Origin of the sequence: Nocardia sp. NPDC019323 (genome assembly GCF_044389845.1) — a bacterium.
GTDB classification, from domain to species: Bacteria; Actinomycetota; Actinomycetes; order Mycobacteriales; family Mycobacteriaceae; genus Nocardia; species Nocardia implantans.
The window spans coordinates 1-110945 of record NZ_JBIRYN010000003.1 but is presented as its reverse complement, the minus strand read 5'-3'; the positions used below and the strand labels follow the sequence as shown (position 1 = coordinate 110945).

General features: G+C 69.8%; 115 protein-coding genes and 2 pseudogenes (1 of these 117 running past the window's edge). 52 read left to right on the top strand and 65 right to left on the bottom strand.

Translation table 11 applies throughout. From position 1 onward, the window contains the following. Both ACH49X_RS13540 and ACH49X_RS13535 read right to left on the bottom strand, forming a co-directional pair. A protein-coding gene (locus tag ACH49X_RS13540; protein ID WP_357204913.1) for a hypothetical protein crosses the window boundary here: on the bottom strand, positions 1 to 54 show its start. It extends 621 nt beyond the left edge of the window; the window shows 54 of its 675 coding nt (coding positions 1-54); it begins with the start codon at positions 52 to 54; the stop codon falls past the left edge of the window. Positions 55 to 213: 159 nt separating this feature from the next. After that, entirely contained in the window at positions 214 to 1023 is an 810-nt protein-coding gene (locus ACH49X_RS13535; protein ID WP_357104289.1) for an APH(3'') family aminoglycoside O-phosphotransferase, read from the bottom strand. A 134-nt stretch (positions 1024 to 1157) separates the two neighbouring features. Between ACH49X_RS13535 and ACH49X_RS13530 the strand changes: the two genes are divergently transcribed. Beyond that, positions 1158 to 1655: a MarR family winged helix-turn-helix transcriptional regulator gene (locus tag ACH49X_RS13530; protein ID WP_067802854.1), complete on the top strand. Its 498-nt coding sequence runs from the start codon at positions 1158 to 1160 to the stop codon at positions 1653 to 1655. A gap of 9 nt (positions 1656 to 1664) precedes the next feature. Then, on the top strand, positions 1665 to 4232 hold the full coding sequence (locus ACH49X_RS13525) for a DHA2 family efflux MFS transporter permease subunit (protein WP_195077407.1): 2568 nt from the start codon (positions 1665 to 1667) through the stop codon (positions 4230 to 4232). Positions 4233 to 4331: 99 nt separating this feature from the next. On the opposite strand, the gene ACH49X_RS13520 is transcribed toward ACH49X_RS13525, so the two are convergent. After that, on the bottom strand, positions 4332 to 5351 hold the full coding sequence (locus ACH49X_RS13520) for a crotonase/enoyl-CoA hydratase family protein (RefSeq protein WP_357204910.1): 1020 nt from the start codon (positions 5349 to 5351) through the stop codon (positions 4332 to 4334). 106 nt (positions 5352 to 5457) lie between these two features. Here ACH49X_RS13520 and ACH49X_RS13515 point away from each other — a divergent pair, with 106 nt between their 5' ends. Then, positions 5458 to 6057 (top strand): helix-turn-helix domain-containing protein, encoded by a 600-nt coding sequence (locus ACH49X_RS13515; RefSeq protein WP_357204907.1) that lies wholly within the window; start codon positions 5458 to 5460, stop codon positions 6055 to 6057. Between the two features lie 222 nt (positions 6058 to 6279). Continuing rightward, positions 6280 to 7188 (top strand): cutinase family protein, encoded by a 909-nt coding sequence (locus tag ACH49X_RS13510; protein WP_195077404.1) that lies wholly within the window; start codon positions 6280 to 6282, stop codon positions 7186 to 7188. 1 nt (position 7189) lies between these two features. On the opposite strand, the gene ACH49X_RS13505 is transcribed toward ACH49X_RS13510, so the two are convergent. Next, a complete protein-coding gene (locus ACH49X_RS13505; protein WP_357204904.1) occupies positions 7190 to 7678 on the bottom strand; it encodes a MarR family transcriptional regulator in 489 nt (162 codons plus the stop codon). A 22-nt stretch (positions 7679 to 7700) separates the two neighbouring features. Here ACH49X_RS13505 and ACH49X_RS13500 point away from each other — a divergent pair, with 22 nt between their 5' ends. Next, positions 7701 to 8297 carry a class III extradiol ring-cleavage dioxygenase gene (locus ACH49X_RS13500; protein ID WP_357204901.1) on the top strand — a complete coding sequence of 199 codons (597 nt, stop codon included), beginning with the start codon at positions 7701 to 7703 and terminating at the stop codon, positions 8295 to 8297. Between the two features lie 78 nt (positions 8298 to 8375). Here the strand turns inward: ACH49X_RS13500 and ACH49X_RS13495 are convergent, their stop codons facing one another. Beyond that, on the bottom strand, positions 8376 to 8909 hold the full coding sequence (locus tag ACH49X_RS13495) for an Rv3235 family protein (protein ID WP_357104274.1): 534 nt from the start codon (positions 8907 to 8909) through the stop codon (positions 8376 to 8378). A 184-nt stretch (positions 8910 to 9093) separates the two neighbouring features. On the opposite strand from ACH49X_RS13495, the gene ACH49X_RS13490 reads away from it, so the two are divergent. From ACH49X_RS13490 to ACH49X_RS13475, 4 genes are all read left to right on the top strand, one after another. Further along, entirely contained in the window at positions 9094 to 10341 is a 1248-nt protein-coding gene (locus ACH49X_RS13490) for an alpha/beta hydrolase (protein ID WP_357296686.1), read from the top strand. Between the two features lie 103 nt (positions 10342 to 10444). Continuing rightward, positions 10445 to 11539 carry an LLM class flavin-dependent oxidoreductase gene (locus ACH49X_RS13485; RefSeq protein ID WP_195077401.1) on the top strand — a complete coding sequence of 365 codons (1095 nt, stop codon included), beginning with the start codon at positions 10445 to 10447 and terminating at the stop codon, positions 11537 to 11539. Continuing rightward, positions 11536 to 12141, top strand: coding sequence for an FMN reductase (locus ACH49X_RS13480; protein WP_195077400.1), 606 nt, complete (start codon positions 11536 to 11538; stop codon positions 12139 to 12141). The genes ACH49X_RS13485 and ACH49X_RS13480 overlap by 4 nt, the downstream gene beginning before the upstream one ends. A 68-nt stretch (positions 12142 to 12209) precedes the next feature. Beyond that, positions 12210 to 12758, top strand: a complete 549-nt coding sequence (locus ACH49X_RS13475; protein ID WP_195077399.1) for a YceI family protein — start codon at positions 12210 to 12212, stop codon at positions 12756 to 12758. Positions 12759 to 12806: 48 nt separating this feature from the next. Here the strand turns inward: ACH49X_RS13475 and ACH49X_RS13470 are convergent, their stop codons facing one another. Genes ACH49X_RS13470 through ACH49X_RS13460 form a run of 3 tightly spaced genes read right to left on the bottom strand, consistent with a single transcriptional unit; the run spans position 12807 to position 16028 of the window. Further along, on the bottom strand, positions 12807 to 13646 hold the full coding sequence (locus ACH49X_RS13470) for a DUF72 domain-containing protein (protein ID WP_357204895.1): 840 nt from the start codon (positions 13644 to 13646) through the stop codon (positions 12807 to 12809). A 48-nt stretch (positions 13647 to 13694) separates the two neighbouring features. Continuing rightward, positions 13695 to 15215: a glycerol kinase GlpK gene (glpK, locus tag ACH49X_RS13465; protein ID WP_195077398.1), complete on the bottom strand. Its 1521-nt coding sequence runs from the start codon at positions 15213 to 15215 to the stop codon at positions 13695 to 13697. 48 nt (positions 15216 to 15263) lie between these two features. Then, entirely contained in the window at positions 15264 to 16028 is a 765-nt protein-coding gene (locus ACH49X_RS13460; RefSeq protein WP_195077397.1) for an IclR family transcriptional regulator, read from the bottom strand. Positions 16029 to 16284: 256 nt separating this feature from the next. Between ACH49X_RS13460 and ACH49X_RS13455 the strand changes: the two genes are divergently transcribed. Genes ACH49X_RS13455 through glpD form a run of 3 tightly spaced genes read left to right on the top strand, consistent with a single transcriptional unit; the run spans position 16285 to position 20384 of the window. Further along, positions 16285 to 17094, top strand: coding sequence for an MIP/aquaporin family protein (locus tag ACH49X_RS13455; RefSeq protein WP_195077396.1), 810 nt, complete (start codon positions 16285 to 16287; stop codon positions 17092 to 17094). 38 nt (positions 17095 to 17132) lie between these two features. Further along, positions 17133 to 18653: a glycerol kinase GlpK gene (gene glpK, locus ACH49X_RS13450; protein WP_195077395.1), complete on the top strand. Its 1521-nt coding sequence runs from the start codon at positions 17133 to 17135 to the stop codon at positions 18651 to 18653. Between the two features lie 51 nt (positions 18654 to 18704). After that, positions 18705 to 20384, top strand: coding sequence for a glycerol-3-phosphate dehydrogenase (glpD, locus tag ACH49X_RS13445; RefSeq protein WP_195077394.1), 1680 nt, complete (start codon positions 18705 to 18707; stop codon positions 20382 to 20384). A 42-nt stretch (positions 20385 to 20426) separates the two neighbouring features. Here the strand turns inward: glpD and ACH49X_RS13440 are convergent, their stop codons facing one another. After that, positions 20427 to 20591 carry a hypothetical protein gene (locus tag ACH49X_RS13440; RefSeq protein WP_169810691.1) on the bottom strand — a complete coding sequence of 55 codons (165 nt, stop codon included), beginning with the start codon at positions 20589 to 20591 and terminating at the stop codon, positions 20427 to 20429. A 102-nt stretch (positions 20592 to 20693) separates the two neighbouring features. Here ACH49X_RS13440 and ACH49X_RS13435 point away from each other — a divergent pair, with 102 nt between their 5' ends. Continuing rightward, positions 20694 to 21368 (top strand): class I SAM-dependent methyltransferase, encoded by a 675-nt coding sequence (locus ACH49X_RS13435; RefSeq protein ID WP_323123943.1) that lies wholly within the window; start codon positions 20694 to 20696, stop codon positions 21366 to 21368. 10 nt (positions 21369 to 21378) lie between these two features. Here the strand turns inward: ACH49X_RS13435 and ACH49X_RS13430 are convergent, their stop codons facing one another. From ACH49X_RS13430 to ACH49X_RS13420, 3 genes are read right to left on the bottom strand one after another with little or no spacing between them, the layout of a single operon-like run. Continuing rightward, a complete protein-coding gene (locus ACH49X_RS13430; protein ID WP_195077392.1) occupies positions 21379 to 22641 on the bottom strand; it encodes an acyl-CoA dehydrogenase family protein in 1263 nt (420 codons plus the stop codon). Between the two features lie 6 nt (positions 22642 to 22647). Beyond that, complete coding sequence (locus ACH49X_RS13425; protein WP_195077391.1) at positions 22648 to 23643, bottom strand: phosphotransferase family protein; 996 nt, start codon at positions 23641 to 23643, stop codon at positions 22648 to 22650. Further along, positions 23640 to 23936, bottom strand: a complete 297-nt coding sequence (locus ACH49X_RS13420; protein WP_195077390.1) for a DUF6285 domain-containing protein — start codon at positions 23934 to 23936, stop codon at positions 23640 to 23642. Before ACH49X_RS13420 ends, ACH49X_RS13425 begins: the two co-directional genes overlap by 4 nt. 336 nt (positions 23937 to 24272) lie before the next feature. On the opposite strand from ACH49X_RS13420, the gene ACH49X_RS13415 reads away from it, so the two are divergent. Beyond that, entirely contained in the window at positions 24273 to 25496 is a 1224-nt protein-coding gene (locus ACH49X_RS13415; RefSeq protein WP_195077389.1) for an Ig-like domain-containing protein, read from the top strand. Between the two features lie 324 nt (positions 25497 to 25820). Here ACH49X_RS13415 and ACH49X_RS13410 read toward each other — a convergent pair whose 3' ends face one another. Then, positions 25821 to 26291 (bottom strand): helix-turn-helix domain-containing protein, encoded by a 471-nt coding sequence (locus ACH49X_RS13410; RefSeq protein ID WP_195077388.1) that lies wholly within the window; start codon positions 26289 to 26291, stop codon positions 25821 to 25823. A gap of 106 nt (positions 26292 to 26397) precedes the next feature. Here ACH49X_RS13410 and ACH49X_RS13405 point away from each other — a divergent pair, with 106 nt between their 5' ends. After that, positions 26398 to 27651, top strand: a complete 1254-nt coding sequence (locus ACH49X_RS13405; protein ID WP_357104250.1) for a cytochrome P450 — start codon at positions 26398 to 26400, stop codon at positions 27649 to 27651. A 1-nt stretch (position 27652) separates the two neighbouring features. Here the strand turns inward: ACH49X_RS13405 and ACH49X_RS13400 are convergent, their stop codons facing one another. The 3 genes and pseudogenes from ACH49X_RS13400 to ACH49X_RS13390 form a co-directional block, all read right to left on the bottom strand. After that, the gene (locus ACH49X_RS13400) at positions 27653 to 28300 is read right to left on the bottom strand and encodes an SDR family oxidoreductase (protein WP_357204890.1); all 648 of its coding nucleotides are present in this window, start codon (positions 28298 to 28300) and stop codon (positions 27653 to 27655) included. A gap of 151 nt (positions 28301 to 28451) precedes the next feature. Next, entirely contained in the window at positions 28452 to 28904 is a 453-nt protein-coding gene (locus ACH49X_RS13395; RefSeq protein WP_084486269.1) for an SRPBCC family protein, read from the bottom strand. A gap of 399 nt (positions 28905 to 29303) precedes the next feature. Further along, a pseudogene (locus ACH49X_RS13390) lies at positions 29304 to 29699 on the bottom strand (FUSC family protein); the annotation flags it as partial. Between the two features lie 943 nt (positions 29700 to 30642). Here ACH49X_RS13390 and ACH49X_RS13385 point away from each other — a divergent pair. Both ACH49X_RS13385 and ACH49X_RS13380 read left to right on the top strand, forming a co-directional pair. Beyond that, a complete protein-coding gene (locus ACH49X_RS13385; RefSeq protein WP_357204888.1) occupies positions 30643 to 31305 on the top strand; it encodes an amidase family protein in 663 nt (220 codons plus the stop codon). After that, a complete protein-coding gene (locus tag ACH49X_RS13380; RefSeq protein WP_357204885.1) occupies positions 31259 to 32062 on the top strand; it encodes an amidase family protein in 804 nt (267 codons plus the stop codon). The genes ACH49X_RS13385 and ACH49X_RS13380 overlap by 47 nt, the downstream gene beginning before the upstream one ends. A gap of 246 nt (positions 32063 to 32308) precedes the next feature. Here ACH49X_RS13380 and ACH49X_RS13375 read toward each other — a convergent pair whose 3' ends face one another. The 7 genes from ACH49X_RS13375 to ACH49X_RS13345 all read right to left on the bottom strand — a co-directional run bounded on the left by ACH49X_RS13375 (position 32309) and on the right by ACH49X_RS13345 (position 37640). Then, positions 32309 to 33316, bottom strand: coding sequence for a cation diffusion facilitator family transporter (locus tag ACH49X_RS13375; protein ID WP_323123944.1), 1008 nt, complete (start codon positions 33314 to 33316; stop codon positions 32309 to 32311). A gap of 131 nt (positions 33317 to 33447) precedes the next feature. Continuing rightward, on the bottom strand, positions 33448 to 33816 hold the full coding sequence (crcB, locus tag ACH49X_RS13370) for a fluoride efflux transporter CrcB (protein WP_195077383.1): 369 nt from the start codon (positions 33814 to 33816) through the stop codon (positions 33448 to 33450). Beyond that, positions 33813 to 34307: a CrcB family protein gene (locus ACH49X_RS13365; RefSeq protein WP_323123945.1), complete on the bottom strand. Its 495-nt coding sequence runs from the start codon at positions 34305 to 34307 to the stop codon at positions 33813 to 33815. Before ACH49X_RS13365 ends, crcB begins: the two co-directional genes overlap by 4 nt. 59 nt (positions 34308 to 34366) lie before the next feature. Then, positions 34367 to 34816, bottom strand: a complete 450-nt coding sequence (locus ACH49X_RS13360; RefSeq protein ID WP_357104238.1) for a universal stress protein — start codon at positions 34814 to 34816, stop codon at positions 34367 to 34369. A 58-nt stretch (positions 34817 to 34874) separates the two neighbouring features. Beyond that, positions 34875 to 36227, bottom strand: a complete 1353-nt coding sequence (locus tag ACH49X_RS13355) for an FAD-dependent oxidoreductase (protein ID WP_357204881.1) — start codon at positions 36225 to 36227, stop codon at positions 34875 to 34877. Between the two features lie 137 nt (positions 36228 to 36364). Beyond that, positions 36365 to 36946 (bottom strand): TetR/AcrR family transcriptional regulator, encoded by a 582-nt coding sequence (locus tag ACH49X_RS13350; protein ID WP_195077380.1) that lies wholly within the window; start codon positions 36944 to 36946, stop codon positions 36365 to 36367. Between the two features lie 7 nt (positions 36947 to 36953). Then, on the bottom strand, positions 36954 to 37640 hold the full coding sequence (locus ACH49X_RS13345) for a crotonase/enoyl-CoA hydratase family protein (RefSeq protein ID WP_357204878.1): 687 nt from the start codon (positions 37638 to 37640) through the stop codon (positions 36954 to 36956). Between the two features lie 225 nt (positions 37641 to 37865). On the opposite strand from ACH49X_RS13345, the gene ACH49X_RS13340 reads away from it, so the two are divergent. Next, on the top strand, positions 37866 to 39113 hold the full coding sequence (locus ACH49X_RS13340) for an acyltransferase (protein ID WP_195077378.1): 1248 nt from the start codon (positions 37866 to 37868) through the stop codon (positions 39111 to 39113). A 15-nt stretch (positions 39114 to 39128) separates the two neighbouring features. On the opposite strand, the gene ACH49X_RS13335 is transcribed toward ACH49X_RS13340, so the two are convergent. The 4 genes from ACH49X_RS13335 to ACH49X_RS13320 form a co-directional block, all read right to left on the bottom strand. Further along, positions 39129 to 40337: an ROK family protein gene (locus tag ACH49X_RS13335; RefSeq protein ID WP_195077377.1), complete on the bottom strand. Its 1209-nt coding sequence runs from the start codon at positions 40335 to 40337 to the stop codon at positions 39129 to 39131. Between the two features lie 30 nt (positions 40338 to 40367). Continuing rightward, positions 40368 to 41603, bottom strand: a complete 1236-nt coding sequence (locus tag ACH49X_RS13330; RefSeq protein WP_195077376.1) for a sugar ABC transporter permease — start codon at positions 41601 to 41603, stop codon at positions 40368 to 40370. Continuing rightward, a complete protein-coding gene (locus ACH49X_RS13325) occupies positions 41600 to 42373 on the bottom strand; it encodes an ATP-binding cassette domain-containing protein (protein ID WP_357104226.1) in 774 nt (257 codons plus the stop codon). Before ACH49X_RS13325 ends, ACH49X_RS13330 begins: the two co-directional genes overlap by 4 nt. A gap of 72 nt (positions 42374 to 42445) precedes the next feature. Next, positions 42446 to 43522: a sugar ABC transporter substrate-binding protein gene (locus ACH49X_RS13320; protein ID WP_195077374.1), complete on the bottom strand. Its 1077-nt coding sequence runs from the start codon at positions 43520 to 43522 to the stop codon at positions 42446 to 42448. Positions 43523 to 43928: 406 nt separating this feature from the next. On the opposite strand from ACH49X_RS13320, the gene ACH49X_RS13315 reads away from it, so the two are divergent. From ACH49X_RS13315 to ACH49X_RS13300, 4 genes are all read left to right on the top strand, one after another. Then, complete coding sequence (locus tag ACH49X_RS13315) at positions 43929 to 44252, top strand: hypothetical protein (RefSeq protein ID WP_195043187.1); 324 nt, start codon at positions 43929 to 43931, stop codon at positions 44250 to 44252. Further along, entirely contained in the window at positions 44249 to 45550 is a 1302-nt protein-coding gene (locus tag ACH49X_RS13310) for a hypothetical protein (RefSeq protein ID WP_357204875.1), read from the top strand. The genes ACH49X_RS13315 and ACH49X_RS13310 overlap by 4 nt, the downstream gene beginning before the upstream one ends. Continuing rightward, positions 45537 to 46529 carry a hypothetical protein gene (locus ACH49X_RS13305; protein WP_357204872.1) on the top strand — a complete coding sequence of 331 codons (993 nt, stop codon included), beginning with the start codon at positions 45537 to 45539 and terminating at the stop codon, positions 46527 to 46529. The genes ACH49X_RS13310 and ACH49X_RS13305 overlap by 14 nt, the downstream gene beginning before the upstream one ends. Positions 46530 to 46672: 143 nt before the next feature. Then, positions 46673 to 47605 carry an alpha/beta hydrolase-fold protein gene (locus ACH49X_RS13300; protein ID WP_323123946.1) on the top strand — a complete coding sequence of 311 codons (933 nt, stop codon included), beginning with the start codon at positions 46673 to 46675 and terminating at the stop codon, positions 47603 to 47605. Positions 47606 to 47633: 28 nt separating this feature from the next. Here ACH49X_RS13300 and ACH49X_RS13295 read toward each other — a convergent pair whose 3' ends face one another. Next, positions 47634 to 48044, bottom strand: coding sequence for a nitroreductase family deazaflavin-dependent oxidoreductase (locus tag ACH49X_RS13295; RefSeq protein WP_195077371.1), 411 nt, complete (start codon positions 48042 to 48044; stop codon positions 47634 to 47636). 113 nt (positions 48045 to 48157) lie between these two features. Here ACH49X_RS13295 and ACH49X_RS13290 point away from each other — a divergent pair, with 113 nt between their 5' ends. Further along, on the top strand, positions 48158 to 48814 hold the full coding sequence (locus tag ACH49X_RS13290; protein WP_357204870.1) for a response regulator transcription factor: 657 nt from the start codon (positions 48158 to 48160) through the stop codon (positions 48812 to 48814). Beyond that, positions 48811 to 49974 carry a HAMP domain-containing sensor histidine kinase gene (locus ACH49X_RS13285; RefSeq protein WP_357204867.1) on the top strand — a complete coding sequence of 388 codons (1164 nt, stop codon included), beginning with the start codon at positions 48811 to 48813 and terminating at the stop codon, positions 49972 to 49974. Before ACH49X_RS13290 ends, ACH49X_RS13285 begins: the two co-directional genes overlap by 4 nt. Positions 49975 to 50013: 39 nt before the next feature. On the opposite strand, the gene ACH49X_RS13280 is transcribed toward ACH49X_RS13285, so the two are convergent. Continuing rightward, complete coding sequence (locus ACH49X_RS13280) at positions 50014 to 50391, bottom strand: hemophore-related protein (RefSeq protein ID WP_195077369.1); 378 nt, start codon at positions 50389 to 50391, stop codon at positions 50014 to 50016. Between the two features lie 155 nt (positions 50392 to 50546). Here ACH49X_RS13280 and ACH49X_RS13275 point away from each other — a divergent pair, with 155 nt between their 5' ends. Continuing rightward, entirely contained in the window at positions 50547 to 51359 is an 813-nt protein-coding gene (locus tag ACH49X_RS13275) for a DUF1460 domain-containing protein (protein WP_195077368.1), read from the top strand. Between the two features lie 12 nt (positions 51360 to 51371). Here ACH49X_RS13275 and ACH49X_RS13270 read toward each other — a convergent pair whose 3' ends face one another. Next, positions 51372 to 52877, bottom strand: coding sequence for an NAD(P)/FAD-dependent oxidoreductase (locus tag ACH49X_RS13270; RefSeq protein WP_195077367.1), 1506 nt, complete (start codon positions 52875 to 52877; stop codon positions 51372 to 51374). Positions 52878 to 52911: 34 nt separating this feature from the next. Here ACH49X_RS13270 and ACH49X_RS13265 point away from each other — a divergent pair, with 34 nt between their 5' ends. From ACH49X_RS13265 to ACH49X_RS13255, 3 genes are all read left to right on the top strand, one after another. After that, a complete protein-coding gene (locus tag ACH49X_RS13265; protein WP_323123947.1) occupies positions 52912 to 53985 on the top strand; it encodes an AraC family transcriptional regulator in 1074 nt (357 codons plus the stop codon). A 117-nt stretch (positions 53986 to 54102) separates the two neighbouring features. Further along, the gene (locus ACH49X_RS13260) at positions 54103 to 54477 is read left to right on the top strand and encodes a hypothetical protein (protein ID WP_357104204.1); all 375 of its coding nucleotides are present in this window, start codon (positions 54103 to 54105) and stop codon (positions 54475 to 54477) included. Between the two features lie 50 nt (positions 54478 to 54527). Beyond that, a complete protein-coding gene (locus tag ACH49X_RS13255; protein ID WP_195077365.1) occupies positions 54528 to 55247 on the top strand; it encodes a VIT family protein in 720 nt (239 codons plus the stop codon). Between the two features lie 76 nt (positions 55248 to 55323). Here ACH49X_RS13255 and ACH49X_RS13250 read toward each other — a convergent pair. The 3 genes and pseudogenes from ACH49X_RS13250 to ACH49X_RS13240 all read right to left on the bottom strand — a co-directional run. After that, positions 55324 to 55473: pseudogene (locus tag ACH49X_RS13250) on the bottom strand (CsbD family protein); the annotation flags it as partial. Between the two features lie 33 nt (positions 55474 to 55506). Beyond that, positions 55507 to 55662, bottom strand: a complete 156-nt coding sequence (locus ACH49X_RS13245; protein ID WP_086006372.1) for a DUF6131 family protein — start codon at positions 55660 to 55662, stop codon at positions 55507 to 55509. 23 nt (positions 55663 to 55685) lie between these two features. Next, the gene (locus ACH49X_RS13240) at positions 55686 to 56123 is read right to left on the bottom strand and encodes a hypothetical protein (RefSeq protein WP_195077363.1); all 438 of its coding nucleotides are present in this window, start codon (positions 56121 to 56123) and stop codon (positions 55686 to 55688) included. Positions 56124 to 56236: 113 nt separating this feature from the next. Between ACH49X_RS13240 and ACH49X_RS13235 the strand changes: the two genes are divergently transcribed. The 5 genes from ACH49X_RS13235 (at position 56237) to ACH49X_RS13215 (ending at position 60056) form a co-directional block, all read left to right on the top strand. Beyond that, entirely contained in the window at positions 56237 to 56431 is a 195-nt protein-coding gene (locus ACH49X_RS13235; protein WP_067802986.1) for a heavy-metal-associated domain-containing protein, read from the top strand. A gap of 84 nt (positions 56432 to 56515) precedes the next feature. Next, positions 56516 to 57682, top strand: a complete 1167-nt coding sequence (locus ACH49X_RS13230) for a cytochrome P450 (protein ID WP_357204862.1) — start codon at positions 56516 to 56518, stop codon at positions 57680 to 57682. 218 nt (positions 57683 to 57900) lie between these two features. Then, on the top strand, positions 57901 to 58290 hold the full coding sequence (locus tag ACH49X_RS13225) for a hypothetical protein (RefSeq protein ID WP_195077361.1): 390 nt from the start codon (positions 57901 to 57903) through the stop codon (positions 58288 to 58290). A 3-nt stretch (positions 58291 to 58293) separates the two neighbouring features. After that, positions 58294 to 58851, top strand: a complete 558-nt coding sequence (locus tag ACH49X_RS13220) for an ImmA/IrrE family metallo-endopeptidase (protein ID WP_195077360.1) — start codon at positions 58294 to 58296, stop codon at positions 58849 to 58851. 2 nt (positions 58852 to 58853) lie between these two features. Further along, positions 58854 to 60056, top strand: coding sequence for an MAB_1171c family putative transporter (locus tag ACH49X_RS13215; RefSeq protein WP_357204859.1), 1203 nt, complete (start codon positions 58854 to 58856; stop codon positions 60054 to 60056). Position 60057: 1 nt separating this feature from the next. On the opposite strand, the gene ACH49X_RS13210 is transcribed toward ACH49X_RS13215, so the two are convergent. Beyond that, entirely contained in the window at positions 60058 to 61059 is a 1002-nt protein-coding gene (locus ACH49X_RS13210) for a DUF418 domain-containing protein (protein WP_357204856.1), read from the bottom strand. 118 nt (positions 61060 to 61177) lie between these two features. Between ACH49X_RS13210 and ACH49X_RS13205 the strand changes: the two genes are divergently transcribed. Together ACH49X_RS13205 and ACH49X_RS13200 are read left to right on the top strand one after the other, a co-directional pair. Then, positions 61178 to 61669 (top strand): MarR family winged helix-turn-helix transcriptional regulator, encoded by a 492-nt coding sequence (locus ACH49X_RS13205; RefSeq protein ID WP_195077357.1) that lies wholly within the window; start codon positions 61178 to 61180, stop codon positions 61667 to 61669. Then, a complete protein-coding gene (locus ACH49X_RS13200) occupies positions 61666 to 62046 on the top strand; it encodes a DUF5313 family protein (protein ID WP_195077356.1) in 381 nt (126 codons plus the stop codon). Before ACH49X_RS13205 ends, ACH49X_RS13200 begins: the two co-directional genes overlap by 4 nt. A 42-nt stretch (positions 62047 to 62088) precedes the next feature. Here ACH49X_RS13200 and ACH49X_RS13195 read toward each other — a convergent pair whose 3' ends face one another. After that, complete coding sequence (locus ACH49X_RS13195; protein WP_397069789.1) at positions 62089 to 63180, bottom strand: calcium:proton antiporter; 1092 nt, start codon at positions 63178 to 63180, stop codon at positions 62089 to 62091. A gap of 378 nt (positions 63181 to 63558) precedes the next feature. Further along, positions 63559 to 63954, bottom strand: coding sequence for a nitroreductase/quinone reductase family protein (locus ACH49X_RS13190; RefSeq protein ID WP_357204853.1), 396 nt, complete (start codon positions 63952 to 63954; stop codon positions 63559 to 63561). Between the two features lie 607 nt (positions 63955 to 64561). Between ACH49X_RS13190 and ACH49X_RS13185 the strand changes: the two genes are divergently transcribed. Beyond that, positions 64562 to 65221 carry a PhoU domain-containing protein gene (locus ACH49X_RS13185; RefSeq protein WP_323123948.1) on the top strand — a complete coding sequence of 220 codons (660 nt, stop codon included), beginning with the start codon at positions 64562 to 64564 and terminating at the stop codon, positions 65219 to 65221. Positions 65222 to 65270: 49 nt separating this feature from the next. Then, positions 65271 to 66158 (top strand): homocysteine S-methyltransferase, encoded by an 888-nt coding sequence (gene mmuM, locus ACH49X_RS13180; protein ID WP_195077889.1) that lies wholly within the window; start codon positions 65271 to 65273, stop codon positions 66156 to 66158. Positions 66159 to 66163: 5 nt separating this feature from the next. Here mmuM and ACH49X_RS13175 read toward each other — a convergent pair whose 3' ends face one another. Together ACH49X_RS13175 and ACH49X_RS13170 are read right to left on the bottom strand one after the other, a co-directional pair. After that, complete coding sequence (locus tag ACH49X_RS13175) at positions 66164 to 67024, bottom strand: RNA polymerase sigma factor (protein ID WP_195077353.1); 861 nt, start codon at positions 67022 to 67024, stop codon at positions 66164 to 66166. A gap of 65 nt (positions 67025 to 67089) precedes the next feature. Next, a complete protein-coding gene (locus ACH49X_RS13170; RefSeq protein ID WP_195077352.1) occupies positions 67090 to 68049 on the bottom strand; it encodes a haloalkane dehalogenase in 960 nt (319 codons plus the stop codon). A 583-nt stretch (positions 68050 to 68632) separates the two neighbouring features. Here ACH49X_RS13170 and ACH49X_RS13165 point away from each other — a divergent pair. Continuing rightward, positions 68633 to 69355, top strand: coding sequence for an HNH endonuclease family protein (locus ACH49X_RS13165; protein WP_195077351.1), 723 nt, complete (start codon positions 68633 to 68635; stop codon positions 69353 to 69355). On the opposite strand, the gene ACH49X_RS13160 is transcribed toward ACH49X_RS13165, so the two are convergent. Further along, complete coding sequence (locus tag ACH49X_RS13160) at positions 69352 to 70368, bottom strand: NAD(P)-dependent alcohol dehydrogenase (RefSeq protein ID WP_323123950.1); 1017 nt, start codon at positions 70366 to 70368, stop codon at positions 69352 to 69354. The genes ACH49X_RS13165 and ACH49X_RS13160 overlap by 4 nt on opposite strands. After that, a complete protein-coding gene (locus ACH49X_RS13155) occupies positions 70368 to 70811 on the bottom strand; it encodes a hypothetical protein (RefSeq protein WP_357104178.1) in 444 nt (147 codons plus the stop codon). The genes ACH49X_RS13160 and ACH49X_RS13155 overlap by 1 nt, the downstream gene beginning before the upstream one ends. A gap of 86 nt (positions 70812 to 70897) precedes the next feature. Between ACH49X_RS13155 and ACH49X_RS13150 the strand changes: the two genes are divergently transcribed. After that, positions 70898 to 71689 carry a helix-turn-helix transcriptional regulator gene (locus tag ACH49X_RS13150; protein ID WP_357204849.1) on the top strand — a complete coding sequence of 264 codons (792 nt, stop codon included), beginning with the start codon at positions 70898 to 70900 and terminating at the stop codon, positions 71687 to 71689. A 251-nt stretch (positions 71690 to 71940) separates the two neighbouring features. On the opposite strand, the gene ACH49X_RS13145 is transcribed toward ACH49X_RS13150, so the two are convergent. The 4 genes from ACH49X_RS13145 to ACH49X_RS13130 all read right to left on the bottom strand — a co-directional run bounded on the left by ACH49X_RS13145 (position 71941) and on the right by ACH49X_RS13130 (position 76778). Continuing rightward, entirely contained in the window at positions 71941 to 73143 is a 1203-nt protein-coding gene (locus tag ACH49X_RS13145; protein ID WP_357204846.1) for an FAD-dependent monooxygenase, read from the bottom strand. Between the two features lie 181 nt (positions 73144 to 73324). Continuing rightward, complete coding sequence (locus ACH49X_RS13140) at positions 73325 to 73969, bottom strand: PadR family transcriptional regulator (protein WP_195077347.1); 645 nt, start codon at positions 73967 to 73969, stop codon at positions 73325 to 73327. A gap of 60 nt (positions 73970 to 74029) precedes the next feature. After that, positions 74030 to 76063 carry an MFS transporter gene (locus tag ACH49X_RS13135; protein ID WP_357204843.1) on the bottom strand — a complete coding sequence of 678 codons (2034 nt, stop codon included), beginning with the start codon at positions 76061 to 76063 and terminating at the stop codon, positions 74030 to 74032. A gap of 55 nt (positions 76064 to 76118) precedes the next feature. Continuing rightward, on the bottom strand, positions 76119 to 76778 hold the full coding sequence (locus ACH49X_RS13130) for a TetR/AcrR family transcriptional regulator (RefSeq protein WP_357204840.1): 660 nt from the start codon (positions 76776 to 76778) through the stop codon (positions 76119 to 76121). Positions 76779 to 76940: 162 nt separating this feature from the next. Between ACH49X_RS13130 and ACH49X_RS13125 the strand changes: the two genes are divergently transcribed. The 4 genes from ACH49X_RS13125 to ACH49X_RS13110 all read left to right on the top strand — a co-directional run bounded on the left by ACH49X_RS13125 (position 76941) and on the right by ACH49X_RS13110 (position 80457). After that, positions 76941 to 78350 carry a lipase family protein gene (locus ACH49X_RS13125; protein WP_397069781.1) on the top strand — a complete coding sequence of 470 codons (1410 nt, stop codon included), beginning with the start codon at positions 76941 to 76943 and terminating at the stop codon, positions 78348 to 78350. A gap of 113 nt (positions 78351 to 78463) precedes the next feature. Continuing rightward, positions 78464 to 79339: an oxidoreductase gene (locus ACH49X_RS13120; protein WP_195077344.1), complete on the top strand. Its 876-nt coding sequence runs from the start codon at positions 78464 to 78466 to the stop codon at positions 79337 to 79339. 288 nt (positions 79340 to 79627) lie between these two features. Beyond that, on the top strand, positions 79628 to 80098 hold the full coding sequence (locus ACH49X_RS13115) for a transcriptional regulator (protein WP_195077343.1): 471 nt from the start codon (positions 79628 to 79630) through the stop codon (positions 80096 to 80098). Further along, complete coding sequence (locus tag ACH49X_RS13110; protein WP_067803046.1) at positions 80095 to 80457, top strand: DUF3817 domain-containing protein; 363 nt, start codon at positions 80095 to 80097, stop codon at positions 80455 to 80457. The genes ACH49X_RS13115 and ACH49X_RS13110 overlap by 4 nt, the downstream gene beginning before the upstream one ends. A gap of 7 nt (positions 80458 to 80464) precedes the next feature. Here ACH49X_RS13110 and rdgB read toward each other — a convergent pair whose 3' ends face one another. The 10 genes from rdgB to clpS all read right to left on the bottom strand — a co-directional run bounded on the left by rdgB (position 80465) and on the right by clpS (position 88096). After that, positions 80465 to 81076, bottom strand: coding sequence for an RdgB/HAM1 family non-canonical purine NTP pyrophosphatase (gene rdgB, locus ACH49X_RS13105; protein WP_195077342.1), 612 nt, complete (start codon positions 81074 to 81076; stop codon positions 80465 to 80467). Beyond that, a complete protein-coding gene (gene rph, locus ACH49X_RS13100) occupies positions 81076 to 81846 on the bottom strand; it encodes a ribonuclease PH (RefSeq protein ID WP_195077341.1) in 771 nt (256 codons plus the stop codon). Before rph ends, rdgB begins: the two co-directional genes overlap by 1 nt. A 689-nt stretch (positions 81847 to 82535) precedes the next feature. Further along, the gene (locus ACH49X_RS13095; protein WP_195077340.1) at positions 82536 to 83300 is read right to left on the bottom strand and encodes a cyclic nucleotide-degrading phosphodiesterase; all 765 of its coding nucleotides are present in this window, start codon (positions 83298 to 83300) and stop codon (positions 82536 to 82538) included. A 68-nt stretch (positions 83301 to 83368) separates the two neighbouring features. Continuing rightward, a complete protein-coding gene (locus ACH49X_RS13090) occupies positions 83369 to 84085 on the bottom strand; it encodes a rhomboid family intramembrane serine protease (RefSeq protein ID WP_195077339.1) in 717 nt (238 codons plus the stop codon). 68 nt (positions 84086 to 84153) lie between these two features. After that, positions 84154 to 85116, bottom strand: a complete 963-nt coding sequence (locus ACH49X_RS13085) for a cysteine synthase (protein ID WP_357104162.1) — start codon at positions 85114 to 85116, stop codon at positions 84154 to 84156. An 8-nt stretch (positions 85117 to 85124) separates the two neighbouring features. Beyond that, the gene (locus ACH49X_RS13080; protein WP_195077337.1) at positions 85125 to 85397 is read right to left on the bottom strand and encodes a MoaD/ThiS family protein; all 273 of its coding nucleotides are present in this window, start codon (positions 85395 to 85397) and stop codon (positions 85125 to 85127) included. 33 nt (positions 85398 to 85430) lie between these two features. After that, positions 85431 to 85850, bottom strand: coding sequence for a M67 family metallopeptidase (locus ACH49X_RS13075; protein WP_357204838.1), 420 nt, complete (start codon positions 85848 to 85850; stop codon positions 85431 to 85433). 188 nt (positions 85851 to 86038) lie between these two features. Continuing rightward, positions 86039 to 87100 carry a P1 family peptidase gene (locus ACH49X_RS13070; protein ID WP_195077336.1) on the bottom strand — a complete coding sequence of 354 codons (1062 nt, stop codon included), beginning with the start codon at positions 87098 to 87100 and terminating at the stop codon, positions 86039 to 86041. Positions 87101 to 87153: 53 nt separating this feature from the next. Then, positions 87154 to 87723, bottom strand: a complete 570-nt coding sequence (locus tag ACH49X_RS13065; RefSeq protein ID WP_195077335.1) for a DUF2017 domain-containing protein — start codon at positions 87721 to 87723, stop codon at positions 87154 to 87156. A 22-nt stretch (positions 87724 to 87745) separates the two neighbouring features. Beyond that, a complete protein-coding gene (clpS, locus tag ACH49X_RS13060; protein WP_039796380.1) occupies positions 87746 to 88096 on the bottom strand; it encodes an ATP-dependent Clp protease adapter ClpS in 351 nt (116 codons plus the stop codon). A gap of 123 nt (positions 88097 to 88219) precedes the next feature. Here clpS and ACH49X_RS13055 point away from each other — a divergent pair, with 123 nt between their 5' ends. Then, positions 88220 to 89530, top strand: coding sequence for a nicotinate phosphoribosyltransferase (locus ACH49X_RS13055; RefSeq protein WP_195077334.1), 1311 nt, complete (start codon positions 88220 to 88222; stop codon positions 89528 to 89530). A 2-nt stretch (positions 89531 to 89532) separates the two neighbouring features. Here the strand turns inward: ACH49X_RS13055 and ACH49X_RS13050 are convergent, their stop codons facing one another. Beyond that, entirely contained in the window at positions 89533 to 89724 is a 192-nt protein-coding gene (locus ACH49X_RS13050; RefSeq protein ID WP_357204835.1) for a hypothetical protein, read from the bottom strand. Between the two features lie 182 nt (positions 89725 to 89906). On the opposite strand from ACH49X_RS13050, the gene ACH49X_RS13045 reads away from it, so the two are divergent. Together ACH49X_RS13045 and ACH49X_RS13040 are read left to right on the top strand one after the other, a co-directional pair. Further along, the gene (locus ACH49X_RS13045) at positions 89907 to 90473 is read left to right on the top strand and encodes an isochorismatase family protein (RefSeq protein WP_357204832.1); all 567 of its coding nucleotides are present in this window, start codon (positions 89907 to 89909) and stop codon (positions 90471 to 90473) included. 57 nt (positions 90474 to 90530) lie between these two features. After that, positions 90531 to 92579 carry an ATP-dependent DNA helicase gene (locus ACH49X_RS13040; RefSeq protein ID WP_357204829.1) on the top strand — a complete coding sequence of 683 codons (2049 nt, stop codon included), beginning with the start codon at positions 90531 to 90533 and terminating at the stop codon, positions 92577 to 92579. 160 nt (positions 92580 to 92739) lie between these two features. Here ACH49X_RS13040 and ACH49X_RS13035 read toward each other — a convergent pair whose 3' ends face one another. The 4 genes from ACH49X_RS13035 to glgP form a co-directional block, all read right to left on the bottom strand. Beyond that, positions 92740 to 93135 (bottom strand): RidA family protein, encoded by a 396-nt coding sequence (locus ACH49X_RS13035; protein WP_357204826.1) that lies wholly within the window; start codon positions 93133 to 93135, stop codon positions 92740 to 92742. 135 nt (positions 93136 to 93270) lie between these two features. Then, a complete protein-coding gene (locus tag ACH49X_RS13030) occupies positions 93271 to 93804 on the bottom strand; it encodes a DoxX family membrane protein (protein ID WP_357204823.1) in 534 nt (177 codons plus the stop codon). A gap of 156 nt (positions 93805 to 93960) precedes the next feature. Next, positions 93961 to 95322 (bottom strand): NCS2 family permease, encoded by a 1362-nt coding sequence (locus ACH49X_RS13025; RefSeq protein ID WP_323123952.1) that lies wholly within the window; start codon positions 95320 to 95322, stop codon positions 93961 to 93963. Positions 95323 to 95430: 108 nt separating this feature from the next. Beyond that, a complete protein-coding gene (glgP, locus tag ACH49X_RS13020; RefSeq protein WP_195077328.1) occupies positions 95431 to 98004 on the bottom strand; it encodes an alpha-glucan family phosphorylase in 2574 nt (857 codons plus the stop codon). A 293-nt stretch (positions 98005 to 98297) separates the two neighbouring features. On the opposite strand from glgP, the gene ACH49X_RS13015 reads away from it, so the two are divergent. The 4 genes from ACH49X_RS13015 to glgB all read left to right on the top strand — a co-directional run bounded on the left by ACH49X_RS13015 (position 98298) and on the right by glgB (position 103780). Further along, the gene (locus tag ACH49X_RS13015; RefSeq protein ID WP_195077327.1) at positions 98298 to 98741 is read left to right on the top strand and encodes a hypothetical protein; all 444 of its coding nucleotides are present in this window, start codon (positions 98298 to 98300) and stop codon (positions 98739 to 98741) included. Positions 98742 to 98885: 144 nt separating this feature from the next. Next, positions 98886 to 99527 carry a LysE family translocator gene (locus tag ACH49X_RS13010; RefSeq protein ID WP_195077326.1) on the top strand — a complete coding sequence of 214 codons (642 nt, stop codon included), beginning with the start codon at positions 98886 to 98888 and terminating at the stop codon, positions 99525 to 99527. Positions 99528 to 99626: 99 nt separating this feature from the next. Further along, the gene (locus tag ACH49X_RS13005) at positions 99627 to 101630 is read left to right on the top strand and encodes an alpha-1,4-glucan--maltose-1-phosphate maltosyltransferase (protein WP_195077325.1); all 2004 of its coding nucleotides are present in this window, start codon (positions 99627 to 99629) and stop codon (positions 101628 to 101630) included. Beyond that, a complete protein-coding gene (glgB, locus tag ACH49X_RS13000; protein WP_357104145.1) occupies positions 101627 to 103780 on the top strand; it encodes a 1,4-alpha-glucan branching protein GlgB in 2154 nt (717 codons plus the stop codon). The genes ACH49X_RS13005 and glgB overlap by 4 nt, the downstream gene beginning before the upstream one ends. Before the next feature lie 17 nt (positions 103781 to 103797). Here the strand turns inward: glgB and ACH49X_RS12995 are convergent, their stop codons facing one another. The 3 genes from ACH49X_RS12995 to ACH49X_RS12985 all read right to left on the bottom strand — a co-directional run bounded on the left by ACH49X_RS12995 (position 103798) and on the right by ACH49X_RS12985 (position 107081). Beyond that, on the bottom strand, positions 103798 to 104646 hold the full coding sequence (locus tag ACH49X_RS12995; RefSeq protein WP_195077885.1) for a tetratricopeptide repeat protein: 849 nt from the start codon (positions 104644 to 104646) through the stop codon (positions 103798 to 103800). Between the two features lie 61 nt (positions 104647 to 104707). Next, complete coding sequence (locus ACH49X_RS12990) at positions 104708 to 105076, bottom strand: DUF3817 domain-containing protein (RefSeq protein ID WP_195077323.1); 369 nt, start codon at positions 105074 to 105076, stop codon at positions 104708 to 104710. An 826-nt stretch (positions 105077 to 105902) separates the two neighbouring features. Then, positions 105903 to 107081 carry an acetyl-CoA C-acetyltransferase gene (locus ACH49X_RS12985; RefSeq protein ID WP_357204820.1) on the bottom strand — a complete coding sequence of 393 codons (1179 nt, stop codon included), beginning with the start codon at positions 107079 to 107081 and terminating at the stop codon, positions 105903 to 105905. A 128-nt stretch (positions 107082 to 107209) separates the two neighbouring features. On the opposite strand from ACH49X_RS12985, the gene mce reads away from it, so the two are divergent. After that, positions 107210 to 107683 carry a methylmalonyl-CoA epimerase gene (gene mce, locus ACH49X_RS12980; protein ID WP_324722338.1) on the top strand — a complete coding sequence of 158 codons (474 nt, stop codon included), beginning with the start codon at positions 107210 to 107212 and terminating at the stop codon, positions 107681 to 107683. Between the two features lie 86 nt (positions 107684 to 107769). Beyond that, positions 107770 to 108771, top strand: coding sequence for a hypothetical protein (locus tag ACH49X_RS12975; RefSeq protein ID WP_195077320.1), 1002 nt, complete (start codon positions 107770 to 107772; stop codon positions 108769 to 108771). A gap of 108 nt (positions 108772 to 108879) precedes the next feature. Here ACH49X_RS12975 and ACH49X_RS12970 read toward each other — a convergent pair whose 3' ends face one another. Genes ACH49X_RS12970 through ACH49X_RS12960 form a run of 3 tightly spaced genes read right to left on the bottom strand, consistent with a single transcriptional unit; the run spans position 108880 to position 110694 of the window. Beyond that, a complete protein-coding gene (locus ACH49X_RS12970; RefSeq protein WP_323123953.1) occupies positions 108880 to 109188 on the bottom strand; it encodes an ATP/GTP-binding protein in 309 nt (102 codons plus the stop codon). Positions 109189 to 109235: 47 nt separating this feature from the next. Further along, complete coding sequence (gene nucS, locus ACH49X_RS12965) at positions 109236 to 109925, bottom strand: endonuclease NucS (protein WP_357204817.1); 690 nt, start codon at positions 109923 to 109925, stop codon at positions 109236 to 109238. A 37-nt stretch (positions 109926 to 109962) separates the two neighbouring features. Next, on the bottom strand, positions 109963 to 110694 hold the full coding sequence (locus ACH49X_RS12960; protein ID WP_195077319.1) for a rhomboid-like protein: 732 nt from the start codon (positions 110692 to 110694) through the stop codon (positions 109963 to 109965). Positions 110695 to 110945: the final 251 nt, after the last annotated feature.

Sequence of the window (110945 nt, the reverse complement as noted above, 5' to 3'; positions counted from 1 at the left end):
GACCTGGCCTCGGCGGGCGCGTCGGCCGCCGGGCTCGGACGTGTTCGACGACATGATCTCGCCGCACCCCCTTTTACCGGCGCCTATTCGGCCGCCGTGGGTTCCCTCTCAATGCCGTTGCGCAATAACAACATTGCATATTTCTCCGGATTCTGTCGGTCGAATGCTCAACAGACAAGGCCGAAATGCCGGAGGGCGGTTCCCCTGATCGAGCTACCCCCAGGTCAGCGGATCCAGATGGAGGAAGAAGCGCTGACGATCGCGGTCGAGATCGATGCCGTAGCGTTCGGCGAAGATTCGGTCGGCGTGCGCGGCGCGCTGCTCGTCCTGCCACGACTCCCTGGAGTTGGCCAGCAGCAGGGCGATATCGGCGTACGGGTCGGCGATGCCGAGCCGCCCGAGGTCGACGAAACCGGCGACGGTGTGCGTTTCGGGATCGAGGATGATGTTGGGCAGGCACAGATCGCCGTGGCACACAACGGCTTCGGCGAACTCCGTGGTCATCCTCGGCTCCAGCTCACCGGCCAGCCTGGTGAGCAGGACGGTGGGCGGAATGTCCTGCTGTTCCTCCGGGAGGAATTCGGTGTGCACCGCGCCCCGCACCACCACGTCCTGGGCCATGGCGAACATGCGTGCCAGGCCACGATCGAACGGGCACTCCTCGGTGGGCACATCGTGCAGGCGTCGCACCGCGTCCGCGATGGATTCCCAGGCGCGGGTGAGCGTCTGCGCGCAGACAGTGTCGGCGGGCACGCCGCGGACGGCGCTGGTGACCAGGCAGGCTGCGTTGTCGTCGGCCCGCCAGTCCAGCACCTCGGGGCCGGGGATTTCGTGGCCGTCGAGCCAGGCGACCTTGTCCCGCTCCAGCGCGAGGGCGGCGATCTGTCCGGCGTCGACACACTTGGCGTAGCGGGACGCGTCTTCGGACCGGAACACCTCGGCGCCGGACGCTCCGCCGCCGACCGGCTCCCAGCGGCAATCGGACGGCAAGGCGGCACGGAAGCGAAGAAGCGACTCGGACACGCCATCGACGGTAGCAACGCGAGGGCAGCGTGACCCACCTCGCAGACCTCCGGCAACCGGGAGGTATAGTTGCTTAAAGCAACTAGTTGTAGTTGCTAATCAATTTGCCGGTGGGGAACGTCGAGGTGAGTGTCATGTCCGCAACCGCTCGCGAGCACGAGATCACGGCGGCCGAACTAGCGGCCGCCGACGAACTCGGTCAGCGGCTGGTCCGGTTCATGCGCGCGGTCAACCGGGCGAAATGGCAACCTGTCCGGCCGGGACCGGACGGGCTGGAGCGACTCGCCTACACCGTGCTGTTCTCGCTCGTGCACGACGGACCGCAGCGCGCGGGCAGGCTCGCCGAACTGCTGCACGCCGAGGCGTCCACCATCAGCAGACAGAGCAGACAACTCGTGGCGCACGGCCTGGTCGAGCGCCGGGCCGACCCGGTCGACGGCCGCGCGTGCGTGCTCGCCGCCACCGCGGAGGGCGTTCGTGTCTTCGAGGAGAATCGCGCGCAGCGCAACCGATGGCTGGCCGGCATCCTGGCCGACTGGCCCGCACCGGACCGCGACACCTTGACCGCGCTGCTCGACCGGCTCACCGCAGGAATAGAGACCACCACCCGACACCCAGCCGATCCGAAATAGGGCTCATTCATGACGACTTCCACCACCCGGGCTCCGCGGAACCCGGACGCAGCCGCGGACACGTCACTGTCGCACCGGCAGATCCTGACCATCCTGTCCGGGCTGCTGCTCGGCATGTTCCTGGCCGCGCTCGACCAGAACATCGTCAGCGTCGCGATCGTCAAGATCGCCAACAGCCTGCACGGCTTCGACGAACAGGCATGGGCGACCACCGCTTACCTGATCACCGCGACGATCACCACGCCGCTGTACGGCAAACTGGCCGACATCTACGGCCGCAAGCCCTTCTATCTCACGGCGATCGGGCTGTTCGTCATCGGCTCGGTGGCCTGCACCTTCGCCACCTCGATGTACCAGCTCGCGGCATTCCGCGCGTTCCAGGGCTTGGGCGCGGGCGGGCTGATGTCGCTGGCGTTCACCATCATCGGCGACATCGTCCCGGTCCGCGAACGGGTGCGCTACCAGGGCTATTTCATGATGGTGTTCGGCACGGCGACGGTGCTCGGCCCGGTGCTCGGCGGTTTCTTCTCCGACTACGAGGAACTCGGCGGCATCGAAGGCTGGCGGTGGGTGTTCCTGGTGAACGTCCCGGTCGGCCTGCTCGCGCTGCTCGTGGTGGCCAAGGTGCTCAACGTGCCGCACCAGCGCCAGCGCCACCGGATCGACTGGTTCGGCGCGCTGACGCTGACGATCTGCGTCGTTCCGTTGCTGATCGTCGCCGAGCAAGGACGGCACTGGGGCTGGTCGTCGCACCGGTCGCTGCTCTGCTACGGCATCGGGGCGGCGGGCCTGCTGCTGTTCGTCTCGGTCGAGTTCCTGATGAAGGACTCGGCGCTGATTCCGCTGCGGCTGTTCAAGAACTCCACCTTCAGCGTCACCATCGCGGGCGGGTTCATCGTCGGCGTCGCGATGTTCGGCGCGATCACCATGGTGCCGCAGTACTTCCAGGTGGTGCGGGGCTATTCACCCACGAAGGCGGGCCTGCTGATGTTGCCGCTGGTGCTGGGCATCACGATCGGTTCCCAGGCGGCCGGGCGGATCACCAAGCGCACGGGCCGCTACAAGATCCTGCCGGTGACGGGCACGTTCATCGTCGCGGTCGGCGCGGTCCTGTACGCGCAAGTGCAGTACGACAGCCCGCTGTGGCAGCCGCTGGCGATCGGCGGACTGATCGGGCTCGGGCTCGGCTGCTGTATGCAGACGCTGATCATCGCCGCGCAGAACGCCGGGCCGCGCTCGGACATGGGAGTTTCCACCGCGTCGGCCACGTTCTTCCGGCAGATGGGCGGCACGCTCGGCGTCGCGGTGTTCCTGACCATCCTGTTCAACCTGCTGCCGCACCGGATCACCGACGCGTTCGGCGGCGCGCTGCCGCCCGGGTTCGGCGCCGATCAGCTCAGCGGCATGCAGTCCAACACCAGCGGCATCGCGGCGCTGCCCGACGCGCTGAAGGTGCCGATCCTCACCGGCTTCACCGACTCCATGCACGGCGTGTTCTACGCGGCGGGCGGGGTCGCGCTGCTGGCCTGCGTGGTGCTGATGTTCATGAAGGAGATTCCGCTCCAGGACGCTCCGGCGCCGGTCGCGCAGACGCCGGTCGAGAAGACCGGCGCCGCCGAGTCGCACTGGGACGCGGATCAGGTGTGGGAGGGCGCCGCGCAGGCGCTCTCGGAGCCGGAACCGGTGCTCGCCGCAGCCGCGGGCGGCTACGGCTCGAGTGATGCCGCGGGCAACGGCGCATACCTGCGCGAGCCGCGAGCGAGTTTCGACGGCGCCGAGTACGAAGGCCGTTCGCTCAGCGGCTATGTCCATCGCGAGGACGGCAGGCCGGTGCAGGCTGCCGCGTTGACGCTGATCGACCATCAGGGGCGGCAGGCCGCGCGCACGAGCGGCGGCGCGGACGGCAGTTACCTCGTCGGCGCGCCCGATGCGGGCAGTTACGTGCTGATCGTGTCGGCCGCCGGGCATCAGCCCGCCGCGGTGAACGTGACCGTCGCAGACCGGCCGCAGCAATGCGACATCACCTTGCTGGGCTCCGGCGAGGTCTCCGGCGTGGTCCGGTCGAGCACTCTCGGCGAGCCGCTGCCCGGCGCGACCATCACGCTGACCGACCTGGACGGCGAGGTCGTCGGATCCGCGACCGCGGCCGCCGACGGCGGCTACGTGTGCCACGGCGTGGTGCCGGGCACCTACACCGTCGTCGCGGTCGCCGAGCACATGCGTCCGAGCGCGTCCGCGCTGACCGTGCCGGACAGCGGGTTGCTGCACCACGACATCGATCTCACGCCGATGGCGGTGCTGGCCGGGTCGGCGTGGTCGGACGGCGGCCGTGCGGCCGCGGACGTGCAGATCAGCGTGCTCGACGCGGCGGGCGTCCTGACCGCGACGACGCGCACCGACGAGAACGGCCGCTATGTCGTCACGGATCTCGCCGAAGGCGACTACACCGTCGTCGCACGCGGCTACCCCGCGGTCACCAGCCGGATCACGGTGAGCGGCGGCGAGGTGGCCCACGATGTGCGGCTGAGCTACGACATCGAGGACGAGGCGACCGGGAAGGTCCCGCCCGTCCGCTGACGGATTCTGCCGAGTACGCGCGAGGGGCGGTGGTCACCCGACCACCGCCCCTCGCCGTTCGCGCCCGTTGATCCGAAGTTCGGACGTCTCAGCAGGGTGTCATCCCTCGGACCGGTCGCGTTTGTGGTCGCCGAACGGTTCGTCGCGTTCCCGGACCGCCGCGCGGAAACCGGCGGTGGCGGCGCGGGTCTGGAAGGCGTAACCCTCGGTGGTATGCCGGGCGATGCCGTCGAAGACCGTGCTGATCATGCCGGAGTTCGCCACGCCCTGGGCGTACAGTGCCGAGTTGAGCGCCAATTTGGCCATCATCAGCTGGTTGACCGGCATCCGCGCGATCCGCGCGACGAATTCCTCGGTGCGCGCGTCGAGTTCGTCGGCGGGCCAGGATTCGATCGCCAGGCCCCATTCCACCGCTTGCCTGCCGGTGAGGCAGTCGCCGGTGAACAGCAGGCGCTTGGCGCGCTGGTCGCCGAGGCGGTGCGCCCACATGCCCGCGGCGGGGACGCCCCAGACCCTGGTGGGCGGATAGCCGATCTTGGCGTCGTCGGCGCAGATGATCTGATCGGCGAACAGAGCGATGTCGCTGCCGCCCGCCACGGCGAAGCCGTGCACTTTGGCCACGGTCGGCTTGTTCGCCTGCATCAGGCTGGCGAAACCGCGATTGAACCGGCTCATCATCGCGTAGTCGATCATCGGGTCCCAGGTGCGCGCCGGGTCGTGATTGCGGCCCTGCACCACCGGATCGACGACCGTCCCCGCCGCGTCGCCGGGGCCGCCCGCCACCGCGAAACTCTGCTCGGCGAACAGGCTCAGGTCGTATCCGCCGCAGAATCCCTTGCCGCGCCCGGACAACAGGATCACGTGCACCCGCGGGTCCAGATCCGCGCGTTCCACCGCGTGCGCGAGTTCGTTCGGCGTGTCGGGTGTGATCGCGTTGCCCTTCTCCGGCCGGTCGAAGGTGATGCGGGCGATGCGGCCGTCCCGCTCGTAGGTCAGCGTCCGGTACTCGCGTGCGTCGTCCGGGTCGGGGCGTCCGGCCCACGGCGAGTCCGGCTGCTCGGTCCACCCGCGATACCACGCGCCCGCGCCGCCATCGGCCTGGATGTCACTGTCGGTCATCGCTTTCCCTTCGACGCTGCGGAACCCGTCCCCGCAGTCTGGCGCAACCGTGGTTTCACAGTCAATATTGACTGTGAAATGCCGCGCCGACGAAGGGAGCCGGGGAATGGCCGGACTACGCGAGGAGCAGAAGCGGGCGACCCGCGCCCGCATCCTCGACGCCGCCGCCGACCTGCTGGCCGAACAGGGCTACCGGGCGCTGTCCACCCTGTCCGTGCAGCGCGCCGCGCGAGTCAGCCGCGGAGCGCTGCTGCACCACTTCCCGACGTTCGGCGCGCTGATCACCGCATTGGTCGGCCATTTGGTCGCGCGCAACGAAGCGGCGGTGCGCGAGGTCGCGGCCGGACTCGGCGACGGGGCCGATCCGGTGCTGCGGGCCTTGACCGCCCTGTACGAGTCGATGGCGCGGCCGGCCGCGCAAGCCGAGTTCGAACTCTGGACGGCCGCGCGGACCGATCCGGCGCTTGCCGAGGCGTTGCGCGCGGCCGAACGCGCGGCCGGGCGCGACTTACGGCGCGTGGTGGACGGGCTGTTCGGGCCGGAGCTCATCGCCCATCCGGGTTATCCGGCCGTCCGCGATCTCACCATCGCGATACTGCGCGGCACCGCCATGTCCCGCCCGCTGCGCACCTCCGAGCGCGCCGCGAGGGCAACCATCGACCGATGGGCGCAGGCCATGGCGGGCCTACTCGCCCAGGATACTTAGCAATCCGGGAGCGTCGGCACAGTCGGACCGAGTGTGATGTGCATCACTTACAGTCTGGATTGTGCTGTCTCACACAGTCTCGCTATCCTGGCTGCACTTTGAGACCATCGAGTCTCAATGCAGCCTTCGACGGGGCCGGGTTCGACCACCGCACGGCGCCCGGCGGAGGCCGATTCCTGCCGGGGAGCGCCTGCGGCGCCTGTACTACCAGGAGCAAACGCCATGCGATCGAAGTTGATCTCGGCGGCCATCGGTTTCACGGTGATGGCGCTGTCGTGCGTCGGAACGGGCAGCGGGCCCGCCGTCGCCGAGCCCGAGTGCCCGAGCATGTACGTGGTGGCCATCCCTGGCACCTGGGAGACCACCGATCGGCCGGACGGCGAGCGCCCCGGCCCTGGCATGCTGGCCGGAGTCACCAACGGACTGCCGCCCTCGGTGCGGGTGGACTACGTCAGCTACGCCGCGACCGCTTTCCCCTGGGAGAGCGAGGTTTACGGCGCTTCCAAACGCGAGGCCGTCGACAACGCGCGCGGCATGATCGGGGCGATGGCCAGGGCGTGCGGCGCGACCAAGATCGCATTGCTCGGCTACAGCCAGGGCGCCGACGCCGCGGGCGATCTCGCCGCCGAGATCGGCACCGGGCTCGGCGTCGTGCCGCCGCAGCGCATCGCGGCGGTCGGGCTCATCTCCGACCCGCGCCGCTCCCCCACCGACGCGCTGGTGGGTCCGCCGGTGGGCGGCGCGGGGGCGGGCGGTCCCCGCATCGGCGGCTTCGGCTGGGTCACCCCGCAGACCCGCACCATCTGCGCGGTCGGCGACCTGTACTGCGCCACGGCCTCGGACGATTTCGTGACCCGCTTCGCCGGTTTCCTGGCCCAGACGTCCCATCCCGATCCCGCCGATCTCTGGCGCTACCAGCTGGAAATGGGCGCCATCGTCGGCGATCTGATGTCCAACGGCGGAATCCCCTTGCTGCAGAGCCAATTGTCCGAGTCGGCGAACCAGGAACGCGCCCGGCTGCTCGACGAGTTCTACCGCTCCGAGGCGCACACCGCCTACGGCAGCTACCGCGTCGACGGCAGGGCGACCGCGCTGACGTGGATGCACGACTGGCTCGCGTCGCTGGCCTGAGTCAGGGGGCGAGCCGGCGCGCGACCTCGCCGAGCCCTTCCGCGACGGCGGTCTGCTGCGCGGCACTGAGCACGTCGACGAGGACCCGGCGAACGGTCGCGACATGCTCCGGCGATCTGCCCAGCCGTTCCCGGCCCGCGGCGGTGAGCACGGCGATGACGCCGCGCACGTCGGTAGGGCAGGTCTCGCGCATCAGCAATCCGACCTTCTCCAGCTGGGTCACCTGGTAGGTTGGCCCGCTTTTCGAGGTGTAGAGCGCGTCGGCCAGTTCGGTCATCCGCAGGCGGCCCTCCGGCGCGTCGGCGAGCCGCACCAGCACCTCGTATTGCGTGTGCGACAGCCCTTCCCGCTCGAGCTGCCGTTCCACCTCACGGCCGACCAGCGCGCCCGCCGCGAGGAAGCTGTGCCACACCTGCGTCTCACGCGCGTTCAGCCACCTGGTCTCCACGCCTCCGCCGATCGTCTCCGCGCACGGGGAAGCCGCACCCATCGCGCTCGGCGCCACCGAGACGGTGCCGCTGGTCTACGACTTCTGGGGCTTCCCCGAGCGCTACTACCAGGTGCGCTATCCCGCGCCGGGTGCGCCGGAGCCGGCCGAGAGCGTGCGAGACCTGTTGCGCGGACCCGGCGTCGCCGTGGCCGACGTGCCGGAGCGCGGCCTCGACCACGGCGCCTACGTGCCGCTGAGACAGATGTACCCGGACGCCGACGTGCCGGTGCTGCAACTGTCCATGCCGACGCTGGACCCGAGGGCGCTGCTGGACATCGGCCGGAAACTGGCGCCGCTGCGCGAGCAGGGCGTGCTGATCGTCGGCAGCGGTTTCTTCACCCACAACCTGCGCGCGATGACGTCCGACGACGAGCAGGCGCACTCCTTCACCGCCGAATTCGATGCCTGGGGCGGCGAGGCGCTGGCCGCGGGCGATGGTGGACGCGCTGCTCGATTTCGAGCGCAAGGCGCCCGCCGACCGCCTGACCCACCCGCGTGCCGAGCACTTCGCACCGCTGTTCGTCGCGCTCGGCGCGGGCGAGGAGGACCTCGGAACGCTGCGCACCGTCATCGACGGCTACTGGTTCGACATGGCGCGACGATCGTCCAGCTCGGCTGACCGCCGATCCCCGCCTCCGCGGTATGCAAGTCGTCCCGCTGGTGAGCGCGGCGGTGGTGCGTACCGCCGCGCACGGCGTCACCGGATGCGCAGCGCTGTCAGCCGCCAGCCGGCCGAGCGGCCGCGCACGATGCGCCCGGCAAACGCGAAGCGGCGTCCGCCGCGCGCGTAAGCGGCGAAGATCTCGGCGGTCCTCGCGTCGACGAGCACCACGCTCACCCGGATCGGCACCGCGACGCCGAGGCCGCGACCCGGCACGAGACCGGCGTCGAGCAACGTGCGCACCGCGGCGACGACCGTGGCGTCGGCGACCACGGCCAGTTGCGGCACGGGTCTCCTGCGGTCGAACACCTCGAGGGCGATGCGCACCGCCGACTCGGCGAACCGCCGTGCGGACGATCCGATTTCGTCCCCCGCCCGCGCCGCGGACGCATGACTTCCCCGCACCGCGCGGCGCACCCCGGCACTCGCCGGGCCCGAACCGGCGCGCGGCCGCGCGCGGCACGGTAGCGCCCGGACGGGTTCGGGAGCGCGTGCCTCGGCGCGCCTGCTGCTGTCCAAGGGGGGCTCCGGATTCGGAGCGGGCGCCAACCAATCGTGATAACCAGCCATGCCAATCCCTTCGAAACCCGATGGTCGAGATCCTGTGGCGACCGATTCTGCGGGCGGGCCACCGGAAATCGCGCGTAGTCGGCTACCCGATTCCGTCGGACACAGCGACACCCGGATCCGGCGCGCACGAAGACCGACCTAGGTTGGAGGGGCAGGCAGCCCCGACCGGAAAGCGGAGACCTGGATGACCGACGAGCGAGGAGCGGATGTGACCGTTCCCGGAAAGCCCGCGACCTCGCGTCGCCCGGCCCGCCTCGCGCTGCTGGTTCTCGCCGGAGCGCTCGCGGTGTATCTCGCGCTCGGTCAAGTGCTCGCGATCCTGCCGGTTTCCTGGACGATGCCGCTGCTGGGCAACGCGATCGCGCAGTCGGCGGTGCTCTTGCTCGGCGCGGTCCGTGACGCGCTGGGCTCGTGGAACATGGCGCTCGCCGTGGTCGCGACCGGGCTCGCGCTGGCGGCGCTTCGCTCGGGCGAGCGGGGAAGGCGGCTGGCGGGCACGGTGACCGGCGTGGCCGTCGCCGGGCTGGCGCTGTCGGTCGCGACCAGCGCGACGCTGGTGTTCGCGGCGCACGACGCGGCGGGCGTCTGGGTTCCGTTCGCTCCGGCCGTCCCGTTCCGCGCGGTCGGCGACCCGCCCGACGAGACCGTCACCTACGCGACCCTCGACGGGCAGCCGATCGAAGCGGATCTGTACCTGCCCGCACCGGGATCGGCACCCGCACCGCTGGTGGTGAGCATTCACGGCGGCGCGTTCGTCACCGGCAGCCGCGGCACCGACGCCTACACCTCGTGGCTGGCCGGCAACGGATACGCCGTCATCGACGTCGACTACCGGCTCTCCGGCGCCGCCGACCACCGCTGGGACACCGCGGACGCCGACGTCGGCTGCGCACTGATCTGGGCCGCCGCGAACGCGCAGCGGTACAACTGGGACATGCGGCGGGTCGCCACCTTCGGCGAATCCGCGGGCGGCAATCTGGCCGTCAATGTCGCCGACAAGATCAACGCGGGCGCCTTGCGGCCCAGCTGCGGCAGCGCCGCGGAGCTGCCGCGGGTGCGCGCCGCGATCGCGCTGTATCCGGCGGTCGATCTCGTCGCGTCCGGCACCGAGACCGCCCTCGGCGTCGACGCGGCGCGGCAGTACCTCGGCGGCACGCCCGAGCAGTACCCCGAGCGCTACACCGCGACGAGCTCCGCTCCGCACGTCACCAGGGCCTCCCCGCCCACCCTGTTGATCCAGGGGGCGAGCGATCACTTGGTGCTCGCCGAGCACACCGCGGCCTACGCCGCCGCGCTGGAGACCGCGGGCGTCCCGCAGCGCTACGTCGAGCTGCCCTTCCTGGAACACGCCTTCGGCACCACCGAACTCGACACCGGCGCGCAGGTCACGCGCGAACTCACCAAGACCTGGCTGGCGGAATACCTGCCGTAACCCACGCCACACCGACGGGCGGGGAATACCGGCGCACGCCATCCGGTTCTTTTGGTTGCCATATCCACCAAATTGAGTCAGACTGAAGAACGAAGGAGGCGTCGTGCAGTTCGGAATCTTCACGGTCGGCGATGTGACGACCGACCCCACGACCGGCCGGACGCCGAGTGAGCACGAGCGCATCACCGCCATGGTGACGATCGCGCGCAAGGCCGAGGAGGTCGGGCTGGACGTGTTCGCCACCGGCGAGCACCACAACCGGCCGTTCGTGCCGTCGTCACCGACGACCATGCTCGGCTACATCGCGGCGCGGACCGAGCGGCTCCAGCTCTCCACCGCGACGACCCTGATCACCACGAACGATCCGGTGAAGATCGCCGAGGACTTCGCGATGTTGCAGCACCTGGCCGAGGGGCGCGTCGACCTCATGCTCGGTCGCGGCAACACCGGGCCGGTCTACCCGTGGTTCGGCAAGGACATCCGCGACGGCATCGCCCTGGCGATCGAGAACTACCACCTGTTGCACCGGCTCTGGCGCGAAGACGTGGTCGACTGGGAAGGCAAGTTCCGCACGCCCTTGCAGTCGTTCACCTCGACGCCGCGTCCGCTGGACGACGTCCCGCCGTTCGTCTGGCACGGCTCGATCCGCAGCCCCGAGATCGCCGAGCAGGCGGCCTACTACGGTGACGGCTTCTTCGCCAACAACATCTTCTGGCCGAAGGAGCACTTCCAGCGGCTGATCGGGCTGTACCGGCAGCGCTATGAGCACTACGGCCACGGCTCCGCCGATCAGGCGATCGTCGGCCTGGGCGGACAGGTGTTCATGCGCAAGAACTCTCAGGACGCGGTGCGTGAGTTCCGCCCCTACTTCGACAACGCGCCGGTGTACGGGCACGGCCCGTCGCTGGAAGAGTTCACCGAGCAGACTCCGCTCACCGTGGGCAGCCCGCAGCAGGTCATCGACAAGACGCTCACCTTCCGCGAGACGTTCGGCGACTACCAGCGCCAGCTGTTCCTGATGGATCACGCGGGCCTTCCGCTGAAGACCGTGCTGGAGCAGCTCGACCTGCTCGGCGAGGAAGTGGTGCCGGTGCTGCGCAAGGAATTCGCGGCCCTGCGCCCGGCGCACGTGCCGGACGCTCCGACGCACGCGAGCCTGGTCGCCGCCCGCGACGCCGCCGTGGAGGCGACCCGATGACCCGCATCGCCGTCGTATCCGCCGGCCTGTCGCAGCCCTCGTCGACCCGATTGCTGGCCGATCGGCTCGCCGCGGCGACCGGCGCCGCGCTGTCCGCGTCCGGCGCGGACGTGACCGTCGACGTGGTCGAAGTGCGCGAGCACGCCAGGGATCTGGCCGACAACCTGCTGACCGGATTCGCGCCGACCGGGTTGCGAGCGACGATCGACACCGTGACCGGCGCCGACGGCCTGATCGCCGTCACGCCGATCTTCAACGCCTCCTACAGCGGCCTGTTCAAGACGTTCTTCGACGTGCTCGACCCGGACGCGCTGGCCGGGATGCCGGTGCTGCTCGGCGCGACCGGCGGCTCGGCGCGCCACTCCCTCGCGTTGGAACACGCCCTGCGACCGATGTTCAGCTACCTGCGCGCGGTGGTCACGCCCACCGCCGTCTACGCCGCCTCCGAAGACTGGGCGTCCGCGACAGCGCAGGGATTGAGTTCCCGAATCGAGCGCGCCGCAGCGGAATTCGCCGCTCAGCTGACCAAGCGGCCGCGACCGCGTGCCGCCGATCCGTACGAGGACCCGGTGCCGTTCGCACAGTTGCTCGGCACGCACTGATCTTCTTCCGACCGATCCGCCCCACCCACCCGCAACTAGTTCAATTCTCAACCAACAAGGAGCACGACATGTCGACCGGAACCACCAACGCGCTGACCGCGGGCACCTGGGCCATCGACCCCGCCCACTCCACCCTCGGCTTCTCGGTGCGCCACCTGATGGTCAGCAAGGTGCGCGGGCGCTTCACCGACTTCTCCGGCAAGCTGGTGATCGGCGAGGACGGCAGCGCCTCGGCCGAGGCCGAGATCCGGGTCGACTCGGTCACCACCGACAACGAACAGCGCGACGCCCACCTGCGCACCGCGGATTTCTTCCAGGCCGAGCAGTTCCCGGTGGCGACGTTCAAGTCCACCGGTTTCCGGGTGAACGGCGACGATTTCGTGGTGGACGGCGAATTCACCATTCGCGGCGTCACCAAGCCGGTATCGCTCGACGTGGAGTTCCTCGGCGTCAACCCGGGCATGGGCAACGGGCCGGTCGCGGGCTTCGAGGCCAAGACCGTGATCAACCGCCGCGACTTCGGCATCACCATCGACATGCCGCTGCCCGACGGCGGCGCGGTGATCGGCGACAAGATCACCCTCACCCTGGAGGTCGAGGTCGGCCTGCAGGCCTGATCCCCGGCGCCTCCCGCGCTCGGATGCCGGCGCGGGAGGCGTTTTCGGTCAGAAGAGCGTCATCGGCTCGGCGGCGGCCGGCTGCGGCAGGGGATCCAGCTCGGGCAGCCTGGCTCTGACCTCGTCGTGGAAACGGCGGGCCAGCTCCAGCGAGCCCGCGTTGTCCGGCGTGTGCAGGAACACCGTGGGCGAGCGGCCTTCCCGCAGCCACTCGGCGACCGTGCCGACCCATGGCCGCCAGCCCTCGACGGTGCGCCGGACGTCGTCGCGGCCGTGGTACCGCACGATCGGGTATTCGGTCAGCGCCCGCATCCGGCGGCGCACCCGCGGCTTCTTCGCGGCCGCTTCCTGTTCCGCCGCGCTGGTGGGCGGACCGTCGAAAAGCACTGTGGTGTCGAACGGTACCCATTCGGCGCCGACCCTGGACAGCACGTATTCCAGCCTGCGCGCCGCCTGCTCGTCTTCGAAGAACGCGGGGTGCCGTACCTCGACGGCGGCCCGGTAGGTGCGCGGTAGTTGTCGCAGGAACCCGGCCAGCACACCGAGATCGGTGGGTCCGAACGAACCGGGCAACTGCACCCACAGGGCGTGGATGCGTTCGCCGAGCGGCTCCATCGCGGCGAGGAAGGACCGCAGCTGCTCCTCGACGCCGGTCAGCCTGCGTTCGTGGGTGATCGGCTTGGGCAACTTGAGCACGAATCGGAACGTGGGATCGCTTTGCCCCGCCCAGGATTCGACCGTTCGCCGCGACGGCGTGGCATAGAACGTCGTATTGCCTTCGACCGCGTTGCACCACGTGGCGTACCAGCGCAGCCGCTCCCCTGCGGAGAGCTGCCGTTCCTGCCAGGCCGCGTGCGCCCACATCGCACATCCCACGTGAAGCCGCATGCTTTCGACGCTAACCCACGCCCCCGACACGGCGACCGGTCGCCGAACTCACCGCCGCGCCGCCCGATTCCTCGACCGCACCCAGCCGAACGTCAACTCCACCGCGCGTCTCCAGTTCTCGTACTCGTCCTCGCGCAGCTGCGGGTCCATCCGCGGAACCCATTGGGCGGCAAGGCGCCAGTTGTTGCGCAAGCCTTCCAGGTCGGGCCAATATCCCACGGCAAGCCCCGCGGCGTACGCCGCGCCCAGCGAGACCGTCTCGGCGACGAACGGACGCGACACCGGCACGTCCAAGACGTCGGCCACGATCTGCATGAGCAGGTTGTTCGAGGTCATCCCGCCGTCGACGCGCAGTGCCGCCGCTTGCAGGCCGGAGTCGGCGTTCATCGCCTCCACCACGTCGCGGGTCTGCCAGGCGGTGGCCTCCAGCACGGCGCGTGCGATGTGGCCCTTGGTGATGTAGGAGGTCAGTCCGGCGATGAGGCCCCGCGCGTCGCTGCGCCAATGCGGCGCGTACAGACCGGAGAAGGCGGGCACGACGTAGCAGCCGCCGTTGTCTTCGACCGTGCGCGCGAGGGTCTCGATCTCCGGCGCACTGGTGACCAGCCCGATGTTGTCGCGCACCCACTGCACCAGCGAGCCGGTGACCGCGATCGGACCCTCCAGCGCGTAGACCGGCTCCGGGCCGATCTGGTAGCCGATCGTGGTGAGCAGCCCGTGCTCTGAGCGCACCAGGTCACGCCCGGTGTTCATCATGAGGAAACCGCCGGTGCCGTAGGTGCACTTGGTCTCCCCGCGCGCGAAACAGGTCTGGCCGAACAGCGCGGCGTGCTGGTCGCCGAGCGCGGCGGCGATCGGGATACCGGGCACCACCCGGCGGGTGCTGCCGTAGGACGCGGTCGAAGGCTGGATGCGCGGCAGCATGCGTGCGGGGATGCCGAAGAACTCCAGCAGTTCGTCGTCCCAGGTGAGGGTGCGCAAGTTCAGCAGGAGGGTGCGGCTGGCGTTGGTGACGTCGGTGCGGTGCAGCCCCCCGTCGGGGCCACCGGTGAGGTTCCAGATCAGCCAGGTCTCCATGGTGCCGAACAGCACTTCGCCGCGCTCGGCGCGCTCGCGCAGTCCTGGCACCGAGTCCAGCATCCAGCGCAGCCGTGGGGCGGCGAAGTAGCTGGCCAGCGGTAGGCCGCACAGCTCGCGAATCCTTTCCGAGCCCGGCTTGCGCTCCAGGTCGCGGACCAGTTCCTCGGTGCGCACGTCCTGCCAGACGATCGCGCGCCCGATCGGCGTGCCGGTGCGGCGGTCCCACACCACGGTGGTCTCGCGCTGATTGGCGATGCCGAGCGCGGCGATCCGGTCGGCGGTCACGCCGGAATCCCGCAGGGCCTGCGGCACGATGCGCTCGACGTTGCGCCAGATCTCCAGCGCGTCCTGCTCGGCCCAGCCCGGCCGCGGATAGTGCTGCCGGTGCGGGCGCTGCGCGACGCCGACCAGCCGGGCACGCTGGTCGAACAGAATGCACCGCGTGGAGGTGGTGCCCTGGTCGATGGCCAGCACGTAACGCTGCTTCATGCTCGGCTGCTCCTGCTCGGCATCGGCTGGTCACCGCCGGGACGAAAGTCAGTCCCCGGCAGCGAGATCACGCGACACCGCCCGTGCGGCGTCGAGCACCTGACCGACCAGCGCGGGCCGGTGCCGCAACTGGGCGTCACAGAGCCGGTCCACGGCGCCGGTGATGCCGATGGCGCCGACCACGAGCCCGCCGGGGGCCCGGATCGGCGCCGCGATTCCCGCCTCGCCCGTACGGAATTCCTCGGTGTCGCCCGCCCATCCGGCCTGCCGGACGCCGCCGAGCGCCCTGGCGAGCGCGGCGCGGTCGACCAGGGTGCGGTGCGTGAGCGGGGCCAGCTCGGCGCGGCGCGTCGTGGCGGCCAGGTCGGTGTCGTAGGCGAGCAGGACCTTGCCCAGCGCGGTGGCGTGCGGCGGCAGCAGTTCGCCGAGTTCGAGCGCCTGCTGGGTGTTGTCCGGGCGGAACACGTGATGCACGACGACCACCGCGCCGTCCATCGGCGCACCGATCCGCACCGACTCGCCCGTGCGCGCGGCGAGTGCGTCGGCCCAGTTGATCGCGCGGGAGCGCAACTCGTTCGCGTCGAGGTAGCTGGTGCCCAGGTGCAGCAGCGCCGCGCCCAGTTGGTACTTGCCGGTGGCCGGGTCCTGTTCGACGAAACCGACGCCGTGGAGGGTGCGCAGGATGCCGTGCGCGGTCGGCTTCGGCAGATCGAGCGCGCCCGCGATGTCGCCGACGCCGAGCCGCCCGGAACCACGGGCCAGCAGCCGCAGCACGGCCGCCGCCCGCTCGATCGATTGGATCGCACCCGGCATATCGGACAACCTACCCGCGTCGTGATTCGACAATGTCGAACGATTGGTAATACCTGGGCAACATCATCGAAACCCAGTGTGAGCTGCGCCATACATCCTCCTCGCGGGTCGGACGGTAACGGCGCCGCCTTCCGGCAACCAGTCGAGGCGTTCGACAATGTCGAACGGCAGCGGTATCCGGGTTCCACGTCCCGCCGTAATTTCCGTTTCACGCACGGTCGCGTCCGCGACCTGTGGGGCGAACGGAGGCTCAACGATGAACTTCGGCTCGATCTTCCTCAGCGAAGCACTCGGCACAGGCGTGCTGGTGCTGCTCGGGGTCGGTGTGGTCGCGAACGTATTGCTGGCGAAATCCAAAGGGTTGGACGGCGGCTGGCTGCTGATCAACGTGGGGTGGGGGTTCGCCGTCCTGGCGGGCGTCTACGTCGCCTACAAGACCGGCGGTCACCTGAATCCCGCGGTCACCGTCGGCATCCTGTTCAGCGGCGCCGATGAGTTCGCCCCCGGCATCGCGATCTCCGGATCGACGACGCTCGCCTACCTCGGCGGCCAATTCGCCGGCGCGTTCCTCGGCGCGACCGTCGCCTACGTGGCCTACAAGCGCCACTTCGACGCCGAGACCGACGAGGAGAAGAAGCTCGCGGTGTTCGCCACCGGCCCCGCGATTCGCGCCCTGCGCTGGAACTTCGTCACCGAGGTGATCGGCACGTTCACCCTCGTCCTGGTGATCCTCACCTTCGGTCACACTCCGAGCGGGCTCGGCCCGGCCGCCGCCGCGCTGCTGGTCGTCGGCATCGGCGCCTCGCTGGGCGGACCGACCGGATACGCCATCAACCCCGCCCGCGATCTCGGTCCGCGCATCGCGCACGCGCTGCTGCCGGTGAGCAAACCCGCCCACGCCGAAGCGGTCCTGGTCCCGGTCGGCGCGGGCGCCCCCGCACCGGCCGAATCGGCCGACACCGAATCGCGCGGCAAGGACTCCGACTGGGGTTACGCCTGGGTGCCGGTGTTCGGCCCGCTGTTGGGCGGCGCGCTGGCCGGACTCGCCGCGCAGTTGCTGTTCTGAATCCTTCTCTCGTCCAATAGTTTCCCGAAAGGACCGCGATGAGCCAGTACGTCGGCGCCATCGACCAGGGCACCACGAGCACCCGCTTCATGGTGTTCGACCACGGTGGCAACGAGGTCGCCCGCCACCAGCTCGAGCACGAGCAGATCCTGCCGCGCCCGGGCTGGGTGGAGCACAATCCCACCGAGATCTGGGAGCGCACCCGCGCGGTCATCCAGACCACGCTGACCAAGGCCGATCTCGTCGCGAGCGACCTGGCCGCGGTCGGTGTCACCAACCAGCGCGAGACCACGGTGGTGTGGAACCGCAAGACCGGGCGGCCGTACTGCAACGCGATCGTCTGGCAGGACACCCGCACCGATCGCATCGCCGCCGACCTGGAGCGGGCCGGGCACGGCGACATCATCCGGCGCAAGTCGGGCCTGCCGCCCGCCACCTACTTCTCCGGCGGCAAGCTGCGCTGGATCCTGGAAAACGTTCCCGGGGTGGCCGAGGACGCCGAACGCGGCGACGCGCTGTTCGGCACCACCGACACCTGGCTGCTGTGGCAGCTGACCGGCGGAGTCGACGGCGGCGTGCACGTCACCGACCCGACCAACGCCAGCCGCACCATGCTGATGGACCTGGAGACCCTGGACTGGGACGACGAACTGCTGTCGGTGTTCGGGGTGCCGCGGGCGATGCTGCCCAGGATCGCCCCCTCGGCGAACCCGGACCTGTTCGGCACCACCCGAGCCGACGGACCGTTCGGCGGCGCGGTCCCGCTGGCGGGCGTGCTCGGCGACCAGCAGGCCGCCACCGTGGGGCAGGTCTGCTTCCGTCCCGGCGAGGCGAAGAACACCTACGGCACCGGCAACTTCCTGTTGCTCAACACCGGCACCGAGATCGTCCGCTCGCAGCACGGCCTGCTGACCACGGTGGCCTATCAGTTGGGCGCGCAGAAGCCGGTGTACGCGCTGGAAGGCTCCATCGCGGTGACCGGCTCGGCGGTGCAGTGGCTGCGCGACCAGCTGGGCATCATCTCCGGTGCCGCGCAGAGCGAATCGCTGGCCCGCCAGGCCGAGGACAACGGCGGGGTGTACTTCGTGCCCGCGTTCTCCGGGTTGTTCGCGCCGTATTGGCGCTCGGACGCGCGGGGCGCGATCGTCGGCCTGTCCCGCTACAGCACCAACGCCCACCTCGCGCGGGCGACGCTGGAATCGATCTGCTACCAGACCCGCGACGTGGTCGAGGCGATGCAGGCCGACTCCGGCGTGCGGCTGGACGTGCTGCGGGTGGACGGCGGCGTCACCGCCAACGAGCTGTGCATGCAGTTGCAGGCCGACTTCCTCGGCGTGCCGGTGTCGCGTCCGGTGGTCGCCGAGACCACCGCGCTCGGCGCGGCGTACGCCGCGGGGCTCGCGGTCGGCTTCTGGAACGACACCGACGAGCTGGAACAGAACTGGAACGAAGCCAAGCGCTGGCATCCGACCTGGTCGGCGGAGCAGCGCGAGCGTGGCTACGGGCGCTGGAAGAAGGCCGTCGCCCGCACCCTCGACTGGATCGACGTCGACGAATGAGGGGCGACGCCGTCCTATCCGAATAACACCGAAACAAGGAGAGATACCGCTGTGTCCGCACGATTGGACGCCCAGTACCGCGCCGGCGCGGTGAACGCACTCGGCGACACCGAGATCGACGTACTCGTCATCGGCGGCGGCGTGGTCGGCGCGGGCGCCGCCCTCGACGCCGCCTCCCGCGGCCTGACCGTGACCCTGGTGGAGGCCAGGGACTTCGCGGCGGGCACTTCGAGCCGCTCCAGCAAACTGATCCACGGTGGCCTGCGCTACCTCGAGCAGCTGGACTTCTGGCTGGTGCGGGAGGCGCTGAAAGAACGAAGCCTGCTGCTGCACCGGCTGGCCCCGCACCTGGTGCGGCCCGTGTCGTTCCTGCTGCCCTTGCGGCATCGGGTCTGGGAGCGCGCCTACCTCGGCGCGGGCGTCGCCTTGTACGACACCATCGGCGGCGCCCGCGCGCTGCCGATGCACCGGCACCTGTCGCGCACCCGCGCGCTGGAGCTGGCGCCCGCGCTGCGCGAGGACGCGCTCACCGGAGCGATCCGGTACTTCGACGCGCAGGTCGACGACGCCAGGCACACAATGATGATCGCGCGTACCGCCGCCCAGCACGGCGCGACCGTGCTCACCCGCACCAAGGTGACGGCGCTGCTGCGCGACGGCGAACGCGTCGTCGGCGCGGAGGTCACCGACCTGGAAACCGGCCGGGTGCACACGGTCCGCGCGCGCCGGGTGATCAGCGCCACCGGGGTGTGGACCGACGAGATGAACCGGATGACCGGCGTGGAGTTCCCGTTCCATGTCCGGATGTCCAAGGGCGTGCACATCCTGGTGCCGCGCCATCGCCTGCATCTGGACACCGGCCTGATCATGCGCACCGAGAAGAGCGTGCTGTTCGTCATTCCGTGGCACGGTCACTGGATCATCGGCACCACCGACACGGACTGGTCGCTGAGCAAGGATCACCCGGCCGCCAGCGACGCCGACGTGCAGTATCTGCTCGACCACGTCAACCGGGTGCTGCGTGAGCCGATCACCCGCGACGACATCGTCGGGACCTACGCGGGGCTGCGCCCGCTGCTGTCCGGCGCGTCGGCCGACACCGCGACGCTCTCGCGAGAGCACGCGGTGGCCGAACCGGTCCCCGGGCTGTTCGTGATCGCGGGCGGCAAGTACACCACCTACCGGGTGATGGCCGCCGATGTCGTGGACGCGGCGGTGGCGGGCCTCGGCCGCGCGGTCGCCCCGTCGGTGACCGAACACCTGCCGATCCTCGGCGCGGTGGGCTACCAGGAACTCGCGGCCGACCTCGACAGCCTGGCGCAGCGGGCGGGCCTGCCGCGCGCGACGGTCGAGCGGCTGCTCGGCCGCTACGGCTCGGCGATCACCGACCTGTTCGACCTGATCGCCCGCGAACCCGAACTGGGCCGCCCGCTCACCGGCGCGCCGGAGTACCTGGGCGCGGAGGCGGTGTACGCGGTGACGCACGAGGGCGCGCTGCACCTGGACGACGTGCTCACCCGCCGCACCCGCGTCTCCATCGAAACCGCCGACCGCGGTCTCGCCGCCGCGCCCGAGGTGGCCTGGCTGATCGGCGCGCACCTCGGCTGGGACGCCGCGGCCACCGAGCGGGAGATCAGCCGCTACCGCGAGCGGGTGCGCGCCGAACTCGCCGCCAACCAGGCAGCCGACGACGAGGCCGCCAACGCGGCCAGGATGGTCGCCGTCGCGTGAGCGTGCGTGGCACGGTTTCCGCGCGACCGTGCCACGCCGTGCTCACCGATCCATTCCGCCGTGGCCGCGCGGGGTCGACTCGTCGGTCTCGAGCTGCTCACCGGCGGGGTGCTCGTCGGCGTGCGTCGGTTTGGTGTGCTCGTCGGCGAAATCCGCGTCCTGCTGCATCGACTCCGCCGTCTCCGGATCGATATTCGGTGTGCTCATAACCCGCGCGTACCCGCGCCGACGTGGCCGACACCGCTCGCTGTGCCACGCACGGGAACCGGCCTTGACCTCAACGGCGGTTGAGGATGGAGCATGGATCGCATGACTCGTCCAGTGGAAATGTGGAACACCGTCTACGACAACGACACCGCCCCCTGGGTGATCGGCGAGCCGCAACCGGCCATCGTCGCGCTGGAACGGGAGGGCGGTATCACCGGCCGTGTACTGGACCCGGGCTGCGGCGCGGGTGAGCACACGATCCTGCTGACCCGGCTGGGATACGACGTGCGCGGAATCGATATGTCGCCGAGCGCGGTGGCGTACGCGCGCGCCAACGCGGCCCGCCACGGTGTGCCGTCGGCCGTGTTCGAGGTGGCCGACGCGTTGGCCCTCGGCGACCGGCCGGACTTCGCCGGTGACCCGCCCGGCTCCGCCCCCGCGTTCGACACCGTCGTCGACAGCGCGCTGTTCCACGTCTTCGGAACCGACGACGAGGCGCGCGCCGCGTACGTTCGCAGTCTGCACGCGGTGTGCAAGCCGGGCGGCACGCTCCACGTCCTCGCGCTCTCGGATGTCGAGCCGGGCTTCGGCCCGCGCATCAGCGACACCTTGATCCGGGAGTCGTTCCGCGACGGCTGGACGGTGGAGGACCTGCGGCCGACCCGCTACCGGGGCCGGGTCACCGACGTGGTGGCCGATCAGGTGACGGGCCTGGAGATCTCGGAGTCCGGACAGGTCGACGCCGCCGCGTGGCTGGCTCGCATCCGCCGGGTGTGAGCCGTCCGGCTCACACCCCCTTGGGGGCTCTGCTGCCCATGAAACCGAACAGGTACCCCGCGACCCGCCGCATCTGGATCTCCTCGGCGCCCTCGGTGATCCGGTAGCGCCGGTGGTGCCGGTAGATGTGCTCGAACGGCTTGTGCCGGGAGTAGCCGAGGCCGCCGTGCACCTGCATGGCGCGGTCGGCGGCCTCGCAGCACAACCGGTTGGCCCAGTAGTTGCACATCGAGACCTGCTCGGAGACGGCGAAGGTGCCGTAGGTGTCCATCGACCACGCGGTCTTGTGGATCAGGGCGCGCAGCATCTCGCACTGGGTGTGCAGCTCAACCAAAGGGAACTGGATCGCCTGGTTGGTAGCCAGCGCCTTACCGAAGGGCTTGCGCTCTTTGGCGTAGGCCACCGACTGGTCTATACAGTACTGCGCCGCACCGAGGCTGGACGCGGCCTGGCGGATGCGGTTCTCGTTGAAGAAGTGCTGCACCACCGCCAAGCCGCGTCCCTCGCCGCCGAAGACCGCGGTGTCCGGTACCCGGACGCCGTTCAGCGCGACCCTGGCATGGTCGGTGGGCATGTTGAAGGTCCACAGGTACTCCTCGACCACGAACCCCGGTGCGTCGGTGGGCACCAGGAACGCCGTGATGCCCGCGGCGTCGCCGGGACCGCCCGAGGTGCGCGCGAAGATCAGGTCGGCGTCGGCGATGTGCACGCCGGTGTTCCAGGTCTTGCGCCCGGTGATCACCCAGGCGTCGCCGTCACGGACCGCCGAGGTCTCCATGTGCGTCGCGTCGGAGCCGTGCTCGGGCTCGGTGATGCCGAAGGCGAAGAACTTCGTTCCCGAGGCCAGCCCGTCCACCCACTGCGCCCGCTGCTCGGGTGTGCCGTACTCGAGCATGAGCAGCAGGCCGACATTGTTGGCGACGATGGCGTGCTCGTTCTGCAGATCGCAGTGCAATCCGAGGCCACGGCGGGCCAGGTGCTCGCGGATCACGGCCATGCCGAGGTTGGTGCCGTCCCGCCCGCCGTATTCCGCGGGGAACGCGTACCGCAGGTGCCCTGCGGCGTCGGCGCGCCTGCGGACCTCGGCCAGCAACTCCTCCCACTCGGCGTTCGGCAGGCCGCCGCGCTCCCAGTCGGTGCGGGCGTCCTCGCGCCGGTGGTCGAAGAAGCGGATGTTGTCGTCGGCCTGCTCCAGCGGGGTGATCTCCCGGTCGATGAAGGCGTCGAGTTCGGCCAGGTAATCGACCAGTTCCGCAGGTAGCTCGAAATCCATCGGCAGTCAGCCTTTCGCAGTGGGTCGGATCTGCATCAGCAGATCCCATTCGATTTCCGACACGCGGCGCCCGCTGGCGGCCATCACGATGTCGCGCACGCTGCCGTCCAGGTGGGCCGCGGCCTGCCCGGCCAGTCCGACGCCCCAGCCGAGCGTGCACATCGCCTTCCACCAGCGGAACCGGTCTTCGTCGAAGCTGCCGCCGCCGCGGTGGTATCCGCGCAGGAACGCCTCACGGCCCGCGAGGCCGCCGAACTCCCGGTCGTCCGCGCGGAAGCGCCACATGCGCAGCGCGGGCCAGGCCACGTCGCGCATCGGATCGCCCTGACGCTGCGCGCCCTCCCAGTCGAGCACGGCGCGCAGCCCGTCGGGACCGACGACGATATTGCCGTTGCGCAGGTCGGTGTGCAGCAGCGCGGTGCGGGGCGGCGCGGGCGGGCAGTGGCGTTCCAGCCAGCGCAGCGCCAAGGCGAACACCGGGCGGTCCGGCAGCAGTGCGCGCACCTGCGCAGCGGCCTCGACCAGCTGACGCTCGGGATCGGCCGCCGCTGCGGGCAGCCGCGCGGGCGCGGCGGCCGGATCGATCGCGTGCAGGCGGCCCATGGCCTCGCCCAACTGCTCGGCCACCCGTTCGCCGAGGCCCGAGGCCTCGGCCAGCCGTAACACCTTGCGCGGCACGGTCTCTCCATCGATGCGCTCGGAGACCACGAACGGGCCACCGACATAGCCTGCCTCGGTGCAGATCGCCACCACGGGCGGCACCGGGACGCCGTGGGTGCGCGCCAGTTCCCTGACCGCGGCCTCCACGTCCACCGGGACCAGCTCGATCGCGCCCGGCACGATGGTCGCGACCAGCCGTCGCGTCCCGCCGCCCAGATCGGCCTCGAAGGCGACATTGCGGCGGCGGGCGCCCGCGGACAGATATTCGACGTTCGTCACCGTCACCGACCGGTTCCCGGCCCCGAGGAACTCGGCCAAGCCGCGCGCCAGGTCGGCGCTCACTCGGCCGCCCACTCGTCGTACCCCGGCTTGGCGATCGCCAGATCGGCCCGCACGACGGAGACCAGCGCCGCCCAGAGCTGCTCGTCATCGCCCTCGGCCACGGCGGCGAGCAGCGCACGCTCCCGCTCGGCCGCGGCGGGACCGGATTCGATCTCCCTGCGCACGATCCTGGCGAGGTTGGCCCCCACCCGCGCCTTGTGCTGCAATCCCGCGGGCAGGGCGGGCAGCAGCGTCTCCTCGAGCAGCTCGGCGAGCGAGTCCAGCAACTCCGCTGCCGATGGGCGATTCTGCATTCGTTCCCCTCGGTCGACTCCGGCCCTCAGCATGGCACGCGTCCGCGCGGTCCCGATCGGTACTTTCGGCCGTCACGCGTGGCCGCGCAGTCGTAGAAGCCCGTTTCGCTGCCGGTCAGCGCCAGCGATAGTCGATCTCCATGCGGGGTGAACGTATGGCGGGTTGCGGTCGGGGGCCAGCGGTTCACCCGCCGAAACGTTTCCTTTGCGATGGCTGGGAATACGCCGTGAGTGAACTTCTGCTCGAGGTCGTGCCGGGGTCGGTCGGTAAACTGCGAGGGGGAAAGTGGGCGCGCGTGCGCCATTTGTCGCGCCGGGCGAGCACAGGGAGAATGCATGGCGACCAGTCCCGTCCGATCCGGCATCGTCGCGGGGTTGGCCCTGGTCATGGCGGTGCTCGTCGGGGCGTGCTCGTCCTCGCCGGGGCCGGGCGGCGCACCTGGTGCGGCGGGTTCCGCGCCCGCGCCGATCACCATCACGCCCGCTTCCGGCGCACGCGATGTCGATCCGCTGGCGCCGGTGCAGGTGAGCACCTCCGACGGCCAGCTCACCTCGGTGCGGATGACCAATGAGCAGGGCAAGGCCGTCGAGGGCATCATGACGCCGGACAAGACGGCGTGGAAGCCCACCGAGCCGCTCGGTTACGGCCGCACCTACACCGTGACCGCGGAGGGTTTGAGCATCACCGGCCGTACGGGCCCGACCACATCGACCTTCTCCACGCTGACCCCCAACAATCAGACGAAACTGTCACTGACCACCACGGGCGGCACGCCGCTGTCCGACGGCGGCACCTTCGGCGTCGGCACCGTCGTGGTGGCCCACTTCGACGAGAACATCCCCGACCGCGCCGCCGCCGAGAAACGCCTCTCGGTCACCACCGATCCGCCGGTGGAGGGCGCCTGGTACTGGCTGGACGACCGCAACGCGCATTGGCGTCCGAAGGAGTACTACGCCCCGGGCACCAAGGTCAGCGTGGCGGCGAACATCTACGGCCAGGAGCTGGGCGGCGGCCTCTACGGCCAAGAGGACACCAAGACCACGTTCACCATCGGCGCATCGCACATCTCGATCGCCGATGACAACACCAAACAGATCCAGGTCTTCGAGAACGGCAGGCTGATCCGCACCATGCCTACCTCGATGGGGATGGGCGGCAGCGAGGTCGTCGGGGGCAAGACGATCACGTTCTGGACCCAGCCCGGGATCTACACGGTCATGGACAAGGCCAATCCGGTGATCATGGATTCCTCCACCTACGGCCTGCCGATCAACTCGCGTCTCGGCTACAAGGAGGCCATCGGCTGGGCCACCCGGATCAGCACCGACGGCATCTACCTGCACCAGCTCGATTCCACCATCTGGGCCCAGGGAAACACCGACGTCTCGCACGGCTGTCTCAATCTCAGCGGGGAGAACGCCCAGTGGTTCTTCAATTTCGCCGTCCCGGGTGACGTGGTGGAGGTCCGCAACACCGGCGGCGCCCCGCTGGAGGTCTGGCAGAACGGTGACTGGGGCGTGCCCTGGGACCAGTGGGTGCGGGGCAGCGCGCTCCACTAGAGCCCGCACACCGGCCGGTCTTGCCGATGGCGGGAAGCTGCACTACATTCCTGCACTCGCGAGACCACCCGGTCTCCCCTCCCCGCGCGACGTACCCGCGACGGCACCGCGTGGGACCCGCGTTGACGATCGGAGCCGGCTCGATGGCGATGCTGCTGTACTACCTACTCCTACCGCTCTATCTGGCCGAATCTCTCGTCAACCTGCTGGATTGAGCTGGGGACCGATACAGCGCGATCGCCGCCGGGCCAGAGGCACGCAGACATACACCACTCACAGAGCCAGCTGAGCCGGGGAGCGCGTCGAACGTTCCGGCGGGCGATGTCAACCGGCTTGCTCGCCCCCCGGCGGCTGATGGAAGCCGGGCCCGGCCTTGGGTTCCACGTCGCGCGGGTCGATCGGTTCGCGGCAGTGGTCGCAGACCAGCATGGGTGAGGTCGAGTGGCCGCAGGTGCGATGTTCCAGGACGACCGGCCTGCCCTCCGGCCCGGCCAGGTGGTTGTCACCCCAGACCATCATCGCCGTGACGATCGGATACAGCTCGCGGCCCGCTGCGGTCAGGTGGTAATCGACCCGGCCGCCGCCGTGGTCGGTGCGAGTGAAGATTCCCGCGTCGATCAGCATGCGCAGGCGGCTGGTGAGCAGATTGCGGTTGGTGATGCCGATATTGCGGGCGAAATCGCTGAAACGGTGCACCCCGAAGAACGCCTCGGCGATGAGCAGGATGGTCCACCGGTCGCCGAGCAGTTCGACGACGCGGGTGACCGAATCGTCGACCGGACGCCGCAGTGTCATGGCGCCATCTTCGCATCTCGCTGCGGTATTGCTTTCCTACCGGCAGTATCGGAATAATACCGATCGAGACCGGTGCCCGCTCCGGGCCGGACAGCTGGGAGTGTCGATGACGACCACGAACCACCCGACCGACGACTACGTGCGTCTGCTCGACCCCGCGGTGCGGCCCGACCCGTATCCCGTCTTCGCACGGCTGCGCGAGACCGCCGCGTTCCGGATCGGCACGGCTCCGGTGGTCGTGCTGACCCGCTACGCCGACTGCGCCGCCGTGCTGCGCGATCCGCGCGCGAGCGTCGACCGGTCGCTGGCCCGGTTGCAGCTCGGCTCCATGCCGATCTACGACGGCACCCGGGAAAACGGTGCGGCGCGGGCGAAACCGTCGTTCCTGTTCCTGGATCCGCCCGACCACACTCGCCTGCGCCGCCTGGTGTCCAAGGCGTTCACCCCGCGCGTCGTGCGGAGCCTCGAGCCGAGGATCACCGAGATCGTCGACGACCTGCTCGATCAGCGCGCCGGCGCGGGCAGCCTCGACGCCGTCGATCACTTCGCCTATCCGCTGCCGGTGACCGTCATCTGCGAACTGCTCGGCGTCCCGCTGGCGGACGAAGCGCGGCTCAGCGCCTGGTCCGCGCTGCTGTCGCGCACGCTCGACCCCACTTCGCGCGCGGCCGCCCAGTTCCGCGCCGACCCGGCGGAGATCCAGCGCGCGGGCACCGATTTGTACGCCTATTTCGAAGAACTCATCGACCGCCGCCGCCACACCCCCGGCCCCGATCTGCTGTCCGAACTCATCGCCGCCGAAGACGCCGGAGACGCGCTCACCCATGCGGAACTGATCTCGACCTGCGCATTGCTGCTGGTCGCCGGGCACGAGACGACGGTCAACCTGATCGCCAACGCCACCCTCGCCCTGCTGCGCAGGCCGGACGAACTCGCCGCCCTGCGCGCGGACCCGGACCGGGCGCAGGGCGTCGTCGAGGAGACGCTGCGCTTCGACCCGCCGGTCCAGTTGATCCCGCGCATCGCGGCCGACGACCTGACCGTCGGCGGCACGGACATCCAGCGCGGTGACCTGGTGGTGCTGCTGATCGCCGCCGCGCACCGCGACCCGGCGATGTTCGGCGACCCCGACCGATTCGATCCGGCGCGGGAGAACCGTCACCTGGCCTTCGGCCTCGGGGCCCACTTCTGCCTCGGCGCTCCCCTGGCCCGCCTGGAGGCGCGAGTGGCGTTGACCCGGTTCGCGCAACGCGTCGAATCACCCCGGCCGACGGTCGATCCGCCACCGTATCGGGAGCACGTCAACCTGCGCGGGCCCGCGCACCTGCCCGTCGAATTCGCCGCGATCGCTCCCCGGTAGCTCAGCCGTCGTAGGAGACGTGCGGCGTCCAGCCCTCGGCGGGGCGGATGGCCGCCGCGTACAGCGCCTCCGCTACCCGGTCCCTGGTGAACGCTCCCTCGCCGAGAACGCCGTTGACCTGCACCGCGACCGCTCGGATCCCGTCGGGCGCGAGGGTGGCGTCCAGACTGGCGACCAGGTTGCGCACCGCCGCCTTCTGCACACCGAGCGAGGCGGCTCGGTGCCAGGGCTTGTCCGCGGCCGCGCTGCCGGTGACCAGCACGCGGGCGCCCTCGGACAGAAAAGGACGCGCCGCTTGCACGGCCGGCAGCAGCGCCCCCGCGCCCACGGTGACGTCCTCGATCAGCTCGGCGACCGTCAGTTGCAACGGATCGGCCTCCCGGAAAACGCTGGGGTTGAAGTGCAACACGTCGATGCGGCCGTGCCGCTCGCCCACTCCCGCGACGACGCGGGCCACGTCGGCGGGGTCGCGCAAATCCACGCCGACGCCTTCGGCTTCGAACCCTTCCTCGCGCAACCGCGCCGCCAGCGGTTCGGCCTCTTCGGGTAACCGGCAGGCCAGCACCGTCGTGAAGCCGTCGGCGGCGAACAGGCGGGCGACCGACAGCCCGACGCCTGGACCGGCGCCGAGCGCCAGCAGCACGGTCATCGTTGTCCGCCTCGGGTCCGGGACCCGATACCGGCCTGGCGCGGCGTTCGACCTGGGGCGCGCCGCGGCCGATCACCCACCGGGCCGGTCGCCACCGACGTGTCCGATCGGCCAGCTGGGAACTCGTTCGCGCGCAGGCGGCTCGCACCGATCATTCGACGACGGCCTTGATCCGCTCGAGGGTCTCGCGCATGCCCTCGACGTTGGTCTTGCCGCGCGCCCAACCGGCCAACAGCCAATACAGTCGCAGCACCGGATTGCTGTGCAGCTGGAACGATTCGGTGACCTCGGTGCCGCCGTCCACCGGCCGGAAAACGTAGCGCCAGGTGTTGATCGGCATGCCCCGCGGTCCGAGCACGGTGAACGCGAACTCCCGGCCGGGCTCGCAGGCGTCGATACGGCACACCGTCGCGTACTTCAGTCCCCAGCCGTTGCGGTTGACATGACCGCGGAACTTCACCCCGACCGCGGGGCCGGTCGCGCCGCCGAGCCACTCCGCGGCGAACGTCTCGGGACTGAACCGCCCGGTGTTCTCGATGTCGCTGACCAGTTCCCAGATCTTGTCCGCCGGGGCGGCCATCCGGACCGTGACGCTGTCGTGCATGCGCCGAACGCTAGCAGGCGGTGCGCCCGCCGCTTGCGGCCGCGACCGCACCGCCGCCAAGCGGTACGCCCAGCCGTCCACGTCCGCCAGCCGCTGGTCCGGCCGCAGCACCCAGCAGGCGGCGAGCAGATCATGACCGAAGTGCGCCAGGGCCGCGTGCTGCGGCCAGTGTTCGCGGGTCCACTCCGGGTCGTCGGTCGCCGAGTCGATGCCGCTGCGCACCACGCCGACCAGCTCGAATTGCAGGTGCTGGACCAGCACCCACGCCGCCGCGTCCATCGGCTCACGGCGCAGCCGGTCGAGCAGCGCGCGGGCGGCGGCGCGCACCCGGTGTTCCAACCAATGGAAGGTGCGCCGGTGTCCGTGGGGCGCGACCCCGCGCAGCGCGAGCACGGCGACGGCGACACCGAGCAGCGTCTCCCAGAGCCGATCCCGGATCACGGGTCCGATCGGCCCGCCCGTCGTGGCGACTCCGCCCGCGATCAGGGCGACCGGCGTGATGAAGACGACGGCCAGCGCGTAGTTGCGCGGCACGAACAGCTCGATGCAGAACTGCAGCGCGGCGACCAGCGCGATCAGCGCGTATCCGGTCGGCCCGAGCTGGTAGATCAGCGCGAAGAGTCCGAGACCGGCGATGGTGCCGACGAACCGGTGGATGGCCCGCACCTGCCCGCGCACCCGATCGGGCCCGGTCTGCAACACGATGAGGGCGCTGAGCACCGCCCAGTGCGGCCGATCCAGACCCAGCAGCGCGCTCAGGCAGCCCGCGCCCAGGCAGCCGGCGGCGACACGCATCGCGCTGATCGCCGCGTGCGAGGAGAACGACAGGGAACGCTGGAGCCGGAAGCCGATGCCGGGCCGTGCGAACGAGACCAGGGGGTCGACCAGCAGATCGTCGGTGTCGTCGTCGGGCGCGTGCCCGGCGAGGTCGCGCCGCGCCTGCTGCAAGGTGGCGAGCAACTCGGCTTCCCTCGGGTCCGAAGGCAGGCCCGCGTCGTAGACAGCGGCCCACGCGTCGGCCATCGCGGCGCCCGCCCGGTGGCGCAGATCGATGGCGGGGGTTCCCGCCTCTCGCGCCGCGACATAGGCCTCGACCGCCCGGACCGCCGTGCCGACCGCCACGCGTTCGGGTTTGCGGTGGTCCCGCAGCACCCCGGCCATCGAGACGACGATCGACGCGACGACACCGCAAGCCGTGCAGAACAGCAGTGTCGCCACCGCGGTCCCGGCCTCCGCGGCTTTCATCGCACCCGCGCAGACCAGCGCGAAGAACAACGCCCCGGGCGGGCCGAGCCGCAACGCGTCGATGACGAACACGGCCACGACCGCGATCGCCGACACCATGGCGACCATGAGCAGGGACGAGCCGAAGCCCGCGTCCAGCAGGCCGCCGATCGCCGCACCGGAGCCGACCGCGGCCAGCAGCGCCGCACCCGCGGCGAGGACGACCCTGCCGCGCACTCGGAACGGCCGTCCCTCCCCGTAGAGCACGGCGAAGGCGCCGAACATGACGAACACCGCCACATCCGGATGACCGGCGCCGGTGATGATCGCGGCGGGTACGGCGAACGCCAGCGCGGCGCGCGATGCCACGCTCCACCGCCGGCCCGCGGGCGGCAAGGCGAACAGCAGCGAGCCGACTCGGCCTTTCGGTGGCACCGGATCCGGGTATGTCGCGGCCACCTGCTGTCCTTTCCGTTCTGGACGAACCACCTGAAGCACACACTAGATTCGGGGCATGACCGCCGATGCTCATCTTCCGCTACCCCCGCGCGTCCACGCCTTCGGCGACGACGCGCTCGGTGATCACGACGCCGTCGCCTTGGCCGCGCTGGTGCGCGACGGCGCGGTCTCGCCGCGCGAACTCGCCGCCGCCGCGGTGGCGCGCGCCGAACAGGTGGAACAGCTGGCGGCCGTCGCCTACCGGAGTTACGCGCAACCGCTGCTGCCCGCCGAGCGGAGCGGCGCCTTCTACGGCGTGCCCAGTTTCGTGAAGGACAACACGGACGTGGCCGGCATGCCGACCAATCAGGGCACGGCCGCGTTCCGCGCGCGGCCGGCCCGTGCGCACAGCGGCTACACCCGGCAGTTCCTCAGCACCGGCCTCACCGTGCTCGGCAAGAGCGCCATGCCCGAGTTCGGCTTCAACGCCAGCAGCGAGACCCCGCACCTCGCGCCAACGCGCAATCCCTGGCACACCGGCCATTCGGTGGGCGGCTCGTCGGGTGGGGCGGCGGCGCTGGTGGCAGCGGGTGTCGTCCCGATCGCGCACGGCAACGACGGCGGCGGTTCGATCCGGATCCCGGCGGCGTGCGCGGGTCTGGTCGGTTTGAAGCCGACGCGGGGGGCGGCACGTGGTGTCCGGGCTGGCGCGCACGCTGCCGGTCGACATCGTCAGTGAAGGTGTACTGACCAGGACGGTGCGCGACACGGCGGCGTACGCCGCAGCGGCCGAGAACTATTGGCGCAATCCCGCGCTCCGGCCGATCGGACACGTGGATGGTCCCCCGACCCGACGCATGCGGGTGGCGCTGGTGCTCGACAACCTCGCGGGGCCGCTGGCCGCAGGGCCTACCCGAACGGCTGTCGAAGACGTCGCACGCACACTCGAATCCAGCGGTCATTCGGTGGAGCCCGTGCCGCTGCCGTTCGACGCCACCATCGAGAGCGCCTTTCTGCACTACTGGGGCCTGCTCGCGGCCGCGATCACCACCACGGGCCGGTTCCTCGACCGCCGGTTCGACGCGCGTCGCGTGGACGACCTGACCGTCGGCCTGCGCGCTCTGTTCCTGCGCCGGGCTCTGCACGCGCCGCTGACGCTCTACCGCCTCCGCGCGGCGGCTGCCACCTATGAACAGGCGCTCGGACCCTACGACGCGGTTCTGCTGCCCACGCTCGGGCACACCACACCCGAACTGGGCTATCTCAGCCCGACCGTGCCGTTCGACGAACTCATCGAGCGGTTGCGCGCCTACGTCTGCTTCACCCCGATCAACAACATCACCGGAACACCGGCCATCACGGTTCCCGCGGGCCTCACCGACGCCGGGCTGCCCATCGGCGTGCAGTTCGCCGCCACCCGTGGCAACGAGCGCACCCTGCTGGAGCTGGCCTACCTGATCGAAGCCGAGCGGCCGTTTCCCCGTCTGGATCGCTGAGCCATTCCACCCGCGCGGGACACCCAAGCGCGGGGCCACTTCACCCGAGCGCGGGGCCTTGTTCCTCCGAGCGCGGGGCCCGTTCCTCCGAGCGCGGGGCCCGTTCCCCCGAGCGCCGGGCCCGTTCCCCGAGCGCGGGGCGGGATCGCCCGAGCACGGGCCGGATCGCCCGCCCCTCGAGGGGACTCCGGACTCCCTCAGCTCTTCTGGCGCCCAGAGGCGTCGTGCTCGTGGCGCGCCGGTAGGTCAAGGCGCGACGGCGTTCGCCTCCGACGACGGACGGTCGCGATGCACCGGCCCGTGGGCGTCGTCGCAGTGGTCTTCCAGCACCGGCAGCAGGCGATGCGCGTCCACCTCGGCCGAGGCGGCGACGGCGTGGGAGTGGTCGACCTGCAAGGTGGTGTGGGTGATGCCGTAGTCGTGGTCGAGCAGGTGCTCGATCCGCTGGCGCAGGCCGTGGCAGTCGGCGCCCGGCCGGACGAGCACGTGCGCCGACAGCGCGATGTCACCGGAGGTGATCTGCCAGACGTGCAGATCGTGCACCTCGTCGACGCCATCGATGTCCACCAGGCCGCGCCCGAGCGCGTCGGGATCGACGCCGGCGGGCGCCGCCTCCAGGAAGATCCGGCCGGATTCGCGCACCAGCCCGAGCCCCGCCTTGACCATCAGCGCGACGACGATCAGCGTGGCGATCGCGTCGGCCCTGGCGAAGCCGGTGGTCAGCACGACGAGACCGGCCACCGCGGTGGCGATGAACCCGTACAGGTCGTTGAGCACGTGCTGGAAGGCGCCCTCCACGTTCAGGCTGGAGCGATTGGCCTTGCTGATCGCCCAGGTGGCCGCGATGTTGACCACCACACCGGCCAGCGCGGTCGCCAGCACGAGTCCGCCGGTGACTTCGGGCGGCTCCAGCAGCCTGCGCACGGCCTCATAGGTGAGCCAGCCCGCCAGCACGAGCAGCGTGACGCCGTTGGCCTGTGCCGAGAGGATCTCGGCGCGCTTGTAGCCGTAGGTGTACTTGCCGTTCGCCGGACGCGCCGCCAGCCGGATCGCGATGAGCGCGAGGACAATGGAGGCGGCGTCGGTGAGCATGTGCGCCGCGTCCGACAGCAGGGCCAGCGAGTTGGCCAGCAGGCCGATCACGACCTCGACCGACATGAAGCCGACGATGAGGGCGAGCGCGATGGTCAGCCAACGGCGATCGGCCTGACCGGAGAGCCCGTGCCCGTGCGCGTGACCGTGTTCGTGTCCCATCGACCAACCCTTCCAGCACCTGATATATGCGCATATCTGCATCTGTTGTGGGTAGCTTAACCCACCCCGAGCGGTGCGCGACAGGGCAGCGGAGTGAACTGGATCACGTCGCATACGCCTTCGGCGTGCTATCAGCCGAACAGGGCGTGCACCGCCGCGTAAGCCGCCACGGTGGCGATCAACCCCGCCGACACACCGGCGACCACGTTGGTCACCGCGTAGAAGTACGCGCCCCGCTCGGCCAGCCGCACGGTTTCGTAGCTGAAGGTGCTGTAAGTGGTCAGCGCTCCACAGAAACCGGTGCCGAGCAACGCGAACAGCGGCGAGGACAACGCCGATCCCGCGCCGCTGAGAGCGCCGAGCACGAGACAGCCGATCAGGTTGACCGCGAAGGTTCCCCACGGAAACAGGCTGTCGCGACGATCCTGCACCGCGCGATCGATGAGATACCGCAGCGGTGCGCCGATCGCGCCGCCGACCAAGACCAGCACAACCGTCATCGAGCCGCCTTCCGCGCGCGTCGCAGGCGTTCGTATCCCGCCCTGGTAAGCCCCATGGCGACGAGTGTCGCCGACAGGGCGCAGATCAGCGTGCCCGCGAGATAACCGGCCGCGACGACGAGCGTGTCCGGCCGCAGCAGTGCGCGGATCTCGTTGGCGTAGGTGGAGAAGGTCGTGAACCCGCCCAGGACGCCGACGCCGAGAAAAGGACGCAGCCACCGATGGGCGGCCCAGATCTCGGTCACCGCGACCATGAGCACTCCGATCGCGAAGCAGCCCGCGACATTGGTGACGAAGGTGGCGAGCGGAAAGTGCCCGGGGTGAGCGGGCAAACCCTGAGCGATGCCGTAGCGAGCGAGCGCGCCGAGCGCACCGCCGAACGCGACGACGACCGACACCGGCCCGTGCGCACGCCAGAAGTCCCGCCGCCGGGCGCGGCCACGCGCGCGATCGGCGACGCCGGTCGGTTCCTCGATCAGTTCACCCGCCACGCAGATCTCTTACCCGACTGCCCGCGCCGCCGCCACCGCCGGTCACCCCGCCGCCGCGCTCACCGGCGCTCGGCCTCTCCGTCGCCGTCGTGTGCGACGAGCACCGAGCAGCCGACATGACGTGCGGCCTTCTCCGCGGTGCTGCCGATGAACCGCCCCCAGATGCCCGAGTGCCCGCTGCGCCCGAGCACCAGCAGGTCGGCGCCGTGATCGGCGGCGGCCGTCGCCAGTTCGCGCGCCGCTTGGCCCGCGCGGATCTCGGCCTGCACCGCGATGCCGCGCTGTTGCGCGGTCTCGGCGGCCGCGGCCAGCCAACGGCGGCAGGTCAGCTCGCCGATCGAGCGTTCGTCCTCGATCTCGCCGACCACCGGCCCGTAGTGCGGCAGGTATTCCTCCACCGCGACGACCGTGAGCGCCGCGCGGTGCACCGTCGCCAGCTCGAGCGCCATCGTCAAGGCGGTCCTGGCGCCGGGTGAATCGTCGTAACCCACCACGATCCGCTGGAACACCTCTTCATTGTGAGCCCTCGGCCGAGCCGGAGCCAGCTTTCCGGCAACACCATGGCAATCATGCCGTGGCCGTGACCCGCTCGGCCGCGAGCACTTCGGCGGCCGCACGCTCGCCCGAGCGGATCGCTCCCTCGATGTAGCCCGACCACTCCGTCGCGGTCTCGCTGCCGGCCCAGTGGATCGGACCGACCGGCCTGCGCAGAGCAGAACCCACGGTGGTCAGGACGCCCGGCGGGAAGAAGGCCCCGTAGCCGCCGCGCGTGTACGGATCGTCGGCCCAGACCTTCTCGTGCCACTCGATCGGTTCTCGCGCGGTGTACCCGAAGGCGCGCACGAGCGAACCGATGATCATGGCGCGTCGTTCGGCCGGGGGCAGGTCGGCCAGTCGCTGCGCGGCCCGGCCCGGCACCAGCGCGCCGAGCACGCCTGGACCGCCGGGCCGGGTGGCGTCGAAGGTGACCGGAACCGGATCGTGCAGGTTCAGCGCTTGCCCGGTGAGCAGGTCGTCACGCCAGAACGGCCGCTCGTAGACGGCGAACGCCTTCAGCACCGAGCCCATCGGCATACGCTGGGTCAGCTGGTCGCGCGCGGCGGGCAGCGGCGGGTCGTAGGCGATCCGCCCGGACAGGGTCGGCGGCACCGCCACGATCACGTGCTCGGCGTGCACCTCGCCGGAGTCGAAGCGCACCACCACGCCGTCCGCCTGCCCGCGGATGGCGGTCACCGGCGCGCCGAGACGCACCGCGCCGCCCAGTTCCGCCGCGACCGCGCGCGCCGGCCCGTCGGCGCCGTCGACGAACAGGCGGGTCACCGTCTCGGCGGTGACCCCCGCCTCGACGCCGCCCGCCGAACGGATCGTGGTCAGCAGACCGAGCATCGAGATGCTGCCGACATCGACGCACAGTTCCTCGCCGATCATCACCTCGGCCAGGTTCCGCGCCCGCCGCTCCGGCAGATTCCGGCGCAGCCAGGTCGCCGCGGTCATCGCGTCCAGCCGATCGGCGTCCGGCGCGGCCCACGGACGCGCCGGATCCAGCCGGGCGGCCAGCCGTTCCAGCCGCCACATGGCCTGTGCGAGCACGACAAGGACGAACGTCGGAAGGGGCGGACGCGCGCCGGTGAACGGCCGCCTGACCACACCCTCGACGAGGAGGTCGGCCCCTTCGGGCGGTGCGTAGGTCGCGGCGCCGTACTCCTCGGCCAGCGCGGCGAATCGCGTATGGGCGGCCGAGATCCACTGGCCGCCGAGGTCGACGGCCCATCCGTCACCGGCACGGGCGGTCAGCGTGCGCCCGCCGACGCGCTCGCTCGCCTCCAGGACGACGACTTCCCGGCCCGCCGCTCGCAACGCCCGCGCCGCGCACAGCCCGGCATATCCGGCACCGACGACAACGACGTCCGCACGGTCCATGGTGGCCTCCCGTCGCCGCACCGTAACTCGACAACCACTGTCGATCACCCGTGGCCGATCCGCAACCGGCGTGGCGAGCATCGTCGCGGTCGCGGTCGCGTCGTCCTGCGCCGATGAGCCGCACGGCGCGTCGCCGCTCAGCGGGTCAGCGTGGCCAGGGCGGCGACGGCGGCCTCCTGCAAGGTCGCGGTCAGCGTGCGCGGCGGCGCCGTGACGCGTCCGCGCACCCATTGCCTGCAGTACTCCTGCGCCGGTCCGACGCAGATCGCGTGCGCCACCGGGTAGCCCTCGCCGCCCGCCTCCGCGGCGCCGAGCAGCTCCAGATACCGGCGCTGCAGCGCGCCGAAGAAGACCCGGTTGTGCTGCGCCAGTTCGGGTTCCGCGTAACCCACTACCTCGTCCGGCAACGTGGCGAACAGGAATCGGGCCAGCTCCCTGTGGTCCTGCACCCAACCGAGATGGGCCGCGAGCATCGCGCGGATCGCCTGTTCGGCGCCTGCGTCCGGCGCGTCGAGACGCTCCAGCACCGTCCGCTGGTAATCGAGCATCCCGGAGACGTAGACGGCGGCGGCCAGTTCGGCTTTCGATCCGAACGCGTGGAACATGCTGCCGCTGGACAAGCCGAGCCGGTCCCGCACACCGGCCACCGTGAAGGACGCGTACCCCTTGGCCAGCAGCTGGCGCGTGGCTTCGGCCAGAATGCGCTCACGAGTGCGCACGGCCGGGCTACTCGCCGAACTCGGCGTCGATGCCGGAACGGACCGCGGCGAGCACCTGAGCGCGCACACGCAGTTTCGTCCCCGCGTGCGCCGCGAAGTCGATTCCGGTCAACCGGCGCGCTTCGGCCGTCGCGCGCGTGCGCAGGTCGTCGGCATCGGCCGCGAGCACGTCGAGAAAGCCCAATTCCCTTGCCTCTTCCGGCCCGACCAGCATCCCGGTGTTCGCCGCCCGGTCGAAACCGGGCGCGGTGAGCCGGTGCCGCGCCAGTTCCACACCGTAGTGCGGAATGGTCAGCCCGATCGCGACCTCGTTGAGACCCAGCTTGAAATCGCCTGTCACGCCGAACCGCACGTCCGTGGCCAGCAGCGTGAACGCGCCTTGGGCGATGGCGTGCCCCTGGCATGCCGCCACGACCGGATAGGGGAAGCCGAGCAGCCGGTGGACCAAGTCGCCGCCGGCCCGGAGGGTGCGGCGGATGTCGTCGGCGGAACGGGAGAACGTCGCCAGGTCGTAACCGGCGGAGAACACGCGCGGGCGGCCGGTCAGCAGCACGACGGCTCGGTCCGCCTCGGCCCGGTCCAAGGCGGCGGCGATGGCGCCGAGCATGTGCTCCGACATCACGTTCGCCTTGCCGTCGTCCAGCGTGACCGTGGCGACGCCGTCGTCGAGCCGGTAGGTGACGAGTTCGGTCATGACAGCCTCCTCTAGAGCAGAACTCTAGAGTAGCACTCCAGAGCCTCGCAGCTAATTGCGGGCTGCGGTCGCGGCGGCCCGAGCAGGACCAGGTGCTGCCGCCGCGAAGAGACGAAACAACGGCGCCGGATCGCCCGATACAGCAAGCACACGATGCTGCCGAAAAAGCCTGGCGCGTCCGGGCTTCGGACTAGCCTCGGGACAGGCCCAGGTGAAGGAAGCGACATGACCGCAGCAACCGCCATCCGCCCGCTGGCGCCGAGCGAGGCCATCTTCGCCAACAGCGAAGTCCTCGTCGGCTATTCGATCCGGGTCGCGGGCCGGTTGGATCTCGCCGCGCTGTCGGCGGCGTTCGAGGCCGTGGTTCGCTCCCGTCCGATCCTCGGCGCCCATCTGGAGCCGGACGGGCGCGGCGGCCACCTGCTGCTCGAATCCCCCGGCGCCGCACCCGAGCTGACGGTCGCCGCGGGCGATCCCGAACAACTGCTCACCGGCGCCCGCCTCGACCAGCGCGAGGCGCTCGCCTCGCTGTGCGTGGTCCGGGACGGCGACAGCGCGGGCGTCACGTTGGTGACCCACCACAGCATCGCGGATGCCTGTCATTCGCTGGCCGTGTTCGCCGAGCTGTTGTCCTGCTACACCGACCGCACCCGCGGCCGATCCGCCGAACTGCCGCCGCACGGCTTCCCGCGCTCGGTGGAGGAGCTGCTGCGCGAGCGCGGCGTGCGGAAGATCGGCACACCGGTCGCGCCGCACCGCCCCGCCGGCGTCGCCGGAAGCCACTCGGAGCCGGAAGATTCCGGCTACCTCGTCCCGCGCACCGCACGCTGCAGGCTGACCAGGAAGCAGACCGCCGCGCTGATCGAACTCGGGCACCGGAACAACACCACGATCAACGGCCTCGCCTCCGCCGCGATCCTGCTGACCGAAGCCGAGCTGCGCGGATTGCCGCTGACCGAACTGGCCTACACCTACTCGGTGGACCTGCGCACCCGGGTGACCCCGCCGATCGGGACGACCGAAGGCACCAACGTGCTCGGCTTCGCCAACTTCGCCCCGACGCCGACCACCGGCACGACGTTGGTCGAACTGGCCCGCGCCATCAGCGACACGCTGCGCGCGGGACTGCACACCGGCCTCGTGCAGCAGACCCCGCTGCACATTCCCGAGATCGCCGCCGGTCCCCCACCGCGCGCACCGGGCATCGTGCTGGCGACCAATTGGGGACGCGTGCAAAGGCCCGGAGTGCCGGACGAGCTGCGCATCACCGACTTCCGCTCGATCATGCTCGGCAAGCCGGACAAGACCGGGCACCGGCTGCAGCAGCCGAGCGGCACCATCATCATCAGCACCTTCGACGACCGGCTGAGCATCGAGATCCATCACCCCGAGGAGACCACGGAGGAACAGCGGGTGCGGGTACGACTGCTGACCAGCCACCTGTCGGAGTTCAGCGCCGCGGGAGCGGCGTGAACCCCGCCGCGCCCGTCAGGCGCGCGCGGCCTGCCTGCGCGACAGAGTCTGCAAAGGATCGGTGAGCACATCGGTGAAGGCCAGCTCCGCGGCGCCGAGCAAGGTGGCGTCGCCCGCGAGCGCGCTGGTGCGCAACCTGACTCGTTCACGGAGGGCTTGCAGGCCGTTCACCGCGACGCGGCTGCGCACCTGGGCCGCCGAGGCCAGATAGATCTCCCGCAGCACGCCACCGAACACCACCATCGACGGATTGAAGACGTTCACCAGATTCGCGACGCCGTAGCCGAGCCATTCGCCGACCTGGTGCAGCGCGTCGCGTGCCGCCGCGTCGCCGCGCGCGGCGGACTCGATGATCGCGTCCACCGCCGCCTGACCCGCGGGCTCGGTCCGTCCCGCCGCCGCGATCAACCCGAGCTCACCCGCTTCGACTTCGAGGCAGCCACGGGAACCGCAGGCGCACGGCCGCCCACCAGGATTGACGATCATGTGCCCGACCTCCCCGCCGTAACCGCCTTCGCCGCCGAGCAATTCGCCGTTCACGATGATGCCGCCGCCGATGCCGACGTCACCGTGCAGGTAGATCAGGTTCGCCAAGCCTTCGCCCACACCGCGTTCGCGTTCGGCCAGCGCGCCGAGGTTGGCGTTGTTACCGACCGCGACGCGGAGGCCGAGACCGAGTTCCCGCGTCAGTGCGGCGCCGAACGCGACATCCACCCAGCCGAGATTCGGTCCGTATCGCACGACGCCGTCCTGTTCGCGGACCATGCCGCAGAACGCGACCCCGACCCCGACGCACCGGGCGTCCGGCGCTGCGGCGGCGATCATCTCCCGCGCCATCGCGGCGAGCGCGGCGATCACGTCGTCCGGGTCGAACGCGCCGCCGGGGCGGGCGGCCGCGGTGCGATCGAGCACCGAGCCGCCCAGCCCGACCCGGGCGGCGGCGAGCCGGTCCGCACCGACGTCCAGCGCGACGACGTAGACGCGCTCGGCCTGCGGGCGCACCACCAGCGACGGTCTGCCCGCCCGCCCGGTCTGACCGGGCAATTCCTCGCTGACCAGCCCCGCCGCCGCCAGATCCGTGGTGAGCGCGAGGATCGTGCTGCGGTTCAACCCCATTCGCTCGGCGAGCGCGGCGCGCGACACCGCTCCGTCGCGGTGGACGTGCCGCAGCAACGCGGCGAGGTTGCGCGTGCGGATCTCATCGGGCGAAGGTGCTGCTCGCATTCACCGGGCTTTCGTCACGGGGGCTGGAATTCATCGCCGCGGGAGCGCACGCTTACGGGAGAGTGCGTCCACTCCGGCCGCCAAGAGCAGCACGAATCCTGTCACAACGAATTTCGTGCCCGCGCTGTAGCCCATCAGCCCCATGCCGTTGTTGATCACGGCGACCACCGCGGCGCCGAGCACCGCGTCCAGCATCCGCCCGCGCCCGCCGAACAGGCTGGTGCCGCCGATCACCGCCGCGCCGACCGCGGTGAGCAGCACGTCGCTGCCGCCGGTGTTCGGATCGACGGAGTTCGCCCGCGATGCCGCGATCAGCCCGCCCACCGCCGCCATCGCCGAGCACAGCACGAAAGCGGTGATCTTCACGCGATCCACCGCGATGCCCGCGCGCCGAGCCGCCTCCGCGTTGCCGCCGACCGCGTAGATGTGCCTGCCGAACGCGGTGCGGTCCAGCACGAACGTCCACAGCAGCAACAGCGCGACGATCATCGGCACCACGATGGGCATACCCGCCAGCGAGTGCACGGCCGGATTGCGGCTGCGCTCGCCGTTGAGCACCAGCACCGCCGCGCCCGCCACCAGCGCGAGCAGCGCGACCCGCAGCACGACCACCCGCGCCGCCGTGCCGGTGAGCCCGAGTTTCGCGCGCGCCCGCCACTTCCGGTACTGCACGAGGGCGAAACCCGCGATCAGCGCCGCGTACAGCACCCAGCCCAGTAGTGGCGGCACGTTCTTGTTCGCGATGGCGACGATCGTCTCGTCCCGGATGGAGATGTTGCGGCCGTTGTCCATGATCTTCAGCGCCACGCCCTGCAACGCGAGGAACGCCGCCAGCGTCACCACGAACGACGGGATCCCGATCTTCACCACGACCGTGCCGATCGCCAGTCCGATCGCAACGCCGGTGAGCAGCGAGACCAGCACCGCCGCGTACCACGGCCACCCCTCGTCGGTCAGCAGCACGGCGAGCACCGCGGCGCAGACCCCGCTGGTGAATCCGGCCGAAAGGTCGATCTCGCCCAGCAACAGCACGAAGATCAACCCCATCGCGATCACCGCGATGGCCGCGCCCTGGGTGAACAGATTCGCGAAGTTGGCCTCGGACATGAAGACCGGGCGCGCCGCCCAGAAGACGGCCGACAGCACGACGAGCGCGATCACCGACGGCAACGCCCCCATGTCGCCGCCGCGCATCCGGCCGACGTAGCCGGTCATCAGGTCGGTCACCGGCGCCGCCGGTCGCCGCTCGGTGGTCACCGCGGTCATCGGGTCACTCCGCTCGCCTCGAGGCCGAGCGCGCCGCTGCGGCCTGCCGTGATCAATTCGACGACCTGCGCGTGCGTCACGTCGGAGGTCCGTACCTGGGCGGCCATCCGGCCGAGATAGAGCGCGGCGATCCGGTCGGACACCGCGAAGACGTCGTTCATGTTGTGCGAGATCAGCACCACCGCGAGGCCCTGGTCGGCGAGTTTGCGGACCAGTTCGAGCACCTGCTGGGTCTGCGCGACGCCGAGCGCGGCCGTCGGCTCGTCCAGGATCACCACCTTGCTGTTCCACAGCACGGCTTTCGCGATGGCCACCGTCTGGCGCTGCCCGCCCGACAGGCTCGCGACCTGCTGGCGGACCGACTTGACGGTGCGCACCGACAGGCTCGCCAGCGTCTTCTCGGCGAGTTCCTCCATCGCGTATTCGTCGAGCACCAGACCGCGCCTGCGTTCCCGGCCGAGGAACATGTTCTGCACGATGTCGAGGTTGTCGCAGAGCGCGAGATCCTGGTAGACGATCTCGATGCCGAGCGCCGCCGCGTCGCGCGGGCTGTGCACCTGCACCGGCGCGCCGTCGAACAGGAATTCCCCCGCGTCGATCGGATGGGTTCCGCCGATGCATTTGACCAGCGTGGACTTGCCCGCCCCGTTGTCTCCGACGAGCGCGGTGACCTCGCCGGGATAGGCGCTGAACGCGACCTCGTGCAGCACGTGGACAGGGCCGAAACTCTTCTCTACTCCGCGTAATTCGATGACCGGCGGTTCGGACATGGGTGGCTCCTCGCCAAGGGAAGGAGCCCCTTCCGCGCTCCCCTCATCGAACCGCGGAAGGGGCGTGCGATATCAGATCCCGTTGTCCGCGCAGAGTTTCGCGAACTCGCCGGTGCACAGCTCGGCCTTGGTGACATAGCCGTCGGCCACTACGTCCTTGACGTCGCGCGGGTAGATCGGCTTGGGCTCCAGCAGCACCGACGGCACGTCGGCGTTCGACTCCGGATCGCGCACCGTGCCGTTGGTCGTGCCCTGCTCCCCTTTCACCAGCCCGACCGCGAGTTTCGCGGTCGCGTCGGCCTCCTTCTGGATCGCCTTGTAGACGGTCATGCACTGGTCGCCCGCCAGCACGTTCTGCAGGCCCTGCACCGTGGCGTCCTGCCCGCTGACCGGCACCTGGCCGTTGAGCTTCTGCTTCTTCAGCACCGCGATCGCGGCATTGGCCAATCCGTCGTTGGCCGCGACGACGCCCCCGATGTCAGGCCGTCCGGTGAGCATCTGCTCGAAGATGGTGCCCGCCTTCGTGTTGTCCCACTCCGGGACGGCCTGATCGGGGCCCTTGACGTACTGGCCCGCGTCGAATCGCGGCTTCAGCACACCGTCGTAGCCGGTCTTCAGCAGGGTGGCGTTGTTGTCGGTCGGTCCGCCGTTCAGGTACGCGACCACCGGGCGCACCGCGTTGCGATCGGTCAGGCACTGCGCGACGCCCGCACCGAGCAGACTGCCGACCTTCACATTGTCGAAGGACACGTAGTACTGCGCGCCGCCGCCCAGGGTGAGCCGGTCGTAGTCGATCACGGTGACGCCCTGCGATTTCGCCTTCTGGATCACCGCTTTGCCGGTGCCGCTGTCCAGGTTGGTCATCACCAGCACCGAGACGCCGTTGGTGATCATCTGGTCGGCGATGGTCTGGAAGGCGTTCTTGTCGCCTTGGGCGTTCTGGATATCGGCCTTGACGCCCGCGGCGTCGAACGCCTGTTGCAGGTATTTGCGATCCGCCGTCTCCCAGCGGGCGGAGGTCTTGCTGTCCGGGAGGATCACGCCGATCCGGGTTTCGCCGCCGGAGTCCCCCGAGTCGCCGCACGCGGTGAGTGTGGCGGCCAGCAGCGCGAACGACAGCGCGGCGGCGCTGAAGATGCCCTTACGCATGAGTGGGCCTTTCATCACCGGCCGAGACGATGCCCCGGCCGGTCGGAGTGGAACGAATGTTGTGGACAGCAACATATTCCACTGTGACACAGCGCACAACAGCTAATTTGTTGTTCCGGATAACAATCTCGACACGCAGACGTTCGCCGAGGTCGATGGCACCGCGGCCGGATCGGCAAGGGGCGCGGGATGGCTCGTGAACAGGGATGTCGGCCGATCCCTCCGGCCACGCCCGCGGATGCCGGAGGCATCACCCGCACTCAGGGGCGGGCACCGGACACGCCCAGGAGTCGCCCACGCGCGGAACCGACCACCGAGGAACGGGCGCATGGCGGGCCTCCGGCACAGTACCCTTGGCGGTGAATCATGGCGCGGTAGCGACAGACTGGGATCCGGGAGGGGAACAGTGGATACGCTCAGGCTCGACCCGGCGGCGGTGGCCGCCTACACCGCGATCGCGGACGCGGTGTCGAAACAATTGGCGTCGGCGGCCACGGTCGCCTCCGGCGCGGTGGATCCGGAACGGCTGGCCGCCGATCTCGGGCTCGTCGGTGCGGAATTCGCGGCGCGCTTCTCCGCGGCCGTCTCCGAACACGCCGAAGCGTTGTCGACGGCGGGCCAGCTGGTCGGCGCCTACGGCCAGGTGCTGCGCGGTTACAGCGAGAGCGCGCAGGATGTCGACGCCGCGACGGCGAGCGCGATCACCAGGTCCGGGGAGGCGTCGGCATGAGAAGCCTGATGGGACTGCGCAAACGCGCGCACGTCACCCAGCCCGCCGCCGAGACCACCCGACCGCTGAGCACCGAACCGGGCGTCGATCCGCCGATCGTCGCCGCGCTGGTCGAACCCCTTCTGACGCTGCGCTCCTCGCTCGGCACCGGCGTCGGCGTGCCGAGCGCGGCCGCGACCGGGGCGCTGTCGGCCGCTTCCACGCAGGCGGCCGACACCGAAGGTCCGCACCGGGAAGGCCTGCACGCGCTGGAGTCGACCTGGACCTCGAAGGCCGCCGACAGCGCGGTGCCCGCGATGCGCACCACGCAGACCCAGATCGGCGACATCTCCGATCGCGGTCCGGCCTATCTGTCCGTGCTCGCCGACGCGCACGCCACCTCGGGGCGCGCGGCGCGGCGGGTCGACCAGATCATCGCCGACTTCCGGCGCGACGCGCGCGAGATCCTGGACAACGCCACCTCCGCACCGGAGACCGACGCCGTCATCACCCGCGCCACCCAGGCGCTGCGCGACGCGCTCACCACCGTGACGGCCGCGCGCACCGAAATGGACGACCACACCAGGCGACTCGACGAGATGGGTCCGCTCACGGTCACCACACCGTCCGGCGTCTCCCAAGGGCAAGCCGTCTCTCCCGGCAGCACCGGTCAAGTCGTGCCCGGCACCACGGCACCCGCCACCACCCAGCCGATGGACCCGGCCATGGTCGCGCAATTGCAATTGCAGCAGCAGCTCATCTCCGCGGGAGTGGATCTGGGCACCACGGCCATCAACGCGGGCGTCGACATCGGCACGCACATCATCGACAAGATCGCCGAAGTCGGCATCCACGGCATCGACACCGTCGCGGCGGCCGCGGACAAGGCGATCCCGGAGCTGATCAACCCTGGATCCACCACCAATCCCGGCTCGAACGGCGACGACTCGAAGAACTCCTCGAAGTTGTTCGACTTCGGCGGATCGCCGGAGCACAAGCCGTCCACCAGCGGCCCGGGTTCGGTGATCCCGCCCGGCAACTCCGCCCCCGCCGCCCGCGCGGACGTGCCGAAGCCGGAGAGCAGGCCCGCGCCCGCGGTCATCCCGCCCGCCGATTCCGCACCGCCCGCGCCCGCGAGCAACCCCGACCATCCGGCGCACCCCGGCCCGACCGGCGGCATGGTGGTGCCGCCCGCCGCGCCGCCCGGCGGTGAGGACCACGAACACAAGCCGCGCGACGGCCAGCTCGGCGTGACCATCCCGTCCGCCGTGACGGCGGTCGTGCCGGTGCTGGGCGAATTCGACGATGACGCCCCCTGACCGGGAGCATCCCAGTCAGGGCGCGGGCCAGGCCAACCCGTTCGACACGGGTCTGCCGATGCTGCGCATCCCCGCGAGCAAGCCGTCCAAACGACGTCGTTCGCCCGGGCGCCGCAAGCAGACCCGTCGTCGTGAACCGCAGTACGAGGCGCCGGAACCACCGCGTCAGCCGCAGCGGCAAGAGACCAGGCCGCGCTTCGGCGAATGGGAGCAATGGCTGGAGCCCGCACCCGCCGCGGTGCGGGCTGCGCAACCCGTTGCCCCACAGCAGCGCGGCGCACCGGCCGAGCCGGAGCAGGTCAAGGCCGCGGACAGCCACGTCCCTGCGCCCGCCGTCGTCAATCGATCCGGCATCCATCCCGGCACCCCCGTGCGGCGTCCGCGGCGCACCGATCAGCAGCGCGGCAACCGTTCGCTGACCGTCCTGATCGTCCTCGGCATCGCGATCGCCACCGTCTCGATCGGCATGGCCATGATCTACGGTTCCGAGTCGAATTCCCGCAAGCCGGCGGCGACGTCGCCGCCGCGCGCGGCCGGGCCCGCACCGGTTACGTCCACATCAACCTCGCGGGTCAGGCCGCCGTGGGCCATCGCCACGCCGGGATGCGAGCAGAAACGCACCGGCGACGTCATTTCCGGCACCGATCCGGGCGGCACCGGCAACGGCCCCGACGCCATCTTCGCCTTCGAGTACGCCTACTACGCCGAACGATCCGGATACCGGGCGCGCGCGGTGGTCGCCCCCGACGCCGCCGTATCACCCGCCGATCAGATCCAGCGCGGCATCAATCAGGTGCCCGCGGGCACCCGCTACTGCGTGCAGATCTCCCGGGCCGGGGACGGCCCCGACGGCCAGGCACGGTGGGAAGTGCGTTTGACGCAGCAGTTTCCCGGCGAGGACGCGAACACCTTCACGCAGTTCATCACGACCCGAACCGGAACGGATCAAACGCTGATCACCAGCATCACGGCGGGCTGAGGGCATCCGGCCGAGACCGGCTCGTTCCGCCGCCGGTGCCGGACCACTCTTGCGAACACCAATGTTCGCCGAGCATGATGAGCGGTGAATCGACTTGCGGCAGCGATCGTTCCGACACGATCGCGAAGCGAAAGGTTGGACCGTTGCATCGCCTGATCCGGATAGCCCTCACCATCGTCGTCGCGGGCCTCATCGCGCCTTTTCTATCCGTGGCCTCCGCGCACGCGGCGCCGACGGTGCGCTGGGAGACCAGGGTGAGCGACCGGATTCTCGACATCGGAGTGTCCTCCCCGAACCTCGAGGGCCCGGACTGGTCCGTCAAGGTGGTGCGACTGCTGCTTCCCCCTGGCTGGTCCAAGGACGCCGCCCGCACCTGGCCGACGGTGTGGGTTCTGCACGGCGGCTTCGACGACCACAAATCCTGGACCGACAAAGGCGATCTGGCGGCGCTGACCGCGGGACGGGAAGCGATCTTCGTACTACCCGAGACTAGTTGGTGCAGCGCGTATTCCGACTGGTACAACGACGGCCACGGCGGCCCGCCTGCGTGGGAGAGCTACCTGTTGAACGACGTGCGCACCCTGCTGGAAACCGGCTACCGCGCCAATGCGACCCGCGCCATCGCGGGCAATTCGATGGGCGGCCTCGGGGCGATGAAGTTCGCCGCCGCCCACCAGGGATGGTTCCGCTCGGCCGCTTCCTTCAGCGGCAACGTCGATCCGCTGCACGACTCCGGCGCCCCCGGCGAACCCGACAAGCCCGGCCAGGGCTGCGCCGCCGACTGGAAACGAGTCTGGGGCGATTACACCGTCAACCGCGACATCTGGGTCGCCAACAACCCCTACAGCCGGGCCGCCGATCTCACCGGCATCCCCTTGTTCGTCTCCTACGGCAAGGGCGATCCCGTGGAATCCGCAGCCTACGAACAGAACTACCGTTTCGTGGACCGCCTGCAAGAACTCGGCGCGCAGGTGGACGAGCGCTATGTGCCCGCCCAGGGACACAACTGGGACGCCTGGAAGATCCAGATGCAGAACGCCTTGCCCATGCTGCTGTCCTCGGTGGGGGCGGGATGAGCGCGCTCGCGGCCGCGAACTGCTCCGCTCAGCGCGGCGTCAGCTTGACGACCGGAATCACCCGATCGGTCTTCTCCTGGTATTCCGCGAAGCCGGGCATCACCTCGACCATCGCGGCGTAGAGGCGATCGCGTTCCGGGCCATCGGTGATCGCGGTCGCGGTCGCCTCGAGGGTTTCGGTGCCGATTTCGATCGTGACCTCCGGATGGGCGCGCACGTTGTGGTACCAGTCGGGATTGGTGGGAGCGCCCGCCTTGGAGGCGACCACCACGATGTCCTCGCCGTCGCGAATGAACGCGAGCGGATTGGTGCGCGGGCGACCCGACTTCGCGCCGGTGCTGGTCAGCAACAGCAGCTCGCGGCCTGCGAAGGGGCCGCCGACCTTGCCCTGGTTGGCGCGAAATTCCTCGATGATCTGGGTGTTCCAGTCGCCTGCCATGGCTTGTCTCTCCTAGGGAGTAGGGTGCGCCGGGTCGTGCGCGAGCCTACCCAGATCTGGCTGCCGGAGCCGAACCAACGCCCGCCCAACAGCGGAAGGGGCACGATGGCGGGGTGCGGGTGCTTGTTGTCGAGGACGAGAAATTGCTGGCCGACGCGATCGCCGACGGCCTGCGCAGGCATGCCATGGCGGTCGACGTGGTGTACGACGGCGCCGCGGCGCTGGAGCGTACCGGCGTGCACGACTACGACGTGGTGGTACTCGACCGCGATCTGCCCGGCGTCTCCGGTGACGCGGTGTGCGGCACGCTCGTGGCGTCCGGCGGCGCGGCGCGCATCCTGATGCTGACGGCGGCGAGCGCCGTGGCGGAGCGGGTGGCCGGTCTGGGGCTCGGCGCGGACGACTATCTGACCAAGCCGTTCGCCTTCGCCGAGCTGGTCGCCCGAATCCAGGCGCTCGGGCGGCGGGCGCGCAGCGCCGCTCCCCCGGTGCTGGAGCGCTCCGGCATCCGGCTCGACCAGCACCGGTTCGCCGTCACCAGGAACGGCGAGCCGGTCACCCTGTCGCGCAAGGAGTTCGCGGTGCTGGCCGAACTGCTGCGCGCGGACGGCGGCGTAGTCTCGGCCGAGCAACTGCTGGAGAAGGCGTGGGACGAGCACATCGACCCGTTCACCGGCGTGGTGCGGTACACGATCATGAACGTACGGCGCAAACTGGGCGACCCGCGGCTGATCGAGACCGAGCCCGGCGTGGGCTACCGGATCCGATGAGCGGGCGCACGATCCGGCTGCGGCTGACGCTGCTGTACGCGACGGCGTTCTTCCTGGCGGGCGCGGTGCTGATCGCGTTGACGTACTTCTACCTCAACCAGTCGCTGGAGCGGCGGCCCGGCGGCGGTGCGCAGCAAGTGGTGCGCGAATATCTCATCGAGCGGGCGGAGCGGAACCGGGCCCCGATCTCCACGGAACTCTTCAAGGCGCTCAGCGAGCAGGCCCAACGCAATCGGCGCGACACCCTGCGCGCCATGCTGATGTGGTCGCTGGTATCCCTGGGCGCGGTGGGCATCGCCGCGGGTGGCTTCGGCTGGTTGCTGGCCGGACGCGCCCTGCATCCGTTGCAGCGGATCACCGCGACCGCGCGGCGCGTTGCCGACACCAGCCTGCACGAGCGCATCGCCCTCGACGGTCCGCAGGACGAGATCAAGGACCTGGCCGACACCTTCGACGCGATGCTGGAACGGCTGGACCGCGCCTTCGACGGACAGCGCCGATTCGTGGCGAACGCCTCCCACGAGTTGCGCACACCGCTGACCATCAACCGGACGCTGATCGAGGTGGCGTTGGAAGACCCCGAGGCGCCCGAGTCCACCCGCAGGCTCGGCGCCACGCTCCTCGAGGTCAACCGCAGGCACGAACGACTCATCGACGGCCTCTTGGTACTGGCCACCAGCGAACAGCGGCTGACCGAACACCGCCGCGCCGACCTCGCCGACATCGCCGCCGACGCGGTGGGGACCTGGGCCGAGCGGCCAGGGGCCGAGATCACCGCCGATCTCGAACCGGCTCCCGTGCAGGGAGATCCGCTGTTGCTGGAACGCCTCGTACACAATCTGCTCGACAACGCCGTGCGCTACAACCTGCCCGAGAACGGCTGGGTGACCATCCGGTCGACGACGAGCGGCGACCGCGCCGTGCTCACCGTGGCCAACAGCGGCCCCCGGGTGCCCGCGTTCGAGGTCGACAGTCTCTTCGAGCCGTTCCGCAGACTGTCCACCGCCGAGCGCTTGGCCGCTTCCGAGGCCCGCGGCGCCGGGCTCGGCTTGTCGATCGTGCGCTCGGTGGCCCAGGCCCACGGAGGCACCGTCCACGCGACGGCCCGGCCGGAGGGCGGTCTGGCCGTCACCGTCGACCTCCCTCGCGCGCGGGAGTAGCGCAGGACGGGCGAGTCCGACACCTCGCCCGTACCGTGCTCAGTAGTTGTGGCAGGTGTCGGCGATGACGCGGAACTTCTCGCGGTGCTGCTGCGCCTCCGGCGAGTTCCTGCGCTCCTCGAACCTGCTCTTGGCCTGCGGGTGCTGGTCCAGGAACTCCTTGGCGCGCTGCTTGCGCTGCTCGACCGGGAGGCTCAGGAATTCCTGGAGTTTCGCCTTCCGGTCCGGGTGGGCGTCGAGCCGGGCGGCGGCGTCGGGGAATTGGGCGTGCACGGCGGCGTCGATCTGCGCGAAGCTGCACGTCGTCTCGAGCAGTCCGCCCGGCTGCGGCTGCGCGGAAGCGGTTGCCGGAACCAGCAGCGCACCCGCGGCGAGCAGACCGCCCAGGGCGAGGGTGGCTCGAACGATTCTCGTCATGTCGGATAACCCTTTCGGTGGGGACGTGGGGCCACCTCGTGACCCGGCGTCAGTCCACCAGAAAGGCTGTTTGGACGGCGCTAGGTCGTGCCGCCGGGCTACCGTTGGGGTCGCTGTCGTGTACGGATCTACCGATTCCCGCTGCTGGAGGCGTCTTGCGCACCATCGCTCGTGTACTGCTCGCCCTCGTGGCCTTCGCCTGCGCTGCGGTCTGCGCCCCGGCCGTGGCGCTCGGCACGCCGCAGGCCGTGCACCTCGACGACGTGACCGCGAAGAAGCTCGACGAACTGCTGTCGCTGCGCGCTCAGGCGCCCGCCTCGGCGAGCAAGGCGGAGCTGATCGAACTGCTGTCGCGCCGCTTCCTCGGCACGCCTTACGGCGCGAACATGCTCGTCGGATCGGCCACCCGGCCCGAACAACTGGTCGTCGACCTGCGCCGGGTGGACTGCTTCACCTTCCTGGACTACGTCCAAGCGCTCACCGCGGCCACCGACCGCGACCAGTTCACCACGAACCTGATCCGCACCCGCTACGCCGGTGGCCGCGTGGATTTCCAGCAGCGCAAACACTTCTTCACCGACTGGGCGCACGTTCCCGAGATCGCGGCCACCGACATCACGGCGACGTTGAGCACCGCCGCGGTGACCGTCACCCGGCACCTGAACGCGAAAGCCGACGGCGGCATGTATCTGCCGGGGCTGCCGGTGGTCGATCGCGCGATCACCTACATTCCCAGCGCCGCCGTCGGCCAGGACGTCGTCAGCGGGCTGCGCACCGGCGACTACATCGGCGCCTACGCCGACCAACCGGGACTGGACGTCACCCACGTCGGCATCTTCGTCATGACCGACGCGGGCCCGGTCTTCCGCAACGCGTCCTCGCTCGCCGGCAACGACAAGGTGGTGGATTCACCCTTCGCCGAGTACGTCCGGTCGACCCCTGGCATCGTCGTCCTGCGGGCGCGCTGACCGCGCCGCGGGTCAGGCGACGGGCGCCGGCCGCCGGACGGCCGATTTCGGCGTCCCGGTGAGCGTCTTGCCCAGGTCGGTGCGCAGCGTGGTGGCCGAGTCGAGCAAGTAGTTCTGCCGCACCTTCCACGGATGACGGCCGCCCTGACGGGGGAAGTCGCCGATGGAGCGCTGGATGTAGCCGGAGGCCAGATCCAGCAGCGGGTGCTCCTCGAGCGTGCCACGCGGCTCGGGCACCACAGCCGCGTAGCCCTTGCGATCCATGTGGTTGAGCACCTTGCAGACCAACCGGGAGGTGAGGTCGGCGCGCAACGTCCACGACGCGTTGGTGTAGCCGATGCACACGGCGAAGTTCGGGACGCCGGTGAGCATGGCCCCTTGCCAGACGAATTGCTCGGACAAGTCGACCCGCACACCGTCGACGCTGGGCACGATGCCGCCGAAGGCCAGCAGTTGCAGCCCGGTCGCGGTGATCACGATGTCCGCTTCCAGCACCCGGCCGGACTTCAGCCGGATGCCCTCCGGGACGAAGGTGTCGATGTGATCGGTGACGACCTCGGCCTTGCCCTTCTTCATGGCCTTGAAGAAGTCCGCGTCCGGGACCGCGCACAGACGCTGGTCCCAGGGGTTGTAGCTGGGCGTGAAGTGCTCCGCGACGGCCTTTTCGTCCTTCAGGATGCGGGTGGTGAGGCCGGTGAGCAGCTTGCGCGCCGCTTCCGGACGGCGACGGCAGTACTGGTAGAAGCCGATGCCGAACAGGATGTTCTTGGTGCGGATCAGGCGATGCGCCAGACGCGGCGGCAGCAGTTCGCGGATCCGGTCGGCCACCTTGTCCCGCCCCGGGACAGCGCTGATCCAGGTCGGCGACCGTTGCAGCATGGTCACCAGCTGCGCCTGCTCCGCCATCGCGGGGACCAGGGTGACCGCGGTCGCGCCACTGCCGATCACGACGACCCGCTTGCCGCGATAGTCGAAGTCCTCGGGCCAGAACTGCGGGTGCACCACCTGGCCGGTGAACGACGCGATGCCCGGGAATTCCGGCGCGTACGGCTGGTCGTAGTCGTAGTACCCGGCGCAGGCGTAGAGGAAGCCGCAGGTCAGCGTGTGCGTTTCGGGCGAGCCGGACGCGTCGCGCCGCTCGAGGGTCAAAGTCCAGCGCGCGGCGGCGCTGTCCCAATCGGCCGCGAGCACCTTGGTGCGGAAACGGATGTGCCGGTCGATGCCGTTCTCGGTCGCGGTCTCGGTGATGTAGCGCAGGATCGAGGGACCGTCCGCGATCGACTTGGCGTCCCGCCAGGGCTTGAACGGGTAGCCGAGGGTGAACATGTCGGAGTCCGAGCGGATGCCGGGGTAGCGGAACAGATCCCAGGTGCCGCCCAGCGAGTCGCGGGCTTCCAGGACGGCGTAGGTCTTGCCCCCGCACTCGGTCTGCAACCGGTAGGCAGCGCCGATACCGGATAGTCCCGCGCCGACGATCACGACATCGAGGTGTTCCGGTGCTGCATCGGTCTGCGTCATGTCTCCAGTGTGCGAGCCCGATGGGGTCGCTTTCTTGACTTTGCGCGACAACTATTTGATCCTCGACGACATGTCGGTGATTCGCTCCGCGGGGTTGCGCGGCTTTCGCGCGACCGTGGCCGAACTGGGCGGCGACGCGGAGGCGCTGGCCTCGGCATGCGGCCTGCCGGTGGCCGCCCTGGACGCCGACGACCTGCTGGTACCCGACGAGCGGGTCGCGGCCGTGCTGGAACTGGCCGCGCACCAGCTGCGCTGTCCCGACCTGGGCCTGCGGATCTCCCAGCGGCAGGATCTGGACATGCTCGGCCCGCTGGCGCTGGCCATCCGGAATTCGCCGTCGCTGGCGGATGTGCTGGAGTGCTCGGCGCGCTATCTGTTCCTGCACGCGCGGTCGCTGAGCCTGACGCTGGAACCGGACCCGTACGGGGACCGCGGCGTGATCGCGCTGCGCTACGGCGTGCGCCCGGGACTTCCCACACCCGTCCAGGGCACCGACCTGGGCCTGGCCTTCGTGCATCGCACCATCCAGCGCTTGGTGGACGACAGGTACGGGTTGCGCTCGGTCGAGCTGCCCTATCGCCCCGAGGCGGCGCTCGCCCGGTACGAGGAATTCTTCGGCGCCCCGGTGCGCGCCGGGCGGCCGTTCCCGGCGCTGCGGGTGCCGAGCAGCCTGGCGAGCAGGCCGCTCACCGGCGGTGACGAGAACCTGCACCGGCTGGCGATGGCCTTTCTCGCCGAGCAGTCCGGTGACGCGGCGGCGGCGCTCGCCCCGCAGGTGCGCGCCGCCGTGCAGCAGTTGCTCGGCACGTCCGCGCCCGAGATCGGCGCGGTGGCACGGCTGCTGACGGTGCATCCGCGCACCTTGCAGCGCCGTCTCGCCGCCGAGCACACCTCGTTCGCCGAGATCCTGGACGAGGTGCGGCGGGACGCGGCGCGGCGGTATCTCGCCACGACGGACATGCCGATGAGTCAGGTCGCCTCGCTGATCGGGCTCTCCGAACAGGCGACCTTCACCCGCTGCGCCCGAAGGTGGTGGGGCACAACGCCTACCGCCCTGCGCCGCGCGGAGGCGCACGGAAGCGGCCAGCCGCACGACACTTTCGGGTGACAGAACGGCATCCGGGACGATTTCGCGGCGATCCGGCGCGGCCGGCGGCGTTCGAATCGTCGCTGGGAAGCCGCGATTCGGTCGCTAGAATCTCCGATCGACTGGGAAGGGGGCCGCATGGACGCGGTTATCAAGGAGGTCGCCGAGGAGGGCAAGCGGCTGATCGACCGGGCCTGGCTCGGCGAACTCAGCCGCGACCAGGCGGTGCACATGTTCGTCCAGGTCGGCGACGGCATGGTGCGCTACGAGACGGCGCTGACCATCATCGACGACGGTGTGCAGCGGCTGTCCGCCAACGCCAGACGGCTGCGCATCCTGCGCTGGTGCGCGGTGCTGGAATTTCCCGTGTTCGGCGCGTTCGCCGTACTGGCGGTGCTGGTAGGGGATCTCGTCACCGCCGCGCTGGCGATGCTGTTCCTGCTGATCCTGCAGATCATCCACCGCACGATGGTGCCGCATCCCATGGCGGTTCCCCGCCACCCCCGCGGCTAGCCCGTCGCGGTCGGCACTCGCGCGGTGCGGCGGTGATTAGTGTGCTTCTCATGGCTCACACGACCGACGCACATCCGCACGAACCGCACGGCGACGGCTTCGCGTCCAGGCTCAACTGGCTGCGCGCGGGTGTGCTCGGCGCGAACGACGGCATCGTGTCCACCGCGGGTCTGGTCGTCGGCGTCGCGGCGGCGACGACCGACACACCGGCCTTGTTCACCGCCGGCATCGCGGGTCTGTCGGCAGGAGCGATTTCCATGGCGGTGGGCGAATACGTCTCGGTGAGCACGCAGCGCGATTCCGAGCGGGCCCTGCTGGCCAAAGAGCGCAGGGAGTTGCGCGACGAGCCGGATTACGAGCTGATCGAGCTCACGGGGATCTACCAGGCCAAGGGACTGACGCCGGAAACGGCGCGCAAGGTCGCCGAAGAACTCACCGCGCACGACGCGTTCACCGCGCACGCGGAGGCGGAATTGGGCCTCGATCCCACCGAGTTGACCAACCCATGGCAAGCGGCGTTGTCCTCGGCGGTGGCCTTCACACTCGGCGCCATGCTGCCGTTGCTCGCCATCCTGCTGCCGCCGGTCACCGCGCGCATCCCGGTGACGTTCGCCGCCGTGCTGGCCGCGCTGGCGCTCACCGGGTCGGTCAGCGCCGGGCTCGGCGGGAGTTCCCGTGGCCGGGCGGTGGTGCGGGTGGTGCTGGGCGGCGCGCTGGCGATGGGCGTCACCTACGGCATCGGGCAGCTCGCCGGCGTCGCCGGAATCTGACCGAGGCCGAACGCGAACACGCCGGTGCCGGGGGAAGGCCATCGTCCTTCCCCCGGCACCGGCGTGCGGTGTGCGGTCAGTGCTTGAAAGCGTCCCGCAGTTTGTCGGCGGCGCGTTTCAGATTGCCGCGGGCCTGCTCCCGCCGCCCCTCGGCCTCCAGCCGGGAGTTACCGGTCGCTCGGCCGAGGAATTTCTTCACGCTGCCCCTGCTCGCTTGCACTCGGTGCGCGAGGCGATCGTCGAACTTCGTGAGGAATTCCTAGTAATACCAGCGGCGGCCACCCACCGGACGGCCCACCGAACCGGCCACGAGCAGCACTAGCCCGATGATCAGCACGATGATGCCCGCGGTGGTGAGCAGCCCGATACCGAGCAGCCAGCCCAGGACCAAGAGGATGAGGCCGAGAATGATCATTGTCGTATTCCTTTTCTTCTCAATTATTTCGCGGTCACGGGTTTCGAGGTCGATACCGTGGCGCCGCGATCGGTGCGAGCAGTACCCGAACCGCGTGTGCCCAACCACCGCCGCCAAGCCGGCTCCTGCGGAGCCCGCTCCACCGGTGCGGCGGTGCCTGCCTTCAGATCACGCCGCACCGCCGCCATCTCGCGGCGGGACTGTGCGAGTTCACGACGCGCCACCACGCCGCGACGGGTGACCCGCCAGGCGCCGGACAGGACTAGGGCCAGTCCGAGCATCCCGATCGCACCGAGCGTGACGCCGTAGCCGAACAGCGCTCCGGTGGAACCGTGGAAGTGGTAGTCGAATACCGCGAAATCGCTCGTCAGTTGCTGAGCGGAGCCGGTGTTACCGACGACCGCGGCAACTCCGATGATCACGGCCGCGATCAAGGCGATGAGCCCGATGATGATGATCATGGCAATCCCTGTTGCGTCGAGTCGTTTGACAACTCCGCAATTCCCGGGGTCCCAGCGATCAAACGGGACAAAAAGGAAAGTTTGAGCGAGGGAAATCCGTCTATGCGATTCCCATGACGTACACGGTTACTTTGCACAACGTCACCCGCGAGTCCGCGTCTGCGATCGAATCGTCGCTGCGTGGCGTCAACGGTATCGATTCGGTCGACATCGACGTGGCCTCGGAACGCGCGCTCGTGAACTCGACCACGCTCACCTACGGTGAGGTCCTCGACGCGATCCGGCAGACCGGAGCCGCCGCCTCCTGATCGGGCCGGCAGGGCCGGAGGACCAACACCGGCCCGTCTCGGCGGGCGCGGGCTCCCTTCGATCCGGTGCGGGATGATGGCCGGGTGACGGATGTGTTCGACTCCGACTTCGCCCGCAACCCGTGGCCCACGCTCGAGCGGCTGCGTGTCGAAGGCGGCGTGCACCGCGTTCACACGCCCGACGGACCACCGGCCTGGCTGGTGACCCGCTACCGCGACGTGCGGGCGGGTCTGCTGGACGAGCGGCTGTCCACCCGAGACCGGTATGCGAAGGGGGACGACTACCGCGGTTTCCCGGTGCCGCCGCCCCTTGACCTGATGCTCAGCGCCGCCCCGGACGACCACGCACGGCTGCGCAGCCTGATCACCGCCGAGCTGTCGCCACGCCGACTGGCCGAGTGGACCGACCGCGCTCCCCGGCTGGTGAATTCCGTACTGCGGGACGGTATTCAGGGCGAGACCGTCGATCTGGTCGAACGACTCGCGGTGCCGCTTCCCGCAGCCGTACTCGCGGAACTGCTCGGCCTCGACGGCCCCACCGCCGAACGCCTGCGCGGCTGGGCGAATTCGACCTTGCTGCCCTCGGCATCGCCACCGCGCGCCCGCGACACGCTCGCCGCCATGCTCGCGATCATGGCGGAGGCCACCGCGCAGGCGCAGCGCGCCGACACGGTGCTCGGCCGCTGGGTGGCCGCGCACCTTTCCGCCGGGTCTCCGACCGGCGCCGAGCTGACCGGACTGCTGTTCTACCTGCTGTTCGTCTGGTACGAAGTGCTCGCCGACCTGATCGCCGGTTCTGTGCTCACCTTGCTCGGCCGTCCGGATCAGCGGCAGGCGTGGCAGGCCATGGGCGACAAGCGATCCGCCGTGGACGAGATGCTGCGTTACCTTTCCCCGCAGGTGCTGGCCGGACCGCGTTTCGCGACCACCGACCTGGTCGTGGGCGCGACGACGATCCCCGCCGGGCAGACGGTGCTGCTGTGCCTGGCCTCGGCCAACCATGATCCCGAAATCTTCCACCGCCCCGCCGAAGTGGACCTCGCCAGGGAGCGTGGCGACCAGCTCGCCCTCGGGTACGGCATGCACGCCTGCTTGGGCAATGCGCTGGTGCACACCGTCACCGCGGCCGCTCTCGATCACGTGCTCACCCGGTGGCCGGACGCGGCGCTCGCGGTGGACGAACGAGAGATCGTCTGGCGCTCCGGTTTCCGCCATCGTGGACCGGTGACGCTGCCGGTGAGACTCCGATGAGATGGGGCGAGCGACGATGATCGCCCCACCTGCTACCGCTCTCGAATACCGGGCCTCTCGTGATCGCGACCCCGTCCGGGGCGATCACACCGGCATGCGCCGACGGAGCAGGGACGAGTATGATCTACGCCACACACCCTGTCAACCACAGGAGACACGCTGACATGGGGGAGGACTTACACCCGTTCACACGGGCTCTCAACACGCTCATCAACGGAATGCACCCGCCCACAGGCAAAGACGGGCGACCCCAGGAGATCACCCACCGGGCGCTCGCCGAGGACATCCACCGCACCACCGGGGCGCGCCTGTCCGCCAACTACCTCTGGAAGCTGCGCACCGGGCAGGCGGTGAACCCGTCCTACGAGACGCTGGAGGTGTTCCGCGGTTACTTCGGTCTCGACAGCCTGGACCCGTTCACCGACCCGCGGCTGGCGGCGGCGCGCGGCAGCGAATTGGCGTTGATCAACGCGCTCAAGGGAAATGCCGAACACGAGGTGCTCGAGCTGGTGCTGCGCGACGGGCTGCGGCAGGGTACGGTGCGCGCTGAATCGGTGCTGGCGATGCTGGAAGTCCTGCGGCGCATCGAGAACGAGCACAACGAGTGAGCGATGCGGATCGCGGCTTGGAGCAAGGACGGAGGTGACCAGCCGGTGCTGGATCGTCGCTGGCTGCGCCGGGAGCTGCGCGCCTTGGGGCTGCCCGGCCGGTTCACCGTCGGCGAGCTGGCCGAGGCGGTCGCCGGGCGTCGCGCGCGGCCGCTGCGGCTTCGCCCGGAGAACTTCCCGGTCACCGGGCTCACCGGCGGCCTGCTGGTCACCGACGCGATCGATTTCATCGCCTACCAACGCAACACCTCGAAGGTGCATCAGGACCACATCGTCTGTCACGAGCTCGGCCACCTGCTCGCCGGGCACCGCACCGTCGACGTCCGCGGCGTGGAAGCGGTGCGGCTGCTCGCGCCGAACATCGATCCCGCGGTCGTGCGGCGCATGCTGGGGCGCACCAGCTACGCGCAGCCACAGGAGCGCGAAGCCGAGCACATCGCGAACATGCTGATGACCCACCACATCACGCAGTGGACGGCGCGGGAGGAGTGGGTGCTGCCCGATTCCGCGCCGGTCACCGCACGCAGGCTGCTGGACGCGCTGGGGCCGGGCCGGGACTGAGCATGTGGTTCGCGCTGGTGTACGGCGGCGTCGGCGTCCTCGCCTTCGCGGCGTTCCTGTGGCGAACCGGTCTGGCCCTGCGTAACCCGGGTAGTCCGGCTCGCTGGGCGGTCGCGTTCGCCGTCCTGGCGGCGGGCATCGGGTTCGAAGCGGCCGTGCCGCGGATCTACACCTGGATCGATGACGTCTCCGGCGTGCCCAATCTGGCGTCGCTGGTGGTGTACGGGGCCATCGCGAGCGCGGTGCTCGCCCAGGTGGTCTGGACCGGCTTCATGGTGGCCGACCGGGAACCGGACGCCCGCGCGGCGCGGCGCGTGCTGGTCCTGCCGGTGCTCGTGCCCCTGGTGCTCGCGGCACTGTTCGCGGCGGCGCCGGCGCGCGACGAGAGTCATCCCACCGACTTCGACCACCATTACGCGAAAGTGCCGCTGGCAGTGGCCTTTCTCGGCGTCTACCTCGCGGTCTATTCGGCGGCGCTGGTCCGCATCATCGTGCTGTGCCGCCGCTGGATGGGCGAGGTCGACCGGATCTGGTTGCGCCGCGGCCTACGGTTGCTCGCGCTCGGCAGCACCGTCGCGCTGGGCTACAGCGCGGGCAAGGTGATCGCGATCGCCGCGGCCTGGGCCGGGATCGATCTGCGCCGCCTCAACACCGACATCGCGCCCGCGTTCGCCAGCCTGGGCGCCGCCGTCATGCTGCTCGGCTACCTGTGCCCCTCGCTGGCGCCATGGCTGCTGGACGCCACCGCTGGGCTGCGCGCGCTGCCGCGGCTGCGCCCGTTGTGGCTGGCCCTGCGCGAAGTGGACCCGGAACTGGCGCATCCGCCGGATCGGCACGGCGCGGCGGCACGAGACCGCCTGTACCGCCGGGTGATCGAGATCCGGGACTGGCTGTTGCGGTTGCAGCCGCACCTGTCCGCCGAGGCCGAAGCGATCGCCGAACGACTGGCCGGCGAACTGGCGATCCCGGCGCGCGACAGGGCCGCCGCGATCGAGGCCGCTCGCATCGCCGCGGCGCTGCGAGCGCACCGGCGCGGTCTGCCGCCCACCGGCGAGGATCAGTCGTTCCGCGAACCGAGCCGACCCACGCTGGCCGCCGAGCTGGCATGGCTGGTCGCGGTCGCCGCCCACTTCCACCGGGGGCCATTGGTTTCCGCGACATTGGCCGAGCTGCAGAACACCGGCGATCCGACCGTCCCGCGCTGAGTCAGTACGGGCGGCTGGGCACGCGCGTGCGCCGGATGGGCACCACCGTCCACCAGGTGACGCAGCGCCACACCCATTCCAGCGGTCCGTATTCGAACAACCGCAGCCATACCGCGCTGCACACCGCCTGCATCGCGATGATTCCGACCGCCAACCCGAGAACCGCCGCGTAGCTGCCGGAGCCGGACAGGCCGAGACGCGGCGCGGCGAGCAGGATCGCGGCGGTGGCGCCGACGTAGTTGGTCAAAGCCAGACGGCCCAGCGGCCGCAACACCTCCGCCAGCACCTCGCCCGGCTCGATGCGCAGCAACAGCAGCAGCCCGGTGACATAGGCCAGCGCACCCAGCAGACCCGCGACGGCGAGAGACGGGATGGACCACTGTTCCAGATACGGAGTGCGGTATTCCCACCTGCCCGCCACTATCGCGGCGGGCAGGGCGAGGGCGAAGACCGCGGCGATCTGCCAGCCCCGCTCGTCGAGGGTGTCGACGATCCCGGCACGGGCGGTGGCCAGTCCGAGCAGGAACAACCCCGGTGTGAGGGCCAGCCCGCCGCCGAGAGCGAGCGCGACGCCGAAGGTCACTGCCAAGCCCGCCAGCAGCACCGCCCAGTTCGGCAGCGCCGAGGCGGGCAGCAGAATCGCCAACCCGGCCAGCGCGTACGGCAGCAGGGCCTCGCCCGGCTGGAACTGCTGATGCACCAGGCCGATCACTCCGAGCGCGAGCAAGCGGCGGATCAGCACCAACCGTGGCCGCTCGCCGCGCTGCGCCGCGCTGTCGAGCAGCAAGGCGAAGCCGATCCCGAACAGGAACGCGAAGATCGGGAGGAACCGCCCCTCGAACACCACCGACAGCACGTGCCGGACCGGCAGCACCACGCCCGATTCGTCGGTCGCCGGGATGCCGGTGATCCGCCAGATGTTCACCACCAGCATGCCGCACAGCGCGAACCCACGAACCACGTCGAGTTCGGGGATGCGTAGCGGACCCGCGTCGTGGTGCATGGATCTCACGGTAACCAGCGTCGGCGCGGGAGCCGGGATCTCCGCCGAGATGTCGCCCACATTGATTAACGCACTAACTATTCATGCGCTAATTTGGAGTCCGGACAAGGAGGTGCCGATGGAGACCGAGATCGAGGACCCGCTGCGCTTGGACCGGCAGGTGTGCTTCGCGCTGGCCGTGGCCAATCGTGCGGTGCTGGCCGTCTACCGTCCGCTGCTCGAGCCGCTCGGGCTCACCCACCCGCAGTATCTGGTGATGCTCGCGCTGTGGGGCGAGGCGCCGATGTCGGTGAAAGCGATCGCCGAGGCCATCCAGCTGGACTCTCCCACGTTGTCCCCGCTGCTCAAGCGCCTCGAAGCCGCCGGGCTGATCAGCCGCGAACGCGACAGCCGGGACGAACGCAACCTGGTGGTGAACCTGACCCCGGCCGGAGCCGAACTGCGCGCGAAGGCCGAGCGGATACCGCCCGCCGTCGTGCAACGCCTCGGCGTGACCCTGGAAGACCTCGAGCAGTTGCGCGAAGTACTCACCCGGGTGAACGAGGCGGCCCGCCGGTCGGTGCTCGCCGAGCCCGATCCCCCGTCCCCCCACCGAGGAGCCCGGTCATGACCCGAGAGCGACGACGGCCCGGACCGATCCAGTGGATCGGCTACGCCTTCGGCCGCCGCCTGCCCGATTCGATGCGCGAGTGGGTGCGCGACGACCTCACCGGCAGGTTCGCCGCCACCCGGCACGTGCTGCGCGGCATGGTGCCGTTCACACCGCTGTTCGCGGCGTTCCTGCTGTTCCCCGGCGAATTATGGCTGCGCGGCGCGATGGTCCTGCTCGCGTTGCTGCTGGCCCTGTTCTACACCGTCGCCTTCATGCCGATGAACCGCGCGCACCGGCTGGCGAAGCACGGCCTGCCCGCCGATCTGGAGAACTCGCGGCGTGCCCAGCGCCGGGCCGTGGAACGAGCCAGGTACGCGGCTCAGCACCCGCACTGAGCGGCACGTCCACGGAACCCGCCGCTACGACCACCTGGGCGCCTAGGGGCTGGCGGCGAGGCCGACGAAGGCCGCGAAGACGGCCAGATGGACGCCGCCTTGCAGCAGCGTCGCCCGTCCCGGAACAATCGTCAGGCCGCCCACCACGACGGTCAGGGCCAACAGCACCATCTGGGTCGCGCCCAGGCCGAGCACCAGCGGGCCGTCCAGCCAGATGCTGGCCACGGCGATCGCCGGAATGGTGAGGCCGATGCTCGCCATGGCCGAACCCAGCGCCAGATTGAGACCGATCTGCACTTGGTCGCGGCGCGCGGCCCGCACCGCGGCGATCGTCTCGGGCAGCAGCACCAGCAGCGCGATCACCACGCCCACCGCCGATTGCGGCAGACCCGCGGACTGGACCGCCGATTCGACGGCGGGCGAGACCACCTTCGCCAGCCCCACCACACAGACCAGGGCGACCAGCAGCAGGCCGAGGCTGGTGACGGCGTCGCGCACCGTCGGCGGCTCGACGCCCTCGTCGTCCTCCGCGACGACCCCGTCCGCTTCGACCGGCAGGAAGTCGTCCGGATGACGCACGGTCTGCACCATCACGAACAAGACGTACAACGCGAGCGAGGCCACCGCCGCGAAGGCCAGCTGCGCGGGCGAGAACTCCGGACCGGGCTTGCTCGTGGTGAAGGTCGGCAGCACGAGGCTGAGCGTCGCCAGCGTCGCGACGGTGGCCAGCGCCGCGCCGGTGCCTTCGGCGTTGAACACCGCCACGCGCCTGCGCAGGGCCCCCACCAGAAGGCAGAGACCGAAGATGCCGTTGCAGGTGATCATCGCCGCGGCGAACACCGTGTCGCGCGCCAGGGTCGCGGTCTTGTCGCCGCCCTGGGTCATCAAGGTGAGGATGAGCGCGACCTCGATAACGGTCACCGCGACGGCCAGCACCAGCGAGCCGAACGGTTCACCGACGCGGCGCGCCACCACTTCCGCGTGGTGCACCGCCGAGAGCACCGCCCCGATCAGCGCCACCGCCACGATCATCACCGCGACCCCGGGCAGACTCCGGCCCCAAGTAGCCACGAGAGCGACGACGGCGAGCAACGGTACGAGCACGGTCCAGCGAGCGATCAACACACGGATCATGCCCCCATGATCCCAGCAAATTATCCGCATCCCGGTCAGGTGACCAACAGCCCCGCCTCCGACTCGCTTATCCAGGCACGATGTGCGAAAGCGGGCCACCAGCCCCCAGCGACGAAATCCACTGATGTCTGTTCGATCAGCCCGACGAACCCTGTAGCGCGGTTCGGCCACGACACGCGCACGGTGATCCCGAACACACGAATCCAACGGCGGCCGTTGGACTATCACTCACGTCCTACTCCGCGTGATCGCTCCGCCCCTACCCATGGCCGCGCTCTCCACCCCGAGCGGATCCCGCGAGTGGCACATGGCTGTGTCGAATCGCGAGAGGGCCGCACAGTGGTGCGCCACTCGCGGAGCGGGATGCGTGACCGCCGCTCAGTCGTCGAGATCGATGCGTAGCGTGAGTAGGTCGGTGCCGACCAACCGGACGGCCGCGCTGTTGCCGCGCGGCAAGGAGGCCAGCCGGGCGCGCGAGTCGTCGTCGGGCAGCAGGTGCGCGGTACCGGTGTGCCAGTGTCCGTGCAGGCGCAGCCGGACCCGGTTGTTCGCCTTGATGTTCCGCACGTACTGCGAACGCTCGCCGAACTCGGAGACGAGCCAGAATTCCCGCCCGACCTTTCGCCCACCGATCGGCGTGATCCGTGGCTGCCCGCTGACCCGGCCGGTGGTCTCCAGGAGAGTCTGGCCGGGCAGCGTCCTGAGGATCGGATTGCCCAGTCGGCGCTGGAACGTCGTCACCACCCGATGCTGGATATCGCGCAAGTTCGGCATGCGGCGACCGTAACACCGGGCGCACCCGTCGGCAGGTTGCGCGACACGCGCGATTCGGGCGTTGACCAGCGCACGAATCCGGATGCGACCGGCCGAGGCGCCGATAGGAACCGGAACGCGAACACTCCCCCATCGCGTCGCGCAGTATCGACCCTCCGCCGCATCGGTTCGGGCCGGGCAGGGCACGCGGTGAGCAACCGGACGAGTAGCCGTATGCGGCAACGCCACAATGTGACGCGCGACACGATCGCCCATTCCGGCAATATATCTCGGCACTCTCGACCGTAAGCACGCGCAGCGCTCACTCCCTATGCAGCGGAACCACGCGAGAGCGGCCGCTGCCCGGTCAGGCACATGTTCGCGACGATCGCCCAGTGTTGCGGAAACTATTGCAGCGCAACGTGGTCCGCCCGATAATATCGGGCTGACCCACCGTCATGGGAGAGCTCCAGCGGCCGAAAACCGAAGTTGGGTCGCGAGACAACCCGCGATTCCCGCTGGCCGCCCGGTTGCGCGATCGCGCGCGGGCGAGCCGAGGCGATGTCGTTACCGAAGAACATCCGGCAAGGAATCGACCCCGCGCCGGTCGATAGGTGAGAATTTGGCGGTGCGCACCCAGTTCACTGCCGAGCTCATCGCGTTGACCAACGACCTGACGCAGATGTGCACGCTGGCCCACGACGCCGTCGAGCGCGTCACCGACGCGCTCGTCGACGCCGACCTCACCGCGACCTACGAGGTCTTCGCTCTCGACGAGCAGCTGCAGAAGAGTTACGGCGCGTGCGAGGCGCGCACGGTGGTGCTGCTGGCATTACAAGCGCCGGTGGCCCGCGACCTGCGCCACGTGGTGACCGCGATCCAGATCGCCGGTGAGCTGTCGCGCATCGGATGGCTCGCCAGCCGGGTCGCCGACAAGGTGTATCAGAGTCACCCGGGGCACGTTGCCGAGCAACCCATCCTGGACATCCTGGCCGCGATGGGCAAGCTCGCGGCCGAGCGCACGGCCCTGGCCGGGCGCGCCGTCGCCGGCCAGCACCCGCTGCCGGAGCAGGAGACGCAGGCGGATTCGATGGACACGCTGCACCAGCAGTTGCATGCCGCGCTGCGCGACCCGTCCGCCCAACCGGCCACCGAGGTCGCGATCGATATCGCGCTGCTCGGACACCACCTGGAACGCTGCGCCGATCACACCGCGCGCATCGAGCGGCTCATTCGTTTCCTCGACACCGGGGTGCCCCCGACCGCCCAGCCCGCCGACGACGAGTGAGTCCGCGTTCTACAGTGGAGTCGTGCTGTTCGGCCCGGCGGCGGGGGCTTTGATCTCGGACGGTGGGTTGGCCTCCGAGCTGGAAGCACGCGGCCACGACCTGTCCGGCGCGCTGTGGTCGGCCCGCCTGCTCGTGGACGATCCGGCCGCGATCCGGGCCGTGCACGAAGCCTATTTCCTGGCGGGCGCCGACATCGCGACCACCGCGACCTACCAGGCCTCTTTCGACGGTTTCGCCGCGCGCGGGCTGGCCAGGACGCAGACGGTGCGGCTGTGGCGGCGTGGCGTGGCGCTGGCCTGCGCGGCCCGCGACGCCTGCGCCGGCGATCGGCGCCGATGGGTCGCCGCCTCGATCGGTCCCTACGGCGCCGCGCTGGCGGACGGATCGGAATACCGTGGCCGCTACGGACGCACCGTGGCCGAACTGCGCGCCTGGCATCGGCCGCGCATGGAGGTGCTCGCAGAGGCGGGCGCGGATCTACTGGCCTTGGAGACGATCCCCGACATCGACGAAGCCGAAGCGCTGGTCGACGTGGTGAACGATCTCGGCGTGCCCGCATGGCTGAGCTACACCATCGACGGTACGCGCACCCGGGCCGGGCAACCGCTCACCGACGCCTTCGCGGTGGCCGCGGCCTCGGACTCGATCGTCGCGATCGGGGTGAACTGCTGCGCCCCCGCCGATGTCGCCGCCGCGGTGGAACTCGCCGCGGGCACAGGCAAACCCGTGGTCGCCTACCCGAACAGTGGTGAGGACTGGGACGCGGTGCGCCACCGCTGGAGCGGACCCGCACGGTTCACAACGGGACAAGCCAGCGACTGGTTCGCCCGAGGCGCCCGGATCATCGGCGGATGCTGCCGCGTCGGTCCCGACCGGATCGCCCGCCTGGCAAGGGAACTGAGGGGCAACCCGCCTGAGGCCGAAGCACGGGGCTGATCGCTTCACTTCTCCTCGAGCATGGGGAAACGACCCGAGCCGAGCAGTGCGGCGATCGCGTCCATCTTCGCTTGCGGGGCGGCGTAGTCGGGATGCGCGCGCAGCACCGACGCCGCGTCGTGCAGCCGGATCATCTGCCGTTCGGCCTCGGCCGCGGTGCGTCCGCCCGGGCTGACCGGATGGCGTGTGTACACCGGACGGCTCCCATCGATCCGTCCCAGCGCGAGCGCTTTGTCCACCCGGCGCGAGCAGCGGCAGAACGCCGCCGGATCGACCAGGCCGCAGGTCGCGTTCAGGAAGTTCCCGAGTCGTTTCTTGGCGCGCTCCAACCGCTTCCGGTATGCGGCGGGAGTGATGTCGAGGATCCAGGCGGCCTCGGTGGAGTTCAGCTCGAACACGTCGCCGAGCACGAAGGCGATCCGTTCGTCCCTGGCCAGGCATTGCAGCATGCCCTGACTACAGGTCAGCCGCACCTCGGCGGTCAGCAGCACCGCTTCCGGTCCGCGATAGTCCGCTTCCGACAGTCCGTCGGCCAGCCCGTCCCGGTAGGCGTCCAAACTCAGTTCCGCGGCCTCCTGCGGAGTCTGCCGCCGCAGATTCAGCAGGTGGTTGACGCCGATGCGGTAGGCCCAGGTGAGCAGCTTCGCCTCGGCTCGCCAGGTGTGCAGATGATCGAGGACGCGCACCATGATCTCCTGGGTCGCGTCCTCGGCCTCCGCGGGCCGCCAGACCATGCGCAGCGCCAGCCGGTACAGCGGATCCTGCAACAGGCGCACCACCTGCGCGACGGCGTCCCGGTCGCCCGCGACCGCGCGGGCGACCATGGCCTTCTCCCGCGCCGCGGCCTGCTGCTGTTCGGTGCTCATCCGGCCATCTTTCGGCCCGCGCCGCGGTCGGCGCAAGCACCGCCGGAATCACATCGCGGCCGCTGTCACGCGCGAGCGGCGGCCCCGGCCAGGGCGTGCCGGTCGAGCCACTGCGCGACCGCCCGGCCGATCTCGTCCGGCCGGTCCTCCGGCGCGTGGTGGCCCGCCGGGCCGATCTGCGCGACCTCCGCGCTCGCGAAGGTGCTCGCCGCCCAGTCGATCACCTCCGCCGACCCCAGCCCCACACCGTCCTCCAGCGCCATCAGCAACTTGGGTACCTCTGGCGTCGCGGCCGCCCAAGCGCCGTAGTCCCGGACCAGGGCCACGACGTCGGCGGGCTCGCCGTCCAGCGGGAACTCTCGCGGCCACACCAGCAGCGGCTTGCGCGAGGACGGCGTCGGATACGGCGCCCGGTACACGTCGTGATCCTCCGGCGACAGGTCCGCGACGCCCTTCGGCAGGTTGAACTCGATGAACATGTTCTCCTCCAGAATCATCCGCTCCCCTTCCGCGGAGCGGAACTTCCGGAACAACTCGGCGCCGAGCGGAGGCAGCTCGTCGAAGCGCATCGGCCGCAGGAACGTCTCGATCAGCGCGATGCCGCGCACGCGACCTGGATGCCGAGCGGCCCAGTCCATGCCGAGCGCGCCGCCCCAGTCGTGCCCCACCAGCACCACCCGGTCCAGTCCGAGCGCATCGAACCAGGCATCGAGGTAGGCGGCGTGATCGGTGAAACGGTAGGCGCTGTCGGGCTTCCCCGACTCCCCCATGCCGATCAGGTCCGGCGCCAGCACCCGGGTCCGGTCGGCGACGTGCGGAATCACGTTGCGCCACAGATGCGAGGAGGTCGGATTGCCGTGCAGGAACACGACGGGGATCTCGCCCGCACCGCTGTCGCGGTAGTGGATGAACGAATCGATGACGTCGACGGTAGGCATGATGTGGTCCTTTCGGGTCCGGCTTTTCGCCTGCACCCGTTTGGACACACGAAAACCGCCGCCTGTGACCGGGGACGAAGTGAGCATCGTCACAGGCCATCGAACCGCTCGGCGCGGGACCGGCGAACCTGGGGCACATCCGTACTCATGCAGTAGTTGCATGGCCGAAACTGAAGATCGGCTGAGAAATTTTCCGGACCGTCCGAACGAACTTGCCAACTCGCGAGGCGGCTATCTACTGTCTTGGTACGTAGAATCAAGCGGGATCGAGACGGAGCGGATGCGTGCTGGAACCGGAGGACGGCTTCCCTGGTCACCGGCGCCCGCCGGACATCGATCACCCCTGATCATCACGAGCGTGCCCGGAGCAGGCGCGGCTCGACACCTCGGGACCTCCCCCTCATCAGCCCCGTGGTGTCGTCCCAGTGCGGCCTTCGGAGTGGACAACCATCCGCACAACCGCGCGGCTCCACCGGCCTGCTCGTGATAAACCGCCCCCGAATCGGCGCCGGCACGGCGATTCGGGGGCGGCCCCGTTCTCGGGCCTCGCCGCCGGGCTGCGAGGTTCGCTGTGCCGAATCTCATACGCGCCGTTCGGTTGTGCGAACCTCGCCACTGGATACCTTGACGCCGGTTACAGTTCCAAGTGGATGCGGCGTTAGGAAGTTCGATGAAGTCCACAGTGCAACGGCTGGCTCTGATCGGCGTCATGGTGGCGACTTCCCTCGGACTGGTCTCCTGCACCACCGTTCCGCCCGGCGATTCCGCGGCCTCCGGCTGCGGTTCCGGCGGGCGAGCCTGCGCCGACGCGCCTGCCCCGATTCCCTCGCGCGACGCGCTCGCGCTGCTGAACTCGCTGCGCGTGGCCGACCGCGCGCCCAAAACCGGTTACAGCCGCGATGAATTCGGACCGCCCTGGTCGGACAACGTCTCGGTGCCCGGCGGCAACAACGGCTGCGACACCCGCAACGACATCCTTCAGCGCGATATGACCGACGTGACGTTCAAGTCGGGCAAGTGCATTGTCGCGACCGGAAGGCTGGCCGACCCCTACACCGGCAAGACCATCGACTTCAAGCGCGGCACGAAGTCCTCCGACGACGTGCAGATCGACCACGTCGTGGCGCTGTCGGACGCCTGGCAGAAAGGCGCGCAGAAACTCTCCGCCGAACGCCGCCGCGACCTGGCCAACGACCCGATGAACCTGCAAGCCGTCGACGGCCCGACCAACCAGTCCAAGAGCGACTCCGACGCGGCCGAATGGCTGCCGCCGAGCAATGGCTACCACTGCGCCTACGTGACCAGGCAGATCCAGGTGAAAACGGCCTACCAGCTCTGGGTCACCCCGGCCGAGAAGGACGCCATGGCAAGGATTCTCGCCGCCTGCCCCTAGGGAAACTCGATCACCACCTTCCCGAACGGATTCCCGGCGCGGAAGTACCGGTAGGCCGCTTCGGCTTCCTCGAAGGCGAACACGCGGTCGATGACGGGGCGCATCCGGTGGGCGATGATCGCTCGGTTCATCGCCTCGAAATGCGTCCGGCTGCCCACCGCGATGCGGCGGATGGACAGATACGACGTCCCGAACGGGCTGCCCGCGGGCGGGTCGGCGGCGGGCATCGCGCCGATCATGGTGATCCGCGCGTTGTATCCGCCCGACCGCACTGATTTCGCCAGCGTCGGCATGCCCACCGCGTCGAGGACGTGTTCCACCCCGTCGCCGCCGGTGCGGTCGAGCACGGCAAGCTCCCAGTCCGGCGTCCGGCTGCGATCGATCACCTCGTCGGCGCCGAGCGCGCGTAACCGCTCGGCCTTGCGGGCGCTCGACGTGACCGAGATGACGTCGGCGCCAATTATTTTCGCGTGCTGCACGCCGAACAGCGCCACCGATCCACTACCGACGGTCAACACGGTCTCACCCGGCCGCGCCGGCAGCGGCGTACTCAGCGCCGCCCACGCCACCACCCCCGCGCAGGTGAGCGTGGCCGCCTCCACGTCGGTGAGGTGGCCGGGCACGTGCACCACCGAATCCTCCTCCAGCACCGCGTAAGTGGCGAGCATGCCGGGATACGTCGCGCCGTACTGCTCGAGGACGTGCGCTCGGCGCTGCGGGCCGTCGATCCAGCGGACGAAGTAGGTGGCGGTCACCCGGTCGCCCACCGCGGCGCGCGTCACTTTCTCGCCGACGGCGATCACCTCGCCGACGCCGTCGCTGAGCGGGACGACGCCAGGCGTCGCGGGCAGCGGGTAGGTCCCGTCCAGCAACATCAGATCGCGACGATTCAGGGACGCCGCCCGCACCCGGATCACCACTTGACGTGGGCCGGGCACCGGCATCTCCTGCGGTGCGGCCGTCAGCGCGCCCGCCCCGCGCGAGGGGTCGAGATGGTAGGCGACGGCCGTCATCAGGCGACGCCGATGTACTGGTGGTCCCACCGGATCCGGCCCGCGTCGTCGAGCGCGATGACGTCGTATCCGCCGCCGACTACCGCCCCGTCGGCCTTCGTCACCATATGCCAGGTCAGGCCGATCAGGTTCACCGAGAGGCGGATCGCGGGCCCCTCGGGGACGAAAATGTGGTCACCAGGGGCGACGAACTCCTCGTAGGCGCGATCGACGCGCCGGTCCAGCGCTTCGTAACCGCGGATCTCCACGGTCGGGATCGGGAAGGACAACCGGGCCAGCGCCTCCCGCATCGCCTGCGGCGGATCCACCAGCACCTGGGCGCCGTCCTCGGCCCACAGCTGCCGGACGCGCTCGTGCCTGGCCTCGGCGTCCGGCTCGTTCCACAGCGCGATGTAGCGTTCGGCGAATCGGGACAGTTCCTGCTCATCGAGTGTCTTGCTCATGCGGCGAAGTCTTGCCGTCCTTCGACGCCTGTGCGATTCCCCGCAAGGTATGGCGAGCCCGCCGCCCGACGCCCGATACTGCTGCCATGACGACGGCGGCCGAGTCCACCGGGTTCGCCCGGCAGCTCAAGCATTGGCGCACGCTGCGCCGGGTCAGCCAGCTGGATCTCGCGATCCGCGCCGACACCACTCAGCGTCATCTGAGCTTTCTGGAACAGGGCCGCTCGCGCCCCGGACGCACCATGGTGTTGCGACTGGCCGAATCACTGGAGCTGTCGCTGCGTGAGCGCAACGGACTGCTGCTCGCCGCGGGTTACGCGCCGGTCTTCCCCGAATCGGCGCTGGACACCGAGGCATTGGCGCCGGTGCTGGCGGCGTTGCGGGCGATCCTGGACGGCCACCTGCCCTACCCGGCGCTGGTGGTCCGGCCGCACGGTGTGCTGCTCGCGGCCAATGCGGCATTCGGCGTGCTCACCGAGGGCGCAGCCCCGTGGCTGCTGGAACCGCCGGTCAACGTGCTGCGGCTGGCGCTGCACCCGGACGGCCTGGCCGCCCGCGTGGTCAACCTGCCGGAATGGGGACGGCATGTCACCGAGGCGCTGCGCAACCGGATGGCCCGCAGCCCCGATCCCGTCTTGGACGAGCTCATAGACGAACTGGAGACCTATCTGCCGCAAGCCGAGCCGGGTCCGGACCATCTGGGTTTCGCGGTGCCGCTGCGGCTGCGCAGCGCCGACGGGGAGTTGCGCCTGATCACCACGCTCACCTCGTTCGCCACCGCGGTGGACGTGACGCTCGCCGAGCTGCAACTGGAGGCGTTCCTGCCCGGCGACGAGCAGACCGCGCGGATCTTGCGCGACCGCGCGACGCGCTACTGACCGCTCGCGCTCACCAGTGCCGCCCGCACGGCGACGGACGCACCGGCTCGACGTGCGGGGAGACACGGGCGGCGCGCCGCAGATGCGGTGGCCGATGCCGGTTCCATCAGCGCCGCGAACGACTCCGAATCGGAGTGGGGCCCCGACGATTTCGAAACCACTGTCCGCAAGTCGGCGGCGAGCCGGACAAGAGCTGTCCAGCCGTCGACAGGCCCCGCGGGTGGCGAAACCCGCGGGACCTACCAGCCGACTCAGACCGACGCGAGTTCGCGCTCGGCGGGAGCGTCCCAATCGATCCGGTAGCGCTGCTCCGGCCCCATGGTCTTCTCCGGCTTCATCACGGTCTTGGCCATGACCGGCATGAGCAGCTGCATGACCCTGCGCCCCACCGGCCCCGGCGTCTTGCTGTGGTTGATCTTCGCGGCGCGGGCCGCGACGCCCTCCACCCGCTCGCGCCGCAAGCGCTCGTAGACCGCGAACGCCTCCGCAGCAGGCAGATCACGCAGGCAGCGGGCCAGCTGCACGGCGCTCTCGATCGCCAGCGACGCGCCCTGACCGGAGCTGTTGGACGGAGCGTGCACCGCGTCGCCCACCAGCACCATCCGCCCGCGATGCCAGTGCGGCACCGGCGGCATGATGTGCAGCGCGCCGACCACCTCCAACTGCTCCTCGGTGGTGCGCCGGGCGAGTTCGCCGCCCGGCGTGTCGTCGCGGTAGGTCTCGCGCAAGATCTTCAACCAATGCGCGCTCGGCACCGCCCGCGCCGCGGTGAGCGACAGATATTCCTTGTGCGGCAGGTTGGCTCCCCACGCCACCCGCCCGTCTCCCAGGGGCCAGTACAGGTAGTACGCCCGCTTGCCGAACGCGAAAGTCATGGTGTCCGGCGGGATGTCGGCGTCGCACTCGGTGGTCGCGCCGAAGCCGAGCATGCCGGTGTAGTCGGGGCCGGGAGCGTTCGGGTCGATCAGCGTGCGCACCCGTGAACGGATGCCGTCCGCGCCGATCAGCACGTCGGCGGTGGCCGCGCTGCCGTCGGCGAACCTGGCCGTGACGCCCGACTCGTCCTCGTGCGCGTCCACCAGGCGCTTGTTGTACTCGAACGGAACGCCCGCCGCGACCGCGTGCTGGTGCAGCGTTCGGTGCAGCTCACTGCGATCGACCAATTGCAGCGGCGGCAGATCGGGGATGCCGGGCATCTCCAGCACCTTGGCGCCGACGGACATGTTCATATTGCGGACCGACAGCGCGATCGCGCGGACCGGGTCGCCCGCCCCGATGATGTCGAGCGCGGCGATGCCGTTCGGCGCCAGCGCGAGCCCGCTGCCGATGCCGTAGGAAGGGCCGGGGTAGGCCTCGTAGACGCGGGCGTCGATGCCCGCTTTGCGCAGGGCCGTCGCGACTACGGGGCCGGCGATGCCGCCACCGATCACCAGGGCGGTACGTGTTGTGGACATGGGTGTCTCCAGGATTCGTGCGATACGGATTCGGTTGCCCGAACCGACTCGCGCGCCACCCACCCGGTTATCCTGTGGTTGCCAGCCTTGTAGCCGGGTGCGCGTTCGCGGGCGCGGTTCGAGACTGTTCGATCGGGCCCGGCGGCGGTGTTGCCGCACCTTCGCCGGGTCCGGTTCTCGGCTAGTTCTCGGCCATCCCCCTCTCCACCATTTCGTCGACGTCGGACGGCAGCATGCCGCGCTCGTGCCACTCGCGCCATTGGGCCAGTCCGGGGAAGGTGCCCTCGGTCAGCTCCGCGCGCAGCGAGCGCGTCCACGCCGCCTCGGCCTCCAGCATCGCCAGCCCGAACTCGGATTCGATGATGAACAGCCGCGGCAGCGTGCCCGCGAGCTCGCCGAGTTCGCGGCGCACGGTGGCGATGGTGCGCTCCAGCGCTTCGAGGCGGGTGCCGAGCAGTTCCACCACCTCGGCGGGCGGAAGCACCGCGAGAATCGACAGGCCCGCGACGAACCGGTGATGTTCCGGCTCCGGAGTGGACAGCAGTTCCCTGGTCCAATCGGCCATCTCGGCACGGCCCGCGTCGGTGATCCGGTAGATCACCCGCTCGGGCCGGGCGCCTTCCCGTTCACTGCCGACGACCTCCAGGAACCCGACCTTGGCCATGTTCTGCACGACCGTGTAGAGCGAACCCCACTTGATCGCCATGTCGTGGTCCTTGCCCCGCTCGCGCAGGGTCTGGGCGATCTCGTAGCGGTGCATCGGGCGCTCGATGATCACCGACAGCACCGCGAGCGCCAGCAGGTTGTCGACCTTGCGCTTCTTCATCGCGGCACCTCCCTTACTCGTCTACGAATATACGTCTACGAGTAATCGGCCGCAAGCAGATCAGGCTGGCACCGTCTCCTGTGCGCGCGTCTGGTCTTCCAGCAACTTGGTGGCGATGTTCGCCAGCGCCTGATCCAGCAGCGCGCGATCGGCGGGATCGGCCTCGTTCCAGTCGTCGAGCCTGGTGTCGAGCCAGCGCCGCCAGGCCGCCTTGATCCGATCCAGCTCGGCCGCTCCGGCGTCGGTGAGCCGCAGTCGCTGTCCCTCCCGCGTCAGATAACCTTCCGCGCCGACCTGGTCGTAGATCGGCTCGATCACCTCCTCGGGCACGCGGTGCGCCCGCGCGATCCCGGTCAGCGTGGCGTCGCCGCGCACGCGATCGCGCAGATACACCTGCCCGAGCGCCCATGCCTCGCCGCGCGTGAGGTCGCTGTCGGCGTCGGCGAGGATGCGCGGGCCGATCGGATCCTGCGCTCCCGCCCTGCGCATGGTCCCCGCGATCGCCCGTTCCAGTTGCACCAGCCGATCGGGTGAGTCGGGCACCGAGAACCCCTCCCCCACATCCCCCGCGCCCGCCCGCGCGCTGTCGCGCAGCGGCACCTCGGGCAGGAACCACGCGACCACGAATCCGGCCAGTGCGATCGGCACGACCCAGAAGAACACGTGGTCGATGGAGTCCGCGTACGCGTCGATGATCGGCGCCGACTGTTCGGCGGGCAGGGCGCGCAACGCTTGCGGATCCGCGGCGACCGCGGGCGGCACCACGCCGACCCGGGCCAGGGCGGCGGCGAGGTCGGGGCCGATCTCGTTGCTGTAGAGGGTGCCGAAGATGGCCGTGCCGAAGGCGCTGCCCAGCGTGCGGAAGAACGTGACGCCGGAGGTCGCGGTACCGAGCTGGGCGTAGGGCACGGTGTTCTGCACGACGATGGTGAGCACCTGCATCGCCAGTCCGATGCCGAGGCCGAGGATCAGCATGTACAGCGACTCCAGCCACGTGCCGGTGTCGCGGCCCATCGTCGACATCAGATACAGGCCGAGCGACATGACCAGCGTGCCCGCGATCGGGAAATACCGATAGCGCCCGGATTTGCCGACCACCTGCCCGGACAGGATCGAGGTGGCGAACAGGCCCGCCACCAGCGGCAGCGTGCGTACACCCGACATGGTGGCCGAAACGCCGTCGACGTATTGCAGATACGCGGGCAGGTAGGTCATCGAGCCGAGCATCGCGAAGCCGACGATGAAGCTGAGAATCGAGCACACCGTGAACACCTGGCTGCGGAACAAGCCCATCGGCAGCATCGGCTCGGTGGCCCGCAACTCCACCGCGACGAACGAGGCGAGCAGGAACACCGCCGCGGCGAACAGGCCGATGATCGTCGGCGAATTCCACGCGTATTGCTGACCGCCCCATTCCAGGCCGAGGATCAAGCAGGAGACGCCCAGCGCCACCAGGCCGATGCCGAGGTAGTCGATCACCGGTTTGGCCGCGGCGCGCACCCGCGGGAGGGTGCGGGCCGCCAGCGCGATCATCACCACCGCGACCGGCACGTTGACGTAGAAGCACCAGCGCCAGCTGGCATGGTCGGTGAACAGGCCGCCCAGCGTCGGGCCGATCACCGTGGTCACGCCGAATACCGCGCCAAGCGCGCCCTGATACTTGCCCCGCTGCCGCAGCGGAATGATGTCGGCGATCAGCGCCATCGACGTGACCATCAACCCGCCCGCGCCGAAGCCCTGGATCCCACGGGCGAGGACCAGCAACAACATGCCGTTGGCCAGCCCGGCGACCATCGAGCCGACGATGAAGATCACGGCACTGATCTGGAACACCAGCTTGCGGCCGAACAGATCGCCGAGCTTCCCCGCCAGCGCCGTCGCCACCGCCTCGGCGAGCAGGTAGGAGGTGACCACCCACGCCATATGCCCCGCGCCGCCGAGGTCGGCGACGATGGTGGGCAGCGCGGTGGACACGATGGTCTGGTCCAGTGCCGCCATGAGCATGCCGAGCACGATGGTGCCGAACACGATGTTGGTCTTGGCCCTGCCCATCGGAGCGACAGGGTCCGGGGCGACAGCAACCGAACCGGCCATCAGCTCAGTATGGGCTTTCGCCGCTCGGATGAATATCCAGCGACACGGCAGCGAATCAGCCGGCCGTACTCTCCCGCGCTTCGTCGCGCGGTTCGATGAGCGACATCGCGATGGGGACGAGCAGATCGACGAGCTCGGCCACCGTCGGACGCGGAGCGGCCAGCACCCACTCGTGCGCGAGGCCGTTGATCGCGCCGATCAAGGCGCTCGCCCCCCACCCGGGCGCGCCGCGTATCCGCGAACCTGGCGCTACCACGGGCACCACGTGGGATTCCAGCACGGCCGCCCACCCGTGCCTGCGCTCGCGCCGGTGCCGCTCCATCCGCTCGCTCACGCCGACCACTTCGATGAAGGCGACCTTCGCGCGATAGGGATCCGAGCCGATCGATTCCAGGTAGGCGGTCACCACGGCGGTCATCGCGGCGCGCAGGTCGAACCGCGGGTCGAGCGCGTCCATCCGCGCGACCACGGCGGCGGCGGCCTCGTCCTGGATCCGGTCGTACGCGGCGACCAGCACGTCCTCCCTGGCTTGGAACTCCTCGTAGAACTGCCGTTTGGACAAACCCGCGGCGGCGCACACGTCGGCCAGCGAACAGTCGGCATAGCCGCGCTCGGCGAAGATCCGGGTGGCCGCCTCGAGGAACCGCTGCCGCCGCTCGGCTTTCCGTTCCACGACGGCACGCCCACCGTATTGCCTGCCCACTGTCGCCGTCACATCTCTCACCGTAGCGAAATCACGGCGACCACGAACCGGTCCCGTCGCCTTGACGGTCGCCGCTGCCTACTTGTGATCGGCGGTCATGACGCCGCATACTCGGGGCCAGTCTGAAACCGATGGGGCTCACAAATGTGGCTCACCGAACGAAGAGGTTCTCGCGTGGTCATTTCCCGCAAGCACGCACCGAAGCTGCTCGCGGCGCTCGCCGCGGTCGCGGTGGGGCTGCCGTCGCTCCCCGGCTCCGCCGCCGCCGAGCCCCAGCCGGACGCTCCGGTGGTCCAGCCCGCGCTGCCGTTCCCGATTCCGCCGCTGCCGCCCGGCTTCGACCCGGCGTTCTACCGCCCGCCCGCGCAGACCTACGCCGATCTGGCTCCCGGCCAGATCATCGCCGCGCGCCAGGTCAATCTGGCCAACCTCTCGCTGCTTCCGGTGAACGTGGACGCCTGGCAGCTGTCCTACCGCTCCACCAACTCCCGCGGCGAGGCCATCGCCGCCGTGGCAACGGTGATCAAGCCGCGCGGCTACGTCGCCGACCGGCCGCTGTTCTCCTACCAGATCGCCGAGGACTCGACCGGCAACTACTGCATGCCGTCGTATCAGCTGCAGATGGGTTCCATCCCGGCGACCTTGACCGGCTCGACCCTGGTGGCCGCGCAGTTCCTCGAGGTGCAGGCCGCGCTGGCCCAGGGCTGGGCCGCGGTGATCCCGGATCACCAGGGGCCCGATTCGGCGTACGCCGCGGGACCTTTGGCGGGTCGCATCACGCTCGACGGCATTCGCGCCGCGGAGAACTTCGCGCCGATGCAACTGTCCGGGACCGGGACCAGGGTCGGGATGATGGGCTACTCCGGCGGCGCGATCGCCACCGGCTGGGCCGCCGAACTGAAGCGCGCCTACGCACCCGAACTGAACGTGGTCGGCGCCGCGGAGGGCGGCATCCCCGCCGACCTGTCCGCCGCGTTGCGAATGGCCAACGGCAATCTCTCCGCCGGGCTGATCTTCGCGGGCGCGCTCGGCGTCTCGCGCGAATATCCGCAACTGCGTCGATTCCTCGACGAGAACGCCAACGGCCTGGGCAGGCTCATGATCGCGGGCAAGGAGCAGCTCTGCGCGAGCTACCAGGCCGCGCTGTTCCCGTTCGCGGACAACCTGGGGATGCTGGCGAAGAATCCGTTCACCGATCCCGCCGTCGTGGACGTTCTGAACAAGACGAAGCTGGGCCAGGCGGTGCCGGACATGCCGATGCTGATGTACCAGGCCAACGCCGACTGGCTCATTCCGGTGGGTCCGGTCAACGAGCTGGTCGGTACCTACGCCAAGGACCCCGGCGCACGGGTCGAGTACATCCGCGACCACTTCAGCGAGCACCTCACCCTCGATCCGATCGCCGCGCCGCGCGCGCTGCTGTGGTTGAAGGACCGGTTCGCGGGCGTGCCGGTGGCCGACGGCGTCACCGTCACCGATGTCGGCTCGATGACGCTGGACCCCGCCACCTGGCAGGTCTGGGGCGAGACGGTGGGCGACGTCCTCGCGGCCGCCTTCGGGCAACCTATCGGCAGCGGCCGCTGAACACCGGCCGGCAGCTCGTGTCGCGGTCGTCCTCCACGACACGAGCTTCCGCGTCTGAGACGATCGTTGGCGATATTCTTCCCCGTAAACTTACTCCAGAGTAAGGTTGACGCATGGCGTGGAAACCAGCTGAGATCCCGGACCAGACGGGACGCACCTTTGTCATCACCGGCGCGAACGGCGGCCTCGGCGCCGTCACCACGAAAGTCCTGGCCGCCAAGGGCGCGACGGTGATCATGGCCTGTCGCAACGCGGTCAAGGCGAAAGAGGTCGCGGCGGGCATCGACGGCGATGTCCGCGTGGCGGAACTCGACCTGGCCGATCTGTCCTCGGTGCGCAAGTTCGCCGACGACAGCGACCGGTTCGACGTCCTGGTCAACAACGCGGGCCTGATGAACATCCCGTTCTCGCGGACCAAGGACGGCTTCGAGACCCAATGGGGAGTCAACCACCTCGGACACTTCGCGCTCACCGGCCTGCTGCTGGACCGGATCACCGATCGGGTGGTCACCCTCTCCAGCATCGCGCACAAGCAGACGCCGAAGCTCTGGATCGATGACCTCGACTACGAGAAGCGCCGGTATCAGCGCAATCTCGCCTACGCGCAGTCCAAGCTGTGCAATCTGATGTTCGCCCGCGAACTGCAGCGCAGGTTGCGCGAATCCGGCTCGTCCAAGCGCTCCTACGCGGTGCATCCCGGTGTCTCGGCCACCGACCTCTTCGCCCACACCGAGACCCCGCTCGATCACATCTCCAAGCCGTTCATCCGCCTGATCGGCCACTCCCCCGCCAAGGCGGCGCACTCGACTTTGTTCGCCGCCACCATGCCCGACGCCGACCCCGAGACCTACTGGGGCCCGACCCGCCTTTTCGGCAGCCAGGGCCCGGTCAAACCCTCGTCCTCCACCCGCCTGTCGCAGAACCGGGACCTGTGGCAGCGGTTGTGGGCCGAATCGGAGCGCAAGACCGGCGTCATCTACCCCGTCTGAACCGGCGACAACGGAGCAGTCAACCCGCAACCGCTCCACCGCCGACCCGGTCCGGACGTATCAAGCCACGGCCAGTGAAACCGGGACCGCTCCGCGCACGCGATGGGGGAACGATCTACCAGCTGTCGACGCGTCCGGTCCGACCGAGCCGCGCGCCCGCCCTTCGGCTCCGGTCGGACCGGCCACGTCGACAGTGCGCTCGCCGCCGCGATGACCGTGGTCACAGCGGGCGACGGACGGCGTACCTCGTTCTACGGCCCGCGTAGTAGAACGGGTACCGTAGAAGCCGTGTCCGCCTCACCCCGCCGCTCGGCACACAACCGCCCGGCCCTCATCGCGCTGGTGATCATCGCCGCGCTGGGCTGCCTGGGGCTGGCCTGGTGGCAATGGGAGCGGTACGAGTCCGCGACCGGCACCGCACAGAATCTCGGCTACGCGTTGCAGTGGCCCCTGTTCGCGGGATTCGCCGTCTTCGCCTACTTCCGGTTCGTACGGCTCGAGCGCGAGGCAAGCGAACCCGAGGAGAAGAACGAATCCGCCGCGGCCCCGCGGCCCGCTTCCGCCGCCAGCCGCACCCCGAAACCGATCGCGCCGACCGAACTGCCGCCGGGTTTGCTGCCCGAGCGGCCGAAAGCCGTCCGGGACGAGGATCCCGTGCTCGCCGAGTACAACCGGTACCTCGCCGCGCTGCACGCCAACGACATCGATGAACAGGTCCGCGCGGCGGGCCTGCACACCCGCGAGAGGAGCGCCGGTTGACCACCAGCGAGAATTCCACCGAGACCACCGCACCGGCCCCGGCCGGAAACGCGGCCAAGATCGGCCCGGCGCTGCTGCGCTACCGGGCGCTGGCCTGGATCACCGGCCTCTGGCTGCTGCTGCTCACCGGTGAGATGATCGCCAAATACGGCTTCGACGTGGCGACCCCCAGCTGGATCGCCGTGGTGCACGGCTGGGTGTACTTCGTCTACCTGCTGGTCACCGCCGATCTCGCGGTCAAGGTCCGCTGGCCGGTCCTGCGCACCGTCGGCACCTTGCTCGCCGGCACCATCCCGCTGCTGTCGTTCTTCGTCGAGCACGTCAACGCCAAGCAGGTCAAGCAGACCTACGGCGTCTGAGGCCGCGTCAGCCTTCGGCGAGCGCCGCGAGCGCGGGCGTCAACCGGGCCAGCGCCCGTCCCCGATGCGACACCGCGTCCTTCTGGGCCGGTGTCAGCTGGGCCGCGGTGAGGTCGCCGCCCTCCGGGATGAACAGCGGGTCGTAACCGAAACCACCGTCGCCCACCGGCTTCCGCCCGATCGAACCGGGCCATTCACCGCGCACCACGGTCTCCGCGCCGCCCGGCACCACCAGCGCGCAGGTGGACACGAATCGCCCGCCGCGCCGCTCGTCCGGCACGTCGGACAGCTGGGCCAGCAGCAGCGCGTTGTTGGCCGCGTCGTCGCCGTGCCTGCCCGACCAGCGCGCCGACAGCACCCCCGGCATGCCGTTCAGCGCGTCCACCTCGATGCCGGAATCGTCGGCGACACAGGCCAACCCCGTGGCCGCCGCGCCGTCGCGGGCCTTGGCCAGCGCGTTCTCCTCGAACGTCGCGCCGGTCTCGGGCGCCTCGTCGTACGGCGGAACATCGTTCAATCCGACGAGCTCGATCCCGGCGATGCCAGCCTCATCGAGGATGCGGCGCAATTCGTTCAGTTTCTTGGCGTTGCGGCTTGCCACCAGCAGACGGCGGGTCATCACTTCTTCTTCGGCTCGGCGGGTTCGGGAAGCACGCCGGGGTACGGCAGCGCCAGCGCCTCCTTCTGCACGACGAACAACCGCTCACAACTGGCGAGCGCGGCATCGAGCAACTTGTCCAGCGTGGAACGCGGGAAGGTGGCTCCCTCGCCGGTGCCCTGGATCTCCACCAGCGTTCCGGTGTCGGTGGCGACCACGTTCATGTCGACCTCGGCGCGCGAATCCTCCTCGTAAGGCAGATCCACGCGCACCCGGCCGTCGACCACGCCGACGCTCACCGCGGCGATCGCGCAGGAGATCGGCTGCGGGTCGGCCAGCGCGCCCGCCGCGCCGAGATAGGTCACCGCGTCCGCCAGCGCCACGTAGGCGCCGGTGATGGCGGCCGTCCTGGTGCCGCCGTCGGCCTGGAGCACATCGCAGTCGATCGCGATGGTGTTCTCGCCGATCGCCGCCAGGTCGATGCAGGCGCGCAGCGAGCGGCCGACCAAGCGGCTGATCTCCTGGGTCCGCCCGCCGATCCGGCCCTTCACCGACTCACGCCCGCTCCGGGTGTGCGTGGCCGCAGGCAGCATCGCGTATTCCGCGGTGAGCCAGCCCAATCCGGAGTCACGCCGCCACGACGGCACCCCCTCGGTGACGCTCGCGGTGCACATCACCCGCGTCTGCCCGAACTCCACCAGCACCGAACCCGCGGGATGCGTGGTGAAACCACGGGTGATCCGGACCTCGCGGAGCTCATCGTCCGCCCTGCCATCGGCTCGTCTCGACACGGCCACAGAATACTGGGTTGGATTGGCCGCGACTTCGTCGCGGCGTGTTCGCGGCTGTGTTTGTATTCCAGCGCCTGCGGCGCTGGGTGTTCGCGGCCCCCTCATGGCTCGTATCCGAGCGACCGCCGCTTGCTCCTTCGTCGCCTACGCGGCGGCCACTCGGACACGAGCCGGGCCACGAACGCGCATGCTCGGTCTCGCTTCGCTCGAAACCTGTAGGGGTGGTGCGCTGGGCACGCTGCGTGACAAGCGCGTGATTCACAGGGCGCCCCTGTCGGCGGGGTGTCGTACGCCACCGCTGCTGCTTCGTCTATCGAACGGCGGTAGCGTCCAGACGAGCCGGGCTTCGGAGGGCGCATGCTGCGTCTCGCTCCGGTCGAGAGCCGTGGTCGAGGCGCGCCGGGCGTGTGGGATCACGGCGGGGACCAGAGGAGTTCGGCGGGTGTCTTCGCAGGCCTCGCTGTGTAAGCCATGGGCGGCACCACGAAGCGGCGGGCCGATTGCGAGTCGGCACCGAGTTGTGGGCAGTCGGATCGAGTCGACTCCCTGAGCTTCGGCAGACGGAATGCCTTACGGATTCTTGGATCGGCGCGTCGTTCGGGCGACCCGGCGTGATGCGACAGTGCGCTTCACACGTTGTGCGAACCCGTTCGATGAGTGCGCGCCGGTCCTGTCGTTACCGGATTCGGTCAGAGATCGAAGGTTTCGCCAGGGGCCACCGCGTGCACGGGGCCGGTGAACTGTTCCTTCGCCTCGGCGATCACGTCTTCGCGGGAGGTCCACGGGGGGATGTGGGTGAGCAGGAGTTCCTTCACGCCTGCCTGGGCGGCGATCTGGCCGGCCTCGGTGCCCGAGAGGTGAATGCCGGGTGGGCGATTCGCCGGGTCGTGGGTCCACGATGCCTCCGCCATCAGGATGTCGGCACCCTGCGCGAGTTCGTGGACCTGGGGGCACAGCGCGGTGTCGCCGGTATAGACGAAGGTGCGGCCGGCGGCGGTGACGATGCGCAGACCGTAGGACTCCGGCGGGTGGTACATCCGGCGCGCGGTGACGGTGTGGCCCGGCCCGAAGGAGACGGGCTCGCCCTCGACCCAGGCACGCATGTCGATCACATCCGACCAGTCGTCGCATTCGCCGCCGACCTCGGCGGAGGCATTGCCGATGCGCAGCGAGGTGTCCGACGGGCCGCGCACGATCGCCTTCCCTTCCGGGGGCGTCGGGTGGTAGCGGCGCCACACCAGCAAACCGGGCAGGTCGAGGCAGTGGTCGGCGTGCAGATGGGTCAGGAAGATGTCGACCTCACCGGGATCGGCGTGGCGCTGCAACGCGCCCAGCACACCCGGACCGAAATCGATGACCGTTGGCCGCATGTCCGGGCCGGTCAGCAGGTAACCCGACGCGGGAGAGTCCGGGCCGGACACACTGCCCGAGCACCCGAGGACGGTAAGGCGCATCCCCCCATGCTGCCACGCGGAATTCTCACTCAAGAAAGGATCCCCCACATTTCCGGCGGGCCGCCCGCTCACCGCGGCGACGCACCGGTTCCGGCTCGGTCCCCGCGGCGGTTTCGTCGTGCATCCGAAGAGAGTACCCAGCCGGCCAGCAATCCACTCAACGCGCCGAATAGGTGCCCCTGCCAAGAGATTCCGGGCTGACCGGGCAGCACACCCCACAGCAGCGACCCGTAGAGGGCGAGCACGACGAGGCCGAGCACGATCTGCCCGACGTTGCGGGCGAACCAGCCCCGCGAGATGAGGAAGGTCAACCAGCCGAACACCAGCGACGACGCCCCGATGTGCGTGCTGCCCGTCGCGCCGGTGAGCCAGACCCCGAGCCCGGCACCCAGCCAGATGATCGCGGTCGCGGCGAGCCCGCGTCCGATGCCGGTCACCAGGACCAGGAAACCGAGCACCAGCACCGGGAGCGTGTTGCCGATCAGATGCGGCCAGCCGCCGTGCAGCAACGGGGCGAACAGGATGCCGGTCAGCCCGTCGGCGCGGCGCGGTTCGATGCCCGCGTGGTCGAGCTGTCCGCCGACGGCGGTGTCCACCCCTTCGACGCCGTAGAGCACTCCCACGAATCCGGCGATCAGCACACCGGCCCGCAGCCACAGTTGCTTGATCGCGGCGAAGCCTCCGGCGGCGGGCCGCATGGGAGCACCAGCGGGCTTGCCCACTCGCGCACGAAGCGCCGCCAGCCGATCAGGGTCGAACGACGGCCCCAGTCCCGCGCCGGTCATGGCCACCTCCTCGCCGTGGCGGGGGGCGTGGCCCCGCCCCCACCGAGGGTACCGGCGCGGCCGGGGAATCAGGCCCAGAGCTGGCCGTCGAGCCGCTCTTCCGCCTCTTCGAGGGTGCCGTCGTAGGCCCCGGTGGACAGGTACTTCCATCCGCCGTCGGCCACCACGAACGCGATGTCGGCGCGCGTGCCCGCCTTCACCGCCTTGCGGGCGACGCCGAGCGCGGCGTGCAGGATGGCGCCGGTGGAGATCCCGGCGAAGATGCCCTCTTCGAGCACCAGTTCGCGAGTGCGTTTGACCGCGTCGTAAGGGCCGACCGAGAAGCGGGTGGTCAGCACGCTCTCGTCGTACAGCTCGGGGATGAACCCTTCGTCGATGTTGCGCAGGCCGTAGACCAGTTCGCCGTAACGCGGCTCGGCGGCCACGATCTCGATGCCGGGCACCTTCTCCCGCAGGAAGCGGCCGGTCCCCATCAGCGTGCCCGTGGTGCCGAGGCCCGCGACGAAATGGGTGATCTCGGGCAGGTCGGCGAGGATCTCCGGGCCGGTGGTCTCGTAGTGCGCCGACGCGTTCGCCGGATTGCCGTATTGGTAGAGCATCACCCAGTCGGGATGCTCCGCCGCGATCTGCTTGGCCAGCGCGACGGCCTGATTGGAGCCGCCCGCCGCCGGGGAGTCGATGATCCGCGCCCCGAACATGGTGAGCAGCTGCCGCCGCTCCACGGAGGTGTTCTCCGGCATCACGCAGACCAGCTGGTAGCCCTTGAGCTTCGCCGCCATGGCCAGCGAGATGCCCGTGTTGCCGCTGGTGGGCTCCAGGATCGTGCAACCGGGCCGCAGCAACCCGTCGGCCTCGGCCTGCTCGATCATCCGCAGAGCGGGCCGATCCTTGATCGAGCCGGTGGGGTTGCGATCCTCCAGCTTGGCCCACAGTCGCACGTGGTCGTCACCGTCCCAGCGCGGGGACAGGGTGCGCAGCCCGACCAGCGGGGTGTTACCGAGGGTCGCGATCAGCGATTCGTAACGCGCCACGGGACGGGTCAGCCTCCGGCCACGGCGGGCAGGATCGTCACGCTGGCATCCTGCGGCACTTCGGCGTCCAGCCCGCCGGCGAAGCGCACGTCCTCGTCGTCGACGTAGATGTTGACGTAGCGGTTGAGCTTGCCATCCTTCAGCAGGCGCTCGGCGAGCCCGGGGTGGTTGGCCTCGAGGTCGTCGATCAGCGCCGACAGCGTGGCGCCCTCGGCCTGCACGCGCTTCTCACCTTTGGTGAGGCCGCGCATGATGGTCGGAATGGAGACGGTTACCGGCATGGGTACTCCTCGGTTTCGCGAACAGGCATCGGTCTAGTTCTCGTACGCGTCGACGATCCGCACCGGCTCCTCGGTGACCTCGCCGTCCACGATCCGGTAGCTGCGCAGCTCGTGCTGCTCGGGATCGCGGGTGGAGATCAGCACGTAGTGCGCGAACGGCTCGGAGGCGTAGGACACGTCGGTCCGGCTCGGATAGGCCTCGGTGGCGGTGTGCGAGTGGTAGACGACGACCGGCGCCTCGTCGGCGTCGTCCATCGCGCGCCACACCTTCAACTGCTCGCCGGAGTCGAAGCGGTAGAACGTGGGCGAACGCTCGGCGTTGACCATGGCGATGAAGCGCTCCGGACGATCCGAGCCCTCCGGCCCCGCGATGACACCGCAGGCCTCGTCGGGGTGATCGGCGCGCGCGTGCGCCACCATCGCCTCCACGAGGTCGGCCCTGATCACCAGCACGAGTCGCACACCTTTCCACAACGCCGACCCATCGCAGTCGACAACGAGCCAGGATATTCGGCTATTCCCGCGGCCGGCTCGCCCGGTCCCCGATTCCGGCCCACCAGGTACCCGCCATCCGGAGATCTGCGCCGGGCTCCCCCCGACCACGTCTTTCGAGCGAAGCGATGCCGAGCGGGCGCCGGAAATCAAACGCCGAACAGGTCTCGGTAGGCCGGGATGCCCGCCACCGTGTGCGCCGAGCGGATCGCGTCGACGATGGCGCGTTCGACACAGACGGCGGCGGCCGTGCAGATCTGGTCGAGAACAAGCAGATCGGAGGGAAAGGCGGGCGGCAGTGGCAGACCTGCGTCCTCCTCCGCCGTCCCGGTGGCGAGCGCGAAGAGCGTGTCCCCGTCCAGCGGCGAGTGCGCGGGGCGGATCGCCCTGGCCAACCCGTCGTGCGCGGTGACCGCGACCCGCCTGCATCCCGCCGGATCGAGCGGGGCGTCGGTGGCGACGACGCCGATCGTGGTGTTGAGCACGGTGCCCTTCACCGGCAGCGCGTTCGCCGCCGCCAGCTGCTCTTCGGTCGCCTCCCGCAGCCCGAAGAAGCCGGGCCCGTCGGTGCCGCACCCCCACGGCAACCCGGTGCGCGGATCGAACACCGAGCCGACGGGGTTCGCCACGACAAGCGCGGCGACGGTGATCCCCGCGGCGGCGCCGTCACCGAGCACGATGCTCGCCGTGCCCACCCCGCCTTTGATCGAACCGGCACGCGCGCCGACGCCCGCACCGACCGAACCGCGCGCGAAGTCGACGCCCGCCGCGGCCGCGGCGCGATAGCCGAACTCGGCGGTCGGGCGGATGTCCCACGCGCCGACCGGAAGATCGAAGATCACCGCGCCGGGCACGATCGGCACTACCCGGCTCGGGTCCGCCGGGTCCATCACGATGCCCGCGCCGTTGTCCTCCAGCCATCGCATCACCCCGTCGGCCGCGGCGAGCCCGAAGGCGCTGCCGCCGGTGAGCAGGACCGCGTCGATCCGGCGCACGGTGTTCATCGGATCGAGCAGGTCGGTCTCCCGAGTGCCAGGTCCTCCGCCGCGCACGTCTACCGCCGCCACCGCGCCGCCCGGCACGCGCACCACCGTGCATCCGGTCGCCGCGCCGGAGCCGAGCGTGGCGTCCGGATCGAGGACGTGATGATGACCGACCAGCACTCCGGGCACGTCGGTGATCGAATTGCGTTCACCCGGTTCGGCGTTCACTCTGTACTCCTCACGGCGCGGACTCTTCGCGCCGATCTTCGCAGCGCGGCCGGTCAGGGCGCCAGCGCCTGGAGCAGCGAGTCCTGCATCCAGGTCAGCCAGTGGTACACGTCCAGGTGCGGAGCGCGCGGATCGTCGGGGTCGAGCTGGTCGGGCGTGTCGGCGTCGATGTTCAGCACCGTGCCAAGGGCCAGCCGCACGTCGGTGAGCGCGGTCAACCAGGCGTCGGCCTGCTCGGGGGTGAGGACGATCTTTCCGCCCGCGCTCGGCACGGTGTCGAGCACGACCGAGCCCGCCGCCAGCTTGGCGTCGATGATGTCGGGCTCGTGCAGGCCGCGCAGCGCGCTGTTGAGGTCGGCGCGTTCGGCGTCCGGCGAGCCGGGTTCGCTGCGGTGGAAGTCCGGCAGTAGCCTGCGCAGCCGCGGATCCTCCGGCGGGACGGTGTTGCCGGATCGCAATCCGGTGAGGGCGGCCAAGTCGTCGTCGGGGGCGGACTCGGCGCGCTCGGTGAGCAGCCCGGAGACCGCACCGACCAGGGACCGAAGCACGTTGGCCTCACGTGCGTCCATTTCGGATCGCAGTTTGAGACCGCTCAGCGAGTTCTTCCTGCTCCACTTGCGCACGGCGTCAGGGTAGTCGTGCTGGTCAGTCGTCCCGCTGCATGGTGGCCCAGAGTCCCGCGGCGTGCAGTCGCTGGACGTCGTGTTCCATCTTGTCGCGCGAACCGGACGAGACCACCGCCTTGCCCTCGTTGTGGACCTTCAGCATCAGCTCGGTCGCCTTCGCTTTGCTGTAGCCGAAAAGCTTCTGGAAGATGTAGGTGACGTAGTGCATCAGGTTGACCGGATCGTCCCAGACCACGGTCACCCACGGACGGTCCTCCGCCTCCAGGATCTCGGTGTACTCCACCGCTTCGGGTGTCGCCTGTGCCGCCGACAATGTCGCGTTCGCGGCGTCCACAACGACGTCACCCCGGACTGTGTTGCACAAGGCCATAGGGTCAAGGGTACGACTCGACCCCGGATAAACAACACCCACGCAGCCCCGATTCGCGTTTTCGCCGGTTCACCGGGCCGATGCCGGACGCCGTGAGCCGACCGTTCTGTCTACAGTGACAGCGTGGACCTGCGTGACGGCGTGACCAGCACCGCGCTGCTGACCGACCAGTACGAACTGACCATGCTCGCCGCGGCGCTCGCCGACGGCTCGGCGCATCGGCAGTGCACCTTCGAGGTGTTCGCTAGACGTTTGCCAAATGGTCGGCGCTACGGCGTCGTCGGGGGCACCGGCCGGCTGCTCGACGCGCTGCGGCAGTTCCGGTTCGGCGAGGAGGAACTGGCCGTCGCCGCCTCGTTCTCGGATCGGCGGACGCTGGACTGGCTGCGTGACTACCGGTTCACCGGCGACATCGACGGCTACCCCGAAGGCGAGCTGTACTTTCCCGGCTCCCCGATCCTCTCGGTGCGCGGCAGCTTCGCCGAATGCGTCGTGCTGGAGACGCTGGTGCTGTCGATTCTCAATCACGACAGCGCCATCGCGGCCGCCGCGGCGCGGATGGTCAGCGCGGCCGGTGGCCGCAGGATGATCGAGATGGGGTCGCGGCGCACCCACGAGTTCGCGGCCGCGGACTGCGCGCGCGCCGCGTATCTGGCCGGTTTCGACGCCACCTCGAACCTGGAGGCGGTGCGCCGGTACGGGATTCCGGGGGCGGGCACAAGCGCGCACGCGTTCGTGCTGCTGCACAGCGGTCCCGACGGGGCGCACGAAGCCGAAGCGTTCCGCAGTCAGGTGCAGACGCTCGGGGTCGGAACGACGCTGCTGGTGGACACCTTCGACATCACAAGGGGCGTCGCGACCGCCATCGAGGTCGCGGGCACGGAGCTGGGTGGCGTGCGGATCGACTCCGGTGATCTGGGCGTCCTGGCCAGGCAGGTGCGCGACCAGCTCGACGCGCTCGGGGCGACCAAGACCCGCATCGTGGTCTCCGGCGATCTGGACGAGTACGCCATCGCCGCGCTGCGCGCCGAGCCGGTCGACGTGTACGGCGTGGGGACGGCGCTGGTCACCGGCTCCGGCGCGCCGACCGCCGGGATGGTCTACAAGCTGGTCGAAGTCGATGGGGTGCCGGTCGCCAAACGCAGCAGTCACAAGCAGTCGCGTGGCGGTACGAAGAAGGCGATCCGCTTGGCCCGCGACACCGGCACGATCGTCGAGGAGATCGTCTATCCCGCGGCCGGGCCGACGCCGCCCCGCGACGGCTTCCAAGCCCGTGAGCTGCTGGTGCCGCTGATCCGGGAGGGCAAGCAGGTCGATGACCTGCCCACCCTCGCCGAGAGCCGCGACCTGGTCGCGCGCGGGCTGATCAGCCTGCCGTGGGAGGGGCTCAAACTCTCGGCGGGCGAACCCGCCGTGGTGACCACTTTCGTCTGAGGTCAGCGCCTGCGCTGGTCGAGGCGGGTCACCAGCCGCAGTCCGACGGCGAAGAGCAGCGCGAATACGACTCCGGTGATCGCGAACCACACCCATGCCGACGGCTCCGCGGGCTTGGAGCCGAGCAGGAAGAAGACCGCCAGGAACACGGTGGTGGCGACGATTACGGTGCGGAACAGTTTGGCAGGGCTCATCAGAGGTCTCCGTGCTGGAGGCGGCGCGTCCGGCCGCCGACGAAAGGGGCACCCGGTAATCACCGTGGGCGCGGGCCGCGTTTACATCGCGCAGGCGAATTCTCCCGCGAGTCGGCGGAACGAGCGTCCGGCCGAGCGGCAGAATCTGAAACAGTTGTTCAGCCACACCGCGGGAGGTCGCCATGACCCGGGCCCTGATCATCGTCGACGTCCAGAACGATTTCTGTGAGGGCGGTTCGCTCGCGGTCGCAGGCGGCGCCGCCGTGGCTGCCCGGATCAGCGAGCACCTCGCCGCGGCGAACTACGCGGTGGTCGTGGCCACCCGCGATCACCACATCGATCCCGGCGCGCATTTCTCCGACGAGCCCGACTACATCGACAGCTGGCCGCCGCACTGCCGGGTGGGCACGCCGGGCGCCGACTTCCACCCGGCCCTGACCACCGAGCCCATCCAGGCGGTCTTCTCCAAGGGCGCCTACTCGGCGGCCTACTCCGGGTTCGAGGGCACGACCGAGGACGGCACCGGGCTGGCCGACTGGCTGCACGACCGCGGCGTCGACGCCGTCGACGTGGTGGGCATCGCGACCGACCACTGCGTGCGCGCGACCGCGCTGGACGCGCGCATCGAGGGTTTCGACACTCGCGTCCTGCTCGATCTCACCGCGGGCGTCGCGCCCGAGACGGTCGCCGCCGCGCTGGACCGCATGCGCGGAGCCGGCGTCGACATCGAAGGCGGCATCAGCCGGTAGACCGTCCGGTCTCGGCGACCGCCCTGCCCTGTCGGAGGCGCCGAGTAGGCTGCTCGCGTGCCCGAACTCCCGCCCGTTTCCGATCTTTTGGCCACCGCCGTGCAGGCTCTCGGCGGCAAGGAGCGCACCGGGCAGGTGACGATGGCCGCGGCGGTGGACCACGCGATCGACACCAAGGAGCATCTCGCCGTGCAGGCCGGGACGGGCACCGGCAAGTCGCTGGCGTATCTGGTGCCGAGCCTGCGCCACGCCGTGCGCACCGGCCGCACGGTGGTGGTCTCCACGGCCACGATCGCGCTGCAACGCCAGCTGGTCGACCGTGACCTCCCCCGCTTGGCGGAGGCGCTGAGCGGACCGCTGGGCCGCACGCCGAAGTTCGCGATCCTCAAAGGCCGCAACAACTACCTGTGCTTGAACAAGATCAACAGCGCTGTTCCCGACGAGCCCGCCGAAGCGGAGCTGTTCGACGCGTTCGCGATCTCGCGCCTCGGCCGCGAAGTGCAACGGCTCAACGAGTGGGCCTCCGACACCGAGACCGGCGACCGCGACGAACTCGCCCCCGGCGTGAGCGATCGGGCCTGGCGTCAGGTCAGCGTGTCGTCGCGGGAGTGCCTCGGCAAGTCGCGCTGCTCCTTCGGCCAGGATTGCTTCGCCGAGCGCGCCAGGACCGAGTCGGCGCAGGCCGACGTGGTGGTGACCAACCACGCGCTGCTGGCCATCGACGCGATCAGCGGCATCCAGGTGCTGCCCGAACACGACGTGGTGGTCATCGACGAGGCGCACGAGCTGGTCGACCGGGTCACCGGCGTGGCCACCGCAGAACTGACCTCGTCGGCGATCAGCGCGGCGGCCCGGCGCTGCGCCAAGCTCGTCGACGAGCAGGAGGTCGATCGCCTGGAAGGCGCCGCGGAGGCCTGGCACACCGCGCTGGACGAGCTGCCCGCCGCCCGCTGGGACACCATGCCCGACGGCATCGCCCCCGTGCTCGCCCTGGTCCGCGACGCCGCGTGGAACGCGCGCACCGCACTCGCGCCGCCGGGCAGCACCACCGCGCAGGGCGACCCGGAGAGCTCCGCCGCCCGCACCATGGCACTGGCCGCGCTCGACGAGGTGCACGACACCGCGGTCCGCGCGCTGACGGCCTTCGACGAGCCGGATCCCGCTGCTCGCCGCGATGTCATCTGGCTGGCGGCCGACGAGGTCAGGGGTGTCGTGCGCCGGTCGCTGCGGATGGCGCCGCTGTCGGTGGGCGGACTGCTGCGCAGCAGGCTCTTCGGCACCGCGACCGTCGTGCTCACCTCCGCCACGTTGCAGATCGGCGGCTCGTTCGACGGCCTCGCGGTCACCTGGGGCCTGCCCGCGCAGTCGGGCAATCGCACCGATCCGGCCACCGCGAACGGCGCGCAGGCGCCGTCGGACGCCGAGGTGGTGCGCTGGAGTTCGCTCGATGTCGGCTCGCCGTTCGACCATGCCAAGTCAGGCATCCTCTACGTCGCCAAACACCTGCCCGCGCCGGGCCGCGACGGGCTCGCACCGGCTCACCTGGACGAGATCGAACGGCTGATCACGGCCGCGGGCGGGCGCACCCTCGGCTTGTTCTCCTCGATGCGCGCCGCTCGCGCGGCCACCGACGCGCTGCGCGAACGGCTGGATACCCCGGTACTGTGCCAGGGCGAGGACGCCACGGGCGCGTTGGTGCGCAAGTTCGCCGACGACCCGGAGACCTCCCTGTTCGGCACGCTGTCGCTGTGGCAGGGCGTCGACGTGCCCGGACCGTCGCTGAGCCTGGTCATCCTCGACCGCATCCCCTTCCCCCGCCCGGACGATCCGCTGCTGGCGGCCAGGCAGCGCGCCGTGGAGATGCGCGGCGGCAACGGCTTCATGACCGTGGCCGCCAACCACGCCGCTCTGCTGCTCGCGCAGGGCACCGGCCGCCTGCTGCGCAGCGTCGACGATCGCGGTGTGGTGGCCATCCTGGATTCCCGCCTCGCCACCGCCCGCTACGGCGGATACCTGCGCGCGTCGCTGCCGCCCTACTGGGAGACGGCCGACCCGGAGATCGTCGTCAAGGCACTGGGCAGGCTGGCCGCCGCGGCGACCGTGTGATACCAAACACACCGGCCGGAATCTATTTCCACTCGGAAGTAGATTGGGTGGCCGGTACTTCGGTGACCCCCCAATTCCCACATCGAGGTATCGGCCGGTCCCCGCGCCAAGCCCTGCACGCGGCGCGGGGACGTCACCGCCCCCCTTCTGGCCGCCGATCTCAGCCGCGCACGGCCACCGCGTCGACCTCGAACAGCATGCCCGGCAACGCGAGTGCCGCCACGCCGGTCAGCGTCTGCACGGGCGGGCGGTCACCCCAGATCTCCGCGATCTTCTTCCCGAGCACCGCCAGCTTCTCGAGATCGTGGTCGACGATGTGCGTCCGCAACTGCGCCACGTCGGCGAAGTCCACGTCGGCCGACCGCAAGGCGATGCCGAGATTGGCGAAGGCACGGTCCACCTGAACCGCGAATTCCGCGCTGGTCGCGTGTCCTTCGGCGTCCGAGTCGTACTGCCCGGCGATGAACACCAGTTCCCCCCGCGTCACCGCCACGTGGCTGTAACCGAATCCGGTCGGGTCGTGCAGTTCACCGGGGTTGCTGATTTCCACGGCCATGTTTCCTCCTTGCTCGGCCGGTAAGTGCCACAACACAGACGATTCAGCAGCCCGCGGCGTGACATGGCGAACCCATAGACCATCGCGGCGCGGCGACCGAGGTCACCGCGCCGCGAATACCGCTGCCCCGCAGGGTCAGAGCGCCCACTTCAGGATCAGCGTGAGCACGCCCGTCGCGACCGCGAGAACCACCGCGCCCACACCCCACACGAATCCGTGGCGCTCCCAAGGACGCCCCGCGTCCAAGGAGAACTTGCCCGGCCCGGTGAAGGGCAGCGCGGCGCCCACCACCGCGAACAGCACGCCCATCTCGTACCCTCCCAGCAGTCCACCGGCCCAGGTGGCGTTGATCGCGTTGATCATCGTGCCGAGCACGATGGCCCCGGCCAGCGGCGTCAGCAGACCGAGCAGCAACAGCAGGCCACCGCCGAGTTCGGTCAGGCCGGCCAGCGTGCCGAACACCTTGCCCGGGTTGTAGCCCATCTGCTCGAAGCCGTCGGCGTTGGCCTGCAGGCCGGGCCCACCCCACCAGCCGAAGAGTTTCTGCGCGCCGTGCGCCGCGAGCAGGCCGCCGAAGACGACGCGTACGACCAGCAGGCCGATATCGGGGGCGATGCCGTCCAGATCGCTTTCGCTGCCGGTTCTCTCGAGTACGGATTTGATGCTCATCGTGGTCCTCATCCCTGCGCGGTCGTTCCCGACATGATCGTTACTTCGGCAAATAAACGGACTGTGGTCCGATTTTCTCCGAGCCAACTGCCCTGCCACTCGGTCTATTCCACGGGCGGGCGGACGGGATGGTTCAGCGCGGCGACGAGCGGACGATCACTCAGCGAGGAAGAAGAAGTAACCGAGGAACACCAGCATCAGTGCCCACATCGCCGGGTGCACTTCCTTGATGCGGCCTTTGGCCACCATGACCACGGGGTACAGCAGCATCCCCATGGCCAGGCCGTTGGCGATGGAGTAGGTCAGCGGCATCATCACGATGGTGATGAACGCGGGCACCGAGTACTCCAGCCGGTTCCAGTCGATCGCACCGAGTGAGCGGGCCATCAGGATGCCGACCACGATGAGCGCGGGCGCGGTCACCTCGCTGGAACCCGCCACCACCGCGAAGATCGGATAGCAGAACATGGCGACGAGGAACCAGCCCGCCGTGGTGACGGCGGTCAACCCGGTCCGCCCGCCCGCCGAGACGCCCGCGGTCGATTCCACATACGCGGTCGTGGTGGAGGTGCCGATGACCGCGCCGGCCATGGTGCCCACCGAGTCCGCCGCCAGCGCGCTCGCGGCGCGCGGTAACTTGCCGTCCTCGTCCAGCAGCCCGGCCTGGTTCGCGACGCCGATCAGCGTGCCGGAGGCGTCGAAGAAGTCGACGAACAGCATGGTCAGCACCACCACGACCATCTGACCGGTGAACGCGTCGGGCAGATGGACGATCGCCTGGCCGAAGGTCTGCTCCAGCCCCTTCGGCGCGGCGAACAAGCCCTTGGGCAGTGCGACCAAGCCGCTGACGATGCCGACGATCGTGGTCAGCACGATGCCGTAGAGCACGGCGCCGTGCCAGCCGCGCACCAGGAACACCACCGTGACCAGCAACCCGAACAGCGCGAGCAAGGTGGTGCCCTTGGTGAAGTCGCCCAGCGTGACCAGCGTCGCGTCGCTGTTCACCACGATCCCGGCGTTCTTCAGTCCGAGGAAGGCCACGAACAATCCGATGCCAGCGCCCACGGCGAGCTTCAACTGCATCGGGATCGCGTTGAGTATGCGTTCGCGAACCTTCGTCACCGCGAGGACGAAGAAGATGGCTCCGGACAGGAACGTGCCCGACAGCGCGACCTGCCAGGGAATCCCCATGCCGAGCACCACCGTGTAGGCGAAGAACGCGTTGAGTCCCATGCCCGGCGCGAGCGCGATCGGATACCGCGCCCACAGCCCCATGACCAGCGTGCCGAACACCGCGGCGACGGCGGTGGCGGTGAACACCGCCTGCATCGGGATGCCCTTGTCGCCCAGCGCGCCCTGGTCGCCGAGCACCGCGGGGTTGACCGCGAGGACGTATGACATGGCGAGGAACGTGATGGTCCCCGCCATGAGTTCGCGTTTGACGGTCGAACCGGTCGAGCGGACCCCGAAATATCCGTCGAGGCGTCCTCGGGTCCGGTGCAGAACGTCGGTGACCATGGGTGACTCCAGTCGAGGAACGATTCGGGGCGGGCCAAGGGCACGGTAGCCGACGGTTCACTGGCAGGAACACCCGCGGCGGCGCCACCGTGACCGGCGCCACCCGAGCTAAGCGCTCGGGGCGGAGACCAGCCCGAACTCGGCGTCGGAGGCCAGCAGATCGCTGTGCGGCAGCACGCGCACCGTGTACCCGACCGCGCCGGACAGCGGCAGCGGCGTGTCCACGGTGAACAGCTCGGCGCCCGCGTCGGAACCGGCGTGCGTCATGGGCACGGTCGTGGTGTCGGACAGATCGTCGGTCGCCGACACCCGGCCGAGCACCGCCTGCACCACCACGTCCGGCACGCTCAGCCCACCGAGTTCGACCCGCGCGGTGAGCGACAGCCGCGCCCCGATCACCGGCGTGTCCGGCAATCCGGCGCTGTCCACCTGGATCACCTTGACCGATGGCCACGCCGACTCGATCCGGTGCCGGTATTCGGCGATGGCGCGCGCCACCGCGAAATCGTCCGCCGTCGCCCGTTGCGAGGCCGCGGCGGCCGGAGCGTAATACTGCACCGCGTAGTCGCGGACCATCCGGGAAGCCAGGACCTTCGGCCCCAGGGTCTGCAAGGTGTGACGGACCATCTCGACCCAGCGCACCGGCATCCCGGACGCGTCGCGCTCGTAGAAGCGCGGCGCCACGGCCCGTTCGAACAGGTCGTAGAGAGCGGCGGCCTCCAGATCGTCGCGGCGGTGTTCGTCCCGGACGCCCTCCGCGGTCGGAATGGCCCACCCGTTCTCACCGTCGTACATCTCGTCCCACCAGCCGTCCCGGATGGAGAGATTGAGCCCGCCGTTCAGCGCGGACTTCATACCGGAGGTGCCGCAGGCCTCCAGCGGGCGCAGCGGGTTGTTCAGCCAGACGTCACAGCCCCAGTACAGGTAGCGGGCCATCGACATGTCGTAGTCGGGCAGGAAGACGATCCGGTGCCGTACCTCGGGATCGTCGGCGAAGCGCACCACCTGCTGGATCAGCGCTTTGCCGCCGTCGTCGGCCGGATGACTCTTCCCCGCGACGACCAGCTGCACCGGCCGCCGCGGGTCCAGCAGCAGGGCGCGCAGCCGCTGCGGATCGCGCAGCATCAGGGTGAGCCGCTTGTAGGTCGGCACCCGGCGGGCGAACCCGACGGTCAGCACGTCCGGGTCGAAAACGCCGTTCACCCAGCCGAGTTCGGCCTCGGCGGCGCCGCGCTCCAGCCAGGACGCGCGCACCCTGCGGCGCACCTCGTCGACGAGGATGCCGCGCAGGGTGTTGCGGGTCGACCACAATTCGGTGAGATCGACATCGCGCAGCCTCTCCCAGCCGCGCCCCTCCTCGACCAGCTCCGCGCCGATGTGCTCGCGCGCCTTGTCCACCCACTCCCGCGCGGCCCAGGTGGTCGCGTGCACACCATTGGTGACCGAACCGATCGGCACCTCGGCCGGGTCGAAGCCCGGCCACAGCGAAGCGAACATCGACCGGCTCACCTCCCCGTGCAGTTTCGACACGCCGTTGGCGCGCTGCGCCAGCCGCAGGCCCATGTGCGCCATGTTGAACACCGACGGGTCGGCCTCCCGGCCGAGCGCCACGATCCGGTCCACCGAAAGGCCGGGCAGCAGGGCGGATTCGGATTCCCCGTGCGCACCGCCGAAATAGCGCCGCACCATCGGCATGGGGAACCGGTCGATACCTGCGGGGACCGGCGTATGCGTGGTGAACACCGTGCCCGCCCGCACGGCGGCGAGCGCGGTATCGAAATCCTGACCGGCCGCCACGAATTCGCGGATCCGCTCCACGCCGAGGAAACCCGCGTGGCCTTCGTTCATATGGAACACGTCGGGGTCGGGCAGCCCGGCCGACGCGGTGTAGGCGCGCACCGCACGCACACCGCCGATGCCCGCGAGGATCTCCTGGCGGATGCGATGCTCCTGATCGCCTCCGTACAGCCGGTCGGTGACCGCGCGCAACTCCGGGTCGTTCTCCGCGATATCGGAATCGAGCAGCAGCAACGGAACCCGGCCGACCTGCGCGATCCACACCCGCGCGCGCAGCACCCTGCGATCGGGCATCGCGACGTGGATGAGCACCGGCGAACCGCCGGAGGTGAGCGCGCGCAGCGGCAGGCCCTGCGGATCCAGCGCCGGGTAGTGCTCGGCTTGCCAGCCGTCGGTCGTCAGCGACTGCCGGAAGTAGCCCGAGCGGTACAGCAAGCCGACGCCGATCAGCGGCAGACCCAGATCGGAGGCGGCCTTCAAGTGGTCTCCGGCCAGAATGCCAAGGCCCCCGGAATAATTCGGCAACACCTCCGTGACGCCGAACTCCATCGAGAAATAGGCGATGCCCCGCACGCCTTCCTCGCCCGCCCTGCGCTGGAACCAGCCCGGCGCCGCCAGGTACTCCCGCAGGTCGGCCGCCGCGGCGTCCACCCGTGCGACGTAGGCGGGGTCGGCGGCCAGCTCGTCCAAACGCGCCGCGGGCACCTCACCCAGCATCCGGACCGGGTCGTGCCCCATCTCCTGCCACCGCCGCGGATCGAGCGCGGCGAACAGGTCCTGCGTCGGCGGATGCCACGACCAGCGCAGATTCGTGGCGAGCTCCCCCAGGGCGGCCAGGCGCTCGGGCAGATGGGCACGGACGGTGAAACGACGCAATGCCTTCATTGGGTAGAACCTACACGGCGACCGCCCGGCGCGCCCCGCGTGACCAGCCCCCGCACAACGTTCCGACCAGCGGCTTTCCCGGAAACACACGGCGCGGCGAGCGACCGGCGCGACGGCCCGTAACGCTCTGCATCGTCACGGAACGGCCACACGACGCACCCGGTGCCCGCGTTCCCGCTACCCGATCGAGACCCGCGCTCGCTTGTGAACTCCGGAAGCCCGGGCAAACCCACAAGCTGTGCGGACCAACCGGCCGCACCAACCGAATCAGTACGGGAGTGATCGAGATGTGGATGACAGCACACCCAAATCGCGCCCGCGATCGGCGCTGGTCGCGCGCTGGAGCAGCGATCACAGGGTTCGGAGCGTTCGCGGCGGCATTCGTTCTCGTCGCACCCGCCGCCGGCGCGGCGGTCACGACGGCGACCGCGAGCCCGGCCCAAGGCACCAGTTTCGGTTTCGGTAACTACGGAACCAACTGCCAATACCGCGTGACGGCCACGGTGGACAACAATCCCTCGACCGAATCGGTGCAGTTCGCCGACAGTGCCGGGGGCACCTTCTCACCGAATCCCGCACCGGTGGTCGGCAACCAGGCCACCGCGGTCTGGATCCCCGACACCACCGGGCAACACACCATTTCCGCGACGCAAGGCGCCGCTCCCGCTTGGATCTCGCCGGTGATGACGGTGGGCAACGGGATGAACCTCGGCTTCGCGTGCCTGGTCATGCCGTGAGCGGCGGTTCCAGCACGTCGGATTGAGCGCCCGGGTGGTCACGCGATCGACGAGCGATCGCCGTCCGTGGCCACCCGGCGCCTCATCCTCATCGACCGCGGGAAATCGGTGGCCGCAGCGGATCCGAAGTGACAGCATCGGCTGATGCCGCACTGGGTCCACGTCCTCCCGCAGTTTCTGCCTGCCTGCCTGGTCATCGCCGCGCTGCCGGGGCCTGCGACGGCGTTGTTCCTGCAACGCTCGGTGCGCGACGGACGCACCGCGGGTCTGGCGGCGGTGGCCGGCAACGAGATCGGCGTGCTCGGCTGGACGCTGGCGGGCGGGGCCGGGCTGTCGGTTCTGCTGGTCGCGAACCGGGCCGCGAATACGGCGGTGCACGTCGTCGGCGCGCTGGTGCTGATCTGGCTCGGCGTGCAGGCATGGCGCGGCGCGCGCGGCGGCGGCGAGTTCGGCGGCGCGATGACGCGGATGCTCCCGGCGGGTCGCACGCCCGCCGCCGCCTTCCGCGCCTCGCTGATCTCGATCGCGGCCAATCCCAAAGCGGCGGTCTTCGGATTGACGATCCTGCCGCAATTCCTTCCCTCCGACGGGCCGGTGCTGCCGACGATGGTGATCCTGGCGCTCATCCAGTTGGTGATCGACACCGCGTGGTGCGTCGGCGTGGTCCTCGCCGCCGACCGCGCTGGCGTGTGGCTGCGCAGCACCGGCATCCGGCAGCGGGTCGAACGCGCCCTCGGCGTGATCCTCGTCGCGCTCGGCCTCGGCCTCGCCGCCGACGCACGCTGACCGAACGCCCAGCTCGGCCGCGGCCCGGACCGGCCGGAACAGAGTTCGAAAAATCGGCTGATCCGGTCCCGGCGGCCGGTTGCCGGTAGGTTGGGGTCCGTGACCGGCCGCATCGCTATCGATGACACTGCCCCGTCCATCCCAGGCGGCCGGCCCGCCAAGGCGGTGGTCGGCGAGGTATTCCCGGTGCGCACCGTGGTCTGGCGAGAGGGGCACGACGCCGTCGCCGCCACCCTCGTCGTGCGCGCCCCCGGCGCGTCGCGAGCCACCCGTGTCCGCATGACGCCGGACTACGAGCCCGACGTCTTCAACGCGACCTTCACGCCGAACACGCCGGGAGCCTGGACCTACCGGATCGAAGGATGGAGCGATCCGATCGCGACCTGGCGATCGGCGATCGAGGCGAAGCTGGCCGTGGGGCAGAGCGCCGCCGATCTGGCCAACGACCTGGAGCTGGGCGCCCGCCTGTTCGAGCGGGCGGCGCAAGCCGTCCCCAAGAAACAGTTCGAGCGCCTGCGCGCGGTCGCGGCGGCGCTGCGCGGCACCGATCAACTCCCCGCCCGGGTGGCCCCTGCCTTCACCGAGGAAGTCGCCGAGATCCTGCGCGCCACGCCGCTGCGCGACCTGGTCACCCGCGGGCCGCAGCACACCGTTCTGGTCGAGCGGCACCGGGCGCTCTACGGCTCCTGGTACGAGTTCTTCCCGCGCTCGACCGGCGGCCGCGACGCCAACGGCAAGCCCGTCCACGGCACGTTCGTCACCGCCGCCAAGGAACTTCCGCGCATCGCCGCCATGGGCTTCGACGTGGTGTACCTGCCGCCCATCCATCCGATCGGCGAGGTCAACCGCAAGGGCCGCAACAACGCGCTCACCGCGGAGCCGGGCGACGTCGGATCGCCGTGGGCCATCGGATCGCGGCACGGCGGGCACGACGCCGTGCATCCGGAACTGGGTACCGAAGCCGACTTCGCCGAGTTCGTCGTTGCGGCGCGGGAACTCGGCCTCGAAGTGGCGCTCGACCTCGCGCTGCAGTGCGCGCCCGACCATCCGTGGGTGCAGGCGCACCCCGAATGGTTCACCACCCTGCCCGACGGCACCATCGCCTACGCCGAGAACCCGCCGAAGAAGTACCAGGACATCTACCCGGTCAACTTCGACAACGACCCCGACGGGCTCTACGCCGAAGTGCTGCGCGTGGTCAAGCACTGGATCGAACTGGGCGTCAGAATCTTTCGGGTCGACAATCCGCACACCAAGCCCGCCGACTTCTGGGAGTGGCTGATCGCGAACGTCTGGCGCACCGACCCGGACGTCATCTTCCTGTCCGAGGCGTTCACCCGCCCGGCCCGGCTCTACGGGCTCGCCCGCCGCGGATTCAGCCAGTCCTACACGTATTTCACCTGGCGCGTGGCGAAATGGGAGCTGACGGAGTTCGGCAACGAATTGGCCGCGAAAGCCGACGAAGCCCGCCCGAACCTCTTCGTGAACACCCCGGACATCCTGCACGAGAGCCTCCAGCACGGCGGCCCTGGGATGTTCGCCATCCGCGCCGTCCTGGCCGCCACCCTCGCGCCGACCTGGGGCGTCTATTCCGGCTTCGAGCTGTTCGAGCACCAGGCGGTGCGCCCGGACAGCGAGGAGTACCTCGATTCGGAGAAGTACGAGCTGCGCCCGCGCCCGTTCGCCGAGGCGCTCGCGCGCGGGGAATCGCTGGAGCCATGGCTCACCCGGCTCAACGAGATCCGCCGAGCGCACCCCGCCCTGCAACAGTTGCGTTGCCTGCATTTCCACCACGTGGACAACGACGCGCTGATCGCCTACTCCAAGATCGACCCGGCCAGCGGCGACGCGGTGCTGGTCGTGGTGAACCTCAACCCCTTCGGCGCCGAGTGGGGCATGCTCTCGCTCGACCTGCCCGCCATCGGCCGCGAATGGCACGACCACCCGGTGGTGTACGACGAGGTCAGCGGCGAGGAATACCACTGGGCCCAGACCAATTACGTGCGCTTGGACCCTGCCCGGGCCGTCGCGCACATCATCGCCCTGCCCCCCGTGTCCCAGCAGGCTCGCACCGAGCTGGCCTACCGCAGGACGCTGCGATGAAACGCCGCGACCTCATGCTTCTCGCGGCGGGCACCCATACCGACCCGCACACCGTGCTCGGCGCGCACCCCCATCCCGACGGCACCGCCGTCCGGGTGCTGCGCCCGCACGCGGAGACCGTGTCGGTGCGCGTCGGCGGCGATGACCATGAACTGAAGTCCCTCGGTCACGGCGTCTTCGCCGCCGTGCTGCCGTACCCGGAGATCATGGACTATCGCGTCGTGACGACCTACCCGGGCGGCCGGACCGTCATCGGCGCCGACGGCTACCGCTTCCTGCCCACGCTCGGCGAACTCGACCTGCACCTGATCGGCGAAGGCCGCCACGAACGCCTCTGGGAAGTACTCGGGGCGCACCCGCGCCGCTACCCGACGCTCGACGGTGACGTCGCGGGCACCTCGTTCGCGGTGTGGGCGCCGAACGCGCGCGGCGTCACCGTGATCGGGGACTTCGACGGCTGGAGCGGCAACACCGCGCCGATGCGCGCGCTGGGGTCGTCCGGGATCTGGGAGGTCTTCGTCCCCGGCGTCGAACCGGGCTGCAAGTACAAATACCGCGTGCACGGCGCCGACGGACGGACCGTCGACCACGCCGACCCGCTGGCCTTCGCCGCCGAACACCCGCCGGCCACGGCGTCGGTGGTCACCGAGAGCCATCACGTGTGGCAGGACAGCGCCTGGCTCGAACAGCGCGCTGCCACCGACCCCACCCGCGCCCCGATGAGCGTCTACGAAGTGCATCTCGGTTCGTGGCGGCCCGGCCTCGGCTATCGCGAACTGGCCGATCAGCTCGCCGAGTACGTGCGGGCCACCGGATACACCCACATCGAATTGCTCCCCATCGCCGAGCATCCGTTCGGCGGGTCGTGGGGCTACCAGGTCACCTCCTACTACGCGCCGACGGCGCGATTCGGCTCCCCCGACGACTTCCGCGCGTTCGTCGACCGCATGCACGCGGCGGGCATCGGCGTCCTGCTGGACTGGGTCCCCGCTCATTTCCCGCGCGACGAGTGGGCGCTGGCCCGATTCGACGGCACCCCGCTCTACGAGCACGCCGACCCGCGCCGGGGCGAGCAACTCGACTGGGGCACCTACGTGTTCGACTTCGGCAGGCACGAAGTGCGCAACTTCCTCATCGCCAACGCCCGCTACTGGATCGAGGAATTCCACATCGACGGCCTGCGCGTCGACGCCGTCGCGTCCATGCTCTACCTGGACTACTCCCGCGCCGAGGGCCAGTGGGAGCCCAACGTCCACGGCGGCCGGGAGAACCTGGAGGCCGTCGACTTCCTGCAAGACCTCAACGAGACGCTGCACCGGCATCACCCCGGCGTCGTGACCATCGCCGAGGAGTCCACCACCTGGCCCGGCGTCACCCGCGGCATCGACGTCGGCGGTCTCGGCTTCACCATGAAATGGAACATGGGCTGGATGCACGACACCCTCGGGTTCCTCGGCCGCGACCCGGTGCACCGCTCCTGGCACCACAACGAGATCACCTTCTCGCTGGTCTACGCCTGGAGCGAGAACTACGTGCTGCCGATCAGCCATGACGAGGTCGTGCACGGCAAAGGCACACTGTGGACCAGGATGCCGGGCGACGATTTCGCCAAAGCCGCCGGCGTACGGGCGCTGCTGGCCTACATGTGGGCCCACCCGGGTAAACAACTGCTGTTCATGGGGCAGGATTTCGGCCAGTTCCGGGAGTGGTCGCACGATCGCGGCCTGGACTGGCAGGAGCTGCAGAACCCGCTACACCAGGGCATCACCACGCTGGTGCGCGACCTGAACGCCGTCTACCGCGCCCACCCCGCACTGTGGAGCCAGGACACCACCCCCGGCGGCTACGCCTGGATCGAGGCGAACGACCGGTCGAACAACGTGCTGGCGTTCCTTCGCTACGGCTCCGACGGCTCGGTAGTGGCCTGCGTCTACAACTTCTCCGGATCGGCGCACGACGCGTACCGCATCGGCCTGCCGCACCGAGGCCCCTGGCTGGAGATCCTCAACACCGACGCCGTGGACTACGGCGGCTCCGGCCTCGGCAACCTGGGCGAGGTGACAGCGACCGACGAGCCGTGGCACGACCGTCCCGCCTCTGCCACCGTGACGCTCGCACCGCACAGCGCGGTCTGGCTGCGTCCGGCCTGACCGGCCGCCCGCCGCACTCAGTACAGCGCCGCCGCCAGCTTGCGGCGCGCGGCCACGACGAACGGCTCGGCCTGGTCGAACAGCTCGAACAGCTCCAGCAGGCGGGTACGCGCCTTGGTGCGATCGTCGCCGGAAGTCCGCTTGACGACGGCGATCAGCCGATCGAAGGCCGCTTCAGGCCGCTGCTGGAACAATTCGAGATCAGCGGCTTTGATCGCGGCATCGACATTCGACGGGTCGGCGTCGGCATCGGCGATGGCCGACTCCGGGAGTTCCTGGGCCCTGGCGAGGAAGCGCAGCTGCCGCAGCGCGCCCTTGGCCTCCTCGTTCGCCGGTTCGGCGTCGATAATCGCTTGGTAGGCGGCCTCCGCGCCCGCCAGGTCACCGTGCTCGAGCGCCGCCTCGGCCGCCGCGAAACGCGGGTCCTCCGCCTCGGCCTGCGGCTGCGGCCCGCCCTCCAGCTTGCCCGCCACCGCGTCGACCACGGCGTTCAACCACTGCCGCACCTGCGGCTCCGGCTGAGCGCCCTCGAAATCGGCCAGCGGCTGCCCGGCCGCGATCGCGATGACCGTCGGGATGCCCTGCACCCGCAGCGCCTGCGCGATGCGCATATTGGCCTCGGCCTCGACGGCGGCCAGATCCCAGGCGCCACCGTCGGCGGCCACCAGGCGTTCCAGCGTCCGCACCAGTTCGATGCTGCCCGGACTGCGCTGCGAGTACAGCACCACCACCACGGGCACCTGCATCGACCGGCGCAGGACCTTGGTCTCGAAATCGGCCTCGGAGACCGCGTGGTCGCCACCGGCCGGACCGCCCGCGCCACCGGCGGGCTGCTTCAGGCTGGACAGATCGACCGCCCCGGACATGGCGGCGGCGACAGCGGGCGAAGGACGGCGTGCGGCTGGTCGATTCACGACCTCCAGTTTGTCACGACGTGGCGGATGCGGGTGCCCCGGACTCGAACGAACCGGCGTTGCTCAGCTCACCCAACCGCCCCGTGCGCACCGCCCAGATCTCGAACAGCACCGTGCAGAACGGCGGGATGCTCGACACCAGCGCCAGAACGGTGGTCTTGGCGTTCCAGCCCAGCTCGCGCGCCGCCACGATCGCGGTGATCACGAACAGCACGAACACGATGCCGTGCGTCATGCCGAACACCTTGACCGGCCACAACACCGGCTCGGGAATCCGCTTGAACACCATGCCGATGATCAACAGCAGCCAGGAGATCGCCTCGAGCACCGCGATGAAACGAAACCGCTTGGCCACCGTGCTCAGGTCGAAGACATTGCCCATGCGCCCATTCTGCCGGATGCACTACAGGCTGTCGTAGTGAGCTGTGTCTAATTGCGGCGCCTGCGGCGCCGCGTGTTCGCGGCCCGGCTCGGGCTCGCTTCGCTCGAAAGACGTAGTTGCGGTGCGCTGGGCACGTCGGTGATCGACGCTGGGATACAGGACGCGGTTCAGAAGTCGGGTTCGTTCGGCTGGACCTGCACCGGGTGTTCGGAGCCCCTCGCGTCGCTCCCGTTGCGCGGCCGCCGCTTGCTACTTCGTCGCGGACGCGGCGGCCGCACACGCGAGGCGGGCCGCGAACGGCCGGTGCTCCGTCTCGCTTCGCTCGAAGGGCGTGGTTGCGGTGCGCTGGGCGCGTTGGTGGTCGAAGGTCCAGACGTAGGGTGCGCGGTTCGAAAGCTGGGTTTCAGCCGAGCCTGCACTGGATGTTGGCGGCGCTCTTGTGGCTCAGGCTGGGGCGATCGCCGCTTGCTCCTTCGTCGCGGACGCGCCGGCCGCACACGCGAGGCGGGCCGCGAATGGCAAGGCTCGGCCTCGCTTCGCTCGAAGGACGTGGTCGCGGCGCGCTGGTGTTGCGCCCGCTATCAGGTGCTCGCCTTTTGTTGTGGCCGGTTCATGGCTCAGCCCGACTGCCCGCAAGCTCCATCGTCACCTACGTGGCGTCCGCACGCACGCGACCCGGGCCGTGAACGGAGCAGGCTTCGGCCTCGCTTCGTTCGCCGCACAACCGACCGCTCTCTGCACCGGTCGACTGCCCTGCGAGAACGGCCGATGGCCGCCCACATCGGGCGGCCATCGGTCGATGATTGCGCGGGATTGCTCAGGAACGTCAGACGCGCACGATCAGCGCGTCGCCCTGACCGCCGCCGCCGCAGAGCGCGGCCGCGCCGATGCCGCCCCCGCGGCGCTTCAGCTCCAGCACCAGGTGCAGCAGGATGCGGGCGCCGGACATGCCGAGCGGGTGGCCGATGGCGATGGCGCCACCGTTGACGTTCACCTTCTCCGGGTCGATGCCCAGTTTGCGGGTGGAGGCGATGCCGACGGCGGCGAACGCCTCGTTGATCTCCACCAGGTCCAGGTCGGTGGGCGAGATGCCCTCACGCGCGCAGGCTTTGGCGATCGCGTTGGCGGGCTGATCCTGCAGGGTCGAGTCCGGACCGGCGACCACGCCGGCCGCGCCGATCTCGGCGATCCAGGACAAGCCGAGCGCCTGCGCCTTCTCCTTGCTCATCACCACGACCGCGGCGGCGCCGTCGGAGATCTGCGACGCGGTGCCCGCGGTGATCGTGCCGTCTTTGCGGAACGCCGGACGCAGCTTGGCCAGCGACTCCACCGTGGTGTCGGCGCGAATGCCCTCGTCCGTGGTCACCAGCACCGGATCGCCCTTGCGCTGCGGCACCGCGACCGGGACGACCTCGTCATCGAACACGCCGTTCTTCCACGCCGCCGCGGCACGCTGATGCGAAGCCGCCGCGAACGCGTCCTGATCCTCCCGGCTGATCCGGTCGGCCTCGTTGCGCGACTCGGTGAGCGCGCCCATCGCCTGATCGGTGAAGATGTCGTGCAGACCGTCGTAGGCCATGTGATCGCGCAGGGTCACGTCGCCGTACTTGAAGCCCTCCCTGCTCTTCTCCAGCAGGTGCGGCGCCTGGCTCATGGACTCCTGACCACCCGCGACGACGATCTCGTACTCGCCCGCCCGGATCAGCTGGTCGGCCAGCGCGATCGCGTTGATGCCCGAAAGGCAGACCTTGTTCAGCGTCAGCGCGGGCACGTCCATCGGAATACCGGCGGCCACCGCCGCCTGCCGGGCCGGGATCTGCCCCGCGCCCGCGGTCAGCACCTGACCCATGATCACGTAATCGACCTGGTCGGGCGCGACGCCGCCCTTCTCCAGCGCCGCCTTGATCGCGAACCCGCCGAGATCGGAACCGCTGAAGTCCTTCAGACCTCCGAGCAGCCTGCCGACCGGGGTACGCGCACCGGAGACGATCACGGAAGTGGTCACGACGAGCCTCGCATTCGTAGATCGGACCTGCTCGTGCCCCCGCCGGGCAATGCGAGAGCAGGTGTTCCTACTCAACGGTAGCGGGTGCGTCCCGCGCACCCCGTGCCAGGTCGCGCTACCTTCGAATGGTGAGCAACGTTATCGAACAGTCATCTTTCATCCCCGCGGACTACGTCACCGCGGTCGACCACGTCGGCATCGCCGTGCCGGACCTGGACGCCGCGGTCGCCTGGTACGCGGAGAACCTGGGCATGATCGAGACCCATCGCGAGGTCAACGAGGCCCAGGGGGTGCACGAGGCGATGCTGTCGCTGCCCGGCGCTCCCGACCGCGCCACTGCCCTGCAGTTGCTGGCCCCCCTCAACGCGGAATCGACGATCGCGAAGTTCATCGACCGCAGCGGGCCCGGCTTGCAGCAACTGGCCTACCGGGTGACCGACATCGAGGCCGTCTCGGCGTACCTGCGCGCCAAGGGTCTGCGTTTGCTGTACGACGCTCCGCGGCACGGAACGGCTGATTCCCGCATCAATTTCATCCACCCGAAGGATGCTGGAGGTGTGCTGATCGAGTTGGTCGAACCGAGCGCGGATGTTACGCACTAGTATCGGCGTCAGGCGGGGAAAACTCGTTGGAATGACATTCGCAGTCGAGTCACCATCGGCTGTCTTCAGGCTGTAGTTTGTGTGCCATGTCGTCACCCGAGTCCGATCGCAATCGCTTCGTTGCACTGCCCTTCACCGTTGTGCGCAAGGGTTATGCGCAAGACGAGGTGCGTAATTACTTCGACCGCTTCGACGCGGAACTGAGAGTCACCGCCACCGACCGCGATGCGGCTGCGGCCCAAGCACGTAACCTCGCGAGCCAGCTGGAAGACGCGCGCGACGAGATCGACGAGCTCCGCAAGGAGGTCGACCGACTCTCGGTGCCGCCGACCACCGCGGAAGGCATGTCCGACCGTATTTCCCGCATGCTCCGGCTCGCCTCCGACGAGGCGTCCGAGGTTCGTGCTCTGGCGCAGGCCGAGGCCGCCGAAATGGTGTCGATCGCCGAGCAGCAGGCCACCGAGATGCGTGGCAAGTACGAGTCGCTGCTCGCCGAGACCAAGGAGAAGCGCGAGGCGCTCGAAATCGAATTCGAGCAGACCCTCGCGAACGCGCGCACCGAATCCGCCAAGATCATCGAGGCCGCCCAGGCCGAGGCCGACCGCATCGCGAAGGAAGCCGACGCGAAGCGCAAGGCCACCCAGCAGGAGTTCGAGGCCACCATGGCCGAGCGTCGCACCAAGCTCACCCGCGCCATGGAGGAGCTGGAGGCCACCAGCCGCGCCGAAGCCGCTCAGCGGATCAAGGACGCGACCGACGAGGCCAACCGCCTGATCACCTCCGCCACGCAGACCTCCGAGCGCAAGATCGCGCACGCGAAGGAACTGGCCGAGGAGATGCGCGTGCTGCGCGGCCGCGTGCTCGCCCAGCTGCTCGGTATCCGCGGTCAGCTCGACTCGGTGCCCGCGATGCTCGCCGCGGTCAATCGGGAGAGCGAACTGCTCGACGGTGTCCCGGATCAGCGCAAGTCGATCGGCGGCAACACCAAGTCGGTCACCGGCTCCCGGCAGAAGGCGATCCCCGAGGTCGCCACCGAGGACGACGAGATCGACGCGGACGAGCGCGAGAGCGCCGACATCAGCAACTGACGTCGGACCACGGCGACTGCGGCAAAACGAACCGAATTCACCGAAGGCCGCCCCATCCGGGGCGGCCTTCCTTAATTCCGGGCCATGGTCGGCCTGTGCCCTCCGGCGTCAGGACCAGCGCCGGGTGATCCGCCGAGTACGGCGCCCGTTCCAGCACCCGTGATGCCAATGCCGCCGGTCTTCCTCTCCGCCGTAAGCGGGCCACGCGACGACGTGCGCGACGCCGGGCGGAATCTCGTGATCACAGCCGGGACAGCGATAGGTCTTCATCGCGCGAGCCCCCGGAATGGTGCGGACCACATACGTCTCCTCACCGTCGGGACCCGATTCGGTCCGCCCGAAGACATCGCCGATCGGCGAGCCGCCCGACCGCGAGTGATCAGCATGGCGATCCGAACGCGGTTTCCGGCGGGGCATGCGACAAGCCTATTACTCGCCCCCGCATGCCCCGCGGGCCCCCGAGTTCAGAACAAGCGGAATTCGTTGCTCTCCGTGCCGCGTAGGGCCTCGTAATCGAGTGTGAGACAGCGGATGCCGCGGTCTTCCGCCAGCGTGCGCGCCTGCGGCTTGATCTGCTGCGCGGCGAAGACGCCCGCCACCGGGGCCAGCAGCGGGTCCCGGTTCAGCAACTCGAGGTAGCGGGTGAGCTGTTCGACGCCGTCGATCTCGCCGCGCCGTTTGATCTCCACCGCGACGGTGCCGCCGTCGGCGTCCCGGCACAGCAGGTCCACCGGGCCGATCGCGGTCATGTACTCGCGGCGGATGAGGGTGTAGCCCGCGCCGAGGGTGTGCACGTGCTCGGCCAGCAGCTCTTGCAGATGGGCCTCGACACCGTCTTTCACCAGGCCCGGGTCGACGCCGAGTTCGTGCGAGGAGTCGTGCTCGATGTCCTCGATGGTGATGCGGAGTTCCTCACCGGCTTTGTTGGCGACGACCCACAGCGACTTCGCGCCATCAGGGAGTTGCGCGTCGCCGTTGCGTTCCTCCAGCCAGCACGGGGGGCTCATCCAGTTCAACGGCTTGTACGAGCCGCCGTCGGAGTGCACGAGCACCGAGCCGTCCGCTTTCATCAGCAGTAGCCTGCGGGCCATCGGGAGATGGGCGGTGAGTCGCCCTACGTAGTCGACCTGACAGCGAGCAATCACTAGGCGCACCCAAGCACTGTAGGCGAACGCCCGTACCCGGGTGTCGTCAGCCCATGAGCAGAATCGCCGCGAGCACCACGCTGACGGCCAGCAAGGCGCTCTCGACGCGCGTGAGCCGCCGCCGAGTGGTCGTCCTTGCCCAGATCATGCAGAACCCGACCACGGTGCCGATCAGCAACGCCACCAAGTGACCGACCTGGGTGAAGGTCTGCTCGATGAGCACACCCTCGACCGCGACGATGGACCACAGCGTCGACCAAGCGGCACGCCACCGGTACGGCAGCGCGGCCACCAGCGCGCCGATCAGCGCCATGGCGCCGTAGCTGACGCCGACGTCCTCGGCCCAGCGGATGCTCGCGGGCACCCATCCCGCCTCCACACCCACCCACAGGCCGGCCGCGACGAACAGCGTGGCGCCGATGTGGCCGGCCAGGAAGACGCGCACCAATCGCAGCGCGCCGAAGCGCAGCTCCGCGAGCGCGAGCAGACACGCGAGCAGCGGGATGATCACCCACGACCCGACGACGTCGCCGATCACGAACGCGCTCGCCAGCAACGTCCCGAGCCGGCCGTCCAACAGGTTCTGCAGGTTGGTGCTCGCGTGCAGCACCATCCGGGCCTGGGCGGAGTCGCTCAGCACGGAGAAGACCGCCGAGACGGCGACCAGCCCTGCCAAGTACACGGCCGTCGCGGGCAGCCTCGGCCGCCACCACCGCGGTCGCGTCGTCGTGGCGGATTCGGGCGGCGCCGGGCGGTCCGGCGTCGTCGCGACGAGCATGCATACCTCCGTTGTTCACGCGGAACGGCGATCTCTCCCCCACCGTCCATCATCATCGTCCGCACGCTGCGTAGGCTTGGAGTTCCCTACGAAATTGCCACGAAACGTTCTCGTCTCGCAAAACGACGAAAGGCCCTCGACTGTGTCGAGGGCCTTTCGTGAAAGGATGTTCCGGCGGTGTCCTACTCTCCCACACCCTGTCGAGTGCAGTACCATCGGCGCTGGCAGGCTTAGCTTCCGGGTTCGGAATG

Excerpts from the sequence above, each read along its gene's own strand:
- ACH49X_RS13375 (WP_323123944.1), bottom strand. The coding sequence starts at position 33,316 with ATGGGACACGAACACGGTCACGCGCACGGGCACGGGCTCTCCGGTCAG.
- ACH49X_RS13320 (WP_195077374.1), bottom strand. The coding sequence starts at position 43,522 with ATGCGTAAGGGCATCTTCAGCGCCGCCGCGCTGTCGTTCGCGCTGCTG.
- ACH49X_RS12970 (WP_323123953.1), bottom strand. The coding sequence starts at position 109,188 with ATGCCCCGCCGGAAACCGCGTTCGGATCGCCATGCTGATCACTCGCGG.
- ACH49X_RS13260 (WP_357104204.1), top strand. The coding sequence starts at position 54,103 with ATGGACGCGGTTATCAAGGAGGTCGCCGAGGAGGGCAAGCGGCTGATC.
- ACH49X_RS13430 (WP_195077392.1), bottom strand. The coding sequence starts at position 22,641 with ATGGATTTCGAGCTACCTGCGGAACTGGTCGATTACCTGGCCGAACTC.
- ACH49X_RS13415 (WP_195077389.1), top strand. The coding sequence starts at position 24,273 with ATGGCGACCAGTCCCGTCCGATCCGGCATCGTCGCGGGGTTGGCCCTG.
- ACH49X_RS13340 (WP_195077378.1), top strand. The coding sequence starts at position 37,866 with ATGACCGCAGCAACCGCCATCCGCCCGCTGGCGCCGAGCGAGGCCATC.
- ACH49X_RS13475 (WP_195077399.1), top strand. The coding sequence starts at position 12,210 with ATGTCGACCGGAACCACCAACGCGCTGACCGCGGGCACCTGGGCCATC.
- ACH49X_RS13175 (WP_195077353.1), bottom strand. The coding sequence starts at position 67,024 with ATGAGCACCGAACAGCAGCAGGCCGCGGCGCGGGAGAAGGCCATGGTC.
- ACH49X_RS13455 (WP_195077396.1), top strand. The coding sequence starts at position 16,285 with ATGAACTTCGGCTCGATCTTCCTCAGCGAAGCACTCGGCACAGGCGTG.
- ACH49X_RS12960 (WP_195077319.1), bottom strand. The coding sequence starts at position 110,694 with ATGCTCGTCGCGACGACGCCGGACCGCCCGGCGCCGCCCGAATCCGCC.
- ACH49X_RS13440 (WP_169810691.1), bottom strand. The coding sequence starts at position 20,591 with ATGAGCACACCGAATATCGATCCGGAGACGGCGGAGTCGATGCAGCAG.
- clpS (WP_039796380.1), bottom strand. The coding sequence starts at position 88,096 with ATGGCCTTGTGCAACACAGTCCGGGGTGACGTCGTTGTGGACGCCGCG.
- ACH49X_RS13515 (WP_357204907.1), top strand. The coding sequence starts at position 5,458 with ATGGCCGGACTACGCGAGGAGCAGAAGCGGGCGACCCGCGCCCGCATC.
- ACH49X_RS13355 (WP_357204881.1), bottom strand. The coding sequence starts at position 36,227 with ATGGACCGTGCGGACGTCGTTGTCGTCGGTGCCGGATATGCCGGGCTG.
- ACH49X_RS13470 (WP_357204895.1), bottom strand. The coding sequence starts at position 13,646 with ATGCGGCTTCACGTGGGATGTGCGATGTGGGCGCACGCGGCCTGGCAG.
- ACH49X_RS13165 (WP_195077351.1), top strand. The coding sequence starts at position 68,633 with ATGAAGTCCACAGTGCAACGGCTGGCTCTGATCGGCGTCATGGTGGCG.
- ACH49X_RS13310 (WP_357204875.1), top strand. The coding sequence starts at position 44,249 with ATGAGAAGCCTGATGGGACTGCGCAAACGCGCGCACGTCACCCAGCCC.
- ACH49X_RS13490 (WP_357296686.1), top strand. The coding sequence starts at position 9,094 with ATGACCGACGAGCGAGGAGCGGATGTGACCGTTCCCGGAAAGCCCGCG.
- ACH49X_RS13140 (WP_195077347.1), bottom strand. The coding sequence starts at position 73,969 with ATGAAGAAGCGCAAGGTCGACAACCTGCTGGCGCTCGCGGTGCTGTCG.
- ACH49X_RS13525 (WP_195077407.1), top strand. The coding sequence starts at position 1,665 with ATGACGACTTCCACCACCCGGGCTCCGCGGAACCCGGACGCAGCCGCG.
- ACH49X_RS13155 (WP_357104178.1), bottom strand. The coding sequence starts at position 70,811 with ATGAGCAAGACACTCGATGAGCAGGAACTGTCCCGATTCGCCGAACGC.
- ACH49X_RS13225 (WP_195077361.1), top strand. The coding sequence starts at position 57,901 with ATGCACCCGCCCACAGGCAAAGACGGGCGACCCCAGGAGATCACCCAC.
- ACH49X_RS13235 (WP_067802986.1), top strand. The coding sequence starts at position 56,237 with ATGACGTACACGGTTACTTTGCACAACGTCACCCGCGAGTCCGCGTCT.
- ACH49X_RS13015 (WP_195077327.1), top strand. The coding sequence starts at position 98,298 with ATGACAGCACACCCAAATCGCGCCCGCGATCGGCGCTGGTCGCGCGCT.
- ACH49X_RS13280 (WP_195077369.1), bottom strand. The coding sequence starts at position 50,391 with ATGACGAGAATCGTTCGAGCCACCCTCGCCCTGGGCGGTCTGCTCGCC.
- ACH49X_RS13330 (WP_195077376.1), bottom strand. The coding sequence starts at position 41,603 with ATGACCGCGGTGACCACCGAGCGGCGACCGGCGGCGCCGGTGACCGAC.
- ACH49X_RS13240 (WP_195077363.1), bottom strand. The coding sequence starts at position 56,123 with ATGATCATCATCATCGGGCTCATCGCCTTGATCGCGGCCGTGATCATC.
- ACH49X_RS13205 (WP_195077357.1), top strand. The coding sequence starts at position 61,178 with ATGGAGACCGAGATCGAGGACCCGCTGCGCTTGGACCGGCAGGTGTGC.
- glgP (WP_195077328.1), bottom strand. The coding sequence starts at position 98,004 with ATGAAGGCATTGCGTCGTTTCACCGTCCGTGCCCATCTGCCCGAGCGC.
- ACH49X_RS13135 (WP_357204843.1), bottom strand. The coding sequence starts at position 76,063 with ATGGCCGGTTCGGTTGCTGTCGCCCCGGACCCTGTCGCTCCGATGGGC.
- glgB (WP_357104145.1), top strand. The coding sequence starts at position 101,627 with ATGAAACGCCGCGACCTCATGCTTCTCGCGGCGGGCACCCATACCGAC.
- ACH49X_RS13530 (WP_067802854.1), top strand. The coding sequence starts at position 1,158 with ATGTCCGCAACCGCTCGCGAGCACGAGATCACGGCGGCCGAACTAGCG.
- ACH49X_RS13245 (WP_086006372.1), bottom strand. The coding sequence starts at position 55,662 with ATGATCATTCTCGGCCTCATCCTCTTGGTCCTGGGCTGGCTGCTCGGT.
- ACH49X_RS13220 (WP_195077360.1), top strand. The coding sequence starts at position 58,294 with ATGCGGATCGCGGCTTGGAGCAAGGACGGAGGTGACCAGCCGGTGCTG.
- ACH49X_RS13050 (WP_357204835.1), bottom strand. The coding sequence starts at position 89,724 with ATGAGCCCTGCCAAACTGTTCCGCACCGTAATCGTCGCCACCACCGTG.
- ACH49X_RS13520 (WP_357204910.1), bottom strand. The coding sequence starts at position 5,351 with ATGACCGACAGTGACATCCAGGCCGATGGCGGCGCGGGCGCGTGGTAT.
- ACH49X_RS13255 (WP_195077365.1), top strand. The coding sequence starts at position 54,528 with ATGGCTCACACGACCGACGCACATCCGCACGAACCGCACGGCGACGGC.
- glpK (WP_195077398.1), bottom strand. The coding sequence starts at position 15,215 with ATGAAGCAGCGTTACGTGCTGGCCATCGACCAGGGCACCACCTCCACG.
- ACH49X_RS13080 (WP_195077337.1), bottom strand. The coding sequence starts at position 85,397 with ATGCCGGTAACCGTCTCCATTCCGACCATCATGCGCGGCCTCACCAAA.
- ACH49X_RS13460 (WP_195077397.1), bottom strand. The coding sequence starts at position 16,028 with ATGCCGGGTGCGATCCAATCGATCGAGCGGGCGGCGGCCGTGCTGCGG.
- ACH49X_RS13510 (WP_195077404.1), top strand. The coding sequence starts at position 6,280 with ATGCGATCGAAGTTGATCTCGGCGGCCATCGGTTTCACGGTGATGGCG.
- ACH49X_RS13090 (WP_195077339.1), bottom strand. The coding sequence starts at position 84,085 with ATGACCGGCGCGGGACTGGGGCCGTCGTTCGACCCTGATCGGCTGGCG.
- ACH49X_RS13030 (WP_357204823.1), bottom strand. The coding sequence starts at position 93,804 with ATGAGCATCAAATCCGTACTCGAGAGAACCGGCAGCGAAAGCGATCTG.
- ACH49X_RS13190 (WP_357204853.1), bottom strand. The coding sequence starts at position 63,954 with ATGCCGAACTTGCGCGATATCCAGCATCGGGTGGTGACGACGTTCCAG.
- ACH49X_RS12995 (WP_195077885.1), bottom strand. The coding sequence starts at position 104,646 with ATGTCCGGGGCGGTCGATCTGTCCAGCCTGAAGCAGCCCGCCGGTGGC.
- ACH49X_RS13345 (WP_357204878.1), bottom strand. The coding sequence starts at position 37,640 with ATGACCGAACTCGTCACCTACCGGCTCGACGACGGCGTCGCCACGGTC.
- ACH49X_RS13200 (WP_195077356.1), top strand. The coding sequence starts at position 61,666 with ATGACCCGAGAGCGACGACGGCCCGGACCGATCCAGTGGATCGGCTAC.
- ACH49X_RS13480 (WP_195077400.1), top strand. The coding sequence starts at position 11,536 with ATGACCCGCATCGCCGTCGTATCCGCCGGCCTGTCGCAGCCCTCGTCG.
- ACH49X_RS12975 (WP_195077320.1), top strand. The coding sequence starts at position 107,770 with ATGTCGTCACCCGAGTCCGATCGCAATCGCTTCGTTGCACTGCCCTTC.
- ACH49X_RS13505 (WP_357204904.1), bottom strand. The coding sequence starts at position 7,678 with ATGGGTGCGGCTTCCCCGTGCGCGGAGACGATCGGCGGAGGCGTGGAG.
- ACH49X_RS13210 (WP_357204856.1), bottom strand. The coding sequence starts at position 61,059 with ATGCACCACGACGCGGGTCCGCTACGCATCCCCGAACTCGACGTGGTT.
- ACH49X_RS13285 (WP_357204867.1), top strand. The coding sequence starts at position 48,811 with ATGAGCGGGCGCACGATCCGGCTGCGGCTGACGCTGCTGTACGCGACG.
- ACH49X_RS13035 (WP_357204826.1), bottom strand. The coding sequence starts at position 93,135 with ATGGCCGTGGAAATCAGCAACCCCGGTGAACTGCACGACCCGACCGGA.
- ACH49X_RS13325 (WP_357104226.1), bottom strand. The coding sequence starts at position 42,373 with ATGTCCGAACCGCCGGTCATCGAATTACGCGGAGTAGAGAAGAGTTTC.
- ACH49X_RS13095 (WP_195077340.1), bottom strand. The coding sequence starts at position 83,300 with ATGCGCCTTACCGTCCTCGGGTGCTCGGGCAGTGTGTCCGGCCCGGAC.
- ACH49X_RS13010 (WP_195077326.1), top strand. The coding sequence starts at position 98,886 with ATGCCGCACTGGGTCCACGTCCTCCCGCAGTTTCTGCCTGCCTGCCTG.
- ACH49X_RS13305 (WP_357204872.1), top strand. The coding sequence starts at position 45,537 with ATGACGCCCCCTGACCGGGAGCATCCCAGTCAGGGCGCGGGCCAGGCC.
- ACH49X_RS13145 (WP_357204846.1), bottom strand. The coding sequence starts at position 73,143 with ATGTCCACAACACGTACCGCCCTGGTGATCGGTGGCGGCATCGCCGGC.
- ACH49X_RS12990 (WP_195077323.1), bottom strand. The coding sequence starts at position 105,076 with ATGGGCAATGTCTTCGACCTGAGCACGGTGGCCAAGCGGTTTCGTTTC.
- rdgB (WP_195077342.1), bottom strand. The coding sequence starts at position 81,076 with ATGACCCGCCGTCTGCTGGTGGCAAGCCGCAACGCCAAGAAACTGAAC.
- ACH49X_RS13025 (WP_323123952.1), bottom strand. The coding sequence starts at position 95,322 with ATGGTCACCGACGTTCTGCACCGGACCCGAGGACGCCTCGACGGATAT.
- ACH49X_RS13215 (WP_357204859.1), top strand. The coding sequence starts at position 58,854 with ATGTGGTTCGCGCTGGTGTACGGCGGCGTCGGCGTCCTCGCCTTCGCG.
- ACH49X_RS13410 (WP_195077388.1), bottom strand. The coding sequence starts at position 26,291 with ATGACACTGCGGCGTCCGGTCGACGATTCGGTCACCCGCGTCGTCGAA.
- ACH49X_RS13295 (WP_195077371.1), bottom strand. The coding sequence starts at position 48,044 with ATGGCAGGCGACTGGAACACCCAGATCATCGAGGAATTTCGCGCCAAC.
- ACH49X_RS13195 (WP_397069789.1), bottom strand. The coding sequence starts at position 63,180 with ATGATCCGTGTGTTGATCGCTCGCTGGACCGTGCTCGTACCGTTGCTC.
- ACH49X_RS13150 (WP_357204849.1), top strand. The coding sequence starts at position 70,898 with ATGACGACGGCGGCCGAGTCCACCGGGTTCGCCCGGCAGCTCAAGCAT.
- ACH49X_RS13170 (WP_195077352.1), bottom strand. The coding sequence starts at position 68,049 with ATGCTCACTTCGTCCCCGGTCACAGGCGGCGGTTTTCGTGTGTCCAAA.
- ACH49X_RS13120 (WP_195077344.1), top strand. The coding sequence starts at position 78,464 with ATGGCGTGGAAACCAGCTGAGATCCCGGACCAGACGGGACGCACCTTT.
- ACH49X_RS13270 (WP_195077367.1), bottom strand. The coding sequence starts at position 52,877 with ATGACGCAGACCGATGCAGCACCGGAACACCTCGATGTCGTGATCGTC.
- glpK (WP_195077395.1), top strand. The coding sequence starts at position 17,133 with ATGAGCCAGTACGTCGGCGCCATCGACCAGGGCACCACGAGCACCCGC.
- ACH49X_RS13435 (WP_323123943.1), top strand. The coding sequence starts at position 20,694 with ATGACTCGTCCAGTGGAAATGTGGAACACCGTCTACGACAACGACACC.
- ACH49X_RS13160 (WP_323123950.1), bottom strand. The coding sequence starts at position 70,368 with ATGACGGCCGTCGCCTACCATCTCGACCCCTCGCGCGGGGCGGGCGCG.
- crcB (WP_195077383.1), bottom strand. The coding sequence starts at position 33,816 with ATGACGGTTGTGCTGGTCTTGGTCGGCGGCGCGATCGGCGCACCGCTG.
- ACH49X_RS13400 (WP_357204890.1), bottom strand. The coding sequence starts at position 28,300 with ATGACCGTGCTGCTGGCGCTCGGCGCCGGTCCAGGCGTCGGGCTGTCG.
- ACH49X_RS13335 (WP_195077377.1), bottom strand. The coding sequence starts at position 40,337 with ATGCGAGCAGCACCTTCGCCCGATGAGATCCGCACGCGCAACCTCGCC.
- ACH49X_RS13045 (WP_357204832.1), top strand. The coding sequence starts at position 89,907 with ATGACCCGGGCCCTGATCATCGTCGACGTCCAGAACGATTTCTGTGAG.
- ACH49X_RS13385 (WP_357204888.1), top strand. The coding sequence starts at position 30,643 with ATGACCGCCGATGCTCATCTTCCGCTACCCCCGCGCGTCCACGCCTTC.
- ACH49X_RS13405 (WP_357104250.1), top strand. The coding sequence starts at position 26,398 with ATGACGACCACGAACCACCCGACCGACGACTACGTGCGTCTGCTCGAC.
- ACH49X_RS13495 (WP_357104274.1), bottom strand. The coding sequence starts at position 8,909 with ATGGCTGGTTATCACGATTGGTTGGCGCCCGCTCCGAATCCGGAGCCC.
- ACH49X_RS13395 (WP_084486269.1), bottom strand. The coding sequence starts at position 28,904 with ATGCACGACAGCGTCACGGTCCGGATGGCCGCCCCGGCGGACAAGATC.
- ACH49X_RS13420 (WP_195077390.1), bottom strand. The coding sequence starts at position 23,936 with ATGCAGAATCGCCCATCGGCAGCGGAGTTGCTGGACTCGCTCGCCGAG.